Genomic DNA, 113,292 nt, shown 5'->3' with positions numbered 1-113,292 from the left:
GTCGCCGGGCAGGCCGCCGCCGTCGCCAACGCCCTGGCCACCGCGGGCGTCGACCCCCGCACCGTCAGCTACGTCGAAGCGTCCGCGACCGGCAGCCCGCTCGGCGACGCCATCGAGGTCGAGGCACTGACCTCCGTGTACGGCCGAGGCCGCGCCGACCGGCAGTGGTGCGCCCTGGGCTCGGTGAAGTCGAACATCGGCCACCTCAGCCAGGGCGCGGGCGTCGTCGGTCTCATCAAGACCGCGCTCGCCCTGCACCACGGCCGGATCCCGGCCAGCCTCGGCTACACGGCCGCCAACCCGGCCCTGCACCTGGACCAGAGCCCGTTCTACGTCAACGCCGCCCTGGCCACGTGGGAGACCGGAAGCACACCGCGCCGCGCCGCGGTCAGCTCCTTCGGCGTCGGCGGCACCAACGCCCACGTCGTGCTCCAGCAGGGCCCGGCCCGCGAACCGAACCCCGCCGCACCGGGGCAGCCCAGGGCCGTGCCCTCCGGAGCGGTTCCGGACCGGCCTGCTGCCACGGCCGTGCTGGAGCCGGGCAGGCCGCAGGTGCTCACCGTCTCGGCGCGGTCGGCCGCGGCCCGAGACGCCGCGGCGGCGCGGCTCGCCGACCACCTGGCCGTGGCCGGTGACCTGGACCTGGCCGACGTCGCGTTCACCCTGCGGGCCGGGCGGGCCGAGCACCCGTACCGCGCCGCCGTCGTCGCCACCGGCCGCACCGGCGCGGTCGCCGCGCTCCGCAGCCCGCAGCGCCTGTCAGGCACCGCCGTGGCGAACCCCCGCGTGGTCCTGCTCTTCGGTGACCAGGCCCCCGGACCGGCCGGGCTCGGCCTGTACGACACCGTGCCGGCCTTCGCCGCCGCCGTCGACAGCTGCGCCGCGGCGTCCGGTCGCGACGCCCGTGACCTGCCGGCCGACCCGCTGCTCGGCTCGTTCACCGCCGGCTACGCCACGGCACGGCTCTGGCAGTCCTGGGGGGTACGCCCGGCCACGATGCTCGGCCACGGCGTGGGCGAGTACGTCGCCGCGACGCTGGCCGGGGTGTTCGACCTGGCCGACGCGCTGCGCCTGGTCGCCCTGCACGGGCGGCTCGCCCGCGAAGCCGCCGAGACCGCGTTCACCGTGTCGGCCGCCCCGGACCGGCTCGCCGCGCTGCTCCCGCCGCAGGCGTCGATCGTCGCCGTCGACGGCCCCGCGACCTGCGTCGTCACCGGCCCGGCCGAGCTCCTGGAGCGGCTCACCGAACCCTCCGGCCGCAAGATCGCCACCCGGCGGCTGCGCACCGTGCACGCGTCCCCCTCTGCCGTCACCGACGCGATGCTCGCCGAGCTGACCGCCGCCGTCACGGCCGCCCGCCCGGCCGCCCCGAACAGCCCCTACCTGTCCTGCCGCACCGGCCTGCCCGCCACCGCAGACCAGACCCGCGACCCGGCGTACTGGGCCGGGCTGCTACGCGAACCCGTCCTGTTCGGACCGGCCGTCGCCACCGCGCTGGCCGGCGGCGCGACCGTGTTCCTGGAGTGCGGGCCCGGCCGCCGCCTCGCCGGGCTCGCTCAGATGCAGGCCCCCAAGGACGGCCCCGCACCGCTGCACAGCCTGCCCGCCGCCACCGAACCGGCCGGAACCCGCGCCGCTGACGAGGCGACGACCTGCTACACCACGGCGGCGACGCTGTGGGCGCACGGGGTGCCGCTGGCCTTCGGCGGCACCGGCCGGCGGGTGCCGCTGCCCGGCTACCCCTACGAGCGGACCCGCCACTGGATCGACCCTGACCCGCCGGCGCCGGTCCAGGCGGTCGCCCCGGCGGCAGGCCTGCTGATCACCAGGGACGGCACGGCCCGCGCCGATGTGACCCCGACGGGATCAGACCACGCAGCGCCCGCGGTCACGGCCTCGACCGGAATGAGCACGGCCCCGACCGGCACGGATGGCGTGACCGAGCCGGAGGTGGCCGCCGCGCTCGCGCCGATCTGGACCTCCCTGCTCGGCATCGAGCGGATTCAGCCCGACGACGACTTCTTCGCCATCGGCGGTACGTCGCTGACGGCGGTGCAGCTCGTGGCCCAGGTGCGGGCGTCGTTCGGGGTGCGGCTGTCGATGCGGCTGATCTTCGACGCGCCGACGCTGGACGCGATGGCCCGGACCATCGAGCAGCGCCGGGCCGCCGCCAAGGCCAAGGTGTGACCGTCAGGCCCGCTTGACCAGCTCCGACAGGCGGATGTCGGGCTCGTCGACCACGGCGCGCAGTACGCGCTCGTACCCGTCGGCGAGCCCGGCCACCACCGGCTCCGTCAGCAGCCCCGTGTCGTAGACGAACGTCGTCGACAGGCCCTGCGGGCCGGGCCGGGCGTACACCATCAGGTCGTGCAGCACCTTCGGGATGCCCAGCGGGAAGTCCTCGACGGACAGTCCCGGCAAGGCCAGCCGCGAGGCGACCTCGACCTCCTCGTGCAGGAACATCGCCTGGAAACCCTGCGCCCGGCCCGGATGCGACGGCTCGTCGAGCGCCGCGACCACCTGCCCCCACGGCAGGTCCTGGTGGTCCAGCGCGTCGATCACCGTCTCCCGGGTACGCGCCAGCAGCTCCCGGAACGCCGGATCGCCGGACAGGTCGCCGCGCAGCGCCAGCGCGTTGTTGAACAGCCCCACCAGCCGCGCCAGCTCCGGCCGGGTGCGCCCCACCCCGGCGACCGGAATGCCGATCGCGAAGTCGTCCCGGCCGCTCGCCCGGTACAGCAGCACGTGCAGCGCCGCGAGCAGCACCATGAACCGGGTGCAGCGCGCCGACCGCCCCAGCTCCTCGACCCGCCGGACCAGCTCCGGGTCCACGGTCCGGGCCAGCTGCGCCGCGGGCGCGCCCTTGGCCGCGGGGCGTGGCAGCGCGTCGACCAGCTCCAGCGGCGCCAGCCCCGCCAGCTGCTCGCGCCAGTACTCCCGGTCCTCGTCCTCCTTCTCGGTGTCCGCGACGGACTGCGACCAGGCGAAGTCGCCGTACTGGACGGGCAGCTCAGGTAGGTCGGGCGGAGTTCCGGCGGCCAGCGCCGGGTAGAGCACGGCCAGCTCGCGGTCGATGACGCCGAGCGAGGCCCCGTCGGCGAGGATGTGGTGGATCGTCATCCGCCACAGGTGGTCGTCGTCGGCCAGGCGCAGCAGCGACGTGTGCACCAGCGGCCCGGTCTGCAGGTCGAGCGACAGCGTACGGCGCTCGTTCAGCAGCTCGCGGGCCCGCTGCTCGCGCTGCTCGGCCGGGAGGTCGCGCAGGTCGAGCACCTCCATCGCGATGCCGTTCGCGGGTCCGACGACCTGCACCGGCCCGTCCGGCCGGGCGGCGAACAGGGTGCGCAGGATCTCGTGCCGGTTCACGACCGCGTCGACGGCCCGCGCCCACGCGTCGGCGTCCAGCGGGCCGCGGAACCGGTGCACCAGGTCCACCAGCGGCGACATGCCGCCGGGGTGGCTCATGCACAGCTGCCACCAGCGGGCCTGCAACGGCGTCAGCGGCAGCTCCACCAGATGTGACGGCCGGACGTTGACGGGCGACTCCGCTGTCACATCAAACATGATGAACATCTTGGAGTCGGGTGCGGACGGTGTCCAGCCGTTCGTCGTGTTCCTAACCGCGGTCCAGGGCCCGGTTCAGCTCGGTCAGGTGCCGGTCCAGGATGGCGGCCTGGGCGCGTACCGCACGGGTCCGGTCCTCGGCCAGCGCACGGTCGTGGTCGATCGCGGCCCGCACCGCCGCCTGCACCGGCTCGGCCTCCAGCCACGCCAGCGCCGCGACCGCGTTCTTGGGCTGCACAGGCCGCTCGGACACCAGCCTGCGCAGCCCGTGCCGGGCCCGCACCGTCCACCGGCCCTCCGCGTACCGCAGGCTGACCCGGGGCCCGCTGGCCGCGCCGGCCAGCCCGTACAGCGCGGGCAGCGGCTTGCCGTCGCCGGGCTTGGGCGGCGGAGGCGCGGTGTCGTCGAGTTCGCGCCACAGCCGATGCCCGATCACCGGCGTCAGCGTCACCGCGAAGTACAGGCCGGTCGCGACCAGGATCGCGTTGCTCAGCCCGAGAAACTGCACCAGGTATCCGGCGAGCAGGCCGCCCAGCGGCGCGCCGCCGAACGCCACCGCCGTGATGATGCCGCCCATCCGCGACAGCATCTCCTTCGGCGTCCGCTGGTAGATCATCGCACTGACCGTCGGGTTCAGCGACGACATGAAGATCCCGCCGACCAGCGTCACCGCCACGATCACGAGCAGGTCGTCGGTCAGCGCCAGCACGATGAACCGAGGCACCCCGCCGATCAGATACCCGGCCACCAGCATCGGGTAGCGCGGCATGATCGGCGCCACCCACGCGACAAGCACGTTCCCGGCGATGAGCCCCAGCGCGTACGCGGTGGCGACCGCGCCCAGCGCCGCCGGGTCGTCCATCGTCTCGAACACCCACAGCGGCACGAACACCACGGCGCTGGCCTGGTTGAACAGGTTGGTGAAGAACAGCATCCCGGTCACGGCGCGCATCAGCCGGTTGCGCCGGAACCAGGTGAACCCCTCCCGCAGCGCCGTGAAGTAGGGCACGGCCTGTTTCGCGTCGGCGGCGGCCGTCACCGCGGCCCGCACCGGGACCATCAGCGCCACCGCGACCGCGTACGAGGCCGCGTCGATCCAGATCCCGCCGATCGGCCCGAACACCACCACGGCGATGCCCGCCAGCGACGACCCGGCCAGCGTCGAGGTGCGCAGCACGCCCTCGCGCACCGCGGCGACCCGGGCGTAGTCGCCGCCCGCCGCGCCCATCAGCGGCACCACCATCGTCGCCTTGGCCCGGTCGCCCTGCGCGCGCAGCACCCCGAGCACCGCGACCAGCGCCAGCAGCAGCCCGAAACCGTGCGGGCCGACCACGGCGATCGCGGCCATCACCGCGACACTGCCCACATCCGACCACAGCGACGTGCGCCGCGCCCCGACCCGGTCCTGCAGCGGCGCGGCGAGCACCCCGCTGACCACGTACGTCAGCGTCTCGGCCCCGGCGACCAGGCCGACCTTGACCGGGTCGCCGCTGGAGACGAGCACCAGCCACGGCACCGCGAAGAAGGTCATCCGGGTGCCGATGTTGGAGATGGCCTCCGCGGCGATGAGCCTGACCAGGTCCGCCCGGTGGCGCTTCGATGGCGTGTCCACTCCGGATCAGGCCGCCCGCACCGGCTCGCTCACAGTCCCTCCACGGCTGCTTCGCCACCGGTCGCAGTCCGGCGGGAAGCACAGCATAGAGCCACGTCGCTGCGATCCGCCGACGCGTAGCGCTGTCCTGTTTCCGCACCGCGAGGGCGGTTTCCGTGCGCGCGAACCCCGGTGATCAGCCGCCTCTTCACCCGATAATGGGGATGTTCAGCTGCGGTTTCATCCTGAACGCGTCCGCGCCGGCGGGCCGGGCGCCGACGATCTGAGGGGAGCGGCGGGCGGATGACCACGATGTTTGCCGTGCGGGCGCACGCCAGGGGCGGCCCGGACCAGCTCGTCTACGAGCAGGCGCCACGGCCCGCACCGGGGCCGGGCGAGGTGCTGGTGGCCGTCAAGGCCGCATCCATGACCCCGCAGGAGCTCACCTGGCCGGAGACCTGGACATACACTCCAGACGGCTCAGGCCCCGAGCGCACCCCGGTGACCCCGTCACACGAGTTCTCCGGCGTCGTCGCGGCGACCGGTGCGGACGTCGACAGCCCGGCCGTGGGCGAGGCCGTTTACGGACTGATCCCGTTCACCCTGAACGGCGCTGCCGCCGAGTACGTCGTCCTGCCCGCCGACGTCGTGGCCGCCAAACCCGACACCCTCGACCACGACCACACGGCTGCGCTGCCGCTCGCGGCCCTGAGCGCCTGGGAGGCGCTGCGCGAGCACGCCGCGGTGCAGCCGGGCCAGCACGTGCTGGTGCTGGGCGGCGGGGGCGGCGTGGGCATGTACGTGGTGCAGCTCGCGTCCGCGCTCGGGGCCCGGGTGAGCGCCACCGCGGCGGCAGGCGACCTGGAATTCGTCGAAGGGCTGGGCGCGGAGCAGGCCATCGACTACAAGCAGCCGAACCTCGCCGACCACGTCCGGGATGTGGACGTCGTCGTCGACGTCGCCGGAGCGGCCGCGCAGGCCCAGGCGTGGCCGGTCCTGAGACCCGGCGGCATCCTCGTCGCGATCGCGGCCCCGCCCGAGCAGCAGGAGGCCGAACGCCACGGCGTGCGCGCGACGTACTTCATCGTCAAGCCCGACCGGGAGGCCCTGCGAGCGATCGCGGAACTCGTCGACGCCGGCAAGGTGCGGGCGGTGCTGGACCGCGTGCTGCCTCTGGCCGAGACCCGCTCAGGCTACGAGGCCCTGGAGCACGGCCGCCGCCGCGGCAAGATCGTCATCCACGTCGCCGACTAGGCGTTTTTGCGTACGGCCTGCTCGGACAGTTGATCGAAGGTCCGCTCCAGGACGGCCCGCCGCTGCTCCTTGAAGCCGGGCACGGGCTCCAGCCCGTCGATGGACTCGTCCCAGACGGTGAGGAACCGGGTCTTCCATCCGTCGATGACCTCGGGTTCGGGCAGCTCGGCGCCGACCCAGCCCTGCTGGGCGATGAGGTGGAGCAGTTCGAGGTTGCACGGCACCGCGACGCCCCAGTACTCGTCGGGCTCGATCTCGACCGGATCGCCGGACATCGCCTCGGCGACCTCGCTGATGAGCCGCTCGGTCAGCATCGACAGATGATCCGCGGCGGTGTCCCCGTCGAAGTTCCCACTGCCCCAGGTCCCCATATGTACCCTCCCTCGGCCGCACTCGCCGGCAGCCTACCCAGGCGGACGGACAACCCTCCGCGGTGCGCGTTCGCACCCCAGTCCTGGATCTAGATGGTTTGTTGTCGCCCTGACGACCACAAGTCGTCTAGATCCAGGTCAGGCTGCCTGCGTGGAGGAGTTGGAGTGGGTGTTGTTCGCGCAGAGCAACGTGGTGACCTGGGCGCAGGCCGTTGGGATGCTGACGCCGGCGAAGGTGCGTCATCGGGTACGCACCGGGCGCTGGCGGCAGGTGTGCCGGGGCGTGCTGGTGGTGGGCGACGGCCCGTTGAGCGTCGATCAGCAGCGCTGGATCGCCGTGCTGGCTGCGGGGCCGGGTGCGCGGCTGGCCGGCCTCGCCGCCGCGCGGGCGGGCGGTCTGCGTGGCAGCTTTCGCGATGGGCGCGTTGACGTGCTGGTGCCTACCGGCGGGCATCGGACCGATCTGTTTCGGCGGTTGCCGCCGGAGCTGCCCGCGGTGAAGGTGCGCCGCACGAGCCACCTGCCGGAGCGGGACTGCCAGCTCGCCCGGCCGGCGCGCACGAGCATGGCTCGGTCGGTGGTGGACGCTGCGTCGTGGGCTCGGTTCGCTGACCAGGCTCAGCAGGTGATCGCGGCTGCCTGCCAGCAGCGTCTGGTGACGCCCGGCGAGCTGCTGGAGGTGCTCGGGAGGCTGTCGCGGGCCCCGCGTCGCGAGCTGATCCTCGCGACCGTGCGTGACGCCGCAGGCGGTGCGGGCAGTCTCGCTGAGATCGACTTCGTGCGGCTGTGCCGGAGGTATCGGCTGCCCGCACCCGACCTGCAGGATCGGCGGGTCGACGCGAGCGGGCGGGTGCGCTACCGGGATGCGTACTGGCGGGCGTACCGGCTGCATGTCGAGGTCGACGGCGGGCATCACCTGGAGGCCGGGCACTGGGAGGCGGACATGCGGCGGCAGAACGACATCTGGACCAGCGGCGACCGCATCCTGCGCTTCACCGCGCACCAGGTGCGCAACAGACCGGACGAGGTCGCCGCCGCACTCCGCGCCGCCCTGACCGCCGCCGGCTGGCCCGAACCCCGATGAGATTCCGGATCTAGATGATTTGTTGTCGTCCCAGCGACAACAAATCATCTAGATCCAGGGGGCTGGGCGGGACCGCGGCGGCGGGACCCACCGGATGCCGTCAGCCGAGTACGCGGTGGTCGGCGTGCAGGGAGCGGTCGAGGCGGATGGTGATGAACTCGTTGTCGTCGGGGCGGCCCGTGGTGCGGCCGGAGGAGAACGGGAAGTTGTTGTCGTTCAGGACGGCCAGGGTGCGGTTGTCGAGGATCAGCACGTCCTCGATCGTCTGGAACGGGAACCGGAACGTGCCGGCGCCGCCGCCCAGGTGCTTCGGGTCGGCGATGTTCAGCAGGTCCGCGACCAGCGTCTTGTCGACCAGGCCGTCCCGGTCGCGGTCGGCCAGGTCGATCACGTAGATCTTCTTGAACGCGGCCGCGTCGCCCTGGTTGTTGTCGCGCTCGATGACCAGGAAACGCTGCTTGTCGACCGCGATGAAGTCGCCGATCGCGTTCGACGGCGAGTCCAGCCGGTACGTCCAGCGCCTGGCCGTGTACGCCCCGGCGGCCCGGTCGAACTGGTTGATCCGCAGCGTGCCCGCGGTGTCACCGCTGACGGTGCCCTCCAGCAGCGGGTACAGGTAGCGGCCGTCGACGGAGGTGGCCATGCCCTCGAAACCCTTGCTGCTGCCCAGGTTCGCGGTCACACCCAGCCGCGCCGCGCTCTCCGGCGCGTTGACGCCCGGCAGCGGCACCGGCGCGGCCAGCAGCCGCCCGGCCCGGTCGAAGTGCAGCAGGTACGGCCCGAACTCGTCGCCGATCCAGTAGCTGCCGTCCTCGGCCTTGACGATCGACTCGACGTCGAAGTCGGCCCCGGTCAGCACCCGGTCGGCCCGGGTCAGCGGCCACGACACGAACCCGGCCGGGTCGGTGAGGTTGATCCCGCCGACGACGTCGACCTGCTTGGCGGCGAAGTCGGGCACGATGCGCTGGATGCGCAGGACGAAGTCGCCACTGTTGTTGATGTTGCCGTAGCCGTTGTCCGACAGCACGTCGTAGCTGCCGTCGCGGTTGCGGGCGATCCCGCTGAAACCCTGTACGGGCTGGTCGGCGAACGGCGGCGTGACGCCGTTGACCGGCGCGGTGCCGAGCAGCGAGCCGGACGGGTCGCTGGCGGGCACGAACGTCAGCGCGGGCAGCTTCGCGAAGCCGGTCAGCACGGCCTGGCCGAAGTCGCCGGTCCGCTCCGCCTCGGCCGGGGCGGCGGAACCGCCGGTGGGCAGGGCGACCCCGAGGGTCAACACGGTAAGGCCGGCCAGGGCCAGCCGGGGCAGACGAGTCATGAGTCCTCCTCGAACGCAGAAATCGCCCCGGACGTTAGGCATCCCGGTTGAACCCGCCGAGAACGTCCGTGCAACGGCACGTGGAGATCACCGTGCGGGGGCAGGGCGACCGGTGACCGGCGTGAAGCACGGCGTTGTGTCCGCCCGGTTGTCTATCCTTTCGCGACGGTTGCGCACGTGTGATGGATACGGGGTGGGCATTGACCGAGTCGGCGGAACACCAGTTCCTCTCCGAGACCTTCCTCGAGGTGTTGGGTCGTTTGTCGGCCTCGCGGTTGTACGCGTTTCGGGAAGCGGAGCGGAAGAAGTTCGACTTCTCCTGCCATCTGAAGGAGAACTGGGACTACTCTCTCGACGGCCAGACCCTGTGGAAGCACACGGAAGGGGTCGACAAGGATGTCCGGACACTTCTGGTGGCGTCTGATGCCCAGATCCGTGCCTACGTGGCCAGGCACACGACGAAGAACCGCAACACCTTCTACGAGGCGACCCGCGACTTCCGATCCAGCGGACACTCGCAGGTGCTCAACAGATTGAAGGTCTTCTGGGTGCCGGCCGATTTCGACGCCGACGATGAAACCGCCAGAGCCCTGGTCGGCCGGGAACTGGCGGCCGAGGTGACCAATGACCTGCTGTTCAACATCGTCTTCGGCCGGCTCAGCGCCGGCGCGGTCAGGTCGGTCCTCATCAGCTCGGGCATGGCTGCGCTGGAGACGGCGTTGCTTCATCACATCGCGACCAGCGGCTTCTGCAACTACTCGGAGCTTCGTAGGCGTTTCGAGGTCAGTCCCGCCACCCTGCGGGACAGGATGGCGCGTCTGCACTTGAGCCGGTTCCTCATTCAGCCGCGCAACGGCCATCAGATGTACCACGTCAGCCCCGCAGGCCGCGCCTACCTCAGGCTCTGCGAACAGCTCTTCCGTCACGTGATGGGCGCAGAGCTGCCGCAGGAGACCTGCGACCTGCTGCGCCTGCTGGACATCGAGCCGGACCTGGAATTCCGAAAGCACCCTCGGTACAGCGACGACTGGCTGGGCGGGCGGACTCCCACCGCGATGTTCCAGATGTTCGCCTCCCGCGCCGTCGTGGCGACGGTGAGCTGGGGCGTCGACTGGGATCAGATGACGTTGCGCGCCGATCCTGGTGAACTCGACAGCTCGCGGTGGCTGGAGATCTGATCGCTCAGCGCGGTGCATCCGGCACCATGGCCATACTCGACTCGTGAGCACTCTTTACGTTGCTTGCGTGCTTGAGCACCATCCGGCGACAGCAGACACCGAGTCCACGGCGGGCGTCGGCTGGGAACGGATGGTGATCGAGTGCGTGACCGTGCATCCGGACGCCGGACTTCCGGATTGCGGCGATGGACAGGAGCCGCTCGACGCGCAGCGGCGGTTCGTGCTGCGCTTGCTCGCCGACGGTGACGAGGCGACCGGTGACGGAACTGCGGAGCAGGCAGCCGCCTGCCCGGACCTTGCCGACGACTTCGTCATGGCGGCGGTGCCGGCCGTCCGGCGGCTGCGAGTGATCGACATCGGGTTCGATGACGGCTTCTGGCAGAAGCATGAGGATGAGTGGTGGGCGAGAGCGGACGTGGTGCCTGGCGTGCCGGTGCGGGAGTGGCTGGCGGAGCCGAGTGACTCCTGCCCCTACCAGGTGGCGGCGTTCGAGGTGCGGCTGAGGCCGGGTGTGTTGCGCAGGCCGCGCCGGGAGGCGTACGGCAGCGCCGCGTACTGGTGACCGGTCAGAAGCGGTTGCGTACGCGCATCGTGCCGGGCCGGCCGTCGGGGTCGCAGATCAGCTCGTAGACGAGCCGCGCGGGCAGCCGCCGCCAGCCGCGCACCTTCGGCGGGTCGTACCGGCGCAGCCGGGTCCTCGGCCGCGGGCCGACCTGCCCGGACGCGTGCCAGTCGTCCAGCTCCCGGGCCGCGCCGGCGAACAGGTCGAACGCGGCCACGGGATCGGCCAGCCGCGGGTCGGTCCCGCCGAGGTGCTCGCTCATCAGTTCCAGCCGAAGGTCGCGAGCGTACGACGGCTGCGCCGACTCGTCCACGACCGCGCAGGTCAGCTCGGAGTCGTAGGTCCACGAGCGCAGGTTGAAGTTGTCCGACCCGACGGTGGCCCAGGTGTCGTCGACGATGCACGACTTCGCGTGCACGTAGATCGGCGTCCCGGCGGCGTTCTCCAGCCCGTACACCGCGACCCGGTCGCCGCCGGCCCTGCCCAGCACCTTCATGGCCTGCTTGCGTCCCCACGACTCGGCCCGGGAGACGGCCGGCGAGGCCGCGTCCGGCGCGAGCGGCACCACGCAGATGAGCCGCAGCTCGGGGTTGTCGCGCAGCGCCCGCGCGAACGGCTGGATGACCCGGGCCGACCACAGGTACTGGTCCTCGACGTAGATGAGCTGCTCGGCGCGGGCGAGCGCCTTGAGGTAGCCGCGGGCGACGCTGCGCTCGCCGCGCGGCGCGAACGGGTAGCGGCCGAGCCGCCGGCGCGGGTACGTGCGCAGGGTCTGCACGCTGTGCGTGCCGCAGCGCGGCGGGTCGGGCAGCGGCTCGGGCAGCGCGGGGACCTCGGTCCGCAGCCGGGACAGCTTGTCGCGCAGCCGGTCGAGCAGGTTGAGCGACAGCGCGCTCGGGTCGTCCCAGCGTTCGCGGAACACGTGCTCGACGTCGCCGACGGCCGGGCCGCGCAGTGCGAGCTGGATGTCGTGCCAGGGCGGGTGCGGGCCGTAGACCTCGGCCATCGGCGGGGCGAGGGGGTCGCCGCGGTGGTCGGCGTCGTCGTTGCGGCCCCGGCACAGGTCGATGCCGCCGACGTAGGCGACGTCGCGCTCGGGGCGGCCGGGGTGGCGTACGACGAAGAGTTTCTGGTGGTGTGAGCCGCCGAAGCGGACCCGCATGTCGAGCAGCACGTGCGCGCCCGCGGCCTGCAGTTCCTCGGCGAGCTGGCGGTTCTGCGGGGAGCTGAAGTGCAGCCAGTCGGGGTGCGAGCGCCAGAGCAGCCCGTAGACCTGCACGCCGCGCCGGGCGGCGTCGCCGAGGACCTTGGTGACCTGGGTGCGGGGCCCGTCGAGTTTCTCGTCGGGGTCGCCGCGCCAGTCGGTGAACAGCACGACGTCCCCGGCCCGCGTGCCGCCGAGCACGTCGACCAGCTCGCTGAAGTAGACCGCCCCGTGGACCAGCGGGCGGGCCAGGTTGCCCGGGCTCCAGGCGAGGCCGTCGGCGTGGCGGCGGTCGATGCCGGTGGCCGGGTTGCCGCGCTCGCCGGCGGACAGGAACCAGGAGTCGGGGGTCACGGCAGAACGGTAGCCGCCGGGTGGGAGATCGCCGTTTCCGGTCACGTCATGCGGTATGACCGCGGGCCGGTGACCGGAAACAACGATCTCCGCCGGTCACACCGCGCGGGCGACCGCGATGGTGCCGTCGAGGCGCGGACCGGCCTCGTAGAACATGTACTGCACGCCGCCGTCGGTGCCGAAGCTCGCGGCGGCGCTGCGGCCCCGGTCGGGCCAGGCGTCCATGGCGTAGTGGAAGACGCCGAGGTGCACCTCGCGGTCGAAGCTGTTGCCGACCTCGGTGAGGTACATGTCGCCGCCGTTGCCGTGGTAGACGACGTACACCGTGTTGTTGCGCTTGAGGATGTGCGGCGCGGCGATGTCGGTCTGCCCGTCCGGGCCGGGCGTGACCAGCGGCGTCGGGTCGAACGAGAAGGTCTTGCCGTCGGCCGACCAGCCCCAGAAGATCTTGCGGGTGCCGCTGGTGACACCCATGAACACCATGACGTACTTGTTGCCCAGGCCGGGCACGGCGTGCTCGAACACCCGGGCGTACGACGTCTCGGTGCAGTTGGGGATGACGCCGGTGTGCAGCACCCGCCCGAAGTAGGTGAAGTTGACGCCGTCGGTGGACCAGGCCATCCGGGTCGTGTTGTTCTCGCCGTGGAAGTACAGGTAGAACTTGCTGTTCGCGGCGTTCCAGATGACGTGCGGCGACGACACGTGGCTCACCGAGTAGTGCGGCGACCAGACGTTGGACACGATCGGGTTGTTCGGGTACTCGGTGAACTGGCCGCTGAGCGAGTCGCCGTAGGCCAGGCAGATGCCGCCGGGCGCGTCGTGCGGGGCGTAGTACAGGTAGTACCTGCCCAGCGGTGAGCTGATCTTGTCGTACACCCCGCGGATGCACGGGAAGATCAGCTCGTTGGTGGGGTTGTAGCGCAGGTTGGCCTTGTTGAACGGGGTCCCGATGTACTGGTACGTCGGGAAGCCCGCGGGGGCGGCGTGGGCCGGGCTGCCCAGCACGCCTCCCGTGAGCCCGCCGGCCGCGGCGGCTGCGCCCGCGACCAGCAGTTGCCTGCGATTGAGGAGCGGTTCCAACGGTGGTGCCTCCCATCGATGGATGTAACCGAAAGTAACGGTGAGTGTTGTGCCCCGGGCGCGTGGGCGTCAAGGGGCTAATACGAATTAGTTCAGGAACTTCTGCTCGGCCGATTTTCGTTGCGGGCCTTGACGAAGCGCCTTGGAGGCCGCAGGATCTCATCTCACCGAAACACCTAATGCGCATTAGCCCGAGGATTGGACACGCACCGTGACCGGAGCCCGCAGGCGGGTGACCCAGCAGGACATCGCCCGGATGACCGGCGTCAGCCAGGCGACCGTCTCGCTCGTCCTCAACGGACGGTCCGACGCCGACGTCAAGCTCTCGGCCGAGACCCGCGAGAAGGTGCTGCGGGCCATCGCCGAGACCGGCTACGTGGCCGACCCGATCGCCCGGCGGCTGGCCGCGCGGCACAACCGGATCATCGGCGTGTTCACGTACGAGCCGGTGTTCCCGAGCGCGAACAGCGACTTCTTCCACCCGTTTCTGGTCGGCATCGAGCAGCAGGCCGAGGTCCTCGGCTGCGACCTGCTGCTGATGACCAGCGCGCCGGTGGTCGACGGGCGGCGGCGCATCTTCCACGGCGACAACCGGCTGCGCCTGGCCGACGGCAGCGTCCTGCTCGGCCGCACCCTCGACCGCACCGACCTGGCCCGGCTGCTGGCCGAGGAGATCCCGTTCGTGTCGATCGGCCGCCGTGACGACGCCGGCGGCCCGGTGCCCTACGTCGGCGCCGACTACGCGGCGGCGACCGCGGAGATCGTTCGCCGGGCGGTGGCGCTGGGCCACGACCGGCTCGCCTACCTCGGTCAGGGCTCCGGCCCCGAGTCGTGGGCCGATCGCGGACGCGGCTTCCGCGAGGCTGCCGCGGCGGCCGGTGTATACGGCGGCCACTTCGCGCCCCCGGCCGAGGGAGAGCCCGTGCGCGACACGGCGGCGGTGCTGGACGCGGCGCTGGCCGCCGGGGTGACGGCGGTGGTCGCCGAGGAGCACGCGGACGGGGTGGCGCTGTTCGAGCTGGCCCGCGAACGCGGGGTCGCGCTGTCGGTGGCGACGCTCGGGGAACCCACCCGGGCCGCGCTGCCGACGGCGGTGGAGTTCACCAGCCTGCGCATTCCGCGCCAGGCGATGGGCGCGCAGGCCGTCGAGGTCCTGACCGCCCTGATCGAGGGCACGCCCGGCGGGCGGCAGCGCCTGCTGCCGTGCGAGGTCGTGTCCGGCGAGACGCTCAGCGAAAGAGGTAACTGACGATGCGGGCCGAGATTCTGGTGGTCGGGGGCGGCCTCGGCGGGGTGGCCGCGGCGCTGGGCGCGCTGCGCGCCGGACGCCGGGTGGTGCTGACCGAGGAGTACGACTGGCTCGGCGGTCAGCTGACCAGCCAGGCCGTGCCGCCGGACGAGCACAGCTGGGTGGAGCAGTTCGGTGTCACGGCGAGCTACCGCGCGCTGCGCGAGGGCATCCGGGACTACTACCGGGCCAACTACCCGCTGATCCCGGCGGCGCGGGCGTGGCGGGAGCTGAACCCGGGCGGCGGGCACGTCAGCCGGCTGTGCCACGAGCCGCGGGTCGCGGTCGCGGTGATCGAGTCGATGCTGGCCCCGTACCGGTCGTCGGGCCGGTTGACGGTGCTGCAGCCGTACCGGCCGGTGGCCGCCGACACCGACGGCGACCGGGTCACCGCGGTGACCGTCGAGAACGTGCGCACCGGCGACCGGTCGACGATCGAGGCGGCGTACATCCTGGACGCGACCGAGACCGGGGAGCTGCTGCCGCTGACCGGCACCGAGTACGTCACCGGGTTCGAGTCGCAGCACGAGACCGGTGAGCCGAGCGCCCCGGACACCGCGCAGCCGATGAACATGCAGGCCGTGTCGGTGTGCTTCGCGATCGACCACGTCGACGGCGACCACACGATCGACAAGCCCGCGCAGTACGACTTCTGGCGCGCCTACCAGCCGGACTTCTGGGGCGACCGGCTGCTGTCGTTCCGCTCCCCGAACCCGCGCACCCTGGCGATCAGCGAGCGCAGCTTCACCCCGAACCCCGACGACGACCCGCTGTCGGTCGTCGCCGACCAGCGGGTCAACCCCGGCGACGGCAACCTGTGGACGTTCCGGCGCATCGCGGCCCGCAAGCTGTTCACGCCCGGCGCCTACGAGAGCGACATCTGCCTGGTCAACTGGCCGATGATCGACTACTTCGAGAGCCCGGTCATCGACGTGCCCGACGCCGACGTCCATCTCGCCAACGCGAAGCAGCTGTCGCTGTCGGTCCTGTACTGGCTGCAGACCGAGGCCGGCTTCCCGGGCCTGCGGCTGCGCGGCGACGTCACCGGCGGCGCGGACGGCTTGGCCATGGCCCCCTACATCCGGGAGTCGCGGCGCATCCGGGCCGAGTACACGGTCGTCGAGCAGGACCTGTCGCTGGCCGTACGCGGCGACAAGGGCGCGGTCGAGTACCCCGACGCGGTCGGGGTCGGCATGTACCGCATCGACCTGCACCCCTCCACCGGCGGCGACAACTACATCGACGTCGGCTCGTGTCCCTTCGAGATCCCGCTCGGCGCGCTCATCCCGCGCCGGATGGAGAACCTGCTGCCCGCGGGCAAGAACATCGGCACCACGCACATCACCAACGGCTCGTACCGGCTGCACCCGGTCGAGTGGAACGTGGGCGAGGTGGCGGGGGCGCTCGCGGCGTACTGCCTGAACCACGGCCAGTCGCCGCGCGGCGTGCGCAACACCCCGGAGCACCTGTCCGGGTTCCAGGCACAGCTCATCCGGGACGGCGTCGAACTGCGCTGGCCCGACGTCTCCGGCTACTGACCGGCCACTTTGAGTTGGAGTTATCGATGAAGATACGCGCAATCCTCGCCGCCGCGACCGCGGGCGTGCTTTCTCTCGGCCTGGCCGCGTGCGGCGGCGAGGAGGAGCCGAGCACCGGCCCGGTGTCGCTGCGCATGACGGTGTGGTCCTCGAACGAGGCGCACCTGAAGCTGTTCAACGAGATCGCCGACGCGTACCAGGCGAAGAACCCGCGGGTCACCGAGGTCAAGTTCGACCCGATCCCGTTCGAGAGCTACACCACCACCCTGACCACCCAGATCGCCGGCGGCAACGGCCCTGACCTGGCCTGGCTGCTGGAGAACTCCGCTCCCGACTTCGTCGGCTCGGGCGCGCTGCTGCCGCTGGACGACACCCTGGCCAAGGCCGACGGCTACAACGCCGCCGACCTCAGCCCGGCCGCGACGAAGCTGTGGCAGGCCGGCGGCAAGCTGTTCGCGTACCCCTTCTCGACCTCGCCCTTCGGCGTGTTCGTCAACATCGACCAGCTCAAGGCCGCCGGGCAGCAGACTCCGGCCGAGCTGATCGCGGCGAACCAGTGGACCTGGGAGAAGGCGGTCGCGGTCGCGGCGGCGTCGGCGACCAAGAGCGGCAAGGCCGGCCTGGTCGTCCGCGACTTCGACTACAAAGGCTGGGACAACCTGTCCACGGTCTGGACCGGCTGGGGCGCGCAGGCGTGGAGCGCCGACGGCAAGACCTGTGGGTTCGACCAGCAGCCGATGGTCGACGCGATGACCTTCCTGCACAAGGCGATCTTCACGGACAAGGCGCTGCCCGGCCCCGGCACCACGGCCGACTTCTTCGCCGGTGAGGCCGCCATGACGGTCACCCAGATCTCCCGGGCGTCGCTGCTCAAGGAGGCCAAGTTCGGTTGGGACCTGGTCCCGCTGCCGACCGGCCCCAAGGGTCAGTACGCCGTGATCGGGCAGGCCGGGCTCGGCGCGCTCAAGAAGGGCAAGAACGCCGACGTCGCCGCCGACTTCCTCGCCTTCTTCACCAACCCGGAGAACTCCGCCAAGCTCGCCGCGTACTTCCCGCCGCCGCGCACCTCGCTGCTCACCGCCGACACCCTCGCCAAGACCAACCCGCTGCTCAAGCCCGAGCAGCTGCAGAAGGTCGTCATCGACGGCATCTCCGGCGGCGTCGTCAAGCCCAGCCACACCGGCCAGGCCGAGATCGCGCAGGCGGTCCGGGCCGCGCTGGACCCGCTGTGGAAGCCCGACGCGGACATCAAGGCGGTCCTCGGCGGCGTCTGCTCGGCCATCAACCCCCTGCTGGCCAAGTGAGCACACGCTTCTGGACGGGTAGCCGGCGCGACACCCTCGCCGGCTACCTGTTCATCGCCCCCCAGCTCATCGGCTCGGTGCTGTTCGTGTTCGTGCCGCTGGGCCTGGTGTTCTGGTACAGCCTGCACGAGTGGAACGTGCTCGCCGACACCTTCACCTTCGTCGGCGGCGAGAACTACCAGGCCCTGGCCGACGACCCCAAGCTCGCCGACGCGCTGGTCGCCACCGGGTTCTTCTCCGCCGGGCTGGTCGTGCTCAACCTGAGCCTGGCGCTACTGCTGGCGGTGCTGCTCAACCAGCGGCTGCGCGGCACGGTGTTCTTCCGGACGGTGTTCTTCTCGCCGGTCGTGGTGAGCCTGGTCGCCTGGACCATCGTGTGGAGCTTCCTGCTGCAGGACAACGGCGGCATCAACGGCCTGCTGGAACTCGTCGGCGTGGACGGGCCGAACTGGCTGCGCGGTGAGGGCACCGCCATGCTCGCAGTGATCGTGGTGCAGGTGGTCAAGAACGTCGGCCTGAACATGGTGCTGTTCCTGGCCGCGCTGCAGGGCGTGCCCGCCAACCTGTACGAGGCCGCCACCGTCGACGGCGCCACCCGCCGCCGGCAGTTCCTCAGCATCACCGTGCCGATGATCAGCCCGACCATCCTGCTCACGTCGATCATCACCGTGGTCGGCTCGCTGCAGGTGTTCGCGCAGATCGCCGTGCTCACCCAGGGCGGCCCGGGGACCTCCACCACCGTGCTCGTCTACTACCTCTACCAGCAGGCGTTCCAGTTCCACCACTTCGGATACGGGGCCACCCTGTCCGTGCTGCTGTTCGCGATCGTGCTGCTGCTGACCCTGGTCCAGTGGCGTATGCGCCGGAAGTGGGTGTTCCATGAGTCGTAGGGCCAAGACCGCCGTGTACGGCGTGCTCTGCCTGCTGGCGCTGCCGTTCCTGTTCCCGACCTGGTGGATGGTGACGTCGTCGCTCAAACCGGTCAACGACGTCTTCGCGTTCCCGCCTAGCCTGTGGCCGACCGACGTCAGCTTCGACGCGTACGCCAAGGCGTTCGAGCTGCAGCCGTTCGCCCGGCAGTACTTCAACAGCATGTACATCGCCGCGCTGGTCACGATCGGCACGCTCGCGGTGTCGTCGCTGGCCGGGTACGCGTTCGCGCGGATCAGGTTCAAGGGCGCGAACTTCTGGTTCGTGGTGATCCTGGTCGGGTTGCTCATCCCGAGCGAGGTCACCATCGTGCCGCTGTTCAAGATGTTCGACGCGTGGGGCATGGTCGACACGCACTGGCCGCTGATCCTGGTGCCGATCCTGGGCGCGCCCAGCGTGCTGGCGACGTTCATCATGCGGCAGTTCTTCCTCGCCCTGCCCGGCGAGCTGGAGGAGGCCGCGAAGGTCGACGGCCTCGGCCGCTTCGCCATCTTCCGGCTGATCGCGCTGCCGCTGGCCCGCCCGGCCCTGGGCGCGGTCGCCATCTTCACCTTCCTGCACAGCTGGAACCTGTACCTGGAACCGATCGTGTTCCTGTCCAGCTCCGAGATGTTCACGCTGCCGCAGGCGCTGACCCAGTTCGTCGACGCGTACGGCGGCCCGATGTGGGACATCCAGCTGTCCGCGGCGTCGCTGACCGCGCTGCCGGTGCTGGTGGTGTTCGTCATCGCGCAACGCCAGTTCATCGAGGGCCTGGCCCACACGGGCCTCAAGGGATAACCGATGCCGATCACCGAGCCGAACCCGGGGGAGTACCGCAGCACGCTGCGGGCGCCGGACGACTTCGACGCGTTCTGGGCCCGCACGCTGGCCGAGGCGGACGCGTACCCGCTGGACGCGCGCTTCACGCCCGCGTGGCGGCGCGCGATCGAGGTCCACGACGTCACCTTCGCCGGGTTCGGCGGGCACCCGGTCAAGGCCTGGCTGGCCCTGCCCGCCGGGACCACGTCGCCGCTGCCGTGCGTCGTCGAGTATCCCGGATACGGCGGCGGCCGAGGGCTGGCCCACGAGTGCCTGCTCTACGCCGCCGCCGGCTACGCCCACCTGGTCATGGACGTACGCGGCCAGGGCAGCGGCTGGAGCCACGGCGACACCCCCGACCCGGTCGGGACCGGACCGCAGCACCCCGGGTTCATGACCCGCGGCGTGCTCGACCCCGACACCCACTACTACCGCCGGGTCATCACCGACGCGGTCCGCGCGGTCGCCGCCGCCCGCGCGTTCCCGCTGGTGGACGCGGCACGGGTCGCGGTCACGGGGGAGAGCCAGGGCGGCGGCCTGGCCCTCGCGGTCGGGGCGCTCGTGCCGGACCTCGTCGCCGTCGCGCCGGACGTGCCGTTCCTGTGCGACCACCGCCGCGGCGCGGAGCTGGCCACCGCCGGGCCGTACCGCGAGGTCACCGCGTATCTAGCCGTGCATCGCGAGCACGAGGCGCAGGTGTTCCGGACCCTGTCCTACAGCGACGGCGTGCTGTTCGCCGAACGCGCGACTGCTCCCGCCCTGTTCTCCGTCGCGCACATGGACGCCAGCTGCCCGCCCTCGACCGTCTACGCCGCCTACCACCGCTACGCCGGCCCGAAGCAGATCGAGGTCTACCCGTTCAACGGCCACGAGGGCGGCGAGGCCGCCCAGGACGCCACCCGCCTGACCTTCCTCGACCAGACCTTCGCCCGCTGACCGCCGCCGCGCTCCGTGGCGTGTGCCGCAGTTTCGGGGAAACTGCAGCAATCGGAGAGCTGATTCGTGCGGTTTCCCGGAAAGTGCAGGACCTGACCGGCTCGCGCCAGCGGCGGCATCCGGTCAGCCCGTCTTCGGATCGACCCAGGTGTTGTAGCAGACGCGCCAGCCGCCGCTCTCGTCCGCCATGTTGTAGTGCCACAGCGCGGTCTTGCCGTCGGCGTAACGCAGCTCGGCCCGCACGTGGTACAGCGTCGGACCCTCCGACTGGTCCACGATCGCGACCTCGGTGATGCGGTAGCTCGCGATGTCCGGCTCGTCGTGGTAGGTCGTCCACTCGGCCAGCGGGTACTTCTCCCGCTCGCTGTCGCACGCCAGCGCGTAAGCGGCCGGGTAGTCGCCGTCGCGCAGCGCGTCGAGGTACTCCGTGGCGGCCTGCTCCATGCCGGCCTTCGTCTTCGGGTCGGCCCACATCCGGTAGCCGACGTAGGCCGGGGTGCCGCAGCACAGCAGCAGCCCGATGATCAAGAGCACGGGGATGAAGAACCGGTTCTCGTCCTCGTTCTTCGCCACTGCCGTCCTTCCCATAGCCGATGGTCTATCGGAGGGTACGGCTGCCGCGCCACCCGCCGGTCACCAGCTCCGTGGGCGGTCCCAGCCGGGCGGCGGCTCGTCGGCGACGTCCGGTCCCCAGCCCGGCTCGGGGCGGAAGTCGCACCACGTCCCGTCGAACGGGAACACCCCGGCCTCGACCAGGCCGACGACCTCCTGCCCGGCCCGGCGCACCCGGGCCTCGTCCTCGACCCAGTAGTGCTCCGGCTGGGTCAGGCGCTCGGCGAACAGGTCCTCGTCCTTCCAGCGCCAGCTGCGGTCGGCCTCGATCCACAGGTCGAGGTCCCAGTCGGCGGTGTCCAGGCCGGCGAGCCGGTCGTCGCGCCAGGCGACGCCGGGGCGCTCCAGGTTCGCGTACCAGTTGCGGAAGCGCCCGTCGTCGGCGAAGAACCAGCGGATCGAGTAGTCCGCGCCCGCCGGGTGCCAGGACAGCACGCCGTGCCGGGCCACGAACGGCATCGGCCGTTTCGGCCCGGTGACCCACTCGGCGAGCGGCACCTGCGCCATGGTCAGGTCGTCGAGCCGGTTGAGATGCCAGCCGTACGTGCCGCGGGTGCACCACAGCAGCAGGCCGCGCTCGTCGTGGCGGACCGCCCGCATCGGGTACAGCCCGCCGATCTGCCGGTTCTGGAAGTGGCGTACGCAGACCAGCTCACCGGGCTCGAAGGTCACCATCCCGGCAACCTATCCGACCCGGCGGCCGGGTGGCGGGATCGCCGCCGCGGGTCGGCTTGATAGGCAAGCTGTCACTTGCCTATAGTGGTTGACGTGGGTGATGTCTTCAAGGCGCTGGCCGACCCGACCCGGCGGCACATCCTCGACGAGCTGGCCGAACGCGACGACCAGACGCTGTTCGAGATCTGCGTCCGGCTGACCACCAAATACCAGGTCACCTCCTCGCGGCAGGCCGTCTCCCAGCACCTGGAGCTGCTGGAGGCCGCCGGCCTGGTGCGTACGCGCCGCGAGGGGCGCTACAAGTTCCACACCATCGACACCAGCCCGCTCGAGCAGATCGCCGAGCGGTGGATCAGGACGAAACCACAGGAGAACCCATGAGGATCAACGTCATGAGCATCATGGTCGACGATCAGGACAAAGCGCTCGCCTTCTACACCGACGTGCTCGGCTTCGTGAAGAAGACCGAGTTCCCGGCCGGGGAGTACCGCTGGCTCACCGTCGTCTCGCCCGAGGACCCCGACGGCGTCGAGCTGTCCCTGGAGCCCGACCAGCATCCGGCGGCCAAGCCGTTCAAGGAGGCCCTGGTCGACGACGGCATCCCGTACACCTCGTTCGCCGTGCCCGACGTCAACGCCGAGTACGAGCGGCTCACCAAGCTCGGCGTCGTGTTCACCCAGCCGCCGCTGGAGATGGGCGTGGTCACCACGGCCGTCTTCGACGACACCTGCGGCAACCTGATCCAGATCGCCCATATGAACTGATCGCGGTGTCGGATAGGCGGCGATCCGGGGGCGGAGACGGTTAACCGACAGAGGGGTACGGCGCGCGGGCCCTACGCTGCCCGCATGCGCCGTACCCCTCGCCTTCTGCTCGCCGCCCTCTGCGTGCTGGCCGCCGGCACCGCCTGCGGCTCCGACAAGGGCGACCCGTCCGCCGCGCCCACCTTCGACACCGTGGTCAGCCCGAGCGCCGCGGCCGAGTCCCCGTCGGCCGCCCCGTCTCCGGCGCGCACCTCGGCCCGGCCGTCGCCCGCCGCGGCGTCCTGGCCGTCGCCGGCCGACTGCGTGTCCTACAACCCGAACAACCTGACCGTGCAGTACGCGGCCGGCATCCACCAGGTCATGGACGGCTCGAAGATCGTCGCTAGGGTGCACGGCGGCCCCGGCGAGGTCATGGGCGACCAGGCCCTCGCGCTCGCGCAGCGGTACAAGCGGCACTGCTTCATCGGTCGCGGCAACGGCCGCGAGGACGCCAACGCGTACATCTTCGACTACTGGCGCGACTCGTCCGGCAAGCGCACCACGATCTCCGGCGAGGATGAGATCTGCTCCTCGTACGACCGGGGCAACCTGCAGGTCAACGACATGGGCGGCGGCCAGGGCTGGCGCGTCAAGAACGACGACAACGTGCTGCACCTGTTCGACGACGAGTCCGACGCCCGCGACGGCCGCCTCGTGCTGGCCAAGTACGGCCGGATCTGCCGCATCGGCAGCCCGCCCGACAGCGACCAGGACTACGTCACGTACGGGAAGTGAGGAACCGCCGCACGGCGGCGACGAACTCGGCCGGCCGGTCCTGGTGCACCATGTGCCCGGCGTCGATGACGGTCAGCTCGCCGTGCGGCAGCGCCCGGGCCAGCTCGGCGATGGTCTCCTGGCGCACGTAGCTGGCCGGGCCGCCGGAGACCAGCAGCGTCGGCACGGTGATGCCGCGGGCCTCGTCGCGCCAGCGCGGATCGGGCTCGTCGATCTGCGAACGCAGCGCCAGCACCGCGTCCCAGTCGAACGACAGCTCACCCTCGGGCCTTTGCGGCGGCACCGGGGTGCGCGGGTACATCAGGCCCGCGTCCTCCACCACCAGCGCGGCGACCCGCTCGGGGAAGCGCGCCGCGAACAGGTACGCGACCACGCCGCCCAGGGAGTGCCCGACCAGGGCGACCCGTTTGAGCCCGAGCGCGTCCAGCAGCCCGGCCACATCGGCCACGAGCAGGTCGATCGCATACCCGGAAGTGCGCTCGCCGCGCCCGTGGCCACGCTGGTCGACGGCGTACACCCGCCACCGGTCGGCCAGCCCCTCCGCGACGGTGTCCCAGTCGCCCGGCCCGCCGCCGCCGATCCCGTGCAGCAGCACCACGGCAGGCGCGTCCGGCTCGCCCCACACCCGGTACGCCAGCCGCACCCCACCGGCGTCGACGTGCTCGTAGTCATTCATCAGCCGAACCTATCCCGCCCGCGTCACAGGTCGGGCAGTGTCTCCCCGAGTCGGCTCGGCCGCCGGTTGTCGAGCCAGAACGAGTACCGCCGCAGGTAGTCCTCCAGGTCGTATTCCATGTGCTGCTCGAACTCGGCCAGACCCTTGAGCATGTCCTGGTGATCGCCGTCCCACGTCGCGCGGGTATGGCGGATCCATTCGAGGACACGGTCGCGGTCGCGCCACCACTGGCGCACCTCGGCCGGAGTCCAGTGCTCATCCCCGTCGGCCGCGTACCCGCAGAAGGTCTCGGCCGTGGCCGCGAGCAGCAGCCGGTAGACCTCGGCCGGGTCGGTCGGCTGCCGGTAGACGAACTCGCCCCCGTCATCGTCGTAGAGGACCAGGTCCGGGGCGTCCATCCGGCCGGTCTCGCACGTGTCGGTGTCCGCGCCGTAGAAGGGGCCGGGGACGTTGCGCCAGTTACGCGTCTCCCAGGTGCCCCGGAAGATCTCCCGCATCGGCGGCAGCACCTTCAGCGTGCCCAGCGGGTTCTTGCCGAACGGTGCGCCCTCGGCGGTGGCCAGCATCGGCAGGGGGTTCCAGTAGATCCGCTCGGTCACGTATGCCCCGCTTCCCCGATACCAGCCCGGCGGTTGTCTGATCATCAGCCGAGCCCTGCCGCGGCCAGAGTAGCGGCGGGCCCGCGTCGTCGGCCGGTGAATTCGGTTGTGGATGTGGGGGCGGGCCGTAGCCTGACCTCCGTGCTCAAGGATGCGGTGACGCGGTCGAACATGCTGACAGCCCGGTGGGCGGCGACGATCGGTGACGGCGAGCCGACAGTGCTGTCCGGTGCGGGGGTGTGGCCGTTGCTGGCTTACCTGGCGTCGGCCGCCGAGGGCGCCGAGCGGGCGGAGCTGGAGCAGGCCCTCGGGATGCCCGCGGCCCCGGCCGTGGAGGCCGCGACCGAACTGCTGGATCTGCTGCGCTCGGCGACCGGGACGCACGCGGCGCTGGGCCTGTGGGTTCACCGCGTGCTGCGACTGCACGACGAGTGGCTCCAAACCGTCCCGGCCGACACGGTAGAGGTGCTGGCGGGTGGGGACGTTTTCGACGCGTGGGTGCGAAAGCACACCGAAGGGCTGCTGGACGGCGTGTCCATGCCGCTCGACCCGGACACGCTGCTGGTGCTGGCGATGGTGTTGACGGTACGGACGCGCTGGGAGAAGCCGTTCCTGGACGGCACGCAGGGCATCGCGGATGGTCCGTGGGCGCAACGGCAGTTCGCCTGGCTGCACCGGTGGACCGAGGACCGGGACCGGCTGGCCGTGTACGAGACCGAGCACGGGCAGGTGACCGTGCTGTCGGTGGACGGCGTCGCGGACATCACGGTCGACCTGGTGCTCGGCGAAGCCGACGTGCCCGCCGGCACGGTGCTCGCGGCCGGCATCACCGCGCCGGACGCGGGAGGTCCGCGCCGGCTCGGCTCCCAGCTCACCGACGCCGATGCACCGGGACTGCGGCTGGAGTCGAACGATGCTCGCACCGCGCCCGTGCTGATCGCCTCGGTGCCCCGTTTCACCGTCTCGCGCGGACATGACCTGCTGGCCGATGGCGAGCTGTTCGGGCTGCTCGCGGTGGCCCGCCCGGACCGGCAGCGCCTGCCGCGGATGAGCGACACGGCGCTCGCGGTGGGCGCCGCCCGGCAGGAGCTGACCGCGTCGTTCACGGCCGAGGGTTTCGAGGCCGCGGCGGCGACGCGGTTCGACATCATGCTGGGCGGCGGCCTGCCGGACCAGTGGCGCGACGACGTCGCGGTCGAGTTCGACCGGCCGTTCGGGTTTGTGGTGCGGCACCGGCCGTCGGGATTGGTGCTGCTGGCAGGCTGGGTGACCGAGCCGGATCCGCCGCTGCCGGTGCGCGAGTTCTCCCGCGGGGACGACGACGACTTCTGACGACGGCTCGCGTCGAGGTCGTGACCGGCCGGAGGATCAGCGGGCCGGACGCAGCCCTTCCCGGACGACCTCCAGCACGCGTTCCGGTGCGGCGTCGCCGCCGTAGCGCTGCATGGCCTGGCAGCCGACCATCAAGGTCTTGACGTCGGCGACCGTGACGTCGGCACGGACCGCGCCCACGGCCTGTGCGCGCATCAGCAGGTCGCGCATCGCGTCCTTGAACGCCTGCTCGTGCTCGGGCATCACGGCCTCGATGTCGAAGCCCTCGCCGGCCAGCGCGTCGACCAGGCCCTTGTCGGTCGCCCCGGCGGAGGTCATCAGGTCGAAGAAGGCGAAGAACGCCTCGCCCGGGCCCGTGGTCGCGGCGAGTTCACGGGCCTGGCCGACCAGGTGCTCCACCCGGTCCACCACGATCGCCTGGTACAGCGCCTCCTTGGTGGGGAAGTGCCGGTAGACGGTGCCCGCGCCGACCCCGGCCCGCCGGGCGATCTCGTCGATGGGCACGGCGAGGCCTTCGGCCGCGAACACCTCGTAGGCGGTCTGCAGCACCTTGGCGCGGTTGCGCCGGGCGTCGGCGCGCAGCGGCCGCGTGTTGCCGGTCATCGCCCTTCCCGCCGGGGGAGACCTGGGTCACTGGCAAAACGGGGCGCACGTTCCGTATAGTAAGTGGGGCGCACGTTCCGATTATATGCACTCCGAGGAGACGCCATGAACGCCACAGCCACCAGGGCGGGCCGCTGGACCGCCACGGACGTGCCCGACCAGGCAGGCCGCGTCGCCGTGATCACCGGCGCCAACACCGGCATCGGGTACGAGGCCGCCAAGGTCCTCGCCGCCCGCGGCGCCACCGTGGTGCTCGCCTGCCGCAACCCTGAGCGCGCCGACGACGCGCTCGCCCGGCTCGCCACGGCGGTCCCCGGTGCCCGCGCCGAGTTCCTGCGCCTGGACCTGTCCTCGCTCGCCTCGATCCGGGACGCCGCCGCCGAGCTGCGCGAGCGCCACCCCGAGATCGACCTCCTGGTCAACAACGCGGGCGTGATGTGGACCCCGCGCAGCCTCACCGCCGACGGGTTCGAGCTGCAGTTCGGCACCAACCACCTCGGCCACTTCGCCTTCACCGGGCTGGTGCTCGACCGGCTGCTGCCCGTCGTCGGCTCCCGCGTCGTGACAATCAGCAGCATGGGCCACCGCAGCGGCCGGATCGACTTCGACGACCTGCAGTCCGAGCGCGCCTACGGCCGCCACCGCGCCTACGGCGCGTCGAAGCTGGCCAACCTGATGTTCACCTACGAGCTGCAGCGCCGCCTGGACGTCGCCGGCGCGAACACGGCCGCCGTCGCGGCGCACCCGGGCGGCGCCGGCACCGAACTCGTCCGCAACTCGCCGCCGCTGATCCGGTTCCTCTACCCGCTGTTCGAACCGCTGGTCACCCAGAGCGCCGAGCGCGGCGCGCTGCCGACCCTGCGCGCGGCGACCGACCCGTTCGCGCGCGGCGGGGAATACTACGGACCGGACGGTATCGGCGAGGTCAAGGGCTTCCCGAAGCGCGTCGGCTCCCACTCCCGCTCGCACGACAAGCTCGCCCAGCGCCGCCTGTGGCAGGAGTCGCTCCAGCTCACCGGCGTCACCTTCCCCGTCTGACCGACCACCGACCACTAAGGACACCGAGATGCCCGCCATCCTCGCCGCACTGGGCGCGACCCCCAGCGGAGCCCGCGCCGAGCGGGTACGCCGGTCGCCGCACTTCCGCGACGGCTCCTTCCGCAACAGCACGCCCACCCGCACCATGGTCGGCGGCGAGAGCCGCCCCAGCGTGCGCGAGTTCCTCACCGGGGGCGAGCGCCGCCGGCCCAGCGCCCCGGTGCCCCTGGTCACCGGCGAGGCGGCGACGTCCGCCGACGGTCTGCACCTGACCTGGTACGGCCACGCGACCGTGCTGGTCGAGATCGAGGGTGCGCGGGTGCTGCTCGACCCGGTGTGGAGCGACCGGTGCTCGCCGACCCCCGGGATCGGCCCGAAGCGGCTGCACCCGATGCCGGTGGCGCTGGCCGACCTGCCGCGGATCGACGCGATCGTCATCTCGCACGACCACTACGACCACCTCGACATGCCCACCGTGCAGGCGCTGACCCGCAGCCAGCAGGCCCCGTTCCTGGTGCCGCTGGGCGTGGGCGCGCACCTGGAGCGCTGGGGCGTGCCCGAGCACCGGATCATCGAGCTGGACTGGGAGGAGAGCGCCGACGTCGCCGGGCTGACCCTGACCGCCACCGAGGCCCGCCACTTCTCCGGCCGCACCCTGCGCCGCAACGGCACCCTGTGGAGCTCCTGGGTGATCGCGGGCGAGCAGCGCCGCGTCTTCTACACCGGTGACTCCGGCTACTTCGACGGCTACGCCGAGATCGGCGAGCGCCACGGGCCGTTCGACGCCACGCTGATGCAGATCGGCGCGTACGACAAGGGCTGGCCCGAGATCCACATGTTCCCCGAGGAGGCCGTCGCCGCCCACCTGGACCTGCGCGGCGACCTGCTGATCCCGGTGCACTGGGCCACCTTCAACCTGGCCCTGCACCCGTGGGCGGAGCCCGTCGACCGGCTCTGGGCCGAGGCCAAGGCCCGCGACGTCAACCTCGCGGTGCCCCGCCCCGGCGAGCGGGTCGACGTCACCGCCCCGCCCGCTCTCGACCCCTGGTGGCAGGCACTTTCCTCCTGAGTCGCCGAGGCGGCCCGGCCGTGTCCTGTCGGACGCCTGGCCGGGCCGCCGCGATACGTGCTCAAGTCAGGGAGTCCGGCGTGTCCTGACGCCCGACGGCTCGAAGTCGTACAGGTTCTCGTTGATCCGCAGACCGTCGACGGCCCCGATCCACATGAAGTCGCGGCCCTTGCCCACCGCGGCGGTGTAGATGGTCGCCGGGTCGCCGCCGTCGGCGTCGAGCCTGGTCTTCACATCGGCGAAGGAGCACTGGGTGGTGAGGTTGCAGCCGGTCACCGTGCCGGCGGCGCCGGTGAGGAACCAGGTGCCGTTCTGGGTCGCGTCGATGAACGGGCTCCACCGGTTCGTCGACGTCGACGGCAGCGCGGCCGGCACCCATACCAGCGAGGAGTACGTGGTCGCGTTCGCGGCCAGGTTCGGGTCGATCTCGAACCTGATGCCGGGCAGGTTCGCCGCGCCGCCGTACGAGATGTTCTCGCCGGTCTGGAAGACGTGGAAGCCGACGCGGGTCAGCCCGGACACCGGCTTGCCGAAGAAGTCGACCTCGTTGCCGAAGTCGACCTTCTCGGCGAACGGGGTCGTGCCGGAGATGACCGCCACGTGGATGCCGAGGCTGCCCTGGCCGTACGGCGGCCGCGCCTGAGGGCCCGTCACGCCGAACGAGCCGAACGGTCCGTTGCGCAGGTCGGCGACGGGGGACCCGATCGTGTTGCGGGTGATCACACCCCAGTGGTCCCGGTTCCGGCCGTCGCCGTCGCCGTCGCCGTCGCCCTCCGCGGACGCCGATCCCGGCGTGACCGCGGCGATGACCGCGACCAGGGGCACTGCCAGCAGCGCCGTCAGCCAGCGTCGCATACCGATGCGAGTTTTCACGCGCACTCCTTGTGGGTGTCGGTTGTCAGAGCCTGGCCACCGTAGCGTGACGCTGTGTGACTAATCGACTACGACATGCCCCGCGGGTGTGCCACGTTTGCCCCAATATGCACAGCAGGTGTCCGGAGTGGCTCGGTCGGTGCCGCAGGCGTGCCCGTATCCCGGCCGCTCGCCTAATGCCATCGATCATCCAATGTCAAGCGACAGGCCCCTCGGGTACGTTGACGGCGACGGACCGGCGGGGGAGGCGGCGCTGACAGCGGCAGAGGCGAGCACGCCACCCGCGCGGCGGCGCGGGCTGTGGCCGCTGCTCGTGGCGCAGACACTGTCCGCGCTCGGAGACTCGTTCTCCTATGTCGCGATCCCGCTGCTCGTCCTGCACGCCACCGGCTCGGTCGCCCAGATGGGCGTGGTCACCGCGCTCGGCGGCGCCGCGACGCTGGTCACCGGTGTGTTCGCCGGAGTCGTCGTGGACCGGTTCGACCGCAGACGCCTGCTCGTCGGGTGCGACCTGGCCAGGCTGCTGCTGTACGGGAGCATCCCGCTGGTCTGGCTCGCCGGGCCGCGGCCCTGGCTGCTCTACCTCGTGCTGCCCCTGGCCAGCGCCTTCGGGATGGTGTTCCGGGTCGCGCACGTGACCGTCGTGCCCGGCCTGGTGCCCGCCGACCAGATCACCCGCGCCAACAGCCGGCTGTTCGCCGCGTCCGCCACGGCGTACCTGGTCGGCCCGGCCCTGGCCGGCCTGCTCTCCGGCCGGTTCGGCCCGACCACGGCGATCGCGGTCGACGCGGCCACCTTCGCGGTGTCCGCGGCGGTGCTGCTCCTCCTTCGCCTGCGGCCCGTCACCGCAGCCACGGGTCCGGAGGGCGACCGGCCGATGGACGTGCTGCTGGCCGGGGCGCGGTTCATCGCGGGGCATCCGATCCTGCGCCCGATGACGGTGCTGCTGACCGTCCTGAGCAGCCTCACCTTCGGCCTCACCGATGTGGTGATCTACCGCCTGAAACACGACCTCGGCCAGAGCGACGGCACCGTCGGGTACGTGCTCGCGGTCGGCATCGTGGGCACGCTGCTGGGGTCGGTCGCGGTGACCCGGCTGCGGCGGCGGTACGGCTTCGCGCCGACGTGGACCGGGGCGTGGGCGCTGTGCGGGGTCGCCATGGCCGGCATCGGGCTGGCCGGGCGGGTGCCGGTGGTGGCCGCCGCGGCGACCGCCGTGCTCGGCTGCAGCGCGGTGGCCGGCATCGCGTCGATGTCGCTGCGGCAGGAGGTGACCCCGGCGCCGCTGCTCGGCCGGGTCACCTCGGCGTTCTGGACCCTGCATTCGGCCCTGACGCCGCTGGGCGCTGCGGCGCTGACCGCGGCGGCCGCGGGCTACGGCTCGGCGGCGACCCTGATCGCGGCGGGCGCGCTGTGCACGGCCACGGCGGCGACCGCGCTGTGCACCCCGCTCTTCCGCACCTCGTCGGCAGACGAGGCAGGTCCGGACGTGACTGGCCGATCACCGCAGGCCACGAGCCCGAGCTGATGGGAAGGGCACCTTCCTCTACGTATTGCGATGTGAAGGTGCCCTTCCTTTGTCAGCGGAGGTAGATGTTGGGGGAGGGTGGGGTGGGCATGGCGTCGCCGATGAAGAAGCTCGGGTGGGGCGGCTGGTTGTAGGCGGTGTTCTGCCACGCGATGGCGACGCGGTACATCGGGTCGTGCATCAGGGTGTGGATGCGGCGGTCGGTGGTGTTGGTGGTGGCGTAGATGCGCAGCGCCGTGTTGTCGCTGGTACGCCAGATGACCTCCTCGCGCCAGTCGCCGAACAGGTCGCCGGACAGGGCCGGGGTCGCCTTGGTGCCGTTGTTGGAGGCGACGCCGCTGGCGGTGAGCAGGCGGGTGTCGCCGCCGGTGCCGTACTTGTCGATCCTGGTCTGGTCGAGCAGCTCCCGGACCGGGTCGCCGTCCCACCAGACCAGGAAGTTGATCGAGCTGGGTTCACGGCCGAGGGATGCGCCGTTGGCGGTGTTGCGCAAGGTGGTGTCGGACGCCGACCAGGCTTCCGCGCCGGGGCTGCCCGCCCAGATGTCCCCGGCGACGCCGCGGCCGTTGTCCGCGCCGGAAGCGGTGGACCACAGCACCTGGCCGGTACGCGCGTCGGCGAGCCAGGAGCCGGGCTGGCTGGTCGACTCGCTGACCTTGAAGACCTCCAGCCCGGCGCGGCCGGGTACCAGGTCGCCGACGTGCAGGGCGTCGCCGTGGCCGCGGCCGGTGTTCCACAGCGGGGTGCCGTTGTCGTTGATCGTCATCGCGCCGAAGATGATCTCGTCGCGGCCGTCGGCGTCGACGTCGCCGATGGACAGCTGGTGGTTGCCCTGCCCGGCGTACGCGCTGCCGGCGCTGTTGGAGTCGAACGTCCAGCGCCGGGTCAGCGAGCCGTTGCGGAAGTCCCAGGCCACGATCACGGTACGGGTGTAGTAGCCCCGCGACATGATCAGCGACGGCCGAGCGCCGTCGAGGTACGCCGTGCCGGCCAGGAAGCGGTCGACGCGGTTGCCGTAGCTGTCGCCCCAGGACGAGACGGTGCCGCGGGCCGGCTCGTAGTTCACCGTGGACAGGGCCGCGCCGTTCAGGCCGTTGAACATGGTGAGGTATTCGGGCCCGGTCAGGATGTAGCCGCTGGAGTTGCGGTAGTCGGCGCTCGCATTGCCGATGACGGTGCCGACGCCGTCACGGGTCGCGTCGGCGGTCTTCATGGCGACCTCGGCGCGGCCGTCGCCGTCGTAGTCGTACACCTGGAACTGGGTGTAGTGCGCCCCGGCCCGGATGTTGCGGCCCAGGTCGATGCGCCACATGCGGGTGCCGTTGAGCCGGTACGCGTCGACGTAGACGTTGCCGGTGACGCCGGACTGGGAGTTGTCCTTGGCGTTGTCGGGGTCCCACTTCAGCACGATCTCGTACTGGCCGTCGCCGTCGAGGTCGCCGACGGAGGCGTCGTTGGCGGAGTAGCCGCTCGCGGGCGCGGAGATCGGCACGTCGAGGTAGTTGCCGCCGGTGAAGCGCAGCGACGCCTCCGAGGCGCCCTGCTCGGCGCCGTTGACGACGGCGCGCACGGTGTACGACGCGTCGGCGGCGGCCCCGCTGTCCAGGTAGTTGGTCGAGTTCGTGATCGGCGCGGAGTTCACCTTCGTGCCGCCCCTGTACACGTTGAAGCCGGTGCTGTAGGACTCGGTGCCCAGCAGCCGCCAGGAGACCAGGTTGCCGCTGCCGGAGCGGACGCTGACCAGCCCTCGGTTCAGGTCCTCCATCTGCTTGGCCCCGGACGGCGGCGGGCCGGACGGCGACGGGCTCGGCGAGGGCGGTGGCGACACCGAGGGTGAGGCCGACGGGCGCGGGGAGGCCGACACGGACGGCGACGGCGCGGCCGAGGTCGGCGCGGGTGCGCCGGTGCAGGTGGTGCCGTTGAGGGCGAAGCTCGCCGGGGCCGGGTTGGACGTGTTGTTCCAGGAGGCGTTGAAGCCGAACGCGGTGCCGGCGTTGGTGGCGATGGGGCCGTTGTAACCGGCGTCGGTGACGGACACGTTCGCGCCGGACTGGGTGAAGCTGCCGTTCCAGAGTTGCGTGACGGCCTGACCGGCGGTGAAGGACCAGGTCAGGGTCCAGTTGGTGACCGGGTCGCCGAGGTTGGTGATGGTGACGTTGGCGCCGAAGCCGCCGCCCCACTGGTTGGTGACGGCGTAGTCGACGCGGCAGCCGGCGGCCGCCTGGGCGCTGACCGCGGTCACGACGCCCGCGGTCAGGACGGCGACGATGGCGGCGGCGAGCACCGCGATCCGCCGTCGGGTACGTGTGGGCATGTTGCCTCTCCCGAGGATGGGTGTGGACCGGGCGCACGCCCGGCACGGAGATCGGGGGTTCAGGCAGGTGCCGGAGTGGTCGCCGTCAGCGGGCGCGCTGATCGTCGCGGCCCGATGCGGTGGAATGACGGAGTCGACGCCTGACCTGCCTGGCGCGGATGCGTGCCCGGTGCATCCGTTTCGCCCATAACGCGGTAGCGTGCCCTGCTCCCGGCAGAGATGTTAGTCCCGTCGATGTCTGGTTACAAGCGCAGCCTGCGCACGTTGCGGGGTTTGGAAGGGCACCTTCTACAACGCGGAGCGTTGTGAAGGTGCCCTTCCTTTCTCTCAGGGCAGCAGGAGGCGGGACAGGCGGCGGGTGGCGAGCCAGGAGCCGAGGGCGGCCATGGCGAGCAGGTAGCCGACGGCGACGAGCATGCCGGGGTGCAGGTTGCCGGTGGTGAGGCCGCGCAGGAGTTCGATGCTCTGGTAGAGGGGCAGGGCGGCGACGACGGGCCGGAGCACCTGCGGGTAGACCGACAGCGGGTAGAACGTCGTCGCGAACAGGAACATCGGGAGCATGACCAGCTGCAGGTACTGCTGGTGGTGGAACTCGCGGATGACGGTGATCGCGGCCATGCCGGCGGCCGAGAAGGCGTACGCGACGAGCACGCAGGCGGGTAGCGCCAGCAGCGCCCACCACGAGTGGACCATCCCGAACCCGGTGATCACGAGCAGGAAGCAGACCGCGGACAGGGTGCTGCGCAGCACCGACGCGGCGATCTCGCCGTGGGCGATGTCGCGCACGGTCAGCGGGGTGGTGACGATGGCGTCGTAGAACTTCTCGAACCGCAGCCGCCACCACACCGACCCGGTGGTCTCGCTGATCGCGCTGTTCATGGCCGAGGTGGCCAGCAGCGCCGGGGCGACGTACGCGGCGTAGGCGATCGCGCCGCCGTCGCCGTCGATGAGCTGTCCGATGCCGACGCCGATCGACATCAGGTAGAGGAACGGCTCGAAGACGCCGTTGACGGCGAGGTTCCACGGCCGCCCTTTGCGCAGCACCCACAGGTGCCGCAGGACGATCAGGTGCGCTGCGGGCATCAGTGGTCCTTTCACGGGTGCAGGTGGCGGTGGTAGTTGCGCCGGGCCACGACGTAGCCCACGAGTGCCAGGGCGGTCAGGTACGCGGTGTGGGTCAGGCTGCCGGCCCAGGTCGCGGTGCCGAGGGTGAGGGTGCGGCACAGTTCGACGCCGTGCCACAGCGGGGTGAGCGCGACCAGGTGCTGCACCGCCTCGGGCAGCTGGGTGGTGGCGAAGAAGGTGCCCGAGAACAGGTACAGCGGCATGACCACCCACTTGAACAGGGTCTGCACCGGGCGTACGTCGGGCAGGGTGACCGCCCAGGCGGCGACCGGCATCGCGAACGCGAACCCGGTGAGCACGGCCGCGGGCAGCGCCAGCACGGCCAGCGGCGACGCGGCGACCCCGAACGCGAACATCACCGCGCAGAACGCGGCCGCGCCGATGGCGATCTTCACGGCCATGAACAGTGCGTGCCCGTGCAGCACGTCGACGGGTTCCAGCGGCGTGGACACGGCGACCGGGTACGCCCGGCCGGGCATGCGCTGGTAGCTGACCGGGAACGCGGACTCGATCATGCCGTTCTGCATGGACGCGGCGGCGAGCATGCCGGGGGCGAAGAACGCCAGGTAGCTGACGCCGCCGAGGGCTTCGACGTGCGAGCCGACCACAGCGCCCAGGCCGGCGCCGATGGCGACCAGGAACAGCAGCGGGTTGGCCACGCTGATGACGATGGTGCCCTTCCAGTTGCGCCGGTAGTGCAGCCAGCAGTAGCGGTAGAAGCGCAGGGCCATGCCCGGCGACGCGGTGGCGGTCGTCATCAGTCGACCAGCGTCCGGCCGGTCAGGGCGAGGAACACGTCCTCCAGGCTCGCCCGGCGCACCAGCGCGGTCACCGGCGTCAGGCCGAGGGCGTGCGCGGCGGCCAGCGCGGCGTCTCCTTCGGCGGTGTACCACAGCAGCCGGTCGGGCAGCTCCTCGATGCGGTCGCCGGTGCGGGCCTGGCGCAGCTTCTCGACCGCGGCGGCCTGCTCGCCGATGCCGAAGCGCAGTTCGAGGACCTCGCGGGTGGCGTGCTTGGCGATCAGCTCGGCGGGGGAGCCCTGGGCGACGATCTTCCCGCCGTCCATCACCACGAGCCGGTCGCACAGCTGCTCGGCCTCGTCCATGTAATGCGTGGTCAGCACCAGGGTGACGCCCTGCTGCTTGAGCCGGAACAGCCGGTCCCACAGCACGTGCCGGGCCTGCGGGTCCAGGCCGGTGGTGGGTTCGTCGAGCAGCAGCAGCTCCGGCTCGTTGATCAGCGAGCGGGCGATGGTGAGGCGGCGGCGCATGCCGCCCGACAGCGCGTCGACGCGTTCGGCGGCCTTGTCGGTCAGCTGCGCGAAGTCCAGCAGCTGGGTGGCGCGCTCGTCGATGAGACGGGTGGACAGTCCGAAGTAGCGGCCGTAGATGAGCAGGTTCTCGCGGACGCTGAGTTCGCTGTCGAGGGCGTCGTCCTGCGGCACGACGCCGAGCCGGGCGCGGATGCGGCGGCCGTCGGTGGCCGGGTCCAGGCCGAGCACGCGCAGCGTGCCCGCGGTGGGCGGGGAGACGCAGGCGATCATCCGCATGGTCGAGGACTTGCCGGCGCCGTTCGGGCCGAGGAAGCCGAAGGCCTCGCCTCGCTGGAGGGTGAAGTCGATGCCGTCGACGGCGGTGAAGGGGGCGGAACGCTTGTCCCGCGGCGGGTAGGTCTTGACGAGCCCCGTGGCTTGTGCGATCACGTCTGACACACGCGTCAGCGTAGGAACGAGATCTAAAATGTGCAAGAAATTTACATGCTCAAGCAAAATCTATACTTCACGGTACGAGTACCGCCGCGCCCTCGACCCGGTCGCCCGCCAGATCCGCGAGCGCCTCGTCGGCCCGGCCCAGCGGGTACGGCGTCACCGCCACCTGTAGGGGGTGCGCCGCGGCCAGGGCCAGGAACTCGCGCCCGTCGTCGCGGGTGTTCGCGGCGACGCTGCGCAGCTGCCGCTCCTCGAACAGGTGCCGCTCGTAGTCCAGCACCGGGATGTCGGTGAGGTGGATGCCCGCGATCGCCAGGGTGCCGCCCCGGTCCAGGGCGGACAGCGCCGGTGGCACCAGGTCGCCGACCGGCGCGAACAGGATCGCCGCGTCCAGCGGCACCGGCGGCGGCTCGTCCGCGCCGCCCGCCCACGCCGCGCCCAGGCTCAGGCCCAGCTCGCGGGCGGCGGGTGAGCGGGTCATCACGTACACCGTCGCGCCCTGGGCGATCGCGACCTGCGCGGTCAGGTGCGCCGACGAGCCGAAGCCGTAGATGCCCAGCGTGCCGCCGGGCGGCAGCTCGGCCCGGCGCAGTGCGCGGTAGCCGATGATGCCCGCGCACAGCAGCGGCGCGAGATGCGCGTCGTCGTACCCGGCCGGCAGCCGGTAGGCGTAGTCGGCGGGCACGGTGGCGTACTCGGCGTAGCCGCCGTCGGCGTCCCAGCCCGTGTAGCGGGAGGCCGGGCACAGGTTCTCCTGGCCGCGGCGGCAGTACACGCAGGTCTGGTCGGTGTGGCGCAGCCAGGCGATCCCGGCGCGGTCACCGGCCGCCCACCCGGTGACGGCGTCGCCGTGCGCGACGACCTCGCCGACGACCTGGTGACCGGGGACCACCGGGCTGAGATGCGGAGGCAGGTCGCCCTCCGCGACGTGCAGGTCGGTCCGGCACACCGCGCAGGCGCGTACGCGTACCAGCAGCTCGTCCGCGCCCGGCTCGGGCACCGGCCGGCGCACCGCCCGCAGCGGCCGGGCCGCGATCGGCCCTGGCGCGGCGACCTCCCATGCGGCCATGGTCTCCACGCCCTCCATCATCTCCGGGCCAGGTCGTGTCGGGGCCCTGATCTACGATCGGTGCCATGAGCACAGCGGCGGGCGACGAGATCCCGAAGATCAGCGCGCCGGCGAACCGAGCCCTCGACCTGGCGGGTCACACCACGCTGACCGCGATCTCCCGGCTGACCAAGAAAGACCTGCTCGACCTGCACGGGGTCGGCCCGAAGGCGATCCGCATCCTGCGCGAGGCGCTCGCCGAGCGCGGGCTGACCTTCGCCGACGAGCGCGAATGATCAACTGCGGGTAGTCTCCCGTCACGACGACGGGAGGACCACCATGCGAGACGACGGCCTGGCGTACGGCGCGCGGCTGGCCCGCCACTACACCGCCTCGGCCGCGCTCGCGCTGCTCAGCGATGCCGAACTCGCCGACCGGCTGGCTGCGGCCCAGGTCGTCGGCGCGGGCATCGGCGGCCTCACGGCGCGGCTCGACGTGGGCGGGTCGGCCGTCTTCGTCAAACGCATCCCGCTGACCGACCTGGAGCGCCGTCCCGAGCATGTGCGCTCCACCGCCAACCTGCACGGGCTGCCCCCGCACTGCCAGTACGGCATCGTCTCGCCCGGCTTCGGGGCCTGGCGCGAGCTGGCCGCGAACATCCTCGCGACCAACTGGGTGCTGGCCGGGCGCAGCACGGGGTTCCCGCTGATGTACCACTGGCGGGTGCTCCCCGGCGCCCCAGCCGTTCCCGCCGAACACGCCGACATCGACGCCACGGTCACGTTCCTGGGTGGCGACCCGGCGGTCCGCGAGCGGCTGGAGGCGCTGGCGGCGGCCTCGGCGAGCCTGGTCCTGTTCCTCGAACACCTTCCACAACAGCTCGGCGACTGGCTGGCCGGGCCGGTGGCGGCCGGTGGCGACGAGCTGGTCGCCGCCTGTCGGATGATGGAGCAGGGCCTGCTCGGCGGGGTCGAGTTCCTGGGGGCGCACGACCTGCACCACTTCGACGCGCACCTGCGCAACCTGCTGACCGATGGCCGCCAGGTCTACTTCTGCGACTTCGGGCTGGCGGTGTCGTCCCGGTTCGCGCTGTCGCCGCGGGAGTCGGCGTTCCTGGCCCACCACGCCACCCACGACGCCGCGTACGTCCGGATGATCCTGGTGAACTGGCTGGTACACCGGGTCGTCGGTGTGCCCGTGCCCGACCAGGGCGGGCCTGTCGAGCGCAACGCCTACATCCGCGAGTGCGCCGGTGGCAGGCGTCCGGGCGGCGTCGCGCCCGAACTGGCCGACATGATCGTCAGGCACGCGCCGGTGGCCGCGGTGATGAACGACTTCTACTGGCGGCTGTTCGACGGTGCGACCGACGTGCCGTACCCGGCGGCCGAGGTGGCGCGCGCACTGACCCGATGACTCGTCCGTGTGCAAGCGATTGCATGGGCTCCCGTGGCAAACAGTGATGTTGCGAGTCGGTTTTGGAATTGTTTCCGTCGACATCTTGCCGTGCCTCCGACACGGGCATAGGGTTTTGCCAATCCCCGCCCGGGGATGCGGTCCCGCTCACCGCCGTTCGCTGCCGGACATCCGATGTCCGGCGACGGAGGAAGGGAGTGCGTCATGGCAGTATCCCGGCGGAGGTTCGTCACCTCCGTGGCGTCCGGGTCGGCGCTCGCCGCGACCGGCGGCGCCATCGCAGGAGGGCTCACGGCGGCGAGCCCGGCCGCGGCGGCCAGCCCGCCCGGCGACGTCGTCGGCAAGATCTCGGTCGGCTACCAGGGGTGGTTCGCCTGCACCGGCGACGGGGCCCCGATCAACGGCTGGTGGCACTGGAGCAACAACTGGGGCCAGCCGCCCTCGCCGAGCAACAACGCGATCGTGTCCTGGCCGGACATGCGCGACTACCCCGCCCAGTACCAGACCGCGTACGCGAACCTGGGCAGCGGCCAGCCCGCGAAGCTGTTCTCGTCCTACGACCAGTCCACGGTGAACCTGCACTTCCAGTGGATGCAGCAGCACGGCTGCGACACCGCGGCGCTGCAGCGGTTCAACCCGTTCGGCGGCGAGGGCCCGACCCGCGACGCGATGGCCGCGAAGGTCCGCACGGCCGCGGAGGCGTACGGGCGCAAGTTCTACATCATGTACGACGTCACCAACTGGACGAACATGCAGTCGGAGCTGAAGACCGACTGGACCACGAAGATGTCGGCGTACACGTCGTCCCCGGCGTACGCCCGGCAGAACGGCAAGCCGGTCGTCTGCATCTGGGGCTTCGGCTTCAACGACCCGGGCCGCCCGTTCGCGCCCGCCGCGTGCCTGGAGGTGCTGAACTGGTTCAAGGCCCAGGGCTGCTACGTCATCGGCGGCGTCCCGACGTACTGGCGGCAGGGGATCAACGACTCCCGGCCCGGCTTCTTCGACGTGTACACGGCGTTCCACATGATCTCGCCGTGGATGGTCGGCCGCACCGGCGACGTCGCGGGCCTGGACTGGTTCTACACCAACGTCAACGTGCCCGACCAGGCCGAGTGCAACAACCGGGGCATCGACTACCAGCCGTGTGTGATGCCGGGCGACCTGTCCTCGCGCCACCGCTTCCACGGCGACTTCTACTGGCGGCACCTGTACAACATGATCCGCGTCGGCGCGCAGGGCCTGTACGTGTCGATGTTCGACGAGTACAACGAGGGTAACCAGATCGCCAAGACGGCCGAGAACGCCTCGCAGGTGCCGACCAACTCCGGCATCGTCACCCTCGACGAGGACGGCACGGTCTGCTCGTCGGACTACTACCTGCGCATCACCGCCGACGGCGGCCGCATGCTCAAGGGGCAGCTCGCGCTCACCGCGATCCGGCCGACGCAGCCGGTCGTCGGCGGGCAGCCGCCCGTCGAGACCGACCTCGCGCGCAGCAAGCCCACCTCGGCCAGCAGCACCAACGGCAACTTCGTGCCCGCCAACGCGGTCGACGGCAACCAGGCGACGTACTGGGAGAGCGTCAACAACGCGTTCCCGCAGTGGCTGCAGGTCGACCTCGGCGCGGCCGCCACGGTCAGCCGCATCGTGCTCAGGCTGCCCGCGGGCTGGGAGACCCGCACCCAGACGCTGTCCGTGCAGGGCAGCACCAACGGCTCGACGTTCGGCACGCTGGTCAACTCCGCCGGCGTGGTGTTCAACCCGGCCGCCGGCAACACCGTCACGCTGAACTTCACCGCGGCCACGGCCCGCTACGTGCGGCTCACCATCAGCGGGAACACGGGGTGGCCGGCGGCGCAGTGCTCCGGGTTCGAGGTGTACGGCACGGCGCAGCCGCCGCAGAACGACACGCAGGCCCCGAGCGCCCCGGGCAACCTCACCGTCACCGGGCAGACCGCCAACAGCGTGTCGCTGTCCTGGCAGGCGTCCACCGACAACGTCGGCGTCACCGGATACCAGGTGCGCCAGGCGGGCAACGTGGTGGCGGGCGCGACCGGGACGTCGTACACCGTCACCGGGCTGAGCCCGTCGACGACGTACAGCTTCACCGTCACCGCCCAGGACGCGGCCGGCAACACCTCCGCCCCGTCGAACACGGCCACCGCCACCACCAGCGCCGCCCCGGCGTCCAACCTGGCCCGCAACAAGCCCACCCAGGCCAGCAGCTACACCCAGAACTACGGGCCGGGCAACACCGTCGACGGCAACGCCGACTCGTACTGGGAGAGCGCCAACAACGCGTTCCCGCAGTGGCTGCAGGTCGACCTCGGCGCGGCGACCACGGTCAGCCGCATCGTGCTCAAGCTGCCGCCGCCCGCTGCCTGGGCCAGCCGCACCCAGACGCTGTCCGTGCAGGGCAGCGCCAACGGCTCGACGTTCAGCACGATCGTGAACTCGGCCGGACACACGTTCAACCCGTCCTCGGGCAACACGGTGACCATCACCTTCCCGGCGACCTCCACCCGGTACGTGCGGCTGAACTTCACCGCCAACACCGGCTGGCCCGCCGGGCAGCTCTCCGAGTTCGAGGTCTGGGCGAGCTGACCGCCGCCGTCCCCGGCGGGTCGAGAACCGGCCCGCGGTCCGCGACGCCGACGCGGACCGCGGGCCCGCACACCGCGGCCGCCGTGCCGGACCCGCCCTGCCCCGGGCGCGCCCGGCACGGCGGCCGCCTGTCGGTCGGGGGACAGCGGCGGGGCGGTCCCCATGGGACGCTGGTCGCGATGCGTACCCTCGCGCTGCTCAGAGTCGCGCTGCCCGTGCTCGCCATGGCAGCCTCCGTCGTCGTGGCGTCCCCGGCCCGGGCCGAGGCCGGCCGGGTGTCCGTGCGCAACCTGGCCGTCGAGGTCTATCCAGGTGCCGCGCCGCAGCAGTTCACGGTGCCCTGTGCGGCGGACGAGCAGCTGCTCAGCGGTGGTTACGCGGCCGGTGGTCCGGCGCTGCGGATCGTCTCCGACCATCCGTCCGACGGGCAGGGCACGCCGGGCGGCGACGGCTCGGCACCGCGGGCGTGGACGGTCGGCGTGGTCAACATCAGCCCGGCCAGGTACACGCTGCGGGTCTTCGCCGCCTGCCTGGCCGGCGGCGACAGCACCGCCGGGGTGTACGCGGGCGCCCAGGCCGAGCCCGCCGACACGTCCGCCGAGGCGGTCTGCCCGGACGGCACGGTGCGCACCGGCGGCGGCTACTGGGCGGTCTGGTACGCCCGGCTCGGCGCGGCCCGGATCGACGGCAGCCATCCCGCCGGCACCCGGGGCTGGGCGCTGGACCTGACCGTGCCCGCGAACCTGCCCGCCCGCTCCTCGGTGACCGCCCTGGTCGTGTGCCACACCGGCCCGGTCGCCGCGGTCGCCGCCGAAGCCGCCGAGTTCGACCTGGGCTCCGCGTCGCCGCTGTGCGCCGTCGGCTCGGCCGCGAGCGCGTGCGTGGTGCCGCGGATCGGGTCCGGCTCCGGCCGCTGCCCCGGCGGCTCGGTGCTCACCGGCGGCGGCTACCGCATGGTGTCCGGCGGGCCGCTGACCGGCCACGCCGCGCTGATGGACGCCCCGCTGGAGGGTGCCTGGACCGTGCGGCTGTCCGGCAGCACGGCGCAGGACACCCCGGTGCGGGTGCGCGTCGAGCCGGTCTGCCTGGCGAGCATCGAGCGGCCCGGCGGGCCGGTCAGCGACCTGCTGCCGGGCAGCGGCGCGCGGCTGAACAAGGCACTGGCACTCGGCGGCGGCCTGCTCGGGCTGCTGCTGCTGCTGATCGTGCTGGCGGCGCTCGTCCTCCGCCGGGTTCGCCGCCCCGCGCCGGCCGCCGCGGGCATCGAGGTCGTGGTCCGGGCCGCCCGCTTCCGCTACCGCGACGACGCGTACCGGGAGGAACCGTGACCACCGTCCGGGACATCGTCTTCGGAGAGCTCATCCCCGGCAGGCCCGGCCAGGCGGCAGGGGAGCTGGAGGCGGCCGCGGAACGCCTGGCCGGGGCGGGACTGGTCGCCGATCAGCCGCAGGCCCCTGCGGCCGCCCTGGCGCGCGCGGTCATGACGAAGATCGCCGAGCTGCTGGACATCGAGGTCTCCGACATGTTCGTCGGCGCGTGGCGGACCAGGTCGGCGCTGCTGACCGCCGCCCGGGAGACCCGCGACCAGCCCGGCCTGCGCCGGGAGGTGAGCATCCGCAGCTTCACCATGCCCTGGGAGTACGAGGCCGACGTGGACGTCGTCGTCGGCGGCTCCGTCGTCACGACCCTGACCGCGGCGGTGACCCTGCAGCTCACCGTCACCGCGCTGGCGGCCGTCGTCGAAGCCGGACGGCTGACCGCACTCACCGCGGGCGACAGCACGGCCCGCGGTGAACTGCGGGTGCGCTGCTCCTCGCCGGAGGCCGAGCACACCGTCGTCGAACGGGAGCAGGCCGTCGATCTGCGGCAGGAGCTGCGGCTCGGGGGAGGCGGCGTGGCGCTGGTGGACGGTCCGCACGACGTGGCGGCACAGCGTGGCGCGCCGGTGTCGCCGGACCGTCCCGTCGCGGGCTGACGCACCCGCCGCGGGCGGCACTGCCATGATTGTCGGGCACGCACGTCGATCCGGACCTGGAGGCGCCTGCCATGCCGAAGAAGATCATCAAGGCGGACGGGGCGGCCCCGCCCGGCGGCCCGTACTCGCATGCCGTCGTGGCGGGCGACTTCGCCTTCCTGGCCGGGGCCTGCCCGGTGCTGCCGGACGGCACCTGGGTCAAGGGCGCGTTCGCCGACCAGGCCAGGGCCGCCTTCGCGAACCTGGCCGAGGTGGCCCGAGCCTCCGGAGGCGACCTGAGCCAGGCGGTGCGGGTAGGGGTCTACCTGCGCGACTTCGCCGACTTCGCCACCATGAACGAGATCTACGTGGAGTTCTTCGGCACCGAGAACCTGCCCGCGCGGACCACCCTGCCGGTGGCGCTGCACGGGTTCGACATCGAACTCGATGCGGTGATCTACCTCGGTGACTGACCGTCAGGGGCGGATGTTCTGGTTGAGGTGGAACAGGTTGTCCGGGTCGTAGGCGCGTTTCACCTCGACGAGCGCCTCGTAGTTGTCGCGGTAGTTGGCCCGGATCCGGTCCTGGTCGTCGCCGGCCATGAAGTTGATGTATCCGCCCTCCTCCGACATCGGCGCGGTCGCCGCGTAGTAGTCGCGGACCCAGGCGGTGTTGGCGTCGTTGTCGGCCGGGTCGGGCCACATCCCGGCGATGACCACGGCGAAGTTCGCGTCGCGGTACGCGAACGCGGTCGCGTCGGGGGCGACCCGGTGGCAGGCCCCGTTGATCGGGTAGATGTGCACGGTCGAGTTCACCACGGGCACCTTCGGCCCGTGCTCCGCATGCGCGTTGATCGCCTCGTCGGTCAGCTCCCTGACGAAGCTGGCCTTCCAGTAGTGCTGCAGCCCCGGCGGCACCAGGCCGTCGAAGGCGCTGTTCAGGGCCGCGTACGGCATCGGGCCGACCATCTCGGCGACCGGCGGCGCGACCGCGCGGATCCGGTCGATGATGCGCTCACCGTCGGCCGTGGACCCGGTCCAGCAGTTCACCATCGCGATGAACGGCTCGCCGTGCCGGTCGGCGGGGATGAACGGCAGCGGCGGCGCGATCTGGAACGCGGGGAAGCCGCCGTACTGCTCGGGCGCGTCCGCGATGAACTCGCGGAAGAACGCCAGCAGGTCACGGGTGGCATCCAGTTCGAAGAACATCGGGCCGCCGTAGATCTCGCCGACCGGGCTCAGCGCGAACTCGAACGAGGTCACCGCGCCGAAGTTGCCGCCTCCCCCGCGCAGCGCCCAGAACAGGTCCTCGTGCTCCTTCTCGCTGGCCACGACCGCCCGCCCGTCGGCGGTGACGACCTCGGCCGAGAGCAGGTTGTCGCAGGACAGGCCCAGGCCGCGGGCGAGGTAGCCGATGCCGCCGCCGAGGGTGAGCCCGCCGACGCCGGTGGTGGAGATGATGCCGCCGGTCGAGGCCAGCCCGTGCTCGCCGGTCGCGGCGTTGTAGTCGCCCCAGGTCGCGCCGCCGCCCGCGTGGGCGGTGCGGGCGTGCGGGTCCACGGTGACGGCGCGCATGCCGGACAGGTCCGCCACGATCCCGTCGTCGACCGTGCCGAAGCCGGGCACGCTGTGCCCGCCGCCGCGTACCGCCAGGTCCAGGCCGTTCTCGCGGGCGAAGTCGACCACCGCCTGCACGTCGGCGGTGCTCGTGCAGCGCACCACCGCGCGCGGCCGCCGGTCGTACATGGCGTTGTGCACGGTGCGCGCCTGGTCGTAGTCGGCGTCGCCGGGCGTGATCACCTGCCCGGAGACGCGTGCTCGCAGCTGCTCCAGCGTCGATGCGGCCATCTCGGTGCCCCCCGTCGGTGTGGCGGCGGGCCGCGTGAAGCTCTCAGACGGCGGACCTGCCGCGCACGGCAGGTGGCCGGTTCGCGGCCCTCTGTCCACGCTAACGGCCCGGCCTGCTTGATCGCTCCGGAACGCCGCACCCGGCGTGATCAGCGCCTCGACCGCCGGGATGCCGCGGCCGGCGTGATCAATGGCCGTCACGCCGGGATGCGGCATTCGGTGAGCGCAGTGTCCAGCGCGGCCGGGGATCGCGGCCGGGGGCGGGACGTCGTGGCGTGCCTGCGGGAGGAACGCGGAGCACGGACCGCTTGACCATCGGGTCGGCGATCACCGGGGGACCGGCGGAGGCGGGATCCGGCGGGGGTGTGCGGCGGGGCGGGCGCTCGGGCGGCCAGACCGGGACGGGCCGGCACACCCACTGCGGCTCGATGCGGCGGGCGTCCCGGCCGTCGTGGGCCTCGGCGAGCCACGCGAACAGGGTCAGCCCCTGCGGTGACAGCGCATGCACGAAGCAGCAGCTGGACGTGTCCCACCCCCACATCGGGCCGGCCGGGTCGCTGAAGTCGACCAGCCACCACATCGCGCAGCCCACGTCGTACACCGGGACCATCCCCGGCGGATGACCCTCCGGCCGGGTGCTGAAGCCCTGGTACAGCTCGACGATGTCCAGGGCGTCGCTGGTCCAGGCGCTTTCGCCGACCCCGATGACGCTGTCCCAGGGCCCGAAGCCGCCGTTGGCGACCTCCAGGTAGATCCGGCGCAGCAGCGGCGGCACGGGGAAGCCGATGACGTGCTCGGCCTCGGCGATCTCCGCCTGGGTGGCGACCCGGGCCGGGCCGTCCCAGGCGGGGGAGACGGCCACGCGGGCGCGGATGCGGTCGAGCAGCTCGTCCTCGGTCATGCCCGGCCGCCCCGGCTCGGGTCGGCTTCGGACGGCGGGTGGGCGAGCAAGACGGCCATGGGACGGCAGAGTAGAGGAACCATCCGACGATCGCGGTCCCGCGGCGGGTGTCGGTTCCGCTCTTGGCGGCGCTGCGCCATCATGATCGGCGTGACCGAATCGAGCGTACGACCTGAGACCAGAGTGGGCGCGGTGTTCGTGCCGCAGTTGCCGCCGGAGCGGCTGCGGTCGGTGGCGCAGGCCGCCGACCAGGCCGGGCTGGACGAGCTGTGGCTGTGGGAGGACTGCTTCCTGGAGAGCGGCATCACCGCGGCCGTGGCCGCCCTGGCCTGGACCGAGCGCCTCACCGTCGGCGTCGGCCTGCTGCCGGTGCCGCTGCGCAACGTCGCGATCACCGCGATGGAGCTGGCCACCCTGCACCGGCTGTTCCCCGGCCGGGCCCGGGTCGGCGTGGGCCACGGCGTGCAGGACTGGATGGGCCAGGTCGGCGCGCGGGCCGAGTCGCCGATGGCGCTGCTGCGCGAGCACCTCACGGCGCTGCGGGCGCTGCTGTCCGGGGAGCGGGTGACCAGCCAGGGCCGCTACGTCCGGCTCGACGGCGTCGCGCTGGACTGGCCGCCGCCGCGGCGGCCCGAGCTGCTGGCCGGGGCGACCGGCGACCGCACGCTGCGGCTGTCCGGGGAGGTCGCCGACGGCACCATCCTCACCGGCGGCACCACCGTCGAGCAGGTACGCCGGGCGCGCCGGCTGATCGACGAGGGCCGGGCCCGGGGCGAGCGCACCGAGTACCACCCGGTCGTGCTCTACTTGCACGTGGCGACCGGCCGAGACGCGGCGGCCCGGATGGAGGCCGAACGGGTCCACTGGGGCTACGACACCATGGACGGCCACGGCGTCGCCGGCGGCGCGGAGGCGGTCGCCGAGGCCGTGCGCACCTGGGCCGCCGCCGGAGTGGACACGGTGGTGTTGCAGCCCACGCCCGACGACCCGGACCCGGAGGGTTTCATGGCGTTCGCCGCGCAGGAGGTCGCCCCACTCGTGCGGAACTGACCTCACCACGGCCCGATCCGGGAGACGCTGAGGGCGTGAGCTGGTGGCGGACGCTGTGGTCGCCCGCCGCCGCGATCCGGGCGGTCCGGGCGGCGGTGCTGGTCCCGGCGCTGTTCGCGTTCGCGCTGCTGGTGATCAAGTCGCCGCAGGTGGCGACGTTCACGGCGTTCGGCGGGTTCGCGAGCCTGGTGCTGGCGTCGTTCGGCGGCACCCGCCGGGACCGGGCCGTGGCCCACACCATGCTCACCTCCGTGGGCGCGGTCCTGATCGTGATCGGCACCCTGGTCAGCCACTCGGTGGTCGCCGCCGCGATCGCCACCGCCGTGGTCGCGTTCACGTCGTACTACGCCGCCGTGATCGGCCCCAACGACGCCTCCGGCGCGGCCGCGGCGATGCTGCCGTACATGCTGGCGGCGTCGGCGGCCGCCCCGGTGGGCGTCATCGGCGACCGGGTCGCCGGGTGGGTGCTCGCGACCGGGGTCGGCGGCCTGGCCGTGGTGCTGATGGCGCCCCGTTCGGCGGGCGCGGAGCTGCGCCGGGCCACCGCGACGCTGGCCGTCGGGCTGGCCGACCTGCTGGAGGCGGGGGCGCGCCGGGCCGCGCTGCCCGAGTTGCGGGCCGCCGTCGTGGACGCCACACACCGGATGATGGCGCTGTTCGTGTCGGCGCCGTACCGGCCGAGCGGGCTGGTCATCGCCGACCAGGCCATGGCCGGGGCGGTCAACCAGCTGGAATGGTGCAAGGGTCTGGTCGGCGACGGCATCGACCGGTGCGGTGACCTGCGCGACGCCCCGCTGACGCAGCGGGCCCCGCTGGAGGCGTCGGCGAAGGTGCTGCGCGAGGCGGCCGCGGTGCTGCGCGGCGAGCAGGTCGATCCGGACCTGAAGGCCCTGGAGCAGGCGAGGGTGGACAGCGTGGCCCGGCTGACCGGCGAGGGCCGGCCGGACGCGGACCCGATGGAGCTGGTCGTCGCGTTCTACGGCCAGACCACCGCCAACTGCGTACGCGCGTTCGCCACCGACGTGCTCATCGCGACCCGGGGAGCCGACCCGCTGACCGTCGGCGACAGCGTGCGCCGCTGGTACGGCATGGCCCGGCCGGACCGGCCGCCGCTGCGCCGCCTGGTCACCCTGGCCGGGGTCGCCGGGATCGTGCTGCGCAACGCCAGCCTGCGCTCGGTGTGGCTGGTCAACGCGCTGCGCGGGGCGCTGGCGCTGTCCGCGGCCGTGGTGATCGTGCAGCTCAGCGGGGTGCGCAGCGGGTTCTGGGTGCTGTTGGGGGCGCTGTCGGTGCTGCGTACCAGCGCGGCGTCGACGGGCACGCAGGCGGTCAAGGCGATCGTCGGCACGGCCGCGGGGGTCGCGGTCGGTGCGGCGCTGCTGCCGCTGCTCGGGCCGTCCCCGTGGGCGAGCTGGGGCGCGCTCGCGGTAGCGGTGTTCGTGGTCGCGTACGGGCCCGGCAAGCTGCCCGACATCGCGAGCCAGGCGGCGTTCACCGTGGTGATCCTGGTGCTCTACAACATCCTCGCGCCGACCGGCTGGACACTGGGCCTGGTGCGCCTGCAGGACGTCGCGATCGGCTGCCTGGTCAGCCTCGTCGCCGGCCTGCTGGTCTGGCCGCGCGGGGCCGGTGACCTGGTCCGTGACGGCGTCGGCGAGATGTTCCGCGAGGGCGGGGCGCACCTGACCGAGGCGGTGGCGTGGGCGCTGGGACGGCGCTCGCACCCTCCCGAACTGGAGGTCCGCGCCGCCGCGACCGCGTTCCGGCTGGAGGACGCCCTGCGCGGCTACCTCGCCGAACCCGGGTCGAAGCGGATGGACCGGCAGGGCCTGTGGCGGCTGGTCATCTCCGGGGTGCGGCTGCGCCAGACCGCGAACGCCCTCGACGACCTGACGCCGCGTGACGCCTCCCCGGACCCGCGCTGCGACGCGCTGCTCCGGCACGCCGACGCGCTCGCCGCGTTCTACGCGAACCTCGCCGAGCAGGTCGGCGAGCCGTCGGGGCCGATGCCGCCGCCGCTGGTCCCGCCGAGCCCGCCCGACGACGAGGTGGCCGGGGTGGGCGGCGACGGCACGCCCGCGCACCGGCTGCGCCGCCGCTGGGTCGGCGAGCACCTGCGTCACCTGGAACTGCACCTGGCCGACCTGGTCGCCCCGGCCCACGCCCTGGCCGACCAGCGCCGCCGCCCCTGGTGGCGCTGACCCAGCTCAGCCCAGGGCGGCAGGGGACTCGGCCTGGTCGAGCAGGAGGGTCGGCTTGCCGGTGCCGTCTGCGGGCACGGACCAGATCGACGGGGTGCCGTCGGGGCCGCGCAGGGTGTACGCCACCGTGCCGTCGTCGAGCCAGGCGGCCTGGTCGTCGACGCTGTTCGGCTCGGCCAGGTTGGTCACCGCCAGGGTGGCCAGGTCCAGCACGGACAGCCGCCAGCCGCGCTGCGGGTCGCCGCCGACCGCCTGCTTGAACGCGATCCGCTTGCCGTCCGGCGACAGCGACGGGCACTCCACGTTCTCGGCGACCGTGCGTACCGTCCGGGCCGCGAAGTCGCCGCTGACCAGGTAGCGCTTGCCGCCGGTGGACATGGTCGCGTAGAAGGCGTTGTCGTCGGCGGTGAACGTGACGCCCCAGAAGTTGACGTCGGCGTTGCGGTACGCCTTGCCCTCGCGGGTCACCGCGAACTCCTCCAGCGTCGTGACCAGCGTGCCGTCCCGGGTGTCCAGGATGCCGGTGCGGGTGGAGAAGCCGCCGCTGCTGTAGGAGTCGCCGCCGACGAAGGTGGTCCAGGCGACCATCCGCCCGCTGGTCGACACCCGCGCCCGGTTGGGCAGCCCCGGCACCGCGAACGAGCGGGTCGGCCGCAGCTCGCGGTCCAGCACCACCAGCTGGTACGACCAGGCCGTGTCGGGCTGGATGCACACGCCGGTGCCCGCGGCTGCGTAGACGCGCACGCACTCCACCCCGGACACCTGGCGCGTGCCGGACGGGTCGTCGCGGGACACGGTGGCGGCGTGCCGGTCGCTGACGACCAGCAGCCGCGGCCCGGGGTCGAGGGTGACCGAGCCGGGCGGGGCGGCCTCGACCGCGGCGGCCTCGTCCTTGGCGAACCGGATGTAGCCGACGGCGACGGCGGCCAGCAGCACGGTGACGGCCGCGGCGACGGTGACCCGGGCGCGGGTGGTGAGCTCGGCCATCAGACGGTCCGCTCCTCGTGGCTCGGGTGGTCGGCGCCCGCCGTATCGCCCGGCGGCGCCCCGGTCGCGACGCCGGCGCGGGGGCGGAGCAGCAGCAGGGTCGCGGCGACGGCGAGCACCACCGCGAGCGCGGCGACCCGGGACGCGGCGGCCGGTCCCCAGGTCTGCCAGGCGAGTCCGAACAGGACCGAGGAGAGCAGGTACGCCAGGGCCTGGCCGGTCTGGATCAGCGCGATACCGGTGGTGCGCAGCCGGTCGGGCAGCACCGGCCCGGCCAGCGCCATCAGGACGCCGTCGGTCGCGGCGTAGAACAGTCCGTACAGGCCCAGCGTCACCACCAGCAGCGGCATGCCGCCCAGCGGCCCGAACAGCAGCAGGTACGCCGCCGTCAGCGCGACGTAGCCGCCGAGCATCACCGGCAGCCGGCCGACCCGGTCGGCGAGCACGCCCAGCGGGGCGGCCAGCAGCAGGTAGCCGAGGCTGGTCCCGGCGGCCAGCAGCGGGAACCACACCGTGCTCAGCTCCTCGCGGCGCTGCAGCAGCAGGTAGACGAAGCCGTCGCCGATGGTGGCCAGGCCCAGCAGGCAGGCGGCCAGCACCAGCCGCCGCACCGGGGCGTCGCGCAGCAGCGACGCGGCCTCGCGCAGCGACACCTTCGCCGTGGCGGGCACGGCCTCCCGGCGGTCGCGGACGAACAGCACCAGCACCATCACGCCCAGCGCGGCGACGCAGAAGCTGACCACGAACACGGCGTCGAACGAGTTCGCGGCCAGCGCCAGCACCCCGAGCGCGACCAGCGGGCCGAGGAACGCCCCGACACTGTCCATGGCGCGGTGCACGCCGAACGCCCGGCCCAGCGCCTCCGGCGGCGTGGACAGCGTGATCATCGCGTCGCGGGGTGCGGCGCGCAGGCCCTTGCCGGTGCGGTCGGCGGCGATGACCAGCCCGATCGCGGGGACCGACCGTCCCGCGGCCAGCAGCGCGAGCTTGGCCACGGCGGACAGGCCGTAGCCCAGCCCGGCGACGGCCTTGCGGCGGCGGGTCCGGTCGGCGACGTACCCGCCGACCAGGCGCAGCAGCGCGGTCGCTCCGGTGTAGATCCCGTCGATCATGCCGTACGCGAGCGGGCTGAGCTGCAGCCCGAGCACCAGGTACAGCGGCAGCACCGCGGTGACCATCTCGGACGACACGTCGGTGATCAGGCTGACCGTGCCCAGCGCGAACACGTTCGCGCCGACCTTGGCGAAGCGGCGTTTGCCGGCTCCCTGCGCCGGGGGTGTGGCGGCCGGACTGGTGACGGTGGACAGGTACACGCGGTAACGCTCCTCCCGCGGCACGGCGTCCGCGACGACGGTCGATCCGACCCGGACCGTCCGGCGGGCGCCGTCATAACGGCACGCCGCGGCCACCCCGCGTCGGGCACATCCTGAGCCGCCCGCGGTACGCAGGGCCCTCGCGCACACCACCACGTGGCGTGCTTCCGATGAACAGACGGTGTCACAGCGACCGGTCGGCTGTGGACGCTCATCCGACTCACCCACGCCGTTCACCCGAACGTGTGCCGGCCGTTCCCGGGCCTCCCTACATTCCTCGCACGGCCGCGCCGATCGCGCGGCCGTACACCCCCAGAAGGGCTCTTGTCATGGGAATCCGCAGAGGCCGCGTGGCCGTGACGGCGGGCACGGCGTTCGTGCTGACCGCCGCCACGGTCGCGACGGTGCTGACGGTGTCGGCGCAGACCGCCGCCGCCGCGACGTCCACGTTCACCCCGGTCGCCGACACGTACGTGCAGGCCGACACGGCGTCGACCAACTACGGCACCTCGACGCAGATCACCGTCGACAGCTCGCCGCAGCGCCAGATGTTCCTGCGCTTCACGGTCAGCGGCGTCAGTGGCACGGTGACCGGCGCGAAGCTGCGGCTGCGGCACATCAGCGGCAACGACGGCAGCGCCAACGGCGGCGCGTTCCGCGCCATGTCGAACACGTCGTGGTCGGAGACCGGCACGACGTGGAACAACAAGCCCGCCCTCGACGGGGTGTCGCTGGGCAGCCTCGGCTCGGTCGTCGCCAACGGCTGGTACGAGGTCGACGTGACCTCGCTCGTCACCGGCAACGGCACGTTCAGCATCGGCGCCAGCTCGACCAGCAGCGACGGCGCGTACTACGACACCCGCGAGACCGGCGCGGACTCGCCGCAACTCGTCGTCACCACCGGCACCACGCCGTCGCCGAGCCCGTCCACGCCGCCGCCGTCGGGTGACCCGGTGCTGGTCGGCGCGGGTGACATCGCCGACTCCGGCTCGGGCGACACCGCCACCGCCGCGCTGCTCGACGGCATCTCCGGCACGGTCTTCACGACCGGCGACAACGTCTACACCAACGGCACCGCGTCGGAGTTCAACTCCTACTACAACCCGACCTGGGGCCGCCACAAGGCGCGCACCCGCCCCGCGCCCGGCAACCACGACTACAACACCTCGGGCGCGACCGGTTACTACAACTACTTCGGCACGGTCGCCGGCCCGTCGGGCCGCGGCTACTACTCCTACGACCTGGGCAACTGGCACGTCGTCTCGCTGAACTCCAACATCAGCATGTCGGCGGGCTCGGCCCAGGAGACCTGGCTGCGCAGCGACCTGGCCGCCAGCACCAAGCCGTGCACGATCGCGTACTGGCACCACCCGCTGTTCACCTCGGGCGCCAACCACGCCCCGTCCACCTCGACCCGCCCGCTCTACCAGGCGCTGTACGACTACGACGCCGACGTCGTCGTCTGGGGCCACAACCACCAGTACGAGCGCTTCGCCCCGATGAACCCCAGCGGCGCGGCCGACAGCTCCCGCGGCATTCGCTCCTTCGTCGCCGGCATGGGCGGCGCGGGCTTCTACGGCTTCGGCACGATCCAGCCGAACAGCCAGGCCCGCAACAGCGACACCTGGGGCGTGCTCAAGTTCACCCTGCACGCCAACAGCTACGACTGGCAGTTCGTCCCCCAGTCCGGCAAGACCTACAACGACTCCGGCACCGCCTCCTGCCACTGAGTCGACGAAGGGAACCTTCGCCGCGATCTACGTGGTGAAGGTTCCCTTCACTTCGATTAAGGTGACCGGATGTCGATTCACCGCAGATCCCTCCTGACCGGACTGATCGCCATCCCCGCCCTCGGCGCGACCGGTGCCCTGATCGGCGCGAGCCCGGCCGCCGCCGCGCCCGCCGCGATCGACCGGACCGCGTTCAAGCTGCGCCGCCGCGCCGGCTCGTACGCCACCGCGATCGCCGGGCTGGACGCCGCCCTGGCCAACGTCAGCGTCCAGCACGTCCTCGACGACGGCAACCGCACCGCCACGCGGATCACCGCGAGCGAGGGCGCGGGCCTGGTCACCAACTTCGCCGCCGGCTTCCACTTCGAAAGCGGCGACGACAACACCGCCGAGTGGATCCCGCAGGGCATCACCACCAGCTCCGACGCGCTCGACGCCGGGGTCTACGAGGACCGCAAGGCCGTGCTCGTCTCCTGGTACTCCACCGGCGTCGACGGCCAGAAGGGCGTCCGGGTCAGCTTCGTCAACCGCACCGACCCGCTCGCCCCGGTGTACCGGCACGTGCTGCTCGTCGAGCCGTACACCTCCGGCGGCGTGCACAGCTACCGCCCCGTCGTCATCCACGCGGGCGGCATCGCCTGGTACGGCCACCACCTCTACGTCGTCGACACCAGCAAGGGCCTGCGCGTCTTCGACCTGAACCATCTGTGGCAGGTGTCCAGCACGAACTCGGCCGTGTGCGGCCGCCAGTCCGACGGCAGCTACCAGGCCTTCGGCTACAAGTACGTGCTGCCGCAGTCGCTGGCGTACGACCAGGTCGGCTCGGGTGACCTGCGCTTCTCGTTCCTCTCCCTGGACCGCACCACGGCCCCGGACAGCTTCCTGGTCGGGGAGTACGGCAACCCGGGCACCGGGACCCGCCTGGTCCGGTGGGGCGTCGACTACACCGACCGCGAGCTGGTCCACGACAGCGGCTCGACCACGGACGCCACGGCGAGCTGGGCCTACCGCGTGGACGTGACCTCGATGCAGGGCGCGCTGAGCCTCAACGGCAAGTATTTCCTGTCCACCAGCGACGGCGACAGCAACGACGGCGACCTGGGGACCTGGACGCCCGGCGGCAGCGTCGTGATGCACTACGACACGCTGCCGGTGGGCACCGAGGACTTCACCTACCGCAGCAACACCGACGAGCTCTGGACGGTGTCCGAGTACGCCGGCCGCCGCATGGCGATCTCGGTGAAGGCCGGCGCTTTCTGACGGTCGGCACGCGTCGATGCCGCGCGAGCAGCGGGCCGGGCCGTTCACGGCCCGTCCGGTCGCTCGCGCGGCATCGAGCTCAGGTGCTGTGGTGCGGTCTCACCGGGAATGCCCCGTGTTCCCGGTGTTCGGGTCGCGCCGGATCAGAGCCGCTGGGTGTGGCAAAGGAGCGCGGCCGGGGTGGCCTCGTAGGCAGCCGCGGCGGCGTCGGGGCACCACTGCTCGGCCTGGTGGTTGACCTGGTGCCCCCGCGGCGCCAGGTGTTCCGCGTTCGGTGCGCTGAGGGCGCGGGGGCGGCCTTCGCTGCCGGCGGGGGCGTGCGGCTCTGCGACGCCTCCCGGGCCGGCGAGGAAGGCCGGTGGATGCTGATGGGTCATGCTGCGAACGCTAGGACCACCGCACAAGTGTGTCGATGTGTTTTCGTCGGCCTGGGGAGCCTCCCCGGCGGTGGCTCAGGAGGTATCTCCTGTGCGGGCAGGTTCGGCGGTGCCGTCACCGGGGACGGACGCGAAGCTGTGTTACAGCCGTTGTTTCATCCGCACTGCATTATGTTCCAGCAATCCGTTGACACCGAAACGCGGGAAGTGTTGGCTGTCGGAGGCCGTCGTCGCGAAGAGGGGCACTCGTGGCGGCACCTCCACGCCACGCCGCGACCCCTCTGGAAGGCGACATGACCACGATCGAAACCGCCACCCCGGCTGCCGCGCCGAAGCCGTCCCGCCGCCGCGGCCGCCTGATCGCCGCAGGTCTGGTGATCCTGCTGGCCGCCGCGGGCACCGCCTACTGGCTGACCAGGGACACCGACACCGGGGCGTACGATCCCGACGCGCCCTATCTGGACGCGTCCCGCCCGGTCGCCGAGCGGGTCGACGACCTGCTGGGCCGGATGACCCTCGACGAGAAGATCGGCCAGATGACGCAGGCCGAGCGCCGTGAGGTGACCGGCGGCGACGTCACGGCGTACGCCCTGGGCTCGCTGCTGTCGGGCGGCGGCTCGGTGCCGAGCGACAACACGCCGCAGGGCTGGGCCGACATGTACGACGGCTTCCAGACCGAGGCCCTGGCCACCCGCCTGCGCATCCCGATGATCTACGGCGTGGACGCCGTGCACGGCCACAACAACGTGCACGGGGCGACGATCTTCCCGCACAACATCGGTCTGGGCGCGACCCGCGACCCGCAGCTGGTCCGCAGGATCGGCGAGGCCGTCGCGACCGAGGTCACCGCGACCGGCCTGGACTGGGACTTCGCCCCGTGCCTGTGCGTCGCCCGGGACGCCCGCTGGGGCCGCACGTACGAGTCGTTCGGCGAGGACCCCGAGATCGCCTCCTCGATGACCACGATCGTGACCGGACTGCAGGGCGAGAAGCTGGGCGGCCCGAACTCGGTGCTGGCCACCGCCAAGCACTACGTCGGCGACGGCGGGACCGTGGACGGCAAGGACCAGGGCGACGCCCGGATCCCCGAGGAGGAGCTGCGCAAGATCCACCTGCCGCCGTTCCAGGCCGCGGTCAAGGCGGGGGTCGGCTCGGTGATGGTCTCGTTCAGCTCGTTCAACGGCGAGAAGCTGCACGGCCACCGCTATCTGATCACCGAGGTGCTCAAGGGCGAGCTGGGCTTCACCGGCTTCGTGGTGTCCGACTGGAACGCCATCGACCAGCTCGACGGCGTACGCGACGCGTTCACGCCCGCCGAGGTCAGCACGGCGATCAACGCGGGCATCGACATGGTCATGGTGCCCGAGCGCTGGCGCGAGTTCATCGCGGTGCTGCGCGACGAGGTCAACGCGGGCAACGTGCCGATGGAGCGCATCGACGACGCCAACCGGCGCATCCTGGCCAAGAAGTTCGAGCTGGGCATGTTCGAGCACCCGATGGCCGACCGCGCGCAGTTCGACAAGGTCGGCTCGGCGGCGCACCGGGAGCTCGCCCGCCAGGCCGTACGCCAGTCGCAGGTGCTGCTGAAGAACTCCGGGGTGCTGCCGCTGAAGCCGAAGACCGGCAAGGTGTTCGTCGCCGGGCGCAGCGCCGACGACATCGGCAACCAGTCCGGCGGCTGGACGCTGACCTGGCAGGGCAGCTCCGGCCCGATCACCGACGGCACCACGATCCTGCAGGGCGTCAAGGAGGCCGTCGAGCCGGGCGGCACGGTCACCTACAGCGCCGACGGCACCGGGGTCGACAAGAGCTACGACGTGGCCATCGCGGTGATCGGCGAGACGCCGTACGCCGAGTACGAGGGCGACCGGCCCGACGGGGTCAAGCTCGACAAGGTCGACCTCGACACGCTGGCCACCCTACGGAAGGCGGGCGTGCCCGTCGTCGTGGTGCTGGTCTCCGGGCGGCCCGTGGACGTCAGCGCCCAGCTGCCGCAGGTGCAGGGGCTGGTCGCCGCGTGGCTGCCGGGCACCGAGGGCGCGGGCGTCGCCGACGTGCTCTTCGGCGCGTACGCCCCGACCGGCAAGCTGCCGATGTCCTGGCCCGCGACCGCCGCCCAGGAACCCGTCAACACCGGCGACGAGAAGACCCCGCTGTTCCCGTACGGCTTCGGCCTGACGTACTGACCCGTCCCGGCGATCTCACGCGGGGCACGGCAACGCCTCAGTCGGGCGTGTCGGCCACCAGCCGCGCGAGATCGCCGGGCCCGTCGTCGCCGTCGGGGCCGCCGTCCTCGACCGCGCCGGCCCCGCCGCCCTCTCGGCGGGAGCGCAGCAACTCGCTCGTGTGCTGGATGATGGCGGCGGCGGGCGCGGCGAGCATGACGCCGAGGATGCCGGCGAGCAGCCCGCCGACGACGGTGGCCAGCAGGATCGTCAGCGGGCGCATGCGCAGCGCGGCACCGTACGCGAACGGCTGGAGCATGGTCTGCAGCGTGCCGTTGGCCAGGAACACCACCAGCGTCATGAGCAGCGCCGTCTGCACCCCGCCGGACGCGAGCGCGATCAGCACCGCGTACGCCCCGGCCACCCACGCGCCCAGGTACGGCACGTAGTTGCCGAGCAGCGTGATGATCACAAGCGTGGCGATCAGGGGCACGCCCAGCAGCAGCGCGCCCAGCCCGACCACCGCCGCGTTGAACGCCCCGAGCAGCGTCAACCCGACCACGTACCCGCGGATGATCCGGCCGACCTGGTCCATCCACGGCCGCCCCAGCGGTATCCACGGCTCGGCCGCTCGCGCCATCGCCGGCCCGTCCTTGAGCATGAAGAACGTGGTGAACAGGAACACGAACGTGCCGATGAAGACGCTGGCGGTGGTCCCGGCCACGTTGCCCAGCGCGGGCAGGAGCCCGGACAGCAGCGTCGACCCGTGATCGGACAGCGAGTCGCGTGCCGACTCCGCGTTGGAGCCCGCCACCCCCAGCGAGGTGAGCACCCCGTGCAGATCCTGCACCGCCTTGCCCAGTGCCGCGCTCAGCTCGGCCCACTGGCTGGCCAGGCCCGTCACGACCAGGAAGAACACGCCGACGCCGAGCGCGATCAGGAACAGGATCCCGAGCGCGGCGCAGAGCCCGCGGCGCAGACCGCGCCGCGCCAGCGCCTCGATGGCCGGGGACAGCGCCAGCGACACGATCAGTGCCCCGATCAGGGCGATGACCAGCGGTTTCAGCAGGATGATCAGGAACACGAAGACAGCGGTGGCCAGGGCGATGCCGACGATCGCCCACGCCTTCGACCCGACTGTCCGCAGCGCGTCCACCTGATCCGCCTTAATCCCTTTGATCCGTTTTCATGTTAGATGACGGATGTTGCCGCTTCCCGGGTATGCGAATAAGCGGGTGCCCCGACTCGCGCCAGGGCACTACCGTCTCGGCCATGCCCGCCGTCTTCGAACCCCCGCTGTCCCAGCGCCTGCGCGACGCCAGACACGTGCTCATCGCGGGCGCGGGCGGCGGCTTCGACGTGTACGCCGGACTGCCCCTCGCGCTCGCCCTGCGCAACGCCGGCACCAAGGTCACCCTGGCCAGCTACGCCGTCAGCGAGCTGGGCGCGCTCAGCCTGTCCTCCTGGGTGCGCACCGGCCTGGCCGCCGTGCGCCCCGACAGCGCCGGCAACGACCGCTACTTCCCCGAACGCACCCTCGCCCGCTGGCTCGCCATCCAGGGCCACGACCCCGTCGTGTACGCCTTCGAACGCACCGGCGTCCGCCCGCTGCGCTCGGCCTACCGAAAGCTCATCGACCTGCTCGGCATCGACGCGGTCGTGCTCGCCGACGGCGGCACCGACATCCTCATGCGCGGCGACGAGGCCGGCCTCGGCACCCCCGAGGAGGACATGACCAGCCTCGCCGCCGTCGCCGGGCTGCCCGTGCCGACCAAGCTCGTGGTCAGCCTCGGCTTCGGCATCGACTCCCACCACGGCATCTGCCACGCCCACGTGCTGGAGAACCTCGCCGCCCTGCAGCGTGAGGGGGCGTTCCTCGGCGCGTTCTCCATCCCGCCGGGCAGCGCCGAGGCCGCCGCCTACTGCGACGCCGTCGCGCACGCCGCGGCCGCCACGCCGCTGTCGGCCAGCATCGTCAACACCCAGGTCGCCTCAGCGGTACGCGGCGACTTCGGCGACGTGCACACCCTGTCCCGCACCGAGGGCACCGAGCTGTTCGTCAACCCGCTGATGGCGATGTACTTCACCGTCGACCTCGACGGCCTCGCCCGGCACGTGCACTACCTGCCGAGACTGGAGCACACCCGCACCCGCGCCGAGGTGGCGCTGGCCATCGAGGAGTACCGCGACGGCCTGGACCGCAAGCGCGCCCGCCGCCCCATCCCGCACTGAGCCGCCGTTCTTGACCTCAAGCGCACTTGAGCAGGCAGGGTCGGCGCAAACCGACCCCGCTGGAGCCGCGATGATCATCGACCCCCGGGCCCACCTGCGCCTGGCTCGCCCCTGCCGCGACCTCGCCGCCGCAGAACGTTTCTATGTCGACGGCCTCGGCCTGCGCGTCCTCTACCGGGCGACCGGCGACGGACCCGGCGAGCACGACATACTGATGCTCGGCTGGCCCGACGCGGCCTGGCACCTGGAACTCGTCGCCGGCCATGACCTCGCGGCCCCGCCCTCGCCCACCGCCGAGGACCTGCTCGTGCTTTATCTCGCCGGACCCGTCGACGACTCGCTGATGAGTCGCCTGACCGAGGCTGGGGGCACCCGGGTGTCGCAGGGCCCCTACTGGAACCGCTGGGGCGTCACCGTGGCGGATCCCGACGGCTACCGGCTGGTCCTGAGCACTCGGTCCTGGTCCAACACGGCCGGCTGACCGGGACTTGATCGTCGCCCGGCGGCGCAGGTCAGGCATGTCCACCGATTGACTTTGCTCTGCACCCAAAACCTTGCTCTGCACCCAAAACCTTGCTCTGCACCCATGGCCTTGCTCTGCACCCATCGGCGCAACAGGTGCGCGCGCTGTTGCGTATTCGGGTGCAGAGCAAGCAAATGGGTGCAGAGCAAAGTCGCTCGGCAGGGAATGTCGTGCCGACCAGGTCGGCACCACCGGACGCACAGAATCGCCTGGGTACGCCGTGCGGGTGGCTCAGCGCCGCCCGGGTTGGCCGCCTGCGCCGCCGAGTCGATGCAGTTCTGCGTCGACGAGCCGGCCGGCGGCGATCTCGGCGGTGAGGAATGTCGCGTACGGCTGGCGGCGGCGGTCGGTCGGCGAGCCCGGGTTGAGCAGCCGCAGGCCGGTGGGCGCGGTGCTGTCCCACGGGATGTGCGAGTGGCCGAAGAACAGCACGTCGCAGTCGGGGAACAGGGCGGCGCAGCGCCGCTCGCGACCGGTCACCGGGCCGGTCTCGTGCACGACCGCGACGCGCAGGCCGTCCAGTTCGGCGCGGGCCGTCTCCGGCAGCCGGGCACGCAGGGCGGGGCCGTCGTTGTTGCCGTACACCGCGATCAGGCGCTTGGCCCGCTGTTCCAGCGCGTCGAGCAGCGGCACGTCGACCCAGTCGCCCGCGTGCACCACGACATCGGCGCCGTCCACCGCGTCCCACAGCGGCTCGGGCAGGTCCCGTGCCCGCTTCGGCACATGCGTGTCCGCCATGACCACCAACCGCACGACGTACACCCTAAGCCGACCGCGGCCGCGCCTTACGCGCCGCGGCGACGAGCTCGGCGGGCAGTCCGGGACCGGCGCACGCGTGATCGATCAGCACCTGCCGGTACGGGGACTCCGGCATCAGCTTCGCCTGTGCCACCAGTTCGGCCAGGTCGGTGGCCGAACCGGTGAGTCTGGTGCGGTATGCCGCGCGGGCGGCCAGCAGCGTGATCTCGGCCGGCTCGTGGACCAGGCCGCGCTCGGCCCACTCCACCGCCGTGGCGAAGTCGCCCTGTTCGCCGCACAGGTCGGCGATGTCGAGAAACAGCGACCAGTTCGCCGGGTCCAGGCCGAGCGCCCGTTCGAACGCGGCCTTGGCCTGCTCGGGGTCACCGAGCCTGCGCCAGGTGCCCGCCCGGACGACCTCGGTGAACATGACCCGCTCGACCGCGTCCGCCTGATCGCAGAGCGCGAACGACTCGTCCGTCAGGCCGCACGCCCGCAGCATGATCGCCATGCGGGCCAGCGCCTCGGGCCGCGGATCACGCGCCGACACCACCGCGATCGCGTGGAACCAGGGCGCGAACCGCTCCCGCATGCCGTCGGCGGCCAGGTCGTGCCCGCCGTCCGTGGTGCGCAGCGCCGCCTCGCCCAGCGCGTCGGCGCTCACCGCCGCGAGGAAGCGCTCGTCGGCGAACCACGGCGCGGCCGCCCAGGCGTTGCGCGGCTCGTGGCCGGTGACCGAACCCAGCCAGAGCACCGCGGTGTCCATGTCGCCGTCGAGGAAGGCCGCGTAGGCGCTGGCCGCGTAGGCGCCTGTCGAGGGGGCGGCTTCGAGGAACCGGGCGGCCTGTGCGGGGTGGGACTGGCGCAGTTCGGCCAGCGCCTCGTACGGCTCGACCGCATGCGGCTGCTGCGCGACGGCCCGTGCGAGGTGGCCTGCCGCCCGATCGGGGTCGCCGCCGCAATGCGCCAGGACGTGGGCGAGAACGAGGTCGAGGGCCGGTGGGGGCTGAGACATCGCTTGAGGCTATCGGTGGCTTCCGGGACTGGGGTGTCCCGAGGGGGCCGGGAGCGGTGGAGATCGAGGATCGTCCGGTCGGGGCGTCACGGCCGGGCATAGCCTGGTCGGTGAACGCGCAGGCTGCCTGGCCCGAAGGAGCCTCAGATGAGCACGTCCACCGGCGTCCAGCCGCTGCAGGGGCCGCCCGCGTCCGGCCTGTTCCAGGGGCGGCGCATCGTGGTGGTCAGTGACGCCGACGCGGTCGCGTCCGCGCCGCTGCACGCCCGGCTCGGTCCGCGCGAGCCGGGGCAGGAGGACACGCTCACCGTCATCGAGCTGCCGCTGGCCTTCGACGGCACACCGCCGAGGATGGGCACGATCGCCGCGTCGAACTCGGTGACCCCGCCGCCGAGCGTGCTCGCCGTCGACGCCGAGGGCGCGCATGCGTACGTCATCGAGACGCTCGGGCAGCGCGGCCCGGACGCGCACCTGCTCACCGACCTGGATGCCGGTAGCACGGTGCGGGCCTACGCCATCATGAACGCGGCCAGGCCGGAGCTGCTGTTCGCCTACCCGGCCGGGCACATGCCGCAGGCGGTGTCGCTGCATCCGCGTGGCGGCCTGCTCGCCATCGCGGGCGGCGACGTGTTCTCGATCCTCGGGCCCGACCCGCACCCGTCGCTGCGGCTGATCCCGGTCGGGCCGAACGGGTTCGGCGACGCATTCGTGCTCGTGCCGCGGGGCGAGGACGGCGAGCCGATCGTGCCGTCCTACGTGGAGTGGCATCCCGGCGGCGAGCTGCTCGCGGCGTGTTTCCCGTGGCGGGACGAGGTGCGGTTGTATGCCGCGCACCGTACGCCGGAGCTGTGGATCGAGCCGCTGGGGTTGCCGATCGGGACCGGGCGCTTCCCGTTCGAGGGCCGGTTCACCCCCGACGGGCGGCATTTCCTCACCACGGACCTCCGTTGGGGCGGCGACGCCGGTGACGACGCGGCCGAGGGACGGGTGTCGGTGCTGCGGATCGATCCGGCGACGGGGGCGGGGGAGAAGGTCGGCGAGGCTGCCGTGGGCCGCAATCCCGGCGGTCTGGCCGTCAGCCGCGACGGCCGCCGCGTGGTCACCTCGAATCTGCGGCTGAGCCACCTGGCCTGGGGCGATCCGCGGCTGGACCGGCAGTGCTCGCTGAGCCTGCTGACCTTCGATCCGGCGAGCGGGCGGCTGGAGACCGTCGGTGAGGAGCTGTTCGACGGGCTGCGGCCCGAGGGGGTCGCCTTCGACGCGGACGGCAAGTTCGTCGTGGTGACCGTGTTCGATCATCTGGACCTGGCGCACCGCCGCGGCGAGCTGCGCTTCTTCGAGGTCGTCGAGGAAGGCGGGCGGCCGCGGCTGTGCCCGACGTACTACTCGATCGAGGTCATGCGCGGCCCGCACACCGTCGTCGTCGTGTGAAGCGCTTCAGCCCGCCACCGGTGCCGGCGTGCGTACGGCGGTCGGCTCGTTCAGCGCGTGCCGGCGTACGCCGAGGATGAGCAGGTAGCCGACCATCCAGAACTCGCCGATGGACGCGGGATAGGCGAGTGCCTCGGCGACGGCCTGCGCGTCCGGGGCGAGGTATCGGAGGAACGCGCTGACCATGTACCCGGCTCCGCCGCCGATGAGGAGCCGGCCGAGCGCGCGGGGCATCCAGCCCGAGCGCAGCACGCACCAGCCCATGGGGATGAGCCACAGGCCGAAGAACAGCGCTCCGACACCCCACAGGCTGTCGCTGACCAGGTACAGGACCTGGACGTTGGCCGCGGCGTCGCCGACCGGGTGGACCGCCACCTGGACCGCGGTGGCCAGCATCGCCGCGCTGATGAGGCCCACGACCGCGTTGACCAGGCCGAAGGTGGCGATCCCGCGCGCGGCAGCGGAGTCCACCGTGCGGAACAGGCGGTGGAACCAGACCGCGGCGAGGGTCTGCGTGACGACCATGCCCAGCTCCAGGGCGACGCCCGCACGGGCGAGCGACTCGTGCGCGAGCAGGTTGGCCAGCGTCGCGTCAGGATCGCCGGCGGCGAAGAGCTGCCGGCGCACGACGAGGAAGCCGAGCACGCCGGTGATGGCGTTGCCGAGGTAGCACAGCCCGGCCAGACGGGCGGTACGTGTCAGCGGGTGCATCGTGGACCCTCCCATGTAAAGAAAACTTGACATGTCGAAGGTAGGGCGGACCCGACGTGATGTCAAGAATTCTTGACACGCCTCCTATGTGAGGAACCCCGTGGTGGCGGTGCGGATGGCGGCGACACACGCGGCCACGGCCGGATGGTCACCGGAACCGCGCCGGTACGCGATCCTGGTCCGCCGCCGCGACTCCAGCGGCACCAGCCGCACCCCGGACGGCGGCTGCACCGCGCCGAGTTGCGGCACCAGCGCCACGCCGAGCCCGGCTGCGACCAGCGCGAGCACGGCCGTGAAGTCGTCGGCGTGGTGCCGGGCCCGCAGCTGATACCCCGCGGCCTGGCAGATGCGCATCGCCACGGTGTGGCACAGCGTGCCCGGCGTGCCCACGATCCAGTCGGCGTCGCGCGCCGCGTGCACCGGGTCGTCGGCGACGGGAAGGCCCTCGGGCACCGCGAGGTACACGGTCTCGTCGAGCAGCGGCAGGGAGTCGACGGTCGGATCGGGCACCACCGGCGCGAGGTCGTAGTCGTGCAGCAGCGCCACGTCGAGGCGGCGTTCGCGCAGCGCGTCGGGCATCGCGACCGGGTCCAGCTCGGTGACCATGAGATCCAGCGCCGGATGGTCGCGGGCGAGGGCGACCAGTGCGGCGGGCAGCAGGGTGCGTACCGCCGTCGGAAACGCGCCGATCCGGACGGTGCCGTGCAGGCCGGTGCGGGCGGCGGCCAGCGTCGCCGCGGCCGCCTCCAGCGCCGCGAGCACAGTCTCGGTGTGCCGCACCAGCGCTTCGCCGGCCGGGGTGAGGGTGACGCCACGGCCGGTGCGTTCGGTCAGCGGCACCCCGGCTTCCCGTTGCAGCACCGCGAGCTGCTGCGACACGGCCGAGGGGGAGTAGCTGTGGGCTTCGGCGACCGCCGCGATGGTGCCGAGCCGGGCGAGGTCGCGCAGCAGGCGCAGCCTGCGGACGTCAAGCATCAGGTCAGCTTACGGGTCACCTCACGAATCGGAACTGGTCCTTCCGGAACGGTTTCGGCAGCATGAAGGGCATGACGACACTGCACGGCCTGTACCTTCCGCTGATCACGCCGTTCGCCGCCGACGGCACGGTCGCCCTCGACGCGCTGGAGCGGCTCGCCCACCAGGTCCTGGACGACGGCGCGACCGGCCTCGTCGCGCTCGGCACCACCGGCGAGCCCGGCTCCCTCACCGAGACCGAGAAGCAGGCGGTCGTGGCGACCGTCGCCCGGGTCTGCCGGGAGCGCTCAGCCCCGCTGATCGTCGGCGCGGCCACCGCCGAAGCCCTCGCGGAACTGGCCGCGACACCCGAGGCGGTCGCGGCGCTGACCGTGGTGCCGCCGTTCGTACGCCCCGGCGAGGACGGCGTGGTCGCCCACTTCACCCGGCTGGCGGCGGCGAGCCCGGTGCCGCTGGTCGTCTACGACATCCCGTACCGCACCGGGCAGTACCTGACCGCGGGCGGCCTGCGCCGGCTGGCCGGGATCCCGAACGTCGCCGGGGTCAAGTACGCCGGGGGCGGCATCAACGAGGACACCGTCGCGCTGATGGCGGACCCGCCGGCAGGGTTCGCGGTGCTCGGCGGCGACGACACGTTCGTCTCGCCGCTGCTGGCGCTCGGCGCGCACGGCGGCATCCTGTCCTCGGCGCACCTGGCGACCGCGCAGTTCGCGGAGCTGATCCGGCTGTGGCAGTCCGGTGACGCGATCCGCGCCCGCGCGCTCGGCCACCGGCTCGCGCCGCTGTCCAAGGCGCTGTTCGCCGAGCCCAACCCCACGGTCGTCAAGGCCGCGCTGCATGCCCAGGGCCGCATCCCGACCCCGGGCGTACGCCTGCCGCTGCTCGACGCCCACCCCGACAGCACCGCCGCGGCGCTCAAGCAGCTCGCCGAGGTCGGCGGCTGACCCGGACGATCACCACGTTGCAGTTTCGCGGAAACTGCAGGAACCGGTTCGGTGCGGCGCCTCGGTCAGGCCGTGCCGAACTGCCATTCCATGCCGGGGATGTGCTCGCCGGCCTCTGACATGATCGCCTCGACGGCGTCGCGGCCCGCCACGGTCGGGACCGTGGCGACGGCGAACTGTCGCTGCGGCGGGGCCTCGACGTAACCGCCGACCGACTCGAAGGCCTTTGCCAGCCACGCCATCGCGTGCTCGTCGAGCGGCGGGTCGGCGTACACCTGCACGCTGTCGTTCGGGCCGCGCCGCACGACGTGGAAGCCGCCCGACGTCAGGGTCAGCACGTCGCCGGCGGCCGCGCCGGTCACCAGGCCGGGGCTGCCGACCAGCTCCACCAGCCCGCCCGGCAGCGCCTTGGCGGGCAGCACCTCGGTGATGAGCTGGCCGTCGGGCTCGGTCGCGGTGAGCCGGACGTGGCCGTACTGGTCGGAGTCGCTTGCCTCGGTCATGGCGAGATCATGCCAGCCGCCCCGCCCCCGGGTAACCCCTGATCGCTGCAGCTTCCTGCACCACGGCCGACCTGCGCCACAACCCTGCCACAACCGCGTGACAGCCGTTCCCCCGTACCCCTGTCACCACTGGCTGACAGGGAAGGGAAGGTCGTCATGAGACGGATATCCGTGGCGCTCGCGGCGGTGCTGCTGTGCGGCAGCGCGGTCGCACTGGCCGCGCCCGCGCAGGCCGCCTCGCCGGAGGAGACGGCGATAGCGCGCGCACAGGAGCTGATCAGGCTCAACCCGGAGGCGGTACGGGCCGCCGGCGGTGACCGCTACGAGGTGTGGCGGGCCACGGTCACCCGGACCGGTTTCGCCCACGTCCGGTTCACCCGGCTGTTTCAGGGCCTGCCCGTGGTCGGCGGCGACTTCGTGGTGCACCTGGCGCCCGACGGCGCCCTCGACGGCTTCTCCGTGTCGCAGGACCGGCCGGTCGCCGTGGCCACCGACCCCCGGGTCACTGCCGCCCAGGCCGCGAGCACGGCCCGCGAGGCGCTGCGGGCGACCGAGGTCGGCACGCCGCAGCTGGTCGTCGACGCGATCGGCGGCGCGGCCAGGCTGGCGTGGCGGGTGCCGGTGACGGCGGCGGCCGGCGAGGCCGACGCGCTCGTCGACGCGGTCGAGCCCCGCGTGCTGCGGGTCAACCCGCTGGACCACACGGTCATCGGCACCGGGCACAGCGTGTACAGCGGCCAGGTGTCGCTGAGCACCTCGCAGGGGATCAACGACTACCGGATGGTCGACCCGCTGCGTGGCAACTCGCGGACCTGCGACATGCAGCACACGGTCGCGGGGCCGTGCGTGACGTTCACCGACATGAACAACGTCTGGGGCGACGGCAACCCGGCGACCAACCAGACCGCGGCCGTGGACGTGCACTACGGCTCGGCCAACACCTGGGACTTCTACCTGAACGTGCTGGGTCGGCACGGCGTGTTCGGTGACGGCGTCGGCATCACCTCGCAGGTGCACCGGGACACCAACTGGGTCAACGCGAGCTGGAGCTCGACGCAGAAGGTCGTGCGCTACGGCGACGGCAGCAACGGACTGCGGCCGCTGGTGTCGCTGGACGTCGTCGGCCACGAGATGTCGCACGGCCTGACCCAGTCCTCGGTGCCGGGCAACCTGACGTACTCGGGGGAGTCCGGCGGGCTCAACGAGGGCACCAGCGACATCCTGGGCGCGATGGCCGAGTTCTACGCGAACAACGCCGCGGACACGCCGGACTACCTGATCGGCGAGGAGTTCGACATCTGGGGCACCGGCGACCCGCTGCGCTACATGTACCAGCCGTCGCTGGACGGGATCTCGAAGGACTGCTGGTACAACGGGGTCGGCAACCTCGACCCGCACCTGTCCTCGGGGGTCACCAACCACTTCTTCTTCCTGGCCGCCGAGGGCAGCGGGGTGACGCCGTACGGCACGAGCCCGACCTGCGACGGCTCGTCGGTCGTCGGCGTCGGCCGGGACCGGGCCACCCAGATCTGGTACCACGCGCTGACGAACTACTTCACCAGCAACGAGACGTTCGCGCAGGCGCGGGCCGACACGCTGGCCGCGACGGCGGAGCTGTACGGCAGGTGCGGCAGCACGTACCGGACCGTGGCGATGGCGTGGGCGGCGGTCGGCGTCGGCACCTACAGCTACCCGTGGAAGCAATGCATCCCGAAGTGGAACCTGGTCTGGGAGGAGTGGCCGCAGCCGCCGTTCCTGGACCCGGGCCCGATCAAGTGGTGGACCAAGGTGCAGGAGAAGGGCACCCTGGAGACCGTCGAGGTCGCCGTCAACCTCACCCACCCGCGCCGCGGTGACCTGCGCCTGGAGCTGGTCTCCCCGGCCGGCCGGTCCTACCTGCTCAAGGCCGCCGACGCCGACGACCGGGCCGCCGACCTGACCGAGGTGTACCAGGTGCGCCTCGGCGGGGTCGCCGAGGTCGGCGAGTGGGCGCTGGTCGTCGAGGACGTCGTCAAGGGCGAGCAGAGCCACCTGCGCGGCTGGAGCCTGCTCTACTGACCGCGAACGTGCCTGGCCGCCGGTCGCAGGGCCGGTGGCCAGGCACACAACCTTTCCACAACCCGGCCTGCCTACCGTGCGGGCCATGACTCGTTTCCTGCGTTGGCTCAGCGTCTCGGCCCTGGCTCTCCTCGCGACCGTCGTGCTGCTGCCGCAGCCCGCGTCCGCCGCCGGCAACCTGTTCTGCGGGACGGACTGCCTGGCGAAGCCCCTCGACGCGATCTGCTGGGAGAAGGAGTGGTGCGCCGTCAAGGTCCAGGTGCAGGGCACACCCGCCAGGGGCACGGTGGTGAACTACCGCACCGCCGACGGGACCGCGGCCGCCCCGGGCGACTTCGTCGCGGTGCCCTCGGCGGAGCTGCCGCTGACGACGAACGGCGTCACCCAGCTGGGCGTGTTCGTGGCCGGTGACGCGGTACGGGAACGCGACGAGACGTTCACGGTCGAGTTCGTCGATCGCGACGGGCGGGTGCTGGCCACCGCGACCGTGGTCGTCCAGGACCCCACCGCGCATTAGCGGTCAGCCGAGGATGCCGGCCAGCGCGTCTGCTTCGGCGGGCGCGTTGGCCTTGCGGTAGAGGTCCACGGCCAGCTGCCACTGCGTACGGGCCTCGGCCGGGTCGCCGCCGCGGCGGGCCAGCTCGCCGAGGTCGCGGGCGATGCAGGCGGCCTCGAAGTGGTCGGGTGCGCGGGCCCGCAGCGCCTGCGCGAGGCGCAGGTAGCCGGCCGCGGCGACGAGGTCGTCGCGCTCCAGGTGGGTGCGGCCGAGGTTGGCCAGCGCACCCGCCTCCAGGTGCCGGTCGGCGATCTCGCGGCTGAGTTCCAGCGCCCGGCCGAACTCGTCCAGCGCCGCGTGGTGGTCGCCGCGGCGCAGGTGCGTCACGCCGATGGTGTTGCGGGTGTCGGCCTCGTGGCGGCGGTCGCCCCGGTGCCGGCGCACCGACAGGGCCTGGCGCAGCCGGTCCAGCGCGGCGTCGAAGTCGCCCAGGGCCGCGTGGGCCTGCCCGAGGCCGCTCAGCGCCGCCGCCTCCAGCCGGGCGTTGCCCAGCTCGCGGGCGGCGGGCAGGGCCCGGTCCAGGTACTCCAGGCTCAACTCGGCGCGTCCCATCCGGACGTACGCGTCGCCGATGTTGTTGAGGCCCAGCGCCACCCCGAGCGCGTTGCCGCTCGCCGTGTGCAGGGCCAGCGCCTGCTGGTACGCCTCCACGGCCGCGTCGTGGCGGCGCAGCCCGGCGTGGGCCACCGCGATGTTGTTGTGCACGTGCCCCTCGCCGCGCGCGTCGCCCGAGCGCCGGGTCAGCGCCAGCGCCGACTGCAGCACGTCCAGCGCCTCGTCGAAACGCCGCGTCATGATCAGGGCCACGCCCAGCCCGCTGCGCATCAGCCCTTCCGCGCCGGGATCGCCGCAGCGGGCCGCGGCGGCGACACCCCAGCGGCACAGCTCGACCCGCTCCGCCCAGTGCCCGCGCGAGTCGAAGAAGCCGGTCAGCAGGTACGTCAGCTGCCAGGCGGCGGTCTCGGGCCCGTGCTCGGCGGCGTGCCGCACGACGGCCTGCATGCCGGCCCGCTCGCCGTCAAGGAAGGCCAGCGCGGCGACCGGGTCGTCGGTGAACGGCAGCTGCGCGGGCGGGAACGCGGGCGCGGCCCGGACCCGGTCCCGGCCCGGGTCGACGAGCCGGTTCGCGGCGTCGGCGACGGCCAGGTGCCAGTCGACGATCCGGGCGAGGGCCTCGTCGCGCGCGGCCGTGGTCTCGTCGGCGGCCGCGCACTCCCGGGCGTACAGGCGCAGCAGGTCGTGGAAGCGGTAGCGGTCCGGGGCCACCTCCGCGACCAGGTGCGCGGACGCCAGCTCCGCCAGCACCCGCCGGGCTGCGGGCAGGGACAGGTCCGCCGCCGCGGCGGCCAGGTGCCCGGTGCACGTGGCGCCCGGGTGCAGGCCCAGCAGCCGGAACAGCCGCGCCGCCGGGGCGGGCAGCGCCCGGTACGCCGAACCGAACACGGTGCGCACCGTGCGGCTGTCGCCGGGCACCGCCAGCTCGTCGAGCCGGTCGTCGCAGACCAGCTCCGCGGCCAGCTCGGCCAGTTCCCGGCCGGGCCGGGCGGCGAGCTTCGCGGCGGCGATCCGCAGCGCGAGCGGCATGCCGCCGCACAGCTCGGCCAGCTCGGCCGCGGCGGCGGGCTCGCGGTCCACCCTGGCCCGGCCGAGCACCTGGGCCAGCAGCGCCACCGCCGCGTGCCGGTCGAGGGCGTCCAGCGCCACCGCGTGCACCGCGTGGTGCACGGCCAGCGCGGTCGGCCGGCTGCGGCTGGTCACCAGCAGCAGGCTCGCCGCGGTCGGCGGCACCAGCGGCAGCACCTGGTCCGGCCCGGCCGCGTTGTCGAGCACCACCAGCATGCGGCGCTCGCTCAGCAGCGTGCGGTACAGCGCCGAGCGGGCGGCCGGGTCGGCGGGGATGCGGCCTGCGGGCACCCCGAGGCTGGCCAGCACCTGCGCCAGCGCCTGCGCGGGCGGCAGCGCGCCGGCCGGGTCGTGGCCGCCGAGGTCGACGTACAGCTGGCCGTCGGGGAAGCGGTGCACGACGGTGTGCGCCCACCGGACGGCGAGCGCGGTCTTGCCCATGCCGCCCGGACCCGCCACGAACGCGATCCGCGGCTGCGGCCCCTCCTGCTCCAGCAGCCGGTCCAGGGCGGACAGCTCGTCGTCGCGGCCGGTGAAGTGCCCCGGCGGCGCGGGCAGCTCGGCGGGCACGGGTTCGGGGCTCGCCGGCTCCGGCGCGATCCCCGCTGGTCCACTCGGCATGGCTGGTGGTGGGGCCGAATCCGCGAGCGCGGCCGGGCGCGGATCAGCCTTGGCGGTGTTCGCGAACGCCGTGGGCGGCCCGGCTTCGGCGGCCGGGCCCGCGACCAGGTCCAGTGCCGGGTCCTCGCGGAGGATCGCGGTGTGCAGCCGTTGCAGGTCGGGGCCGGGGTCGGTGCCGAGCTCGTCGGCGAGGCGGGCGCGCAGCCGCCGGTACGCGTCCAGGGCCTCGGCCGGCCGCCCGCACCGGTACAGGGCCAGCATGGACAGCCCGACCAGGCGTTCGCGGTGCGGGTGCGTCACCAGCAGCCGGTCCAGCTCGCCGAGGGCGCCGCGGTGGCCGCCCAACCGCAGCTCCGCCTCCCACAGGTCCTCCTCGGCGCACAGCCGCACCTCGTTGAGCCGGTCCGCCTCGGCGGCCGCCCAGCCGGTGGGCTCCCCGTCGGCCAGCGCGTCGCCGCGCCACAGGGCCAGCCCTTCGCGCAGCTCACGAACCGCGGACTCGGGGGCGTCGGCACCCAGGTGGCGGCGCGCGGCGGCCACCCGGGACTCGAACAGGTGGGCGTCGACCTCGGTGGCGGGGATGTCGAGCACGTACCCGGCGTGGCGGGTGTGCAGGGCCGCGGGCAGGGCGCAGGCGTCCAGCGCCTGGCGCACCCGGGCGATGTGGCTGTGCAGGGTCTTGACCGCGGTGCGGGGCGGGTCCCAGCCCCAGAGCGCGTCGATGAGGCGGGACTGGTGCACGACGGTGCCCGCGTGCACGGCCAGCACCGCGAGCAGCACCCGCTGGCGTGCGCCGGAGAGCGCGGCGGGCCCATCGAGACCCGCCGCCTCGATGGGCCCGAGGATGCGCACCCCGGTGGCCCGCGCGAGCGTGGGCGCGGCCGCCGGGCGGGCGCCGGTGGCGTTCATGGCCGACTCCCTTCCGCCGTGACGCCGTCACCTCGGGCGCGGTGCGTCCGTCACGTCGCCACCAGGTTGGCAAAGCATCGCCGCATCGGCTCCGGTCTGTCGCGATGACGTCGGTTGTGGAAAGGAACGCCGGATCTGTCGGAGGTGTGTGCCCGCGCCCGCCGGGTCCCGCCCGCAGCGCTGCCGGCCCGTGGCGGCGCGGTTCAGGCGGTCCAGCCGAGCCAGGCCTCACCGGCGCTGATCGCCGCGAACCACACGGCCACCGCGATGACCGGGACCAGCAGCACCAGGAACGGGCTGGTGCGCCACCACCGGATCGCGAGCGCCAGCAGCGCGGCCCAGACCGCGACCAGGACGATCACCGCCCACAGCGGTGCGACCAGTCCGCTGGCCAGGTAGTACGGCAGCAGCACGACCTGCGCCAGGACACCGAGCACCCGGGCGACCTTGGCCAGGACAGACGGCGACTCCGCCATTGGTGACCTCCACGTCGGCCGCGGACCTGTGCCGCGGGTGAGGGAAGCGTGGCAGAGCTGCGCCCCGGCGCGCATCGGCCACCCGGCGGGGTGTGTCCGGGCGCGACGCCTCCGCCGGATGGCGGATGATCGCGGCTCAGTCCGGCGGGGGCTCGTCCTGGTCCCGTACGACGTGGTCGAGGCCTTCCAGCGGCTGCGCGGCCGCCACGAAGCCGTCGGCGTCCGCGTCGGCCGCGAGCGTGACCGTGAACGACTCGGGCAGGTCCGCGGCGCTGATCGAGCCGACCAGCTCGCCGGAGTCGCGATAGGCCTCCCGGAACCTGGCCAGCGCCTGCTCCCGGCTCTCGAACACGAACGCGGCGACCTCCGGCCTGCCGCGCAGCCACGACTCCACCCCGGCGCGCTGCGCCCCGGTGGCGTCCATGGCCAGCTCCAGCCGGACCGTGACGGTCCGCGGCGCGGGGCGCGGCACCGGGGCCTGGTTCACGGGCGCGCCGCAGCCCGCCACGGCCAGTGCGGCGGCGAGCAGCAGGGCGACGAGGCGCGGTCCCACCGGCGCAGTCTACGGCCGCCGGACCGTCCACATCGACCTTTCTCACTCATCCGTGCACCCTGGGCGGTGTCCGGGCCGCCGCGACGAGCGGCCCGGACACCGCCGGGATCAGAACGACAGGTCGCCGTGGTGCAGCACGGTCAGGCGCTGGGTGGGGCGGGTCAGCGCCACGTACAGGTCGCTGTGCCCGCGCGGGGACTCGGCCACGATCGCGCCCGGGTCGGCGATGACGACCGCGTCGAACTCCAGCCCCTTGGCCTGGCGCACGGTCAGCACCACCACCTGGTCGGTCAGCTCGGTCTGCTGCCCGACCCGCGCCTGCGGCGCCGCCGCGGTGACCACCGCGCCCAGCTCGTCGATCCGCCCGCTGGGCACCAGCACGCCGAGCGTGCCGTCGCCGAGCGCGGCGACCTCGCGGCGCACCTCGTCGGCCAGCCGCGCCGCCAGCTCCTGCGGGCCGACCTCGGCCAGCTGCGGGGCCTGCCCGGTGTGGCGCACCGAGCGCGGCGGCTCCAGCGCCGGGTCGATCGACTTGAGCACCTGCCCGGCCAGGTCCATGATCTCGGCGGGCGTGCGGTAGTTGACGGTCAGCTGGGTCAGCCGCCACCGGTCGGCGACGTACGGCTGCAGCACCTGGTCCCAGGAGGAGGTGCCGGCCGGGTCGCCGGTCTGCGCGACGTCCCCGACGACCGTCATCGACCGGCTCGGGCACCGGCGCATCAGCAGCCGCCAGGCCATCGGCGACAGCTCCTGCGCTTCGTCGACGATGACGTGCCCGAACGCCCAGCGACGGTCGGCGGCGGCCCGCTCGGCTGCGGTCAGCCGCCGCTCGTCGGCCTGCCGTTCGCCGAGTTCCAGCGCGCCGAGCACGTCGGCGGCGGTCAGGATCTCCGGATCGATCTCGTCCTCGAGGTCGATGGAGCGGGAGCCGTGCAGGATCTCCAGCGCGCCCTCGGCGTACGCCAGCCGCTGCCGCCGCCGCCGCTCGGCCAGCTCCTCGCTGTCGCGGTCGTCCTCGCCGAGCAGCTCGGCGGCCTCGTCGAGCAGCGGCGCGTCGGCCGGGGTCCACCCGGCGCCGCGGCTGCGCCGCAGCAGGGCCTGCTCGGCCTCGGTGAGCATCGGCGCGGCGGTGGCGATGCGGGCCTCGCTCGCGTACAGGTCGGACAGCAGCCGCTGCGGGGTCAGCACCGGCCACAGCCAGTCCAGCACGGTCTGCACCTTCGGGTCGGCCTGCAGCTCCCGGCGCAGCTCGGCGAGGTCGGCCTCGTCCAGCAGCTGCGGGTCGCCGGGGGCGTCGTCGCCGCCGAGCGGGTCGTCGGCGTACGGGTCGGTGCCGATCCGGTCGGCGAGCTGCTGCGACAGCGCATGGATGATCTCGACGTCGAACAGCGGCCGGGCCAGGTTGTGCGGCTTGCCGCTGCGCCGGGCCACGTCGCGGGCGGCCTCGCAGGCGGCCCGGTCGAGCACGAGCGGCTCGGCGTCGAACTCGACCTCGACGGTCTCGTCGGGCAGCCGCTGCCGGTCGCGTACCGCCTCGGCCAGCACCTCGGCCATCACCGCGCGGCCCTTGACCTCGGCGGTCTCGTCGGGCTCCACGCCGGCGGCGTCGACCCCGGGGAACAGCCCGCCGACGGTGCGCAGCACCACGCCGGTCTCGGCCAGCGACGGCAGCACCTGCGAGATGTACTTCAGGAACGTCGTGTTCGGGCCGACGACCAGCACCGCCCGGGTCGACAGCTCCTGGCGGTACGTGTACAGCAGGTACGCGGCGCGGTGCAGCGCGACGGCGGTCTTGCCGGTGCCCGGCCCGCCCTGGACGACCATGATGCCGTTCAGCCCGGCCCGGATGATGTGGTCCTGCTCGGCCTGGATGGTCTCGACGATGTCGCGCATGCGGCCGGTGCGGCCCGCGTCCATCGCCGCGAACAGCGCGGCCTCGCTGGTCAGGCCCTCGTGGTGGGGTGTGGCCGCGGCGGCGTCGGCCAGGTCGAGCACCTCGTCGTCGAGCGCCGTCACGGTGCGCTCGGCGGTGCGGATGTGCCGCCGCCTCCGCACGCCCTGCGGCGAGGCGGCCGTGGCCAGGTAGAACGCCCGCGACGCGGGGGCGCGCCAGTCGACCAGCAGCGGCTCGTACTCGGCGGACTCGTCGAAGATGCCGATGCGCCCGATGTAGCGGGCGCCCTCCTCGACCAGGTCGAGCCGGCCGAAGCAGAGCCCGCTCTCGACCGCGCCGAGCGAGGCCCGCTGGTCGGTGTACAGGGCGACCGTCGACTCACGCTGCGAGCGCTCCTGCTGTGTGCCGCCTGTCTGCAGCAGTGCCTGCGAGAGCCGGCGTTCGGCCTGATCCCGCAGGCCGTCGAGCCGGCGGTAGAGCTCGGTGACGTACTCCTGCTCGCGGTGAATCTCGTCGGCGACGTCGCTTGACAAACCCGGCTCCTCCGTGTCTATACTGAAGCCCGAACGGACGCTTCAGCGTGCCGTTCTTTTTTGTGCTCGAATCGCCAAAGATACCGCACCGGCCCGCCGCCGCGCAGCCGGGTGATCACCTGGCAGGCAGGCCGCCGGTCTTCGGGTCACGCGCGGTCAGGCAGTAGACGCCCCCGGCCGGGTCACGCATGACGACCCAGCGCGCGCCGTCGGCCACGTGGGTCGCCCCGCACTTCTCGTGCCAGGCCCGCACCCCGTCGATGTCCGAGCAGGCCAGATCCAGGTGCGCGGACGTCGGCCGGTCCTGCTGGAGCCGCTGCAGCAGGATGCGCACCGGCAGCTCGGCCGGCGGGGTCACGACGTGGAACTCCGGCCGCGAACCGAACGAGGACTCCCAGCCGGTCAGCTCGCCCCAGAAGGCGACCTCGGCGTCATAGGCGTCCGGGCCGACGTCGATGCACACCTGGTCGAGGCGGCTGAGCGCGCCGTCGGGCGTCGCGTGTGCCATCGGGCGGCGGAACTCGTCGTGCCAAGGCACCGCGCAGAACAGCATCCCGCCCGGCGAGCGCAGCACCTGGTAGCCGAGGTCGGCGACGTGGGTCGCGCCGAGTGCCACCGCGCGCGCGGCCAGCGCCGCCGGGTCGTCGACGCTGAAGTCGAGGTGCGCGCCACCGCCCTCGTTCACGGCCTGGACCTTCACACAGGCGTCCGCGCCGATCGGCAGCAGCGTCGCGAACTCGGCGTGCTCCCCGCGCCGGGCGGTCAGGTGCGTGCCGGTGACCCGCGACCAGAACGACGCCGCCTCGGTGAACTGTTCGGCGGGCCGATCGATGAAGGCGTACGTCCAGCGGATCACTATTGGTCTCCTAGCCGCGTCGATCTGCCGAGCGTATCGAGCGTATCGGGGAGACCATGTCACACAAGGCCGGTCCCCGGCGCGCCGTGCGATGGCGCGCCGGGGACCGGCTTTCTCGCTGGTGGCCGTCAGGCCGCCGTCACGCCGGAGCGCCGATGACCTGGAAATCCGACAGTTGCGCGGCCGGCCAGCCGGTGTTGGCGGTGAAGGTCAGCCGGACGTGGCGGGCGGTGGTGTTCGCGGGCAGGGTGATCGTCACCGTGTTGCCCGACGGGGTGAACTGGTACGCCGCCGATCCCACGATCGTGGTGAACGTCGACCCGTTGGTGCTGCCCAGCACCGACAGCGTCTGGGTGCGCGCACCCCACGCCGACGGCAGCTTCAGCACGATCGAGCTGAGCGACGCGCTGCCGCCCAGATCCACCGTGATGGACTGCGGGAACGCGTTGTTCGGGCTCTCCCAGTACGAGTTGGCGTCGCCGTCGACCGCGTTGCCCGGCACGTAGTTCTGCACGTGCCCGGCGGTCACCGGCTTGCCCAGCGCCAGGTTGGAGCTGGTCACCGTGGTGCCGGTGCCGGTCAGCCCGACCGCCAGACTCGGGTTCGACGCGCTGCTCGCCACGGTCAGCGTGCCGGTCTTGCCGCCCGCCGAGGTGGGCGCGAACGCCACCGTGACCGTGCAGTTCGCCCCGGGAGCCAGGGCCGACCCGCAGCCGTTGGCCGACAGGCTGAACCCGGTCCCCGACACCGTCACCGACGAGATCGAGGCGGTGGTGCCGCCGGTGTTGCTGATCTGCGTCGTACGGGTCACCGTGCTGCCGACGTTCGTGTTCGGGTACGCGATGCTCGCCGGGTTGGCCGAGAGCGTGGCCGGGGTCTGCACGGTGGTGCCGGTGCCGGTCAGGTTGACCGTCAGCGACGGGTTGCTCGCGTTGCTGGCCACTGTCAGCGTGCCGGTCTTCGCTCCGGCCGAGGTCGGGCTGAAGGTGACCGTCACCGTGCAGGACGCCCCCGCGTTCAGGGTGCCCGTACAGCCGCTCGCGGCGAACTGGCTCGACGCGGACACCGCCGAGATGCTCGCCGCGGCGGTGCCCGTGTTGGTGATCGTCACCGTGGAGCCGCCGCTGGTCGTGCCCACGTTCTGGCTGCCGAAGGCGACCGAGGTGGGGTTCGCGGCCAGCGTCGCCGAGCCGGGCGGGCTGCCGCCGCCGAAGATCTGCAGCTCGGCGACCTGGCTGGCGGGCCAGCCCGTGTTCGCGGTGATGGTCACCCGCAGGTAGCGGACGGACGCCGTGGTGAACGTCGCGGTGGCGGTGTTGCCGGCGGCAGGGTCGAACAGGTAGCCCGCCGACGCCTTCAGCGTGCTGAAGTTCGTCCCGTCGGTGCTGCCCGAGATCGACAGCGTCTGGGTGCGGGCGCCCCACGCCGACGGCGGCGGCAGCTTGAGCGTCACCGAGCTGACCTGCTTGGCGCTGCCCAGGTCGGCCTGCAGCCACTGCGGGAAGGCGTTGTTGTTGGACTCCCAGTAGCTGCCGGTGTTGTCGTCGTTGGCGGCCGAGGCGGGGAAGCCGCCGTTGCTGCTGCTCGCCGACATCGCCGCGCCGATGGCGAGGTTGGTGGTGGCGCTGACCCCGGTGCCGGTCAGCGACACGGTCAGCGGTGACGCGGTGGTCGAGTTCGGCACCGACAGCGTGCCGTTCTGGGCCCCGGCCGCGGTGGGCGCGAAGCGCACGCTCATCGTGCAGGACGCCCCGGCGGCCAGCGAGCTGCCGCAGGTGCTCGTCTGGGTGTACTGGCCGGAGACGGTGACCGAGCCGATGCTCGCCGCCGCCGTGCCCGGGTTGCTGACCGTGACGGTCTGCGCCGCCGTGGTGGTGCCGACGTTCGCCGAGCCGAAGGCCAGGCTGCCCGGCGTGATCTGCAGCTGCGACCCGTCGGCGACGCCCTGGCCGAGGAAGTCGACCCAGTTCACGTTGAAGATCGAACCCTGGCCGGTGTCGCCGGCCGGGTTCTTCGCGACCAGGTACAGCGGGGCGGTGGTGGTGCTCGCGGACAGGGTCGCCGTGACGTCGGTGAAGGTCTGCCAGCCGCCGGTGCCGCCGAAGGTGGCGGTGCCGAGCAGGGTGCCGTTCGGCGCGCCGGTGCGCACCTCGATGCGGCCGCCGGAGCCGGGCGAGGCGACCCGGAAGCGGGCCGAGGTGATGTTGCGCAGGTTCACCGGGGTGTACGACCAGTAGTCGCCGTCCTCGATGAAGCCGATGTTCTGGAAGCCGCCCGCGGTGTCCGTGGTCGTCTCCCGCTGCACGCCCGGGTCGCCGCCGCCGATCGCGCCCGGGGCGCGGCCGGTGCTGTTGAAGAACTCGGCCTGCTTGTGCTTGGGCTGCAGCTTGACGGTGGCCCGGCCGGTCTGCGGCGCGGCGCCGCCCCCGCCCAGGTCGGTGTAGCCGGCCTCGATCACGGCGAAGATGTCCGCGTCGTCGCCGTGGCCGGTGCCCATCGAGGTCTGGATCACCCCGGTGCACCCGGTGTACCCCTGCAGCGGGTGCGCGTGCGCGTCGTGACCCAGGTAGTACTGCACGTTGACCCGGGAGCAGTCGATCGTGCCGTCCTCGGGGTCGGTCACCGTGACGGTGAAGCGCACCTGGTCGCCCCAGGCGAAGAAGCCGCCGTCGGCCGGGGCGGTCAGCGTCACCGTCGGCGCGGTGTTGCCCACGGTGATCGGCACGTTCGCCACGGCGGTACGCCCGCCCGGGTCGCGTACGGTGAGCTGCGCGTTGTAGTTACCCGCCGCCGTGTACGTGTGCGACGGGTTGGCCGCGGTCGAGGTGCCGCCGTCGCCGAACGTCCACGCGTACGTGATCGGCTGCCCGGCCGGGTCACGCGAGCCCGCGCTGGAGAACTGCACGGTCAGCGGCACGCCGCCCGAGGTCGGGTTGCCCGCGGCGACCGCGATCGGGTTCTGGTCCCCGGCGATGTAGTCGATCCGGTAGACGCCCGAGTCGGCGTTGTTGCCGCCGAAGCCGGTGCCCCACTCGATCAGGTACATCGCCCCGTCCGGCCCGAACTCCAGGTCCATCGGCCGCAAGAAGCTCATCGAGCCGAACAGCTGGTTGATGTCGACCAGCGACCTGCCGTTCGCGGTGACCTGCATCGTGTACAGCTTGTTCTGGTTCCACTCGCCGAAGATGGCCTTGCCGTCGAAGTACTGCGGCCACTTGCGGTCCGACGTCGACGCCGCGTTGTAGCGGTACACCGGCCCGCCCATCGGCGCGCCGCCGCCGCCGATCTCCGGGAACAGCGGGTTGCCGCCGTAGTCGTAGTCGACCGTGGCGGGCTGGGCGGGCGGCAGGTTCGTCAGGCCGGTGTTGTTCGGCGAGTTGTTCACCGGCGCGGCGCAGTTGTGCTTCGCGCCCGACGGCCCGGACGGGAACGTGTAGTCGTTGTAGGCGTAGTTGGCGCCGATGCAGTACGGCCAGCCGTAGTTGCCGGCCTGCCCGACGATGTTCCACTCCACGGTGCCCTCGGGGCCCCGATTCGGGTCGGTCGCGCCCGCGTCGGGGCCGTAGTCGGCGACGTACAGCGTGTTGGTCGCCGGGTCGGTGCCGATCCGGAACGGGTTGCGGAAGCCCATCGCGTAGATCTCGGGACGGGTCAGCGCCGTGCCCGGCGCGAACAGGTTGCCGCTCGGGACCGTGTACGTCCCGTCGGCCTGCGGCCTGATCCGCAGGACCTTTCCGCGCAGGTCGTTGGTGTTGCCGGAGCTCTTCTGCGAGTCGAAGTCCGACCGGCCGGCCCGCTCGTCCAGCGGCGCGAACCCGTTCGACTCGAACGGGTTGGTGTTGTCGCCGGTGGCCAGGTAGAGGTTGCCGGCCGCGTCGAAGGTCATCGAGCCGCCCGCGTGGCAGCAGGTGTTGCGCTGCGTGTTGACCTGCAGCAGCACCTTCTCGGTCGCCGTGCTGATCGTGTCCCCGGAGACCGTGAACCGCGAGAGCTGGTTTCGGGCCGTGCCGGTGGTGGGGGAGTAGTACAGGTAGACGAAGCCGTTGCTCGCGAACCCGGGGTCCAGGCGCATGCCGAGCAGGCCGTCCTCGTTGCCGGTGAACACCGGCAGGGTCAGCGCGGTCACCGTGGTGCCGGTGCTCGGCTTGATGATCTGCACGCGGCCGTCGCGCTCGATGTAGAAGACCCGGCCGTCGGCGGCGACGTCGAGTTCCATCGGGTTGCTGGTGTTGCTGTCCAGGCTCACCTTCTGGAAGCTCGCGGTGCTGGTCGCGGTGCAGTCGCCGGCGACCTGGCCCGCGGCCGTGCGGATGCCGCCGAGCAGGTGGTTGAGGAAGTTCGTGTCGCTGTACGCCGCCGCGGTGTGCCCGAGCGCCGTGTACCAGGACCGGCCGCCGTCGTACGGCTTGCACCAGGCGACCGGGTGGTCCGCGCCCATCGCCGAGCCGCCCGGGGCGTAGCTGCGCTCGTCGAGGCTCGCCAGCACGTGCGCGTTCGTCCGGGGGTTCGTCTGGAACGAGTACCACTCGTCGAACCGCGACCACAGCGGCGGCAGGCCCGCCGTCGACGGGTGCGCCGGGTCCTCGACCTTGACGGTGGCGGTCTGCTCGGCCGGGTGGCTGGAGAAGTACGCGCCGACCAGGCTGCCGTACCAGGCCCAGCCGTACTCGGTGTCGGCCGCGGCGTGCACGCCCGCGAAGCCGCCGCCCGCCCGGATGTAGCGCTCGAACGCGGCCTGCTGGGTCGCGTCGAGCACGTCGCCGGTGGTGGACAGGAACACCACGGTGGCGTACTTGGCGAGGTTGGCGTCGTTGAACGCGGTGGCGTCCTCGGTCGCGTCGACGGTGAAGCCGTTCGCGGTGCCGAGGTTGCGGATGGCGGTGACGCCGGTCGGGATCGAGTCGTGGCGGAACCCGGCGGTCTTGGAGAAGACCAGCACCGAGAACGGGGCCGCGTCGGCGCGCTGCGGCAGCGCGAGCAGGCCCACGGCCGCGGCGAGCACGGCGACGGCCAGCAGGCGCAGCAGCCTGGCCAGGGGCGGATGCAGGGACGGTGACGCGAGGGGCATGAAGAGTCTCCTCGTCGGGGGACGGACGGAAACCCCTGGCTCGGGTGAGCGGCCCCGGAGGGGAGCGGTGCGGCGGAACCGTTGCGGCGCTTGCATTGCCCCGATGTTTCGAGGCAGTCACAAATTTGCACCCATGGCGCTGATGCTGTCAACGCGTACCGCAAAATTTGCACGTGCCATGTCGAGATCCTGGAGGCGCCGCGCGTGTCAGCCCCGGTCGCGGGCCTTCGCCCGATACCTTCGGCCGGTGCGGCAGATCCTGGACTGCAACGTCCACCTCTGGGACCAGCGCGACGACCCGGTGTTCTGGCTCTCCGACCGCACCCTGGTCCGCGACATGCTCGGCGACTACAGCTCGCTGCCCGACGTCTACACGCTGGCCGACTACCGGCGGGAGACCTCCGATCACCCGGTGCGCGGCGGCGTCTGGTCCGACGCGGGCGCGGCCGACCCGCTGCACGCCGCCGCCTGGGCCCAGCGCCAGGCCGAGGGCCAGGACTTCGAGCTGTGGCTGGTCACGCTCGCCGACCCGGCGTCGGCCGGCTGGCCCGCGTTCGTCCGCAGCTTCGCCGAGCTGGAGCGTGCCGCCGGGGTCCGGATCCGGCTGGTCGCCGCCCTGGGTGGCACCGCCGCGGCCGACGACGAGCAGGTGACCCGGCACCTCGGCCTGCTGGCCGGGCACGGCCTCACCCTCACCGTCGAGGCCGGCGGCGAGCAGCTCGACCAGGTGCTGCGGATCGCCCGCGCGCTGCCGCAGGTCAGCATCGTGCTCGACCACTTCGGCTGGCCCGGCGACCTGAGCGCGGTAGGGCAACGCGAGCACGCCGCCCGCCTCAAGGCCGTGGCGTCGGCCCCGAACACGGCCACCCGGATCGACGCCCTGGGCACGGTCTTCGGCGACTGGACCGTCGACCGGGTGCGTCCCTGGCTGCTGGCGGCGCTCGACGCGTTCGGGCCGCAGCGCTGCATGCTCGGCTCGGACCTGCCGATCGAGCGGCTGCGCAGCGGCTTCGGCACCCTCTACGACTGCTACACCGAGGTGTTCGCCGACCTCGCCCCGCACGAACTCGACGACCTGTGGCACGGCACGGCCACCCGCTGGTACATCGGCGAGAACTGAGGACCTTCCGTCGAGCGGCTACATCTTCTTCGATGTGCCCACATCAAAGAAGATGTAGCCGCAAACTCCGGCGCCTTTTGCCGCGAGGCGTGACGGCAGCCTCGGGTCAGCGCGGTGCGACCGGCAGCAGGCTCGAGTAGACGTCGTCGAGGACCTCGGCCTGCGCGGCCCAGGTCCAGCTGTCGAGCAGGCCCGGCTTGTCGTACGCGGCGCGGTAGCGCTCCGGGTCGGCGAGCACCTGCTGCGCCGCGCGTACGAAGTCGGCCACGTCGTCGGCGCGGAACACCTCGCCCTGCCCGGAGCCGCGGATCGTCGCGGCCATGGTGCGCACGTCGCTGGCGATGATCGGCAGGCGGGCGTGGGAGTACTCGAAGAACTTGGTGATCAGCGAGATCTCGTGGTTGACGAAGTGCCGGATCGGGATCACCCCGGCGGTCGCCCCGGCCAGGAAGTTCGCCACCTGGGCCGCGGGCACGTAGTCGGTGACGTGCAGCCGGTCGGCCACCCCCAGCTCCGCGGCGCGGGCGATCAGGCCCGTCGCGTACTCGCCGGACGGCGAATTGATCACCATGGCCATGTGCACGCCGGGCAGCGTCGGCAGCGCCTCGACCATGACCCCGAGCCCCCGGGCCGGAGCCGCCGCACCGCTGTACACCAGCAGCGGCACGTCCGGGCCGATGCCGCAGCGCTCCCGCAGGCTCACCTCGGGCGGCTCGCCGCCGGCCGACATGTCGGGGGCGTTCAGCACCACCGCGGGCAGCTCGGCGAGCTTGTGGTCGTGCTGCAGCATCCGCGCCAGCTCGTCGGAGACCGTGATGACCTTGTCGGCGTACCGGGCATACTCGCGCTCGTAGGCCAGGTGCGCGGGCTGCCAGCGGTAGTTGTCGCGCCAGGGGCGCACGCCCGGCAGGTACTCGTGCGCGTCCCAGATCAGCTTGACGTCGCGGCCGTGGTGGCGGGCGCGGGCCGCGGCCCGCGCGCCGACCCCGATCATGCGGAAGTCGTGCGCGTGGATGATGTCGGGCTGCAGCTCGTCGATGACCGGCCCGAACTTGTTGTCGAAGCCGATCAGGCCGGGCTCCAGCTTGCGCCACGCGCGGTCGCCCATGCGCTGCATCCAGTACCGGGTGATCACCCAGTCGGCGGGGCGGCGCACCCGGCGCACCGAGGGCGGCAGCTCCTGCCAGCGCCGCCGCAGCCCGCCCGCCGCGCCCCGGGCGCGTGCACTGCCCGGCAGCAGGCGCACCCGCGCGCCGCCGATCATCCACTCGCGGGCCTCGTGGTCGGGGGACAGCCCGAGCAGGGTCGTGTCCCAGCCGGCCTCGGCCGCGGAGCGGGCGGTCTTCTGGACCCGTGAGTCGCCGTTGACCGCGTTGTCGACCAGCATGACGACACGTCCCCGGCCGCCCTCGCGACGTTCGACTCCCATGGTCCGCCCTTCTTCAGTTGCCTGCACGGGGCGCGCCTCAAGCCGGCCTGCCGGAGCAGGGCTCCGCTCCTGATCTACGCGCGCTGCCGGCCTATTGTTACCGTAGTCGCCAGCAAGCCGCACCCGGGTGTCTCCACGCTGACCCCCGCACATGCCGAGCGCCGGAGGCCCCGCAGTGACCGCAGTCGACGTCAGTGTCATCGTGCCGGTGTACAACACGATGCCTGACCTGCGCCGCTGCCTGAATTCCCTGGTCAACCAGACCATCGGCCAGGACCGCATGGAGATCATCGCGGTCGACGACGGCTCCACCGACGGCAGCCCGGCTGAGCTGGCCCGCTTCGCCGAGCGATACCCCTCGGTGAAGGTGATCCGCCAGCCCAACTCCGGCGGCCCGGCCAGCCCGTGCAACCACGGCCTGCGGCTGGCGACCGGCCGGTTCGTCTTCTTCGTCGGGGCCGACGACTACCTCGGCCCGGAGGCCCTGGAGCGGCTGGTCGACGCCGCCGACCGGTACGGCTCCGAGGTCGTGCTCGGCAAGACCGTCGGCGTCAACAGCCGCTTCATCTACCAGCAGGTCTTCGCCCGCAACGAGGCGGAGATCAGCTTCGCCGGCTCGGGGCTGCCCTGGTCGCTGGCCAACATCAAGCTGTTCTCCCGGGACCTGATCGAGCGGCACGGCATCCGCTACTTCGAGGACATGCCGATCGGCAGCGACTTCCCGTTCACGCTGGAAGCCTGCTTCCGGGCGTCGCGGATCTCGGTCGTCGCCGACTACGACTGCTACTTCGCAGTCCGCCGGCTCAACGAGCAGAACGTCACCCACCTCAGCAAGGCCGCCGACCGGCTCTACTGCCTGCGGCGGCTGACCGAGTTCACCGCCGGGCTGATGCCGGCCGGCAAGGACCGCGACGCCGTGCTGTCCCGGCTGTTCGCGCTCGAGGTCGCCGTGATCCTGCGCGACGACCTGCGCACCGTGGACCGGTCCGTGCAGCAGGCGGTGCACGAGTGCGTACGCGAGCTCGCCGACAAGTACCTGACCGCCGAGACCGGCGCGGAGCTGGAGGTCGAGACCCGGCTGCGCATCGCCGTCGCCCAGGCCGGCACCGTCGACGACCTGCTCGCCGTGATCCGCCAGGACGTGGAGCAGGGCATCGCCCGCATCGTCGTCGAAGGCGACCGCTGGTACGCCGCCTACCCGGGCTTCCGCACCCCCGGCTCGTCGCTGCCGGACGAGGTCTTCGAGGTCACCGCGCACGCCGCCGGCTGGGCCGCGAAACTCGACGCCACCCAGGCGGTGTGGCGGCGCACCGCCGACGGCGCGACCGTGCTCGCCGTCACCGCCCGCAGCCCGCTGCCCGACCTCGCCTCGTACGGCGAGATCGCCGTGTACGCCGAGGACCTGACCGCGGCGGTCCAGGTCACCGAGCACCGTCCGGCGACCGTCGTGCAGGCCGAGTTCCGCGTCGCCGACGTCGTGCGCGCCAGCTCCGTCACCGGTCAGCGCCGCTCGGTGCGGGTGCGGGTGCACGCCCGCGGCCAGGAGGGCTCCGCCCCGCTGCGCGCCGCCGGCCTGCGCCTGCCCCGCCCGGTGATCTGGCGGCGCGGCCTGCGCATGTACGCCGTCACCCCCGCCAAGGACCCCTCCGGCCGCCTCATGCTCTCCGTCGTCCCGATGACCCCCGGCCGCATCATGGCCCGCCTCACCCGCCGCCGCTGACCCACCCCCCACCTGCCGCAACTCTTAAAGACTCGCGCCTTCAGATTCCTGGCGAAGGCGCAAGTCCGTAAGAGTTGCGACCCGGCTGGGGCGGGTATCCGGTTGCGGTGGGTGGGCGGAGGCGTTGAGGATCATCGGGTGGTCGAGGGTGAAGAGGCGCTGGTCGGGAATGTGACCTCAGGCGTCGTGCGGGTCGGGGCGACGGTGCGGCGGCCTGCCGGGCCGTGGACCGAGGGCGTGGACGCGTTCCTGGAGCACCTGCGCGAGGCCGGGTTCACCGGGGCGCCCCGGCCGCTCGGCCGGGACGAGCAGGGCCGCCAGGTGCTGGAGTACGTGCCCGGCGAGATGGGCGACGCGACCGGGACGTACACCCTGGTGGAGCTCGCCGAGATCGGCCGGATGCAGCGCGCCCTGCACGACGCCGCCGTGAGCTTCGTCGCGCCGTCCGCGACCCGGTGGGAGTCGCCGATTCCGCCCGACCGCGCCGAGCTGATCTGCCACAACGACGTCTCGCCGTGGAACCTGGTCCGCGCCGACCGCGGCTGGGTGCTGATCGACTGGGACAACGTGGCGCCGAGTTCGCGCCTGTGGGACCTGGCCTACGCGGCGCAGAGCATGGCCGGGATGAGCCCGCGCCGCGACCCGGCCGAGTCGGCCGCCCGGCTGCGCGCCTACACCGGCGGCTACGGCCTCGACCCGGCGTTCGGCCCCGAACTGGCCGTGCTGCTCGGCCACCGGGCGCGGGCCATGTACCACCTGCTGGAGACCGGGTTCCGGGAGAACCGGCAGCCCTGGGCACGGATCTTCGCCGAGGACGGCCCGTACTGGCGCGACACCGCCGACTACCTCGACGCCCACGTCCCCGTCTGGGCCGCCGCGCTCGCCTGAGGACCGCGCCGTCCCGAGCGGCGGCCTGACCGAGCGGTGGCCCGGCCGAGCGCCGTGATCGCTCAGACGAGCGCGGCGAGCACTGCTGTCAGCAGGCAGGCCAACACGGCGGCGGTCTTCGCACCGGCACTCAGACGGCGGTCGCTCAGCGCGGCCGCGGCCACGCAGCTCAGGCCGAGGTGCACGAGCAGGCCGCCGATGCTGTCCAGCAGGAACGACAGCGCCGGCACGCGCACCGGGCTGACGCCGACGATCACGGTGACCATGCCCTCGGCGAGCCGGTTGACCAGGAACAGTGCCAGCCCGAGCGCGGCGACCGCCCAGGCGGGGCGCACCTTCGCCCAGCGCAGCAGTCCCCAGGTCAGCAGCGTGCCGAGCACCAGGAAGCCGGCGATCAGCGGCACCACAGAGTCCATGCCGGTGCCGGGCCAGTCGGCCACGTCGAGCAATGGCCAGGCCAGGAAGGTCAGGAGCGCGGCCAGGAGCGCGCCGACGATTCCGCACCCCAGGGCGCGGACGCAGCGGGCGGCCGGCGACGGTGCGGTAGGGAGCTCCCCGATGCTCATGCCCGGTCATGATGGCCTGCGCGCGCAACCCGGATCGGCCACGCGCCTGACGTCATGCGCCGAAGTCGCGCAGCAGCACCGCCTCCCGGGACGGGCCGAGGCCGTCGGCGGGCAGGGGACCGGGGAGCGAGGCCAGCCAGGCCCAGGTGGCGGCGACGGTCTGCGTCACAGGGCGGCAGCGCAGCCCGGCCGCGTGCGCACGTGCGGCGTCGGTCTCGTGCAGGCCGCGTACGCCGTGGCCCGCCGGCACCCAGATCGGCAGCTCGGACCATGGCTGAACGCCGGCCGCCGAGAACACGGCCGGCGGCACCCAGCGCGGCCGGGCGTCGGAGCCCGCCGCCTCGGCGCACGCCGCCAGCAGCGCGCCCATCGTGGTGTGGCCCGGCCGGCTGACGACGTTGAACGTGCCGCCGAGGTCGGCCCGCGCGGCGTCGAGCAGCCAGCCCGCCAGGTCCCGCACGTCGATGTACTGCAGCCCCAGGTCCGGCGGTCCGGGAACCGGCACGTCGCCGCCGCGGGCGAGCCGCCGCAGCCACCAGACGAGCCGTTCGGGCTGCTCGTGCGGGCCGAGGACCAGGCCGGGCCGGGCGACCAGGGCGCGATCGCCGAACGCGGCGCGCACCGCCTGCTCTGCCGCGGCCTTGACCGCGCCGAAGGACGATCCCTCGGTGGGCGTCAGCGGGGAGTCCTCCGTGAGGCCGTCCGTCGACAGGTCGCGGTAGACCGAGCGGCTCGACACGAAGACGTACCGGCCGCTGCCGGGTGCCAGGACGGCCGCGGCCGCGGCGACGGCTTCGGGCGGGCCGTCCCAGGTGTCCACCACGACGTCCCAGCCGCTGCGGGCGAGCGCAGCCAGCTCGGTCGGCACGGTCCGGTCGCCGTGCACCGAGGTGACCCCGTGCGGTGGCGTGCCCGTCACGCCGCGGTGGAACGCCGTGACCTGCCAGCCGCGGGCGGCGGCGTCGTGTCCGAGCGCGCGGCCGAGGAAGCGGGTGCCGCCCAGCAGGAGCAGTCGCATACCCGGCAGGTTAACGGGTGGGTGGTGCGGGACTTGCTCGGATGCGTATACTCGTGAACGAGTAATCAAGAGCAGAGTAAGAAGGGTGGGCGGCAGGCGTGGCGAAACGACGCAAGGTCGGCAATCTGATGGCACTGGCCGTGCTGTCGGCGCTGGTGCAGCAGCCCATGCACCCGTACCAGATGGCCTCGGTCCTGCGCGAGCACGGCAAGGACCAGAACATGAAGATCAAGTGGGGTTCGCTCTACACGGTCGTGCAGAACCTGGAGAAGCACGGCCTGATCGAGGCCGCCGAGAGCCTGCGCCAGGGCGGCCGCCCCGAGCGGACCGTCTACCGCATCACCGAGGCGGGCCGGGCCGAGCTGACCGACTGGGTACGCGAGCTGCTGTCCACCCCCGAGCAGGAGCAGTCACGATTCACCGCCGCGCTGTCCGTGATGGCGGTGCTGTCGCCCCGCGAGGCGGCCGACCTGCTGTCGCAGCGGCTCATCGCGCTGGACAAGGCGCTCGCCGCGCGCCGCTCGGCGCTGGCCGAGGCCGCCCGCGAGGTGCCGCGGCTGTTCCTGATCGAGGAGGAGTACGAGCTGGCCGTGGCCGAAGCCGAGATCGGTTTCGTGCGCGGGCTGCTCGGCGAGCTGACCTCGGGCACGTTCCCGGGCCTGGCCGACTGGCAGGCGTTCAGCGAGACCGGGATCGTGCCGCCGGAGCTCGCCGAGCTGATGGAGAGGGGCCTGCACCCGCAGTGACCCCGTGAGACGGTCCCCGGCGGCGTGCGCCAACACCCCGCCGGAGACCTCAACCCTCGCACCGCACCGCAGGGGCCCGGCCACGAGAGGTGGCAACCGCAAGGATAGCCGGGCGTCCCCTGCCGGTTCGGTGCGCGCCGAACCCGCGCCGGTCGAGCGACCGGCCGGCTGACCCTGGGGAGAGACAGTCATGACGAAGGTGAAGACCGCGCTGGTCGTGGGCGGCGGCATCGCCGGTCCGGTGGCCGCGATGGCCCTGCGGCAGGCGGGCATCGAAGCGCGCGTGTACGAGGCGTACGGCAGCACCGCCGAGAACGTCGGCGGCGGCCTGAGCATCGCGCCCAACGGCCTGGCCGCGCTGAAGGTGATCGGTGCCGACGAGGCCGTACGGGCGATCGGCGTGCCGATGTCGAGCATCGTGATGCACAGCTGGACCGGCAAGCGGCTGGCCTCGTTCGGCGGCCCGGCCGGGCTGGAGCCGCAGCAGTTCGTGATGCGGCCCGACCTCTACCGCGCCCTCTACGGCGAGGCGGCCCGCCGCGGCATCGCCGTCGAGCACGGCAAGCGCCTGGTGTCCGCCGAGCATCTGGGCTCGCCGGCCGCGCCGGCCGGTGTGCGGGCCCACTTCGCCGACGGCACCACCGCCGAGGCGGACGTCCTGATCGGCGCGGACGGCATCCGTTCCACGGTGCGTACGCTGATCGACCCGGGAGCGCCGAAGCCGCGCTACACCGGCCTGCTCGGCTTCGGCTGCCTGTCGACCGGCACCGGCCTGCCGAGCACCGGCGACGCGATGCACATGATGTTCGGCAAGCGGGCGTTCTTCGGCTACCAGGTGTACGCCGACGGCAGCTGCGGCTGGTTCGCCAACCTGCCGCACCCGGAGCCGATGTCGTGGTCGGAGGCCAACCGGACCAGCCCGCAGGAGTGGCTGCGGGTGCTGACCGCGGCGTTCGCCGACGACCGCCTGCCGGTGCTCGACATCCTGCGCACCGCCGACCTGTCGCAGTTCGTCGCGGTCGGCGGCATGGAGGACATCCCGCGCGTGCCGAACTGGCACCGCGGCCGCATGGTGCTGATCGGCGACGCCGCGCACGCCACGTCGCCGTCGTCGGGCCAGGGCGCGTCGCTGGCCGCGGAGAGCGCGGTGCAGCTGGCCCGCTGCCTGCGCGACCTGCCCGCCGAGCAGGCGTTCGGCGCGTACGAGCGGCTGCGCCGGGAGCGGGTCGAGCGCATCATCGCCGCGGCGGCGCGTACCAACAGCAACAAGGCCGCGGGCCCGGTGGCCCGGGTGCTGCGCGACGCGCTGCTGCCGACCGCGATGAAGCTGCTGGCCAAGCCGGAGAAGATGGCCTGGCAGTTCATCCACCCGATCGACTGGCAGGCCCCCGTCACGGTGTGACGGCCTGCGCGGCAGGCTTGCGGCAGGGCAGCATCGACCCAGCTGCCTAGGACACCGTAGAGGTGGTGCGCGAGGGCACCGGCCGTTCCATGGGAGCGGTCGGTGCCCTCGCGTGCCGCGTTCATCCACTGCGGCTAAGGTGTCGGCTCGTGGACGAGACCTCGCAGCGGTTGCCCGGCAGGCACGTACGGCGCGACCGCCGGAGACTGTGGCTGGCGGTGGCGCTGGCGGTCGCGGTCCTGATCGGAGGCTCGTACGCGGCGGTTCGGCTCTGGGGCGGCGATCCGGGTGCCTCGGCGGCCGGTCCGGGGGAGTTCGTCGGCGCGACGCAGGGTGTGCCCGATCCGGCGGTGTCCGGTTCGGCTTCGGCCGGGCCGTCGGCGAGCGCGTCCACGGCGCCGAAGCCGTCGGTGTTGCCGAGTCCGAAGACCACGTCGGGCGGGCCCGCGAAGACGTCGGCGAAGAAGGGCGTCAGCGTCTGGAACTTCGGCGGCCTCAAGGCCGCGCTGACCGATGTGCGGGCGAGCTGGTACTACAACTGGTCGAGCACCCCGAGCAAGGACGCGGGCACCAGCGCCGCGTTCGTGCCGATGATCTGGGGCGAGAAGTCGGTGACCGACAGCGAACTGGCCCGCGCCAAGCAGAACGGCAAGGTGCTGCTGGGCTTCAACGAGCCCGACTTCGCCAGCCAGGCCAACATGACCGTCGAGCGCGCCCTGGACCTGTGGCCTCGGCTGCAGGCGACGGGGCTGCGGCTGGGCAGCCCCGCGGTCGCGGTCGGCGCGGACAAGGCCGGCGGCTGGCTCGACCGGTTCATGGCCGGGGCCAGGTCGCGCGGCTACCGGGTCGACTTCATCACCCTGCACTGGTACGGCGCGGACTTCTCCTCGGCCGCCGTCGGGCACCTGAGGAACTACCTGCAGGCCGTGTACCAGCGCTACCGGATGCCGATCTGGGTGACCGAGTACGCGCTGATCAAGTGGGCCGCGGGCGGGGCGGTGTATCCGAGCGACGCGCAGCAGGCCGCGTTCGTCACCGGCTCGACGAAGATGATGCAGAGCCTGTCGTACGTGGAGCGCTACGCCTGGTTCGCGCTGCCGTGGCCGACCGAGGGCCACCAGGGCACCGCGCTGTACCGCGACGGCGACAGCCCCACGGCGGCCGGCCGCGCCTACCGCGCGGCGGGTTAGTCCGGCCGGTCGCCGCTGCCGGCGAAGTCGCCGACCGTGGCCAGCGCCAGCACCGCGCCGACCGCAGCGAGGAACCCGCCGCCCGGGGCTCCCGTCGCGAACAGGAACACGGCCAGCGCGAACCCGGTCAGGGCCAGCACGACGCGCAGCCCGGTCCGCCGGGGTCTGCGGTACTCGGCCGGCGGGTGGGGGTCACCCGCGCCGAGCCCGAGCGCGAAGTGCGGGTCGGCGGCGCGGGTCTGCTCGGCCAGCTCCGCGAGCCTGCGCTCGTCCTCCGGGCCCAGCGCCATCCGTGCTCAGCCCGCCTTTCGCGCGGCGGCGATGAACTCCCTGATCAGGGTCTCGCTCTTGACGCCGCGCGCGGATTCGACGCCGCTGGACACGTCCACGCCGCCCGCCCCGGACAGCCGGATCGCGTCGGTGACGGTGCCGACGCCCAGCCCGCCGGCGAGGATCCAGCCGTCGCCGAGGCCGCGTTCGCGCAGCAGCGCGTAGTCCCAGGCGCCGCCCGAGCCGGGTTCGGTCGCGTCGACCAGCAGCAGGTCCTCGCCGTACGCACCGATCCGCAGGTCGGGGGCGTCGTAGCTGACCGCCCGGATCAGGGTCAGGCCGAGGTCGGCGACCGCGGCGAAGTCTTCCCGGGTGTAGTCGCCGTGCAGTTGCAGCGCCCGCAGGCCGGTGTCGCGGACCAGCTCCCGTACGGTCGCGATGTCCGTCCCGGCGACGACGGCGACGGTGAGCACGTGCGGCGGGACCGCGCCGGCCAGCCGCCGGGCGGTGTCCGGGGTTACCTGGCGGGGGCTGCGGGTCAGCACGAACCCGACCGCGTCCGCGCCGGACCCGACGGCGGTGGCGACGGTCTCGGCGGTGGACAGGCCGCAGATCTTCACGAACACGGGTGCCTCCGCTCAGGCTTGCCCGGTGATGCGGGCCAGGATCTCGCGGGCGGTGTCGTCAGGGGCCTCGTCCGGGATCCAGTGGCTGACCCCGGGCAGGTTGACGAACCGGTAGTCGCCGGTGACGTACGCGGCGCAGCTCTCGGCGGCCTTGGGGCCGATCGCCCAGTCACCGTCGCTCCACAGGAACGTGGTCGGCACCGCGACCTTGCCGGCCGGGGCGAAGCCCGCGCCGAGGGTCAGGGCCCGGTACCAGTTGAGGCCGCCGGTGAGGCGGGCCCGGTCCAGCATCGGGGTGACGAAGCGCTCGATCCGCTCGGCGGGCACCCCGGTGAAGATCTCCCGCAGCCGCCGGCCCTCGTCCTCGAGCAGCAGGTCCTCGGCCTTGCCCTCCTGCTGGAACAGTCCGATGTAGGCCGAGCGCTGCTGCTGGTCGGGGTCGGTGGCGATGGTCCTGGCGAACGCCACCGGGTGCGGCACGGAGATCGCCGTGAGGGTGGGCACCCGGTCGGCGTGCTCGGCGGCCAGGTGCCAGGCCACCACGGCGCCCCAGTCGTGGCCGACCACGTGCGCGTGCTCGACGCCCAGCGCGTCGAGCACCCCGAGCGCGTCGGCGACGCATTCGCCCATGGCGTAGTCGGCGACCGCGGACGGGCGCGCGCCGGGGGAGTAGCCGCGCTGGTCGAACGCGTAGGTGCGGATGCCGGCGTCGTGCAGGCGGGCCGCGACCAGCTCCCACTCGCCCGAGTGCTGCGGGAAGCCGTGCAGCAGCAGCGCCACCGGCCCGTCCTCCGGGCCGCCCGCTTGGACGTCGAACACCAGGCCCCGCGCCGCGATCTGCATACGAGCCAGCCTAGTACGGCCGCGCCGCACCGATCATGTGGCCGGGTCGCCCCATTCTTTCACCGCTTGTTCACACGGGCGGGTGAAGATCATGGGGCAGGCCGCCGGAAATGATTCGGCACACTGGGTTCAGGGCAGAAGGTAGACAGGTGGAGGTGAACTGATGTCCGAGACGCGCCGCCCGCCGACGCCGCAGGATCCGAGCCCGGCAGCAGAGCAGCTGGCCAGCCTGTCCCGCGCCGAGTCCGCCCTCGCGCGGACCTGGCTGCGTGACGATCAGGGCACCGGGCAGGGGCGGCTGGGCACCGCCGGGCTGCTGCTGATCTGGGTGCTGCCGGCGCTGGTGGTGGCGGGTGTGCTCGGGCTGGCCGCGGTCATGCCGCTGTGGGCGGCCGTGCTGTGCGTGGTCGCGGCGCTGGTGCTGCTCGGCATCGGGCTCGGGCTGGCGGGCCGGTCCCGCAGCAGGCGCGCGAGCGCCCGGCTGGCGCCGCAGACGTGGCGGCCGCTGCGCGAGGACGCGGACGGGCTCGACCAGGCCCGCCCGGCGTCCGGTGACCTGGAGCGCAGTGGCGGCTGAGCCGGTCAGGGGCTGCTGATCCAGCGGTCGCGCAGGCTCGCCAGGATGGTCACCGAGACGATGAGCAGGATCAGGCTGAGTACGATCGCCGCTTCGAGGTCGGTCTCCAGCGCCAGGTAGACGGCCAGGGGCATGGTCTGCGTACGCCCCGGGAAGTTGCCGGCGAACGTGATCGTCGCGCCGAACTCGCCCAGCGCCCGCGCCCAGCAGAGCACCGCGCCGGCGGCGATGCCCGGCGCGACCAGCGGCAGGGTGACCCGCCGGAAGGTGGTCCAGCGGCCCGCGCCCAGCGTCGCCGCGGCCTCCTCGTAGCGGGTGTCCGCGCCGCGCAGCGCGCCTTCCACCGCGATGACCAGGAACGGCATCGCCACGAACGCCTCGGCGACGACGACCCCGGCGGTGGTGAACGGCAGGGTGAACCCGAACGTCTCGTCCAGCCAGGATCCGATCAGGCCGCGGCGGCCGAACAGCAGCAGCAGCGCGACGCCGCCGACCACGGGTGGCAGCACCAGCGGCACCGTGATCAGCGCGCGCGCGAGCCGCCGCCCGGGGAACTCGACCCGGGCGAGCAGCCAGGCCAGCGGCACGCCGAGCAGGATGCAGCAGACCGTGGCCAGGGACGCGGTGAGCAGCGACAGCCGCAGCGCGGCGAGGATCGCGGGCTCGGCCAGGTGCTGGGTCAGTTCCCCCCACGGCGTGCGCAGCAGCAGCGCGACCAGCGGCAGCACCAGGAACGCCAGCCCGAGCCCGGCGGGCAGGAACAGGAACACGGGGATGCGCCGCCGGCCGTGCCGGCGCGGTGGGGTCACCGCGCCGGGGGGCTGGGTGTGGTCGACGGCCATGGGCTCAGATTACGGAGCCTGGAACCCGGCCGCGGTCAGCACGGCCTTCGCGGGCTCGGATCGCAGGTAGGCGAGGAACGCGTCGGCGCCGGCCTGGTTGGGGGCGTTCTTGAGGGCGACGACGGGGTAGCCGTTGATCGCGGTCGCGGACTCCGGGAACTCGACGCCGTCCACGTCGGCGGCGGCCTTGGTGTCGGTGCGGTAGACGAGCGCGGCGTCGACCTCGCCGAGCTTCACCTTGGACAGCGCGGCCTTGACGTCCTGTTCGAGGGTGACCGGGGTGACCTTGACCCCGGCGGTGTCGAGGGCCTTCTTCGCGGCCGCCCCGCACGGGACCTGCTCGGCGCACAGCGCGACCTTCAGGTCGGGTCTGCTGAGGTTCTCCAGGGTGGCGATGCCTTTCGGGTTGCCTTTCGGGACCGCGATGACGAGCTGGTTCTTGACGAACACGATCGGGGTGCCGGCCGCGTCGCCGGCGTCGACGACGGTCTTCATGGTGGCCGGGCTGGCGGCGGCGAACACGTCGGCGGGCGCGCCCTGGGTGATCTGGGTGGCCAGCGCGGAGCTGCCCGCGAAGTTGAACGTCACCTTCGTGCCGGGGTTTGCCGCCTCGAAGTCCTTGCCGATCTTCGTGAACGCCTCGGTGAGCGAGGCGGCCGCGAACACGGTCACGTCGCCGGAGACGCCGCCGGCCGCCGGGGCCGGGTCCTGCCCGCCGCCGCACGCGGTGACGGTCATGGTCGCGGCCAGCGCGAGCGCGGCCAGCGCCGCGCGGATGCCTGTGCTGCCCATTTGTTTCCTCCCCTGGGTGCGCCAGCCCGGTACGGCGTGGGCTGCCGGATCCACCCTACTTCTCGCACCTGCAAGGGAGAAGGCTTGGAAGATTCGCTCATGCGGTCGGCCAGGCCGCCATAAGCATCGCATCTGCGCGCGGACGTGCCCGTGAGTCATGTGTCGGCACCCTTCACCGATGATGATCATCCGGCTCGATCGCGGGCAGTGTGTCGGGTCAGGGTGTCGCGGATCGACACCCCGTCCTTCATGATCATTCGTAGGTTGCCGGGGTCGGCGAGCACGTCCAGGTCGGTCAGCGGGTCGCCGTCGACGAGCAGCAGGTCCGCGTACGCCCCGGGCTGCACCACGCCGAGCGGCGCCGGGTAGGGGTTGCGCGGGCCGGACAGGGCCAGCAGCGCGGCGTTGTCCGACGTCGCCATGCGCAGCACCTCGGCCGGGGAGAACCAGCGGCCGAGTTTGGCCAGCTGCGCGCCCTGGCGGGTGGCCAGCCGGGCGTCGAACAGGGTGTCGGTGCCCCAGGCCAGGCGCACGCCGTGCTTGCGGGCCAGCTGGTACGCGGTCTCGGTGCCGTCGGTGACCGCGAGCTGCTTCTCCCGTCCGCCCGGGTCGGTGATCGGGACGGCGTCGGCGTCGTCGAGGAACGGCTGCATCGACCACCACACGCCGCGTTCGGCCATCAGCGCGGCGGTCTCGTCGTCGAGCAGGTGCCCGTGCTCGACGCAGCGCACCCCGGCCCGGACCGCCTGCTGCACCGAGGCGGGGGTGTAGGCGTGCACCATGACGTAGGTGCCCCAGTGCCCGGCCGCTTCGACCGCGGCGGCCAGCTCCGCGAACGTGTACTGGGTGACGTCGATCGGGTCGTACGGCGACGCGACGCCGCCGCCGGCCATCACCTTGATCTGGCTCGCGCCGCGCATCAGCTGCTCGCGGGTCGCCCGCAGCACCGCGTCGACGCCGTCGGCGATGGCGGCGGTGCCGGTGCGCTCGACCATGCTCAGCGGCGCGCCCGGCTCGCGGGGCACCTCCAGCAGGGAGCGGAAGTCGCCGTGCCCGGCGGTCTGGCTGATGAACGCGCCACTCGGGTAGATGCGCGGGCCGAGGACGATGCCTTCGTCGATGGCGCGTTTGAGGGCGAACACCGGCCCGCCCGCGTCGCGTACGGTGGTGAACCCGCGCAGCAGGGTCCGCTCGGCTTCGCGGGCGGCGACCAGTTGCAGGTAGGCGGGATCGGCGGTGGCCAGGACCGGCAGCGGCACGGCGGCCATCATGGCGTGCCAGTGTGCGTCGATGAGGCCGGGCATCAGCACCCGGCCGCCGCCGTCGACGATCCTGCGCCCGTCGGGCTGGTCGTCGGGCTGCCCGCCGACGCCGGTGATGAGGCCGCCGGTGACGGTGACGGTGGTGGGCGGGGACAGTGCCGGGTTGACTCCGTCGAAGACCCGGACGTCGCGGAACTCCGTCACCTCATCATGTGCCATCTGTCGAGTCTCGCGGCCCAGGCCTGGCCCGCGCTGCCGAACGGGTCGGACACGCGGCCGGGGAGTTGTCGCATGCGGCCGGTACGGTCCCGCTGCGCCCTGCGGAGGAGGTAATGGTGGGCACCTGGGACTCGGGTCCGTTCGACAACGACAGCGCCGCCGACTGGTGCGGCGGCCTGAACGACGCCGACCCTGCCGAGCGGCTCGGGATCATCCGGCAGACGCTGGCGGAGGTGGCGGATCACGTGGGATTCCTCGACGACCGGTTGGGGGTCCGCGCCGTCGCGGCGGCCGCGGTCATCGTGTCCCAGCGGCCCGGAGCGGAAGCGCTGACCTCGGCGTACGCGCCGGATTTCCTGGTCGAAGGGGAGGCCCTGGTCGTTCCCGAGGATGTCGCGGCGCTGGCGGTGCGGGCTCTGGACCGGGTCGTCGGCGACGACTCGGAGTGGCGGGAGCTGTGGGAGGAGACCGGTGATGCCGCCGACGCGCTCGCGGTGGTCGGCGACCTGCGTACGGCGCTGGCGGCCGCGCCGTAGGCGATGCCGGCGGTTAGGGTGAGGGATGTCGAGCCGACCCTCCATCGCCGACGTCCGTGATGTGCTGGCCGTCCACCTGCCCGGTCGTCGGATCGGCGCCGTGGTCGAGCTGGGCGCGGGCCTGGAGAACGTGGCGTACGAGGTCGACGGCGCGCTCGTGGTGCGGTTCAGCAGGGAGCCCGATCCGGTGCGGCGGGCGGAGCTGATCGGGCACGAGGCCCGGCTGCTGTCGGCGGTGGCCCGGGTCAGTCCGCTGCCCGTGCCCGAACCGGTGTTCGCCGCCGCTGAGCTGGGCTGCCTGGCCTACGCCAAGCTGCCCGGCGTGCCGCTGTCCGAGCTGTCTGGGCCGGGCTGCTCGGAGCACGGCGCGGAGATCGCGGCGACGCTCGGGGAATGGATCGCCGCGCTGCACGCCCAGCCGGTCGAGCGGTGGAGCGGGCTGGTGGACGTCGACGACCAGCCGCCCGCCGAGTGGCTTCGCGAGGCCGCCGAGCTGCACGAGGGGGTCGCCGAGCACGTCCCGCCGGCGCACCGCCGCGCGGTGGCGGAGTTCTTCGACTCACCGCCACCCGAGCGGGGGCACGATCTCGTGTTCTCGCACAACGACCTGGGCATCGAGCACGTGCTCGTGGACCCGGCCGGCTGGACGGTCACCGGGGTCATCGACTGGAGCGACGCCGCGCTCGTGGATCCGGCGTACGACTTCGGGCTGCTGCACCGCGATCTCGGCCCGGTGGCGCTGCGGGCGGCGCTGGGCCGGTATCCGGCCGGCGCCGAGGCGCTCGCCGAACGTGCGGTCTTCTACGCCCGGTGCAGTGTCTTCGAGGACCTGGCCTACGGCGTGGACACCGGCCGGGCCGGCTACCTGGACCGGGGTGTCGCCGCGATGGCGTGGCTGTTTCCCTGAGCCTGTGACCTGCGCCCACGTCCCGCTGGTGTTAAGAAGGGCACCTTCTACATCGCGGAGCGATGTGAAGGTGCCCTTGCTTTGGTCAGGTCGTCACTGGAAGGTGAGGGTGCCGTTGGCGTTGCGGATGCAGGCGATCGAACGGTTGGCGGTGGTGGCCGCGGCGGCGAGGCACTGGCCGAGGACGGCGTGGCCGGCCGCGTTCGGGTGCCAGGACTCCTGGCAGGTCTGGAAGTAGGTCACGCAGGCGTTGGCCATGCGCTGGATGGCGATCTTGTCGTATCCGGACAGGCTGGTGATGTGCGTGCCGGTCGGGCCGTCCATCACGCGCACCGGGGTGGCCAGCGCGCCGGTCGGGCTGTTGCCGTTCTCGCACAGGCGTGCGCCGTCGAAGGCCCGTTGCACGTTGAGGTAGACCAGGTCCTGGCCGGGGAACTCGGCGGACAGGTTGGCGTGGGAGTTGCGCACGACGTTGCCGAGGTTGGCCGAGAAGCGGTGGCCGGGGGCGAGGCTGGCGCGGTGGATCGGGCAGCCCGCGGCGTAGCGCTCGGCGCCCAGGTCGCGGAACTTGTCCCGGTCGTCCTCGCGGCCGTCCTGCTCGATGAACGAGCTGTAGACGTCGGTCGGCAGCGGGTTCGTGTAGTCCTGGAACACGATGCGGTGCTGGCCGTCGGCGTCGACCTGGTTCAGCGTCGTGATCAGCTGGCGCAGCGCGTTGGTGGTCTCCGTGGTGGCCGCGGCGACCTCGGCGGCGCTGGCCAGGTCGGCGTCGGTGCACGGCTCCTGCGGCACCGGCCCGTTGAGGTAGGCCCAGAACTCCCACCAGCCGGTCCACGCGTCGGCGATGAACCGGTTGGCGCACAGCGTCGCCACGTCGCCGAAGGTGAACGAGCTGTTGTTGGAGCCGAGGCCGACCAGCACCAGGTCGATGTCGTGGGTCTGCGCCACCGCCCGCAGCTGGTCGAGCTGCGCGGCGACCTGCCGGCCGCTGGTGCGGGTGTTGGAGGCGTTGGCGATGTCGTACGGCTGGCCGCCCGAGCAGGCCAGGTTGAACCGGGCGTTGATGCCCGACAGGGCGGCCTTGTTCAGCGACGCGTTGGCCGAACGGTGGCAGAAGTAGGCGTTGGGGTTCGGCGCCGACCAGCCGGGGAAGCCCTGGGCGACCCCGTTGACGTCGACGACGGACGTGTACGCGCCCGCGCCCTCGCCGCTGATGAAGCTGTCGCCGACAGCGACGGCAGCCGTGGGCAGGGCGGCCGTGGCAGGGGCGGCGGCGACGGCGAACGCGGCCCAGCCGAGCGCGACGGCCGCGGTGCCCGCCAACGCCTTGCGAAGTCTCAGCACTGAGCTTCCTCTCCGAAGTGGAATGTGAGAACGGTTCGCGAGATCAGATCACGCCCGCAGAAGTACGTCAATGCCGTCGTTCATCCTGAAGAAAAGCTTCCGCACGACACGCCTGGATCGCTTCACGGCCTGTTCATGTCGCCTGGCCGTAGGGTTCCTCAGGTGACGACGACCGTCCGCCTCGGCACCCGGGGCAGCACCATGGCCCTGGCGCAGGCCCGCCACGTCGCCCGCGAGCTGGAGTCCGCGCACGCGGACCTCGCGGTGCGGATCGTGCCCGTGTCCACCCACGGCGACCGCTGGACCGGCAGCCTCGCCACGGCGGGCGGCAAGGGCGCGTTCACCAGCGAGATCGACGCGCTGCTGCAGGCCGGGGACATCGACCTGGCGGTGCACTGCCTCAAGGACATCCCCGGCGACGTCGCGCTGCCCGAGGGCGTCTGCGTCGCGGCCTACCTGCCCCGCGACGAGCCCTGGGACGCGCTGATCAGCCGCGGCGGCCTGCGGCTGGACCAGCTCGCCCGCGACGCGGTCGTCGGCACCAGCGCGGCACGCCGCCAGGCGCAGCTGCTGCGGGCCCGCCCCGACCTGCGGGTCAAGCCGATCCGCGGCAACGTCGACAGCCGCATCGCTCGCCTGGACTCCGGCGACGTCGACGCGATCGTGGTCGCCGCGTGCGGCCTGCGCCGCCTCGGCCAGGAGCACCGCATCACGCAGGTGCTGCCCGCCGAGCTGATGGGCCCGGCCGTCGGCGCGGGCACGATCGTCGTCGCCACCCGGACGTCAGGTGAGGCGTACAGCCTGGTCATGGCGTTGGACGACCCGGACAGCCGGGATGTGAGCCTGGCCGAGCGGGCACTGCTGCACCGGTTCGGGGCGAGCTGCGACAGCGCCGTCAGCGGGCACGCGACCCTCGACCGGGACACGGTCACCCTGCGCGCCGCGGTGTACGCGCCGGAAGGCGACCGGACGCTGAGCACCGTCGTCGCGGGCGACCGCACCGCCGCGCCCGCGCTGGGCCGCCAGGCCGCCGACGAGCTGCTGGCCCTCGGCGCGCGCAAACTGCTCGACCCCTACCTGCGCTGACTCAGCCCGGCTCGCCGTCGGCGGGATAGCGGGCCAGCGCCGCCAGCAGTTCCTCCGGCAGCTGTTCGCCCGGTGCACGCAGCAGCCGCTCGATGACCACGGCCGCATGCCGCTCCGGTGGCACCTCCTCGTCCGGTGCACGCCGCAGCCGGGCGTCCCGGTCGGCGATCAGGTGCCGGTGCAGCCGGGGGTCGGCCGTCGCGGCGGCCATCGCGTACAGCGCCTCGGCGGTCAGGTCGACGCCGTGGCGCACGGGCGGGAGTTCCAGCGCGGCCAGCAGCGCCGGCATGGCCCGGGTGTCGCCGCGCAGCGACAGGCCGACGACGGCTTCGGCGAGCGTGTCGGGGTCGTCGTCGTTCAGCCGGGCGGCCAGCGCGTCCCGCAGCCGCGGGAAGTCCTGCTCGGTCTGCCGGCCCAGCCCGAACGTGGCCCAGTCGCGCACGTCGGGATCGCTGTCGGCCGACAGCGTGATCAGCAGGTCCAGGGCTTCCGGCTCCGGCCTCCCGACCAGTGCGTACGTGACCCCGAAGCGGACCGTCGCGTCGGGATGAACGTGCAGCCTGGCCAGGTGTTCCAGGCACCGCTCGTCGCCGATGTGCCCGAAGCCGGTGGTGATCGAGCCGAGCACCTGCGGGTCCTGCTCGTGCTCGACCATGCTCAGCAGCAGTGCCAGCGCCTCGTCACGGTACGGGCCCTCGCTTGCCGGCCGGCGCGGCCCAGCGGCGAGCTGACTGACGATGTCGGCGGCAGCCTGCCGGTGCGACGGCTCCGTGTGCCCGGACAGGCGCGTGGCGGCGTCCAGCGCCGGGCGGCCACCGTATCCGTGCAACCAGCTGACCAGCTCCCACCTGCGGTCCTCGTCGTCCTCGCCGGTCAGCGACAGCAGTTCGGCGACGGCGGACGCCACCGTCGCTTCGAGCATCGGCATGGCGGCCATCCTGCTGATCTCGGGCAGCCGGGCGCAACGTCATTATTGCCGCCGGGCCGGTGGCACAGCGGGTTCGGAGTCCGGGCCGGGCGATGCGGACGCCAGCCCGGACCGGGCGGCGATCAGCGCGACGGTGTCGGCGAACGCCGACTCCGGCCCGATGACGTGCTCGCCGTCGACGCCGAGCACGTCGCGTTCGGTGTACCAGCCGCGCATCTGGTCGGGGGTGAACTCGGTCGCCTGGGGGCGGGTGGCGTGGCGGCGCAGCGTCTCCTCGAGCGGGATGTCGAGGTAGAACACCGAACTGGGCCCGCGGTGCTCGGCCAGCAGCGCGCGCACTATCGCCCCGTACTTGCGTTCGAGCAGGATGCCTTCGAGGACCACGTGGTAGCCGTTGCCGAGCAGGAAGCGCACCGTGTGGTCGATGAACGCCGGGGCCAGGCCGCCGGGGTCATCGCGCTCGCGCAGGATGATGCGGCGCAGGTGGTCCTGCTCGACCAGGGCGCAGCCGCGGCCGTACGCCAGCCGCACCGCCCTCGCGACCGACGACTTGCCCGAACCGGAGTTCCCCCTGATCACGACCAGGATCGTGGGCTGCGCCTGCTCGCTCAACGGCGTACCCGGTAGCGCAGGTGAAGCACCCGCCCGCCCTGGATCACCACGTCGGGATCCTCCAGCAGGTGCTGGGCGTGGACCGACCCGAAGAAGCGCTTGCCGGACCCGAACACGACGGGCACGACGTCCATGCGCACCTCGTCGACCAGGCCCGCGGCGAGCACCTGGCCGCCGACGTCGCCCGCGGCGACCTCGACCAGGCGGTCACCGGCGAGCTCCTGCGCCTTGGCCATGGCCGCCTCGACGCCGTCGACGAAATGGAACGGCGCCTCGGGGTCCCAGCCCTCGGGCGCGGGCCGGTGCGTCACGACGACCACGTGGTCGATCCCGCCCGGCGGCTTGCCGTCCCAGCCGTCGGTCATGTCGAAGACGTGGCGGCCGGCGACCGTCACCCCGATCTGGTTCCAGTACGGCCGGGTGTGGTCGTAGGACGTCTGCGACACCTTCAGCACGCCGCTGTCGTCCAGCGGGACGTCACCGGCGGACAGCCAGTCGAACAGCGGTCCGGGCTGGTCGTCGTCGTCGGCGATGAAGCCGTCCACCGACACCGAGCTGTACATGACCACCTTGCCCACGGGGCTCTCCTCTGCTTTCGGGGTCGCCCTCAAATTAGCGCGTCGTGAGCTGCGGGTCTTGTAAGAAATCAATCGGCCGGCAGCGGCCAGCCGTCCAGCGCGCTGCCGGGATGTTCGCGCAGGAACCGCCGCCGGACCTCGGCGTACCGGGTCGGTGTGAGCCCGGTGAACGCCCGGAACTCGTGGCCGAAGTGGGCCTGGTCGAAGTAGCCCGCGCCATTGGCGAGCTCGCCCCAGTCGATCGGTCCGGCGAAGTCGATCGCGAGCATGGCGGCGGTGAAGCGCTGGGTGCGGGCCAGCCGCTTCGGCGTGACGCCGACGAGCTCCTTGAACCGCTGCGCCAGGTGAGTGCTGCTGACACCGGCGGCCGCGCTCAGGTCGCCGATGGCCACCGCCCCGCCGGCCGCCGCGATGACGCTGCTCGTATGGCGGACCAGCCCCAGCCCGGCGGTCTCGCACAGCCGCCGCGTCAGCTCCTCCTCGAGCAGCGTCAGCATCTCGTGCGGCCCGGCCGCCGTGGCCAGCCGGTCTCGCAGCTCGGCGACGGCGGGCCGGCCCCAGACCTGCTCCACCGTCACCGGCCGGTCGCACAGCTCGGCCGCGGGCATCGGCAGGAACGGCGCCAGCCCCCACGGCTTGACGTGCGCACCGACGGACCGGGTCCGGGGCGGGTAGCCGAACTCGAACGCGCGGGTGGGCGTGGTGATCACGCAGCCGTCGGGGTACTCGGCCGTCTCGATGTCGGCTCCGGCGCGGATGCGGAACGGCGGCCCGAGGTTGACGATCAGCAGCGCTCCCGGCATCGGCGGCAGCGTCAGCCGGGCGTACGGCGGCGCGCCCGCCAGGTAGTAGAGGTCGTCGATCAGCCCGTCCAGCGGCGGTCGCGGCACTCTGGACACGTACTCCACACCCACAGCATCGCCGACACCCGCCGGCGTCGCGAGGCGGGGCGGGTTCAGCCCCCGGCCAGGGCCAGGCGCTGCTCGGCGTGCTCGGGGGTCAGCCACACCGTGCCGTCCAGAGCCAGCTTCTTCGCGTCGAACGCGTCGACCCACAGCCCGGCCGCCCAGCTCGCCTGCACCTGCTCGGCGCTCCACCGGTGGCCCGAAGCCTGCTGGTATGCCTCGACGAAGGCCGCCGACTCGGCGACCGTGGCGGGCCGCTGCACCACCCCGATCGGCCAGACCGCGGCGGCCAGCCCCACCACGACCGCCTCCGGTGCGCTGATCAGGCTGTCCCAGTCGTGGACCGCCCACGGCTGCCCGTCGCGCCAGCGCAGGTTCTCGGCGTAGAAGTCGCCGTGCCCGATGACCGTCGGACCGGCCGGCAGGGCGCGCAGCCGCTGCTGGACCCGGTGGGCGACGTCGTCGAGCCAGGCGCTGTCGGGCTGGGCGTTGAGGTCGGCGTCGCGGTCGTCGGGCGGCGGCCACACCCCGCCGTACTCGTGATCCCAGGCCGTCCACGGCGGATGCGGCGCGAGCACGCCCGCCACCTGCGGCCGGGGCGCGCGCCGGACCAGGTCGGCCAGCAGCGCCGCGTACCGCTCGACCGCGTCGCCGCCGACGGGCAGGACCTCACCGCCGGGGACGAGGACCTCGGCGTGGGCCGCGTATCCGCCGAACGGCACGGGGCCGAGCAGCGGCCGGGGGCACGGGAAGCCCGCGTGCCACAGCGCCTGCTGCACGGCTGTGCACACGGCCAGCCGGGGCGCGGCCGGGCGCACCTTCACCACCACCTCACGGTCGTCCTTGAGCCGCACCCCGACGACGGCGGACAGGTGGGTGACGGTGAACAGCGTCTGGTCGACCCCGGAACCGAGCCAGCGCCGGCACCAGGCGTCGAGGTCGGCGTCGGCGACGACGGGCGGTGCGGGCATCGAGTGCGCCATGGCGGGCCACGCTAGCACCCGGACCGGGGCGCCGCCGCCCGTCAGCCCGCGACGTGCAGCCGCGCCACGACTTCGCTGTCCTCGACCTCGCCGGTCTCGGCGAAACCTATGCCCGCGTAGCAGCGCCGGGCCGCGGTGTTGGCCGGCTCGTACGACAGCGCGAAGTCGGTGATCGCGTGCTCGGCCGCCAGCAGCGCGATCGCGGCACGCACCGCGGCGCTGCCATACCCGCGGCCCTGCCGCGCCGCGTCGATGATGATCCCGCCGAGCCAGGCCGCCCCGTCGGCGGGGTCGACCGTCCACATGAGGAAGCCGACGACGTCGCCGTCGGTGTCCAGCACCGCCAGCGGCCGCCAGCCGGCCTCGCCGTAGTGGCACAGCGCCAGGTAGTACGCGGGGGCGGCGACCCAGTCCGACTGCGACTCGGCGACGGTGAGCGCGGTGACGGCCCGCCAGTTGGCGGCGTCGACGGGGGCGAGACGGACGGGAACCGGGGTGACAGGGGCGGTCATGCCGGGCATCATGCCAGGTCGCATCGAAGTCGCAGATCAAGGACATGATCGGCGTGGTTCCACGGTGCCCCATTTGTTCGGTCATAGCATTTGATCTCGGATTGCCCCGGGCAGTGTGTGCCGCCATCAGGGTGGTGTCCCGACTGCGCCGGGAGCGTACGTCCGCACACACCTGGAGGCACCGTCCATGCGTATCGCGCGCACCGCCCTCGCCGTGGCCGTCGCGGCCCTGAGCCTCGCCGCCGTGCAGGCCCCCGCGCACGCCGTGGCGCTGTGCAACGAGAAGCCGGTCACCCACCTGGGCACCGCCGAGGCCGACGTCATCGTCGGCACACCCGGCGACGACGTGATCCTGGCGCTGGCCGGCGACGACACGATCAGCGGCCTCGGCGGCAACGACGTCATCTGCGCCGGTGAGGGCAACGACACCGTGTACGGCGAGTCCGCCGCGCTCGACGCGGCCGCGGCCGGCGGCAACGACACCGTTTTCGCCGGGCCGGGCGACGACATCGTCGTCGGCGACTTCGGCGCGGCCGAGTTCCCCACGGTCGTCGGCGGCGTCGGCTGGAACGACTACCTGTACGGCGGCGACGGCGCCGACACCCTGTACGGCGACGCGATCGACGTGTCCGTGACCGCGCTGGCCACCGGCGCGGCGTTCGCCGCCGACGGCGTCTTCGGCGGCCCCGGCGCGGACACCGTCTACGGCGATGCCCGCAACCTCACCATCGACGTGGCCGGCGCGCTCGGCGTCGAGGCGGCCGGCAACAACCTGTCCGGCGGCGACGACAACGACACGATCTACGGCAACTTCGACACCGTCACCACGGCCGGCACGGTCGCCGGCACCGGCTGGCGCGACACCATCAACGCCGGCCCCGGCGACGACACCGTCCACGCCGACGCCAAGACCGGCAACGACAAGCTGACCGCGGCCGGCGACCTGGCCTTCACCGACCTGGTCAACGGCGGCGTCGGCACCGACTCCGCCGACGCCGGCCCCGGCATCGACATCTGCGCCAACACCGAAACCCCCACCAACTGCGAGGCCTGACCGCCCCCTTCTGCCGCAACTCTTAAAGACTCGTGGCCTGCGGACTGTCCGGAAGGCGCGACTCTTTAAGAGTTGCGGCAGGGGTGGGGTGTCAGGAGGCGAGGGCGGATTCGATGCGGCGGAGCAGGCCGGGCCAGCCGCGGGACATGCCCTCGTAGGCGGTGCGGCCGAGCGGGGAGTCGAGGTCCAGGCCTGCCTGCTCGAAGAACAGGCGGGTGCCGGTGCCCTCGGGCTCCAGGCGGAAGGTGATGGTGTTGTCCAGCGAACCGGTGGCGAAGCTGTAGCTCAGCAGCTTCTCCGGTTCGACAGCGAGCACCTCGCAGGGCTGTTCACCCCAGTTGCCCATGTCCAGGGTGAAGCGGTGGCCGACGACGGGCCGCACGTCGCCGGCCGCCCACCACTTGGCGTGCAGCTCGGGGTCGGTCAGCGCCTGCCACACCCGCGCGGGCGGGTGGCTGATGAACTGGTCGCAGCGGATCACGGCAAAATCGGTCATGAGAGTTCCTCGTCGAGTACGTCGCGCAGCGACCTGAGCCGCTCGCGCCAGAAGTGTTCGTAGGGATGCAGCCACTGCCCGACCTCGGCCAGGGGTTGTGGTTGCAGGTGGTAGTACCGGTGGCGGCCGCGCGGCTCCTCGCGCACCAGTCCCGCCCCACGCAGCACCTGCAGGTGCTCCGAGACCGCGGGCCGGCTGAGCGAGAACTGCCCGGCGAGCTCGCCCGCTGCGCGCGGGCCCTCGCGCAACGAGTCGAGCAGTTGCCGGCGTACCGGATTGGCCAATGCGCTGAACACGTCAGTGGTCACAGTCGGCAACAATACGTCGGAGATCCCCGACATGTCAACTTCTCCCGACACGTCGAGGGCAAGGAAGGGCACCTTCTTATCGCTCCGCGTATAAGAAGGTGCCCTTCCCATCGCGCGGCGGTGACGTCCGTCGGCGGTGTTTCGCAAGAAATTCATGCCGTCGTGGAGATCCGGTCTGGATCTCCGGGCGTCCATCTGCGATGGTCCATCCGTCCGCAATCGTGACCCCAGTCCGGAACCCCCATCCGGCCGCGGCGGCGGACAGTCGGGAGACCCTCCAATGTCCCGTGTCCTGAAAGCGGTGGCCGCCACCGCGGCCGCCCTGGCCATGTCGCTCACCCTCACCGCGACCCCGGCCCACGCCACCCCGCCCAACATCCCCTCCTACAGCACGGCCGTGAGCCGCCTCGCGGCACTCACCGTCGCCGCCGAGTCCCACGGCTCCACGTACAACCGGGACCTGTTCCCGCACTGGATCACCATCACCGGCGCCTGCAACACCCGCGAGCAGGTCCTCAAGCGCGACGGTGTCGGCGTCGTGGTCAACAGCAGCTGCGCCGCGACCTCCGGCTCGTGGTACAGCCCGTTCGACGGAGCGACCTGGACCGCCGCGTCCGACGTCGACATCGACCACATGGTCCCGCTGGCCGAGGCGTGGGCGTCGGGCGCGTGGGCGTGGACGACCGCGCAGCGCCAGACCTACGCCAACGACCTCGGCGGGCCCGAGCTGTGGGCCGTCACCGACAACGTCAACCAGGCCAAGGGCGACAAGGACCCGGCCGAGTGGCAACCGCCGCTGTCGTCGTTCCGCTGCACGTACGCCCGCTCCTGGATCCAGGTGAAGTGGTACTACAACCTCACCGTCGACAGCGCCGAGAAGTCCGCCCTCAACAGCATGCTCGCCAGCTGCTGATCGTCGCGCACCGTCGCAGTCCTCGGTCGTCGGCGGTGGCCACCGGCGGCCGGGGACTCTTCATGCGCCGCGCTGTCCGTCGCGCCCGCTCACGACCGTGCCCAGACGCCGTAGGGCGCCTCGACCTGATCCGGCCGGACCCGGAACTCGGTGCGGCCGTCCTCGCTCGTCACGTAGTCCACCTCCGTGGACACGAGAAGTCGGTGCCCGCCGCCGTCGCGAACGGGGCCGCGCACCCAGCACCGGAGATGGCCCGGTGCGGGCAGCACCGTCGCGGCGCTCCACTCCTCGAAGAAGATCGGGATCTTGTCGACGAAGGTGGCGGCTCTGCCGTCCGCGTCGACCAGCCGCACCCGTACCATGCCGGGCCAGTCGTCCTCGATGAGCTCGACGGCCTCGACCTTCAGCAGCGACCAGCTCGGCACCGACCCCGGCGCGGTAGGCACGGTCCGCTCGCGCTCGGCGCTGCGGCGCTGCAGCGCGCGGCCGAGTCCCACCGCGTAGCCGAGGCTCACGAGGGTGAGGAACACGGCGCTGCGGTGCCCGGAGGTCGCCAGCAGCATCACGGGTGCGAAGGCGAATACGGCCACACCGCTCCACCATGCCCACAGCGGGATCGCCCACCGGCCCGCTCGCCCACTCGATCCAGCCGCCATGCGGGTCTTTATACAGGCCGGGTGCGCGGTCGCGCGCACCTCGCCGCCGCAGCACGCCTCGTCAAGCCTCGCGGATGCGGTCGAGCAGCAGCGGGATCCAGTGATCGCCGTAGCGTTCCCGCAGTTCCGGAAGCTGCCAGTCGCGGCCGGTGACCGTGCCCCGGCAGCGGGTGGAACCGCAGGCGCAGTCCATGCGGAACTCCGCGGCGGCCGTGCTGGTGCCGTAGTCGTTGGTGACTTCCTCGCCGGGAGCGATGTCGCGCCGGGCTGCGAGGGCGTACGCGTCGACCCACCACAGGTTCGGGTCGCAGCTGTGGTTGCCGTACCCGTTGGGCCGGCGTGGCGGCAGCACGAGATGAAGGTCGTCGGTGACGCTGACGGTGTCGACATAGCAGCCCTCGCGGGCAGCCTGCGCGAACAGGTCTCGTAGCTGCGCCCAGGTCACGAGGTGTCCACCCAGCCGGGACACGACGGTCCCGGCCGGCAGGGCGGTGCGCGCGAACAGGCCCTTGCCGGAGATCGGGGACGCGCCGACCTCGACACCGGGGTGCAGCCAGCAATCTGGCGTGGGCTGCGGCGGAGAGGCGGCAGGCATCAACCGACCCACTTCTTCAAAAGGCCGCTGAGCGCCACGAACATGAACACGACGTACCCGATGACGCCCAGCAGCGTCGCGACCGCCAGCGCCTTGACGGCGGTGAGCGCGCGACTGCCCTGGTAGTCGTTGCGCTCTGCGGCGGGCACCGGAGACATCGACGGCAGTCGTGGCTCGTCTGGCAACCGTCCCATGGCGATGCAGGCTACCGCTCGGATGCTGTAGGCGTACGCCCGTCGGCGCGCTCGGTCGCGGACCTCCCGAAGCGAGCCGGGAGGTCCGCGACCGACGGGTGATCAGCCGGCCACTCCGGCAACCTGTGCCGGAACCGTCGCGTCCGCTGCGGGCCGGACGATGGTCAGGATTTCGCGCAGCACCCCGTCGATGCCGTCGAACCGCTGATCCATGCCGTCGAACCGTTGATCCATGCGGTCTAGCCGCTGGTCGAGGCCGTCGAACCGCTGGTCCACGCGGTCTAGCCGCTGGTCGAGGCCGTCGAACCGCTGGTCCACGGCGTCTAGCCGCTGGTCGAGGCCGTCGAACCGCTGGTCCACGCGGTCTAGCCGCTGGTCGATGCCGTCCAAACGGCTGTTCACCGCGGCGAACTGCTCCTTGGTGTCCTGGCGGTGTTCACGCAGGTCGGCGGAGAGTTCGTTGACTGCGCCGCGGAGCAGCGCCACCTCGTCCGTCGACTCCGGGGACCGCGTGGTGTTGTTGCGGAACGCCTCGCTCTCGAGGGCGGTCAGGCGTTGCTCGTGCGTACGGTTCACCCTTCATCCTCCCCATGTCAGCCGCCGGGCGCTTCGTCCGCCCGGCGTGCCCTTCACCGGCCATTCTCCATTGACTAAGTCAGTTTGGCCACGAGGTCGGTGGGTCGAGCTGAATCGAGACCTGCTGTTCGACTCGAACGGGTGATTACGCCGAGCCGACGCGCGCTGTCCCCGTCCGTGGACCGGATCTTGCGAAAAGCCCTGCTGCGGGTAGGGTCGCGATGATCCCCGCCGGACGGCGTCCGCTCGCGTCTCCGGCCTCTGACGCACCTGAAGGACAGTCATGTCACAGCAGCAAGCGGCGGACTCCGGCCCGCCGGCCGTGATGGCGGAGACGCAGGCGCCGTGGGCGGCGCGGGACGGCCTGCGGATCACCGGCGTACGCGCCATCGTCACCGCCCCCGAGGGCCTGCCCCTGGTCGTCGTCCGCGTCGACACCAACGACCCGGGCCTGCACGGCTACGGCTGCGCCACGTTCACGCAGCGCTTCCACGCCGTCGTGGCGGCCGTCGACGAGCACGTCGGCCCGATGCTGATCGGCCGGCACCCGGCCGACATCGAGGACATCACCCGCATGGTGCACCTGTCGTCGTACTGGCGGGGCGGCCCGGTGCTCAACAGCGCCCTGTCGGGCGTGGACCAGGCGCTGTGGGACATCGCCGGCAAGCGCGCCGGGATGCCGGTGTACGAGCTGCTCGGCGGCCGGGTGCGGGCCGCCGCCGACACCTACCTGCACGCCGCGGGCGCGACGATCGAGCAGACCCTGGAGCACGCGCAGGAGATCCTCGACTCCGGCTACCGGCACGTGCGCCTGCAGTCCGGCGGACCCGGCCTGGGCACCTACGGCGCGCCGGGCACCCCGGGCGGCTACCCGGACGCGCCGTACCCGGACGGCTGGGACGTGCAGCAGTACCTGCGCGACACCCCGAAGCTGTTCGCCGCGGCCCGGGAGGTGCTGGGGGAGAAGCCGAACCTGATGCACGACGTGCACCACCGGCTCACCGTGAAGCAGGCCGTGGCGCTGGCCCGCGCGCTGGAGCCGTACCGGCTGTTCTTCCTGGAGGACCCGATCCCGCTGGAGCTGTACGACCGCCTGCCCGAGCTGCGCGCCGCCGCGCCGATGCCGATCGCGGTCGGCGAGCAGGTCGCCTCGGTCGCCGACGCGGCCCGGCTGGTCGCCGGGGGCGGGGTGGACCTGCTGCGGCTGCACATCTCGGCGATCGGCGGCCTGACCCCGGCCCGCAAGCTGGTCGCGCTGTGCGAGCTGACCGGTGTCGGCACGGCCTGGCACGCGCCCGCGGACGTGTCGCCGATCGGCGCGGCCTGCAACGTGGCCCTGGACGTGAGCAGCCCGGCGTTCTCGATCCAGGAGGGCCACCTGTGGCCGGACCCGGTGCGTGAGGTGTTCCCCGGCACGCTCGACCCGCGCGGCGGCTACCTGTACCCGAACGACGCCCCCGGCTGGGGCATCGAGGTCGACGAGAAGGCGGCGGCGAAGTACCCGGCCGTCACCCACCTGCACGAACGATGGTCGGCCCGGGTACGCCGGCCCGACGGCGGAATCGAGGCGCCTTGACCAGCATCGGCATCGTCGGCACGGGCAACATCGCCGCCGGCTACCTCACCGACCTGCGCACCTACCCCGGCATCGAGGTGCTCGGCGGTTACGACAACGACCCGGCGCAGTCGGCGGCGTTCGGGGCCGCCCACGACCTGCCGATCTACGGCAGCCTCGACGAGCTGCTCGCCGACGACAAGGTCGACATGGTGGTGAACCTGACCCCGCTGTCGGCGCACGTTCCGGTCACCACCGCGGCGCTGCGCGCGGGCAAGCACGTGTTCAGCGAGAAGCCGCTCGCGCCGACGGCCGCGGAAGCACGGGCGCTGATCGAGGAGGCGGCCGCGCGGGGGCTGCGGCTGGGCTGCGCGCCGTTCACGTACCTCGGTGAGGCGATCCAGACCGCGTGGAAGCTGGTCCGTGACGACGCCGTCGGCCCGATCAAGCTGGTGTACGCCGAGGTCAACCACGACCGGATCGAGACCTGGCACCCCGCCCCGCAGGGGCCGTACCGGGCCGGGCCGCTGTTCGACGTGGGCGTCTACTCCCTGACGGCGCTGACCGCGATGCTCGGCCCCGCGCGCCGGGTGTGGGCGTACGGCACGATCCTCAAACCGGACCGCGTCACCCTGTCCGGCGAGATGTTCTCCCCGCAGGCCCCCGACTTCTCCGTCGTCGTCCTGGAACTGGCCGGCGGCGCGACGGTACGCCTGACCGCCAACTTCTACGTCGGCGCGGGCACCCGCCAGTCCGGCATCGAGCTGCACGGCGAACGCGGCTCCATCCACATCGCCGACTGGACCGACTTCGACTCCGAGATCCGCGCCGGCCTGCCCCCGGAGCCGGTCCCGCTGCTCGGCGACCCCTATCGGGGCATCCCGTGGGGCCGCGGCATCGCCGAGTTCGTCGCCGCGATGAACGAGGGCCGCCCGCACCGCTGCTCGGCCGAGCACGCCGCCCACATCGTCGACATCCTCACCGCCGCCGCCCACTCGCAGCAGTCCGGCACCCCCGTCGACGTGACCTCCACCTTCCCGCCCCCACTCCCGATGCCCTGGGCTGCGTGAGAGGGAGGGCACCTTCACGTCGTCATTGCGGCTGTTGGTGAGCTGATGCCGAGAGGGGCGCTGTTTCACCACTCGTTGGAGTGGTGAAACAGCGCCCCTCTCGGGCGTCCACGCCTCACCCGGGGTGGGGTGGGTGCGGTTCCCGCGTCGTCGGGGCTGGTTTCGCCTGCGCGGGTGCGCGGGCCAGAGCCTTCCCTGGCGGGCCTTGGCGCGCTGGTTCAACGGCACGCCGAGTCCCGACTTTCTGCGGAGTGAATCGGCCGTTCACTGATCGTCAAGTGCCCGTCCATAGGTTGTTCAACCGAGCGCCGTCGGAGACGAACGTGAGGACAGGACCATGACGACGACCCGCAGAACGTTGCCGGCCGCTTGTGCTCGGCGCGCTCAGCCGGCTCGCGTCGAGGCCCGGGCGACACGGGCCGTCCTGGCGGGTACGGATCCTGCACCGAAGTTCTGCGTATTTTCCTTCATTGTCCGGCCTGGACCATCTTGGTTTCATGCTGGCATGGCCATGTCACTTACTGCCGCCAGGACATCTCTCCACTACGGCCTCACGTCGGGCCAGATCGGGATGCTTATGATCGGCCTGTTCAGCGACACCGACGATCGTGGTGACATATGCGCTGATGCGAGCGGTACGACGTACCCATGTCCATGATCATCCGATCGGCCCCGAGCACGGAGGACACGGTCGACCGGATCCACCCTGAACACGGACGCCGTCGCGCGACACATACCGTCGACAAGCCCGTTACATCTCTGCCTGGCCTTGACTCCCCGCGTCTGCAGATTCTCGGACCGTTGCGGCTGTGGCGCGGTGAGGCCGAGCTGGACGCCGGCCCCCGACAGCAGGCGTTT

106 protein-coding genes (1 of these 106 only partly in view) are annotated in these 113,292 nt (G+C 72.5%); 50 read left to right on the top strand and 56 right to left on the bottom strand.

Annotated features, from left to right (window positions below; all coding sequences use genetic code 11):
• On the top strand, positions 1–2,187 hold the 3' portion of the coding sequence (locus Cco03nite_RS04215; protein WP_203688717.1) for a type I polyketide synthase. 870 nt of this gene lie to the left of the window's left edge; 2,187 of the gene's 3,057 nt are visible here — the last part of the coding sequence; its start codon lies off the left edge, out of view; it ends in the stop codon at positions 2,185–2,187.
• Between the two features lie 3 nt (positions 2,188–2,190).
• Here the strand turns inward: Cco03nite_RS04215 and Cco03nite_RS04210 are convergent, their stop codons facing one another.
• Complete coding sequence (locus Cco03nite_RS04210; protein WP_203688716.1) at positions 2,191–3,564, bottom strand: condensation domain-containing protein; 1,374 nt, start codon at positions 3,562–3,564, stop codon at positions 2,191–2,193.
• Positions 3,565–3,616: 52 nt separating this feature from the next.
• Positions 3,617–5,176 (bottom strand): MFS transporter, encoded by a 1,560-nt coding sequence (locus Cco03nite_RS04205; RefSeq protein ID WP_203688714.1) that lies wholly within the window; start codon positions 5,174–5,176, stop codon positions 3,617–3,619.
• Positions 5,177–5,458: 282 nt separating this feature from the next.
• Between Cco03nite_RS04205 and Cco03nite_RS04200 the strand changes: the two genes are divergently transcribed.
• Complete coding sequence (locus Cco03nite_RS04200; protein WP_203688711.1) at positions 5,459–6,409, top strand: NADP-dependent oxidoreductase; 951 nt, start codon at positions 5,459–5,461, stop codon at positions 6,407–6,409.
• On the opposite strand, the gene Cco03nite_RS04195 is transcribed toward Cco03nite_RS04200, so the two are convergent.
• Entirely contained in the window at positions 6,406–6,780 is a 375-nt protein-coding gene (locus Cco03nite_RS04195) for a DUF4259 domain-containing protein (RefSeq protein ID WP_203688709.1), read from the bottom strand. The two genes, Cco03nite_RS04200 and Cco03nite_RS04195, sit on opposite strands and share 4 nt — an antisense overlap.
• A 151-nt stretch (positions 6,781–6,931) precedes the next feature.
• Between Cco03nite_RS04195 and Cco03nite_RS04190 the strand changes: the two genes are divergently transcribed.
• On the top strand, positions 6,932–7,864 hold the full coding sequence (locus Cco03nite_RS04190; RefSeq protein ID WP_239167095.1) for an endonuclease domain-containing protein: 933 nt from the start codon (positions 6,932–6,934) through the stop codon (positions 7,862–7,864).
• A gap of 100 nt (positions 7,865–7,964) precedes the next feature.
• Here the strand turns inward: Cco03nite_RS04190 and Cco03nite_RS04185 are convergent, their stop codons facing one another.
• On the bottom strand, positions 7,965–9,182 hold the full coding sequence (locus Cco03nite_RS04185) for an esterase-like activity of phytase family protein (protein ID WP_203688707.1): 1,218 nt from the start codon (positions 9,180–9,182) through the stop codon (positions 7,965–7,967).
• 200 nt (positions 9,183–9,382) lie between these two features.
• Between Cco03nite_RS04185 and Cco03nite_RS04180 the strand changes: the two genes are divergently transcribed.
• A complete protein-coding gene (locus tag Cco03nite_RS04180) occupies positions 9,383–10,360 on the top strand; it encodes a hypothetical protein (protein WP_203688705.1) in 978 nt (325 codons plus the stop codon).
• A 43-nt stretch (positions 10,361–10,403) separates the two neighbouring features.
• Positions 10,404–10,922, top strand: a complete 519-nt coding sequence (locus Cco03nite_RS04175; protein WP_203688703.1) for a hypothetical protein — start codon at positions 10,404–10,406, stop codon at positions 10,920–10,922.
• Between the two features lie 4 nt (positions 10,923–10,926).
• Here Cco03nite_RS04175 and Cco03nite_RS04170 read toward each other — a convergent pair whose 3' ends face one another.
• Positions 10,927–12,480 carry a phospholipase D-like domain-containing protein gene (locus Cco03nite_RS04170; RefSeq protein WP_203688701.1) on the bottom strand — a complete coding sequence of 518 codons (1,554 nt, stop codon included), beginning with the start codon at positions 12,478–12,480 and terminating at the stop codon, positions 10,927–10,929.
• Positions 12,481–12,576: 96 nt separating this feature from the next.
• On the bottom strand, positions 12,577–13,560 hold the full coding sequence (locus tag Cco03nite_RS04165) for a glycoside hydrolase family protein (protein WP_203688699.1): 984 nt from the start codon (positions 13,558–13,560) through the stop codon (positions 12,577–12,579).
• A 211-nt stretch (positions 13,561–13,771) separates the two neighbouring features.
• Here Cco03nite_RS04165 and Cco03nite_RS04160 point away from each other — a divergent pair, with 211 nt between their 5' ends.
• The 6 genes from Cco03nite_RS04160 to Cco03nite_RS04135 are packed head-to-tail and all read left to right on the top strand — an operon-like array spanning position 13,772 to position 20,357.
• Positions 13,772–14,809 carry a LacI family DNA-binding transcriptional regulator gene (locus tag Cco03nite_RS04160; protein WP_203688697.1) on the top strand — a complete coding sequence of 346 codons (1,038 nt, stop codon included), beginning with the start codon at positions 13,772–13,774 and terminating at the stop codon, positions 14,807–14,809.
• A gap of 2 nt (positions 14,810–14,811) precedes the next feature.
• Entirely contained in the window at positions 14,812–16,386 is a 1,575-nt protein-coding gene (locus tag Cco03nite_RS04155; RefSeq protein WP_203688695.1) for an FAD-dependent oxidoreductase, read from the top strand.
• A 26-nt stretch (positions 16,387–16,412) separates the two neighbouring features.
• Entirely contained in the window at positions 16,413–17,690 is a 1,278-nt protein-coding gene (locus Cco03nite_RS04150) for an ABC transporter substrate-binding protein (protein ID WP_203688692.1), read from the top strand.
• Positions 17,687–18,580, top strand: a complete 894-nt coding sequence (locus Cco03nite_RS04145; protein ID WP_203688690.1) for a carbohydrate ABC transporter permease — start codon at positions 17,687–17,689, stop codon at positions 18,578–18,580. The genes Cco03nite_RS04150 and Cco03nite_RS04145 overlap by 4 nt, the downstream gene beginning before the upstream one ends.
• Entirely contained in the window at positions 18,570–19,400 is an 831-nt protein-coding gene (locus Cco03nite_RS04140) for a carbohydrate ABC transporter permease (protein WP_203688688.1), read from the top strand. Before Cco03nite_RS04145 ends, Cco03nite_RS04140 begins: the two co-directional genes overlap by 11 nt.
• Positions 19,401–19,403: 3 nt before the next feature.
• Complete coding sequence (locus Cco03nite_RS04135; RefSeq protein WP_203688686.1) at positions 19,404–20,357, top strand: acetylxylan esterase; 954 nt, start codon at positions 19,404–19,406, stop codon at positions 20,355–20,357.
• A 123-nt stretch (positions 20,358–20,480) separates the two neighbouring features.
• On the opposite strand, the gene Cco03nite_RS04130 is transcribed toward Cco03nite_RS04135, so the two are convergent.
• Positions 20,481–20,945 carry an Rv0361 family membrane protein gene (locus Cco03nite_RS04130; protein ID WP_203688684.1) on the bottom strand — a complete coding sequence of 155 codons (465 nt, stop codon included), beginning with the start codon at positions 20,943–20,945 and terminating at the stop codon, positions 20,481–20,483.
• A 45-nt stretch (positions 20,946–20,990) separates the two neighbouring features.
• The gene (locus Cco03nite_RS04125) at positions 20,991–21,644 is read right to left on the bottom strand and encodes a ribonuclease FAU-1 family protein (protein ID WP_373314210.1); all 654 of its coding nucleotides are present in this window, start codon (positions 21,642–21,644) and stop codon (positions 20,991–20,993) included.
• An 84-nt stretch (positions 21,645–21,728) separates the two neighbouring features.
• On the opposite strand from Cco03nite_RS04125, the gene Cco03nite_RS04120 reads away from it, so the two are divergent.
• The 3 genes from Cco03nite_RS04120 (at position 21,729) to Cco03nite_RS04110 (ending at position 23,182) form a co-directional block, all read left to right on the top strand.
• Positions 21,729–22,025, top strand: a complete 297-nt coding sequence (locus Cco03nite_RS04120) for an ArsR/SmtB family transcription factor (RefSeq protein ID WP_239167094.1) — start codon at positions 21,729–21,731, stop codon at positions 22,023–22,025.
• Positions 22,022–22,408: a VOC family protein gene (locus tag Cco03nite_RS04115; RefSeq protein ID WP_203688682.1), complete on the top strand. Its 387-nt coding sequence runs from the start codon at positions 22,022–22,024 to the stop codon at positions 22,406–22,408. The genes Cco03nite_RS04120 and Cco03nite_RS04115 overlap by 4 nt, the downstream gene beginning before the upstream one ends.
• A gap of 84 nt (positions 22,409–22,492) precedes the next feature.
• Positions 22,493–23,182 (top strand): hypothetical protein, encoded by a 690-nt coding sequence (locus Cco03nite_RS04110; protein ID WP_203688680.1) that lies wholly within the window; start codon positions 22,493–22,495, stop codon positions 23,180–23,182.
• Here the strand turns inward: Cco03nite_RS04110 and Cco03nite_RS04105 are convergent.
• Complete coding sequence (locus Cco03nite_RS04105; protein WP_203688678.1) at positions 23,166–23,858, bottom strand: alpha/beta fold hydrolase; 693 nt, start codon at positions 23,856–23,858, stop codon at positions 23,166–23,168. The genes Cco03nite_RS04110 and Cco03nite_RS04105 overlap by 17 nt on opposite strands.
• Before the next feature lie 23 nt (positions 23,859–23,881).
• Positions 23,882–24,457, bottom strand: coding sequence for a ferredoxin (locus Cco03nite_RS04100; RefSeq protein ID WP_203688676.1), 576 nt, complete (start codon positions 24,455–24,457; stop codon positions 23,882–23,884).
• Positions 24,458–24,598: 141 nt separating this feature from the next.
• Between Cco03nite_RS04100 and Cco03nite_RS04095 the strand changes: the two genes are divergently transcribed.
• Entirely contained in the window at positions 24,599–25,789 is a 1,191-nt protein-coding gene (locus Cco03nite_RS04095) for a serpin family protein (RefSeq protein ID WP_203688674.1), read from the top strand.
• A gap of 36 nt (positions 25,790–25,825) precedes the next feature.
• Here the strand turns inward: Cco03nite_RS04095 and Cco03nite_RS04090 are convergent, their stop codons facing one another.
• Complete coding sequence (locus tag Cco03nite_RS04090) at positions 25,826–26,392, bottom strand: TetR/AcrR family transcriptional regulator (protein WP_239167093.1); 567 nt, start codon at positions 26,390–26,392, stop codon at positions 25,826–25,828.
• 105 nt (positions 26,393–26,497) lie between these two features.
• Between Cco03nite_RS04090 and Cco03nite_RS04085 the strand changes: the two genes are divergently transcribed.
• Positions 26,498–27,430 carry an SDR family NAD(P)-dependent oxidoreductase gene (locus tag Cco03nite_RS04085; RefSeq protein WP_203688672.1) on the top strand — a complete coding sequence of 311 codons (933 nt, stop codon included), beginning with the start codon at positions 26,498–26,500 and terminating at the stop codon, positions 27,428–27,430.
• Between the two features lie 28 nt (positions 27,431–27,458).
• Complete coding sequence (locus tag Cco03nite_RS04080) at positions 27,459–28,499, top strand: MBL fold metallo-hydrolase (RefSeq protein WP_203688670.1); 1,041 nt, start codon at positions 27,459–27,461, stop codon at positions 28,497–28,499.
• A gap of 66 nt (positions 28,500–28,565) precedes the next feature.
• Here the strand turns inward: Cco03nite_RS04080 and Cco03nite_RS04075 are convergent, their stop codons facing one another.
• Positions 28,566–29,372, bottom strand: coding sequence for a hypothetical protein (locus Cco03nite_RS04075; protein ID WP_203688668.1), 807 nt, complete (start codon positions 29,370–29,372; stop codon positions 28,566–28,568).
• Positions 29,373–29,565: 193 nt separating this feature from the next.
• Between Cco03nite_RS04075 and Cco03nite_RS04070 the strand changes: the two genes are divergently transcribed.
• A complete protein-coding gene (locus tag Cco03nite_RS04070) occupies positions 29,566–30,900 on the top strand; it encodes an MFS transporter (RefSeq protein WP_203688666.1) in 1,335 nt (444 codons plus the stop codon).
• 52 nt (positions 30,901–30,952) lie between these two features.
• Here Cco03nite_RS04070 and Cco03nite_RS04065 read toward each other — a convergent pair whose 3' ends face one another.
• The 5 genes from Cco03nite_RS04065 to Cco03nite_RS04045 form a co-directional block, all read right to left on the bottom strand.
• The gene (locus Cco03nite_RS04065) at positions 30,953–33,214 is read right to left on the bottom strand and encodes a rhamnogalacturonan lyase family protein (RefSeq protein WP_203688664.1); all 2,262 of its coding nucleotides are present in this window, start codon (positions 33,212–33,214) and stop codon (positions 30,953–30,955) included.
• A 327-nt stretch (positions 33,215–33,541) separates the two neighbouring features.
• Entirely contained in the window at positions 33,542–34,297 is a 756-nt protein-coding gene (locus Cco03nite_RS04060; protein ID WP_203688662.1) for an ABC transporter permease, read from the bottom strand.
• Positions 34,298–34,308: 11 nt separating this feature from the next.
• Positions 34,309–35,097 (bottom strand): ABC transporter permease, encoded by a 789-nt coding sequence (locus Cco03nite_RS04055; RefSeq protein ID WP_203688660.1) that lies wholly within the window; start codon positions 35,095–35,097, stop codon positions 34,309–34,311.
• Positions 35,097–36,050, bottom strand: coding sequence for an ABC transporter ATP-binding protein (locus Cco03nite_RS04050; protein ID WP_373314209.1), 954 nt, complete (start codon positions 36,048–36,050; stop codon positions 35,097–35,099). The genes Cco03nite_RS04055 and Cco03nite_RS04050 overlap by 1 nt, the downstream gene beginning before the upstream one ends.
• A gap of 67 nt (positions 36,051–36,117) precedes the next feature.
• Positions 36,118–37,116 carry a zinc-dependent alcohol dehydrogenase family protein gene (locus tag Cco03nite_RS04045; protein ID WP_239167113.1) on the bottom strand — a complete coding sequence of 333 codons (999 nt, stop codon included), beginning with the start codon at positions 37,114–37,116 and terminating at the stop codon, positions 36,118–36,120.
• Positions 37,117–37,181: 65 nt separating this feature from the next.
• On the opposite strand from Cco03nite_RS04045, the gene Cco03nite_RS04040 reads away from it, so the two are divergent.
• The 6 genes from Cco03nite_RS04040 (at position 37,182) to Cco03nite_RS04015 (ending at position 43,539) form a co-directional block, all read left to right on the top strand.
• Positions 37,182–37,391: a helix-hairpin-helix domain-containing protein gene (locus Cco03nite_RS04040; protein ID WP_203688656.1), complete on the top strand. Its 210-nt coding sequence runs from the start codon at positions 37,182–37,184 to the stop codon at positions 37,389–37,391.
• A gap of 43 nt (positions 37,392–37,434) precedes the next feature.
• Positions 37,435–38,508: a protein kinase family protein gene (locus tag Cco03nite_RS04035; protein WP_203688654.1), complete on the top strand. Its 1,074-nt coding sequence runs from the start codon at positions 37,435–37,437 to the stop codon at positions 38,506–38,508.
• Positions 38,509–38,712: 204 nt separating this feature from the next.
• Complete coding sequence (locus tag Cco03nite_RS04030) at positions 38,713–41,112, top strand: discoidin domain-containing protein (protein ID WP_203688652.1); 2,400 nt, start codon at positions 38,713–38,715, stop codon at positions 41,110–41,112.
• 179 nt (positions 41,113–41,291) lie between these two features.
• Positions 41,292–42,440, top strand: coding sequence for a hypothetical protein (locus tag Cco03nite_RS04025; RefSeq protein WP_203688644.1), 1,149 nt, complete (start codon positions 41,292–41,294; stop codon positions 42,438–42,440).
• A complete protein-coding gene (locus Cco03nite_RS04020; protein WP_203688642.1) occupies positions 42,437–43,087 on the top strand; it encodes a hypothetical protein in 651 nt (216 codons plus the stop codon). The genes Cco03nite_RS04025 and Cco03nite_RS04020 overlap by 4 nt, the downstream gene beginning before the upstream one ends.
• A 71-nt stretch (positions 43,088–43,158) precedes the next feature.
• Positions 43,159–43,539: a RidA family protein gene (locus Cco03nite_RS04015; protein ID WP_203688640.1), complete on the top strand. Its 381-nt coding sequence runs from the start codon at positions 43,159–43,161 to the stop codon at positions 43,537–43,539.
• A gap of 3 nt (positions 43,540–43,542) precedes the next feature.
• On the opposite strand, the gene Cco03nite_RS04010 is transcribed toward Cco03nite_RS04015, so the two are convergent.
• Together Cco03nite_RS04010 and Cco03nite_RS04005 are read right to left on the bottom strand one after the other, a co-directional pair.
• Entirely contained in the window at positions 43,543–44,913 is a 1,371-nt protein-coding gene (locus Cco03nite_RS04010; protein WP_203688638.1) for an FAD-binding oxidoreductase, read from the bottom strand.
• A gap of 187 nt (positions 44,914–45,100) precedes the next feature.
• Complete coding sequence (locus Cco03nite_RS04005) at positions 45,101–45,814, bottom strand: SMI1/KNR4 family protein (RefSeq protein ID WP_203688636.1); 714 nt, start codon at positions 45,812–45,814, stop codon at positions 45,101–45,103.
• A gap of 150 nt (positions 45,815–45,964) precedes the next feature.
• Between Cco03nite_RS04005 and Cco03nite_RS04000 the strand changes: the two genes are divergently transcribed.
• Together Cco03nite_RS04000 and Cco03nite_RS03995 are read left to right on the top strand one after the other, a co-directional pair.
• The gene (locus Cco03nite_RS04000; RefSeq protein ID WP_239167092.1) at positions 45,965–46,864 is read left to right on the top strand and encodes an LLM class flavin-dependent oxidoreductase; all 900 of its coding nucleotides are present in this window, start codon (positions 45,965–45,967) and stop codon (positions 46,862–46,864) included.
• Positions 46,865–46,899: 35 nt separating this feature from the next.
• Positions 46,900–49,065, top strand: a complete 2,166-nt coding sequence (locus tag Cco03nite_RS03995; protein ID WP_203688632.1) for an FUSC family protein — start codon at positions 46,900–46,902, stop codon at positions 49,063–49,065.
• A gap of 6 nt (positions 49,066–49,071) precedes the next feature.
• On the opposite strand, the gene Cco03nite_RS03990 is transcribed toward Cco03nite_RS03995, so the two are convergent.
• Together Cco03nite_RS03990 and Cco03nite_RS03985 are read right to left on the bottom strand one after the other, a co-directional pair.
• Positions 49,072–50,052, bottom strand: a complete 981-nt coding sequence (locus Cco03nite_RS03990) for a TolB family protein (RefSeq protein ID WP_203688630.1) — start codon at positions 50,050–50,052, stop codon at positions 49,072–49,074.
• Positions 50,052–51,365 carry an MFS transporter gene (locus Cco03nite_RS03985; RefSeq protein WP_203688628.1) on the bottom strand — a complete coding sequence of 438 codons (1,314 nt, stop codon included), beginning with the start codon at positions 51,363–51,365 and terminating at the stop codon, positions 50,052–50,054. The genes Cco03nite_RS03990 and Cco03nite_RS03985 overlap by 1 nt, the downstream gene beginning before the upstream one ends.
• A gap of 329 nt (positions 51,366–51,694) precedes the next feature.
• On the opposite strand from Cco03nite_RS03985, the gene Cco03nite_RS03980 reads away from it, so the two are divergent.
• Positions 51,695–53,095: a CBM96 family carbohydrate-binding protein gene (locus tag Cco03nite_RS03980; protein ID WP_203688626.1), complete on the top strand. Its 1,401-nt coding sequence runs from the start codon at positions 51,695–51,697 to the stop codon at positions 53,093–53,095.
• Between the two features lie 69 nt (positions 53,096–53,164).
• Complete coding sequence (locus Cco03nite_RS03975; RefSeq protein ID WP_203688619.1) at positions 53,165–54,355, top strand: hypothetical protein; 1,191 nt, start codon at positions 53,165–53,167, stop codon at positions 54,353–54,355.
• Between the two features lie 143 nt (positions 54,356–54,498).
• Here Cco03nite_RS03975 and Cco03nite_RS03970 read toward each other — a convergent pair whose 3' ends face one another.
• Complete coding sequence (locus Cco03nite_RS03970; RefSeq protein WP_203688618.1) at positions 54,499–54,732, bottom strand: hypothetical protein; 234 nt, start codon at positions 54,730–54,732, stop codon at positions 54,499–54,501.
• A 293-nt stretch (positions 54,733–55,025) separates the two neighbouring features.
• On the opposite strand from Cco03nite_RS03970, the gene Cco03nite_RS03965 reads away from it, so the two are divergent.
• A complete protein-coding gene (locus tag Cco03nite_RS03965) occupies positions 55,026–56,918 on the top strand; it encodes a glycoside hydrolase family 3 protein (RefSeq protein WP_203688616.1) in 1,893 nt (630 codons plus the stop codon).
• A gap of 37 nt (positions 56,919–56,955) precedes the next feature.
• Here the strand turns inward: Cco03nite_RS03965 and Cco03nite_RS03960 are convergent, their stop codons facing one another.
• Positions 56,956–58,053 (bottom strand): AI-2E family transporter, encoded by a 1,098-nt coding sequence (locus Cco03nite_RS03960; RefSeq protein WP_203688614.1) that lies wholly within the window; start codon positions 58,051–58,053, stop codon positions 56,956–56,958.
• Positions 58,054–58,169: 116 nt separating this feature from the next.
• On the opposite strand from Cco03nite_RS03960, the gene Cco03nite_RS03955 reads away from it, so the two are divergent.
• Positions 58,170–59,129, top strand: a complete 960-nt coding sequence (locus tag Cco03nite_RS03955; RefSeq protein ID WP_203688612.1) for a DUF1152 domain-containing protein — start codon at positions 58,170–58,172, stop codon at positions 59,127–59,129.
• Positions 59,130–59,199: 70 nt separating this feature from the next.
• On the top strand, positions 59,200–59,610 hold the full coding sequence (locus Cco03nite_RS03950; RefSeq protein ID WP_203688610.1) for a VOC family protein: 411 nt from the start codon (positions 59,200–59,202) through the stop codon (positions 59,608–59,610).
• A 273-nt stretch (positions 59,611–59,883) separates the two neighbouring features.
• Here Cco03nite_RS03950 and Cco03nite_RS03945 read toward each other — a convergent pair whose 3' ends face one another.
• Both Cco03nite_RS03945 and Cco03nite_RS03940 read right to left on the bottom strand, forming a co-directional pair.
• On the bottom strand, positions 59,884–60,405 hold the full coding sequence (locus Cco03nite_RS03945) for a metallophosphoesterase family protein (RefSeq protein ID WP_203688608.1): 522 nt from the start codon (positions 60,403–60,405) through the stop codon (positions 59,884–59,886).
• Between the two features lie 10 nt (positions 60,406–60,415).
• A complete protein-coding gene (locus Cco03nite_RS03940) occupies positions 60,416–61,405 on the bottom strand; it encodes a tetratricopeptide repeat protein (protein WP_203688606.1) in 990 nt (329 codons plus the stop codon).
• 147 nt (positions 61,406–61,552) lie between these two features.
• Here Cco03nite_RS03940 and Cco03nite_RS03935 point away from each other — a divergent pair, with 147 nt between their 5' ends.
• Complete coding sequence (locus Cco03nite_RS03935) at positions 61,553–62,836, top strand: lactonase family protein (RefSeq protein WP_203688605.1); 1,284 nt, start codon at positions 61,553–61,555, stop codon at positions 62,834–62,836.
• A 6-nt stretch (positions 62,837–62,842) separates the two neighbouring features.
• Here the strand turns inward: Cco03nite_RS03935 and Cco03nite_RS03930 are convergent, their stop codons facing one another.
• Positions 62,843–63,547 carry a DUF4386 domain-containing protein gene (locus Cco03nite_RS03930; protein WP_203688603.1) on the bottom strand — a complete coding sequence of 235 codons (705 nt, stop codon included), beginning with the start codon at positions 63,545–63,547 and terminating at the stop codon, positions 62,843–62,845.
• 84 nt (positions 63,548–63,631) lie between these two features.
• Positions 63,632–64,522, bottom strand: coding sequence for a LysR family transcriptional regulator (locus Cco03nite_RS03925; protein ID WP_203688601.1), 891 nt, complete (start codon positions 64,520–64,522; stop codon positions 63,632–63,634).
• A 71-nt stretch (positions 64,523–64,593) separates the two neighbouring features.
• Between Cco03nite_RS03925 and Cco03nite_RS03920 the strand changes: the two genes are divergently transcribed.
• Complete coding sequence (locus tag Cco03nite_RS03920; RefSeq protein ID WP_203688600.1) at positions 64,594–65,466, top strand: dihydrodipicolinate synthase family protein; 873 nt, start codon at positions 64,594–64,596, stop codon at positions 65,464–65,466.
• 65 nt (positions 65,467–65,531) lie between these two features.
• Here Cco03nite_RS03920 and Cco03nite_RS03915 read toward each other — a convergent pair whose 3' ends face one another.
• Positions 65,532–65,969, bottom strand: coding sequence for a DUF4265 domain-containing protein (locus tag Cco03nite_RS03915; protein ID WP_203688592.1), 438 nt, complete (start codon positions 65,967–65,969; stop codon positions 65,532–65,534).
• Positions 65,970–66,125: 156 nt separating this feature from the next.
• Here Cco03nite_RS03915 and Cco03nite_RS03910 point away from each other — a divergent pair, with 156 nt between their 5' ends.
• Both Cco03nite_RS03910 and Cco03nite_RS03905 read left to right on the top strand, forming a co-directional pair.
• A complete protein-coding gene (locus Cco03nite_RS03910; protein ID WP_203688590.1) occupies positions 66,126–68,027 on the top strand; it encodes a M4 family metallopeptidase in 1,902 nt (633 codons plus the stop codon).
• 85 nt (positions 68,028–68,112) lie between these two features.
• The gene (locus Cco03nite_RS03905) at positions 68,113–68,544 is read left to right on the top strand and encodes a Calx-beta domain-containing protein (protein WP_203688582.1); all 432 of its coding nucleotides are present in this window, start codon (positions 68,113–68,115) and stop codon (positions 68,542–68,544) included.
• 3 nt (positions 68,545–68,547) lie between these two features.
• On the opposite strand, the gene Cco03nite_RS03900 is transcribed toward Cco03nite_RS03905, so the two are convergent.
• The 6 genes from Cco03nite_RS03900 to Cco03nite_RS03875 form a co-directional block, all read right to left on the bottom strand.
• Positions 68,548–71,736 carry an AfsR/SARP family transcriptional regulator gene (locus tag Cco03nite_RS03900; RefSeq protein ID WP_203688580.1) on the bottom strand — a complete coding sequence of 1,063 codons (3,189 nt, stop codon included), beginning with the start codon at positions 71,734–71,736 and terminating at the stop codon, positions 68,548–68,550.
• Positions 71,737–71,939: 203 nt separating this feature from the next.
• Positions 71,940–72,212: a hypothetical protein gene (locus tag Cco03nite_RS03895; RefSeq protein WP_203688578.1), complete on the bottom strand. Its 273-nt coding sequence runs from the start codon at positions 72,210–72,212 to the stop codon at positions 71,940–71,942.
• Positions 72,213–72,348: 136 nt separating this feature from the next.
• Positions 72,349–72,765, bottom strand: coding sequence for a permease-like cell division protein FtsX (locus Cco03nite_RS03890; protein ID WP_203688576.1), 417 nt, complete (start codon positions 72,763–72,765; stop codon positions 72,349–72,351).
• A gap of 108 nt (positions 72,766–72,873) precedes the next feature.
• Positions 72,874–75,192 carry a HelD family protein gene (locus Cco03nite_RS03885; RefSeq protein ID WP_203688574.1) on the bottom strand — a complete coding sequence of 773 codons (2,319 nt, stop codon included), beginning with the start codon at positions 75,190–75,192 and terminating at the stop codon, positions 72,874–72,876.
• A 115-nt stretch (positions 75,193–75,307) separates the two neighbouring features.
• Positions 75,308–76,048, bottom strand: a complete 741-nt coding sequence (locus Cco03nite_RS03880) for a VOC family protein (RefSeq protein WP_239167091.1) — start codon at positions 76,046–76,048, stop codon at positions 75,308–75,310.
• 139 nt (positions 76,049–76,187) lie between these two features.
• Positions 76,188–81,116: a ThuA domain-containing protein gene (locus Cco03nite_RS03875; protein WP_203688573.1), complete on the bottom strand. Its 4,929-nt coding sequence runs from the start codon at positions 81,114–81,116 to the stop codon at positions 76,188–76,190.
• A 247-nt stretch (positions 81,117–81,363) separates the two neighbouring features.
• On the opposite strand from Cco03nite_RS03875, the gene Cco03nite_RS03870 reads away from it, so the two are divergent.
• The gene (locus Cco03nite_RS03870) at positions 81,364–82,236 is read left to right on the top strand and encodes an amidohydrolase family protein (protein ID WP_203688571.1); all 873 of its coding nucleotides are present in this window, start codon (positions 81,364–81,366) and stop codon (positions 82,234–82,236) included.
• A gap of 106 nt (positions 82,237–82,342) precedes the next feature.
• Here the strand turns inward: Cco03nite_RS03870 and Cco03nite_RS03865 are convergent, their stop codons facing one another.
• The gene (locus Cco03nite_RS03865; protein WP_425546889.1) at positions 82,343–83,665 is read right to left on the bottom strand and encodes a glycosyltransferase family 4 protein; all 1,323 of its coding nucleotides are present in this window, start codon (positions 83,663–83,665) and stop codon (positions 82,343–82,345) included.
• A 175-nt stretch (positions 83,666–83,840) separates the two neighbouring features.
• Here Cco03nite_RS03865 and Cco03nite_RS03860 point away from each other — a divergent pair, with 175 nt between their 5' ends.
• Both Cco03nite_RS03860 and Cco03nite_RS03855 read left to right on the top strand, forming a co-directional pair.
• Positions 83,841–85,385 carry a glycosyltransferase family 2 protein gene (locus Cco03nite_RS03860; protein WP_203688569.1) on the top strand — a complete coding sequence of 515 codons (1,545 nt, stop codon included), beginning with the start codon at positions 83,841–83,843 and terminating at the stop codon, positions 85,383–85,385.
• A 138-nt stretch (positions 85,386–85,523) separates the two neighbouring features.
• A complete protein-coding gene (locus Cco03nite_RS03855; protein ID WP_203688567.1) occupies positions 85,524–86,273 on the top strand; it encodes a phosphotransferase in 750 nt (249 codons plus the stop codon).
• A gap of 62 nt (positions 86,274–86,335) precedes the next feature.
• Here the strand turns inward: Cco03nite_RS03855 and Cco03nite_RS03850 are convergent, their stop codons facing one another.
• Together Cco03nite_RS03850 and Cco03nite_RS03845 are read right to left on the bottom strand one after the other, a co-directional pair.
• The gene (locus Cco03nite_RS03850) at positions 86,336–86,839 is read right to left on the bottom strand and encodes a hypothetical protein (protein WP_203688559.1); all 504 of its coding nucleotides are present in this window, start codon (positions 86,837–86,839) and stop codon (positions 86,336–86,338) included.
• Between the two features lie 52 nt (positions 86,840–86,891).
• A complete protein-coding gene (locus Cco03nite_RS03845) occupies positions 86,892–87,857 on the bottom strand; it encodes an NAD-dependent epimerase/dehydratase family protein (protein WP_203688557.1) in 966 nt (321 codons plus the stop codon).
• Between the two features lie 98 nt (positions 87,858–87,955).
• Here Cco03nite_RS03845 and Cco03nite_RS03840 point away from each other — a divergent pair, with 98 nt between their 5' ends.
• The 3 genes from Cco03nite_RS03840 to Cco03nite_RS03830 all read left to right on the top strand — a co-directional run bounded on the left by Cco03nite_RS03840 (position 87,956) and on the right by Cco03nite_RS03830 (position 91,195).
• On the top strand, positions 87,956–88,603 hold the full coding sequence (locus Cco03nite_RS03840) for a PadR family transcriptional regulator (protein WP_203688555.1): 648 nt from the start codon (positions 87,956–87,958) through the stop codon (positions 88,601–88,603).
• 190 nt (positions 88,604–88,793) lie between these two features.
• Entirely contained in the window at positions 88,794–90,005 is a 1,212-nt protein-coding gene (locus Cco03nite_RS03835; protein WP_203688553.1) for an FAD-dependent oxidoreductase, read from the top strand.
• Between the two features lie 149 nt (positions 90,006–90,154).
• Positions 90,155–91,195, top strand: coding sequence for a glycoside hydrolase family protein (locus tag Cco03nite_RS03830; protein WP_203688551.1), 1,041 nt, complete (start codon positions 90,155–90,157; stop codon positions 91,193–91,195).
• Here the strand turns inward: Cco03nite_RS03830 and Cco03nite_RS03825 are convergent.
• From Cco03nite_RS03825 to Cco03nite_RS03815, 3 genes are read right to left on the bottom strand one after another with little or no spacing between them, the layout of a single operon-like run.
• Positions 91,192–91,485: a DUF3040 domain-containing protein gene (locus tag Cco03nite_RS03825; RefSeq protein ID WP_203688549.1), complete on the bottom strand. Its 294-nt coding sequence runs from the start codon at positions 91,483–91,485 to the stop codon at positions 91,192–91,194. The two genes, Cco03nite_RS03830 and Cco03nite_RS03825, sit on opposite strands and share 4 nt — an antisense overlap.
• Before the next feature lie 6 nt (positions 91,486–91,491).
• Complete coding sequence (locus Cco03nite_RS03820; RefSeq protein WP_203688548.1) at positions 91,492–92,091, bottom strand: phosphoribosylanthranilate isomerase; 600 nt, start codon at positions 92,089–92,091, stop codon at positions 91,492–91,494.
• Between the two features lie 12 nt (positions 92,092–92,103).
• Entirely contained in the window at positions 92,104–92,934 is an 831-nt protein-coding gene (locus Cco03nite_RS03815) for an alpha/beta fold hydrolase (protein WP_203688546.1), read from the bottom strand.
• Positions 92,935–93,097: 163 nt separating this feature from the next.
• Here Cco03nite_RS03815 and Cco03nite_RS03810 point away from each other — a divergent pair, with 163 nt between their 5' ends.
• Positions 93,098–93,511, top strand: coding sequence for a phage holin family protein (locus Cco03nite_RS03810; RefSeq protein ID WP_203688545.1), 414 nt, complete (start codon positions 93,098–93,100; stop codon positions 93,509–93,511).
• Positions 93,512–93,516: 5 nt separating this feature from the next.
• Here the strand turns inward: Cco03nite_RS03810 and Cco03nite_RS03805 are convergent, their stop codons facing one another.
• The 3 genes from Cco03nite_RS03805 to Cco03nite_RS03795 form a co-directional block, all read right to left on the bottom strand.
• On the bottom strand, positions 93,517–94,353 hold the full coding sequence (locus Cco03nite_RS03805; protein WP_203688543.1) for an ABC transporter permease: 837 nt from the start codon (positions 94,351–94,353) through the stop codon (positions 93,517–93,519).
• Positions 94,354–94,362: 9 nt separating this feature from the next.
• A complete protein-coding gene (gene modA, locus Cco03nite_RS03800) occupies positions 94,363–95,130 on the bottom strand; it encodes a molybdate ABC transporter substrate-binding protein (RefSeq protein ID WP_373314211.1) in 768 nt (255 codons plus the stop codon).
• Between the two features lie 200 nt (positions 95,131–95,330).
• Entirely contained in the window at positions 95,331–96,626 is a 1,296-nt protein-coding gene (locus Cco03nite_RS03795) for a metal-dependent hydrolase family protein (protein ID WP_203688534.1), read from the bottom strand.
• Between the two features lie 113 nt (positions 96,627–96,739).
• On the opposite strand from Cco03nite_RS03795, the gene Cco03nite_RS03790 reads away from it, so the two are divergent.
• Together Cco03nite_RS03790 and Cco03nite_RS03785 are read left to right on the top strand one after the other, a co-directional pair.
• On the top strand, positions 96,740–97,162 hold the full coding sequence (locus tag Cco03nite_RS03790; protein ID WP_308440651.1) for a DUF4259 domain-containing protein: 423 nt from the start codon (positions 96,740–96,742) through the stop codon (positions 97,160–97,162).
• A 25-nt stretch (positions 97,163–97,187) separates the two neighbouring features.
• A complete protein-coding gene (locus Cco03nite_RS03785; RefSeq protein WP_203688531.1) occupies positions 97,188–98,069 on the top strand; it encodes a phosphotransferase family protein in 882 nt (293 codons plus the stop codon).
• Between the two features lie 93 nt (positions 98,070–98,162).
• On the opposite strand, the gene Cco03nite_RS03780 is transcribed toward Cco03nite_RS03785, so the two are convergent.
• Positions 98,163–99,413: an SGNH/GDSL hydrolase family protein gene (locus Cco03nite_RS03780; RefSeq protein ID WP_203688523.1), complete on the bottom strand. Its 1,251-nt coding sequence runs from the start codon at positions 99,411–99,413 to the stop codon at positions 98,163–98,165.
• Positions 99,414–99,575: 162 nt separating this feature from the next.
• Here Cco03nite_RS03780 and hemC point away from each other — a divergent pair, with 162 nt between their 5' ends.
• A complete protein-coding gene (gene hemC / locus Cco03nite_RS03775) occupies positions 99,576–100,499 on the top strand; it encodes a hydroxymethylbilane synthase (RefSeq protein WP_203688521.1) in 924 nt (307 codons plus the stop codon).
• A gap of 1 nt (position 100,500) precedes the next feature.
• Here the strand turns inward: hemC and Cco03nite_RS03770 are convergent, their stop codons facing one another.
• The 6 genes from Cco03nite_RS03770 to Cco03nite_RS03745 form a co-directional block, all read right to left on the bottom strand.
• Positions 100,501–101,427, bottom strand: coding sequence for a HEAT repeat domain-containing protein (locus Cco03nite_RS03770; RefSeq protein WP_203688519.1), 927 nt, complete (start codon positions 101,425–101,427; stop codon positions 100,501–100,503).
• 42 nt (positions 101,428–101,469) lie between these two features.
• Positions 101,470–102,039 carry a kinase gene (locus Cco03nite_RS03765; RefSeq protein ID WP_203688517.1) on the bottom strand — a complete coding sequence of 190 codons (570 nt, stop codon included), beginning with the start codon at positions 102,037–102,039 and terminating at the stop codon, positions 101,470–101,472.
• Positions 102,036–102,617, bottom strand: coding sequence for a dihydrofolate reductase family protein (locus Cco03nite_RS03760; protein ID WP_203688516.1), 582 nt, complete (start codon positions 102,615–102,617; stop codon positions 102,036–102,038). Before Cco03nite_RS03760 ends, Cco03nite_RS03765 begins: the two co-directional genes overlap by 4 nt.
• Before the next feature lie 68 nt (positions 102,618–102,685).
• Entirely contained in the window at positions 102,686–103,525 is an 840-nt protein-coding gene (locus Cco03nite_RS03755) for a helix-turn-helix domain-containing protein (protein WP_239167090.1), read from the bottom strand.
• 47 nt (positions 103,526–103,572) lie between these two features.
• Positions 103,573–104,505, bottom strand: coding sequence for an aminoglycoside phosphotransferase/kinase family protein (locus tag Cco03nite_RS03750; protein ID WP_203688514.1), 933 nt, complete (start codon positions 104,503–104,505; stop codon positions 103,573–103,575).
• 41 nt (positions 104,506–104,546) lie between these two features.
• On the bottom strand, positions 104,547–105,017 hold the full coding sequence (locus tag Cco03nite_RS03745; protein ID WP_203688512.1) for a GNAT family N-acetyltransferase: 471 nt from the start codon (positions 105,015–105,017) through the stop codon (positions 104,547–104,549).
• Positions 105,018–105,204: 187 nt separating this feature from the next.
• Between Cco03nite_RS03745 and Cco03nite_RS03740 the strand changes: the two genes are divergently transcribed.
• Positions 105,205–106,071 (top strand): calcium-binding protein, encoded by an 867-nt coding sequence (locus tag Cco03nite_RS03740; protein WP_203688511.1) that lies wholly within the window; start codon positions 105,205–105,207, stop codon positions 106,069–106,071.
• Positions 106,072–106,162: 91 nt separating this feature from the next.
• Here Cco03nite_RS03740 and Cco03nite_RS03735 read toward each other — a convergent pair whose 3' ends face one another.
• Both Cco03nite_RS03735 and Cco03nite_RS03730 read right to left on the bottom strand, forming a co-directional pair.
• Entirely contained in the window at positions 106,163–106,567 is a 405-nt protein-coding gene (locus tag Cco03nite_RS03735) for an SRPBCC family protein (protein WP_203688510.1), read from the bottom strand.
• Positions 106,564–106,875 carry a metalloregulator ArsR/SmtB family transcription factor gene (locus Cco03nite_RS03730; protein WP_239167089.1) on the bottom strand — a complete coding sequence of 104 codons (312 nt, stop codon included), beginning with the start codon at positions 106,873–106,875 and terminating at the stop codon, positions 106,564–106,566. Before Cco03nite_RS03730 ends, Cco03nite_RS03735 begins: the two co-directional genes overlap by 4 nt.
• A gap of 280 nt (positions 106,876–107,155) precedes the next feature.
• Here Cco03nite_RS03730 and Cco03nite_RS03725 point away from each other — a divergent pair, with 280 nt between their 5' ends.
• A complete protein-coding gene (locus tag Cco03nite_RS03725) occupies positions 107,156–107,788 on the top strand; it encodes an HNH endonuclease family protein (protein ID WP_203688509.1) in 633 nt (210 codons plus the stop codon).
• Between the two features lie 89 nt (positions 107,789–107,877).
• On the opposite strand, the gene Cco03nite_RS03720 is transcribed toward Cco03nite_RS03725, so the two are convergent.
• From Cco03nite_RS03720 to Cco03nite_RS03705, 4 genes are all read right to left on the bottom strand, one after another.
• On the bottom strand, positions 107,878–108,378 hold the full coding sequence (locus Cco03nite_RS03720) for a hypothetical protein (protein ID WP_203688508.1): 501 nt from the start codon (positions 108,376–108,378) through the stop codon (positions 107,878–107,880).
• A gap of 127 nt (positions 108,379–108,505) precedes the next feature.
• Complete coding sequence (locus tag Cco03nite_RS03715; protein ID WP_203688507.1) at positions 108,506–109,039, bottom strand: SET domain-containing protein; 534 nt, start codon at positions 109,037–109,039, stop codon at positions 108,506–108,508.
• On the bottom strand, positions 109,039–109,233 hold the full coding sequence (locus tag Cco03nite_RS03710; RefSeq protein WP_203688506.1) for a hypothetical protein: 195 nt from the start codon (positions 109,231–109,233) through the stop codon (positions 109,039–109,041). The genes Cco03nite_RS03715 and Cco03nite_RS03710 overlap by 1 nt, the downstream gene beginning before the upstream one ends.
• 102 nt (positions 109,234–109,335) lie before the next feature.
• Complete coding sequence (locus tag Cco03nite_RS03705) at positions 109,336–109,809, bottom strand: hypothetical protein (protein ID WP_203688505.1); 474 nt, start codon at positions 109,807–109,809, stop codon at positions 109,336–109,338.
• 283 nt (positions 109,810–110,092) lie between these two features.
• Here Cco03nite_RS03705 and Cco03nite_RS03700 point away from each other — a divergent pair, with 283 nt between their 5' ends.
• The 3 genes from Cco03nite_RS03700 to Cco03nite_RS03690 all read left to right on the top strand — a co-directional run.
• Positions 110,093–111,385, top strand: a complete 1,293-nt coding sequence (locus Cco03nite_RS03700; protein WP_239167088.1) for an enolase C-terminal domain-like protein — start codon at positions 110,093–110,095, stop codon at positions 111,383–111,385.
• Positions 111,382–112,434: a Gfo/Idh/MocA family protein gene (locus tag Cco03nite_RS03695; RefSeq protein ID WP_203688504.1), complete on the top strand. Its 1,053-nt coding sequence runs from the start codon at positions 111,382–111,384 to the stop codon at positions 112,432–112,434. Before Cco03nite_RS03700 ends, Cco03nite_RS03695 begins: the two co-directional genes overlap by 4 nt.
• Before the next feature lie 648 nt (positions 112,435–113,082).
• Positions 113,083–113,292, top strand: a 210-nt coding sequence (locus tag Cco03nite_RS03690) for a hypothetical protein (RefSeq protein ID WP_203688503.1), incomplete at its 3' end; no start/stop codon positions are given.

This window comes from Catellatospora coxensis (assembly GCF_016862635.1).
GTDB lineage: Bacteria > Actinomycetota > Actinomycetes > Mycobacteriales > Micromonosporaceae > Catellatospora > Catellatospora coxensis.
The sequence above is the reverse complement of the archived record's forward strand: the minus strand, read 5'-3'. Positions and strand labels throughout refer to the sequence as shown.

Bases quoted from the DNA above. Each gene is read 5' to 3' on its own strand.
- Cco03nite_RS03920 (WP_203688600.1), top strand. From the start codon at position 64,594: ATGACGACACTGCACGGCCTGTACCTTCCGCTGATCACGCCGTTCGCC.
- Cco03nite_RS03955 (WP_203688612.1), top strand. From the start codon at position 58,170: ATGCCCGCCGTCTTCGAACCCCCGCTGTCCCAGCGCCTGCGCGACGCC.
- Cco03nite_RS04155 (WP_203688695.1), top strand. From the start codon at position 14,812: ATGCGGGCCGAGATTCTGGTGGTCGGGGGCGGCCTCGGCGGGGTGGCC.
- Cco03nite_RS04090 (WP_239167093.1), bottom strand. From the start codon at position 26,392: ATGACCGGCAACACGCGGCCGCTGCGCGCCGACGCCCGGCGCAACCGC.
- Cco03nite_RS04150 (WP_203688692.1), top strand. From the start codon at position 16,413: ATGAAGATACGCGCAATCCTCGCCGCCGCGACCGCGGGCGTGCTTTCT.
- Cco03nite_RS03950 (WP_203688610.1), top strand. From the start codon at position 59,200: ATGATCATCGACCCCCGGGCCCACCTGCGCCTGGCTCGCCCCTGCCGC.
- Cco03nite_RS04135 (WP_203688686.1), top strand. From the start codon at position 19,404: ATGCCGATCACCGAGCCGAACCCGGGGGAGTACCGCAGCACGCTGCGG.
- Cco03nite_RS03980 (WP_203688626.1), top strand. From the start codon at position 51,695: ATGGGAATCCGCAGAGGCCGCGTGGCCGTGACGGCGGGCACGGCGTTC.
- Cco03nite_RS03910 (WP_203688590.1), top strand. From the start codon at position 66,126: ATGAGACGGATATCCGTGGCGCTCGCGGCGGTGCTGCTGTGCGGCAGC.
- Cco03nite_RS03810 (WP_203688545.1), top strand. From the start codon at position 93,098: ATGTCCGAGACGCGCCGCCCGCCGACGCCGCAGGATCCGAGCCCGGCA.
- Cco03nite_RS03990 (WP_203688630.1), bottom strand. From the start codon at position 50,052: ATGGCCGAGCTCACCACCCGCGCCCGGGTCACCGTCGCCGCGGCCGTC.
- Cco03nite_RS04130 (WP_203688684.1), bottom strand. From the start codon at position 20,945: ATGGGAAGGACGGCAGTGGCGAAGAACGAGGACGAGAACCGGTTCTTC.
- Cco03nite_RS04015 (WP_203688640.1), top strand. From the start codon at position 43,159: ATGCCGAAGAAGATCATCAAGGCGGACGGGGCGGCCCCGCCCGGCGGC.
- Cco03nite_RS03975 (WP_203688619.1), top strand. From the start codon at position 53,165: ATGTCGATTCACCGCAGATCCCTCCTGACCGGACTGATCGCCATCCCC.
- Cco03nite_RS03805 (WP_203688543.1), bottom strand. From the start codon at position 94,353: ATGGCCGTCGACCACACCCAGCCCCCCGGCGCGGTGACCCCACCGCGC.
- Cco03nite_RS03700 (WP_239167088.1), top strand. From the start codon at position 110,093: ATGTCACAGCAGCAAGCGGCGGACTCCGGCCCGCCGGCCGTGATGGCG.
- Cco03nite_RS04065 (WP_203688664.1), bottom strand. From the start codon at position 33,214: ATGCCCACACGTACCCGACGGCGGATCGCGGTGCTCGCCGCCGCCATC.
- Cco03nite_RS04115 (WP_203688682.1), top strand. From the start codon at position 22,022: ATGAGGATCAACGTCATGAGCATCATGGTCGACGATCAGGACAAAGCG.
- Cco03nite_RS03815 (WP_203688546.1), bottom strand. From the start codon at position 92,934: ATGCAGATCGCGGCGCGGGGCCTGGTGTTCGACGTCCAAGCGGGCGGC.
- Cco03nite_RS04185 (WP_203688707.1), bottom strand. From the start codon at position 9,182: ATGACTCGTCTGCCCCGGCTGGCCCTGGCCGGCCTTACCGTGTTGACC.
- Cco03nite_RS03875 (WP_203688573.1), bottom strand. From the start codon at position 81,116: ATGCCCCTCGCGTCACCGTCCCTGCATCCGCCCCTGGCCAGGCTGCTG.
- Cco03nite_RS04040 (WP_203688656.1), top strand. From the start codon at position 37,182: ATGAGCACAGCGGCGGGCGACGAGATCCCGAAGATCAGCGCGCCGGCG.
- Cco03nite_RS04055 (WP_203688660.1), bottom strand. From the start codon at position 35,097: ATGACGACCGCCACCGCGTCGCCGGGCATGGCCCTGCGCTTCTACCGC.
- Cco03nite_RS04085 (WP_203688672.1), top strand. From the start codon at position 26,498: ATGAACGCCACAGCCACCAGGGCGGGCCGCTGGACCGCCACGGACGTG.
- Cco03nite_RS04210 (WP_203688716.1), bottom strand. From the start codon at position 3,564: ATGTTTGATGTGACAGCGGAGTCGCCCGTCAACGTCCGGCCGTCACAT.
- Cco03nite_RS04030 (WP_203688652.1), top strand. From the start codon at position 38,713: ATGGCAGTATCCCGGCGGAGGTTCGTCACCTCCGTGGCGTCCGGGTCG.
- Cco03nite_RS03795 (WP_203688534.1), bottom strand. From the start codon at position 96,626: ATGGCACATGATGAGGTGACGGAGTTCCGCGACGTCCGGGTCTTCGAC.
- Cco03nite_RS03770 (WP_203688519.1), bottom strand. From the start codon at position 101,427: ATGCCGATGCTCGAAGCGACGGTGGCGTCCGCCGTCGCCGAACTGCTG.
- Cco03nite_RS04080 (WP_203688670.1), top strand. From the start codon at position 27,459: ATGCCCGCCATCCTCGCCGCACTGGGCGCGACCCCCAGCGGAGCCCGC.
- Cco03nite_RS04005 (WP_203688636.1), bottom strand. From the start codon at position 45,814: ATGACCGAGGACGAGCTGCTCGACCGCATCCGCGCCCGCGTGGCCGTC.
- Cco03nite_RS03750 (WP_203688514.1), bottom strand. From the start codon at position 104,505: ATGGCGCACTCGATGCCCGCACCGCCCGTCGTCGCCGACGCCGACCTC.
- Cco03nite_RS03925 (WP_203688601.1), bottom strand. From the start codon at position 64,522: ATGCTTGACGTCCGCAGGCTGCGCCTGCTGCGCGACCTCGCCCGGCTC.
- Cco03nite_RS03825 (WP_203688549.1), bottom strand. From the start codon at position 91,485: ATGGCGCTGGGCCCGGAGGACGAGCGCAGGCTCGCGGAGCTGGCCGAG.
- Cco03nite_RS04110 (WP_203688680.1), top strand. From the start codon at position 22,493: ATGCGCCGTACCCCTCGCCTTCTGCTCGCCGCCCTCTGCGTGCTGGCC.
- Cco03nite_RS04195 (WP_203688709.1), bottom strand. From the start codon at position 6,780: ATGGGGACCTGGGGCAGTGGGAACTTCGACGGGGACACCGCCGCGGAT.
- Cco03nite_RS03735 (WP_203688510.1), bottom strand. From the start codon at position 106,567: ATGACCGATTTTGCCGTGATCCGCTGCGACCAGTTCATCAGCCACCCG.
- Cco03nite_RS03715 (WP_203688507.1), bottom strand. From the start codon at position 109,039: ATGCCTGCCGCCTCTCCGCCGCAGCCCACGCCAGATTGCTGGCTGCAC.
- Cco03nite_RS03725 (WP_203688509.1), top strand. From the start codon at position 107,156: ATGTCCCGTGTCCTGAAAGCGGTGGCCGCCACCGCGGCCGCCCTGGCC.
- Cco03nite_RS04010 (WP_203688638.1), bottom strand. From the start codon at position 44,913: ATGGCCGCATCGACGCTGGAGCAGCTGCGAGCACGCGTCTCCGGGCAG.
- Cco03nite_RS04140 (WP_203688688.1), top strand. From the start codon at position 18,570: ATGAGTCGTAGGGCCAAGACCGCCGTGTACGGCGTGCTCTGCCTGCTG.
- Cco03nite_RS03965 (WP_203688616.1), top strand. From the start codon at position 55,026: ATGACCACGATCGAAACCGCCACCCCGGCTGCCGCGCCGAAGCCGTCC.
- Cco03nite_RS04200 (WP_203688711.1), top strand. From the start codon at position 5,459: ATGACCACGATGTTTGCCGTGCGGGCGCACGCCAGGGGCGGCCCGGAC.
- Cco03nite_RS03970 (WP_203688618.1), bottom strand. From the start codon at position 54,732: ATGACCCATCAGCATCCACCGGCCTTCCTCGCCGGCCCGGGAGGCGTC.
- Cco03nite_RS03740 (WP_203688511.1), top strand. From the start codon at position 105,205: ATGCGTATCGCGCGCACCGCCCTCGCCGTGGCCGTCGCGGCCCTGAGC.
- Cco03nite_RS03745 (WP_203688512.1), bottom strand. From the start codon at position 105,017: ATGACCGCCCCTGTCACCCCGGTTCCCGTCCGTCTCGCCCCCGTCGAC.
- Cco03nite_RS04060 (WP_203688662.1), bottom strand. From the start codon at position 34,297: ATGCCCGCAGCGCACCTGATCGTCCTGCGGCACCTGTGGGTGCTGCGC.
- Cco03nite_RS03850 (WP_203688559.1), bottom strand. From the start codon at position 86,839: ATGAGCATCGGGGAGCTCCCTACCGCACCGTCGCCGGCCGCCCGCTGC.
- Cco03nite_RS03895 (WP_203688578.1), bottom strand. From the start codon at position 72,212: ATGGCGGAGTCGCCGTCTGTCCTGGCCAAGGTCGCCCGGGTGCTCGGT.
- Cco03nite_RS03905 (WP_203688582.1), top strand. From the start codon at position 68,113: ATGACTCGTTTCCTGCGTTGGCTCAGCGTCTCGGCCCTGGCTCTCCTC.
- Cco03nite_RS03930 (WP_203688603.1), bottom strand. From the start codon at position 63,547: ATGCACCCGCTGACACGTACCGCCCGTCTGGCCGGGCTGTGCTACCTC.
- Cco03nite_RS03835 (WP_203688553.1), top strand. From the start codon at position 88,794: ATGACGAAGGTGAAGACCGCGCTGGTCGTGGGCGGCGGCATCGCCGGT.
- Cco03nite_RS04125 (WP_373314210.1), bottom strand. From the start codon at position 21,644: ATGGTGACCTTCGAGCCCGGTGAGCTGGTCTGCGTACGCCACTTCCAG.
- Cco03nite_RS04045 (WP_239167113.1), bottom strand. From the start codon at position 37,116: ATGGCCGCATGGGAGGTCGCCGCGCCAGGGCCGATCGCGGCCCGGCCG.
- Cco03nite_RS03785 (WP_203688531.1), top strand. From the start codon at position 97,188: ATGTCGAGCCGACCCTCCATCGCCGACGTCCGTGATGTGCTGGCCGTC.
- Cco03nite_RS03900 (WP_203688580.1), bottom strand. From the start codon at position 71,736: ATGAACGCCACCGGCGCCCGCCCGGCGGCCGCGCCCACGCTCGCGCGG.
- Cco03nite_RS03940 (WP_203688606.1), bottom strand. From the start codon at position 61,405: ATGTCTCAGCCCCCACCGGCCCTCGACCTCGTTCTCGCCCACGTCCTG.
- Cco03nite_RS03865 (WP_425546889.1), bottom strand. From the start codon at position 83,665: ATGGGAGTCGAACGTCGCGAGGGCGGCCGGGGACGTGTCGTCATGCTG.
- Cco03nite_RS04105 (WP_203688678.1), bottom strand. From the start codon at position 23,858: ATGAATGACTACGAGCACGTCGACGCCGGTGGGGTGCGGCTGGCGTAC.
- Cco03nite_RS04070 (WP_203688666.1), top strand. From the start codon at position 29,566: ATGTCAAGCGACAGGCCCCTCGGGTACGTTGACGGCGACGGACCGGCG.
- Cco03nite_RS04025 (WP_203688644.1), top strand. From the start codon at position 41,292: ATGCGTACCCTCGCGCTGCTCAGAGTCGCGCTGCCCGTGCTCGCCATG.
- Cco03nite_RS03845 (WP_203688557.1), bottom strand. From the start codon at position 87,857: ATGCGACTGCTCCTGCTGGGCGGCACCCGCTTCCTCGGCCGCGCGCTC.
- Cco03nite_RS03935 (WP_203688605.1), top strand. From the start codon at position 61,553: ATGAGCACGTCCACCGGCGTCCAGCCGCTGCAGGGGCCGCCCGCGTCC.
- Cco03nite_RS04035 (WP_203688654.1), top strand. From the start codon at position 37,435: ATGCGAGACGACGGCCTGGCGTACGGCGCGCGGCTGGCCCGCCACTAC.
- Cco03nite_RS03915 (WP_203688592.1), bottom strand. From the start codon at position 65,969: ATGACCGAGGCAAGCGACTCCGACCAGTACGGCCACGTCCGGCTCACC.
- Cco03nite_RS03710 (WP_203688506.1), bottom strand. From the start codon at position 109,233: ATGGGACGGTTGCCAGACGAGCCACGACTGCCGTCGATGTCTCCGGTG.
- Cco03nite_RS03790 (WP_308440651.1), top strand. From the start codon at position 96,740: ATGGTGGGCACCTGGGACTCGGGTCCGTTCGACAACGACAGCGCCGCC.